General features: G+C 57.3%; 96 protein-coding genes (1 of these 96 cut by a window edge). 43 read left to right on the top strand and 53 right to left on the bottom strand.

The window, feature by feature from the left end; genetic code table 11:
* On the bottom strand, nt 1-232 hold the start of the coding sequence (locus tag AC4IBF_RS11105) for a LysR family transcriptional regulator (protein WP_252092889.1). Its footprint begins 731 nt before the window's first position; only the first 232 of its 963 coding nucleotides appear in the window; it begins with the start codon at nt 230-232; its stop codon lies beyond the left edge, outside the window.
* A 90-nt stretch (nt 233-322) separates the two neighbouring features.
* Between AC4IBF_RS11105 and AC4IBF_RS11110 the strand changes: the two genes are divergently transcribed.
* From AC4IBF_RS11110 to AC4IBF_RS11120, 3 genes are all read left to right on the top strand, one after another.
* Nucleotides 323-799, top strand: coding sequence for a GNAT family N-acetyltransferase (locus AC4IBF_RS11110; protein ID WP_047717718.1), 477 nt, complete (start codon nt 323-325; stop codon nt 797-799).
* Nucleotides 800-923: 124 nt separating this feature from the next.
* Entirely contained in the window at nt 924-1,592 is a 669-nt protein-coding gene (locus AC4IBF_RS11115) for an epoxyqueuosine reductase QueH (protein WP_008502293.1), read from the top strand.
* 119 nt (nt 1,593-1,711) lie between these two features.
* A complete protein-coding gene (locus AC4IBF_RS11120; protein WP_023311651.1) occupies nt 1,712-1,984 on the top strand; it encodes an ElaB/YgaM/YqjD family protein in 273 nt (90 codons plus the stop codon).
* 29 nt (nt 1,985-2,013) lie between these two features.
* On the opposite strand, the gene AC4IBF_RS11125 is transcribed toward AC4IBF_RS11120, so the two are convergent.
* Entirely contained in the window at nt 2,014-3,477 is a 1,464-nt protein-coding gene (locus tag AC4IBF_RS11125) for an EAL domain-containing protein (protein ID WP_248174128.1), read from the bottom strand.
* 276 nt (nt 3,478-3,753) lie between these two features.
* Here AC4IBF_RS11125 and AC4IBF_RS11130 point away from each other — a divergent pair, with 276 nt between their 5' ends.
* Nucleotides 3,754-4,638 carry a helix-turn-helix domain-containing protein gene (locus AC4IBF_RS11130; protein WP_133294367.1) on the top strand — a complete coding sequence of 295 codons (885 nt, stop codon included), beginning with the start codon at nt 3,754-3,756 and terminating at the stop codon, nt 4,636-4,638.
* A 35-nt stretch (nt 4,639-4,673) separates the two neighbouring features.
* On the opposite strand, the gene AC4IBF_RS11135 is transcribed toward AC4IBF_RS11130, so the two are convergent.
* From AC4IBF_RS11135 to AC4IBF_RS11150, 4 genes are all read right to left on the bottom strand, one after another.
* Nucleotides 4,674-5,849 (bottom strand): HlyD family type I secretion periplasmic adaptor subunit, encoded by a 1,176-nt coding sequence (locus AC4IBF_RS11135; protein ID WP_115875014.1) that lies wholly within the window; start codon nt 5,847-5,849, stop codon nt 4,674-4,676.
* Complete coding sequence (locus AC4IBF_RS11140; protein WP_325813433.1) at nt 5,846-8,026, bottom strand: type I secretion system permease/ATPase; 2,181 nt, start codon at nt 8,024-8,026, stop codon at nt 5,846-5,848. Before AC4IBF_RS11140 ends, AC4IBF_RS11135 begins: the two co-directional genes overlap by 4 nt.
* Before the next feature lie 177 nt (nt 8,027-8,203).
* The gene (locus AC4IBF_RS11145; protein ID WP_491462818.1) at nt 8,204-26,209 is read right to left on the bottom strand and encodes an Ig-like domain-containing protein; all 18,006 of its coding nucleotides are present in this window, start codon (nt 26,207-26,209) and stop codon (nt 8,204-8,206) included.
* Between the two features lie 121 nt (nt 26,210-26,330).
* Entirely contained in the window at nt 26,331-27,668 is a 1,338-nt protein-coding gene (locus tag AC4IBF_RS11150) for a TolC family outer membrane protein (protein WP_491462819.1), read from the bottom strand.
* Between the two features lie 741 nt (nt 27,669-28,409).
* On the opposite strand from AC4IBF_RS11150, the gene AC4IBF_RS11155 reads away from it, so the two are divergent.
* Nucleotides 28,410-29,153 carry a DeoR/GlpR family DNA-binding transcription regulator gene (locus tag AC4IBF_RS11155; RefSeq protein WP_252092880.1) on the top strand — a complete coding sequence of 248 codons (744 nt, stop codon included), beginning with the start codon at nt 28,410-28,412 and terminating at the stop codon, nt 29,151-29,153.
* Between the two features lie 13 nt (nt 29,154-29,166).
* Nucleotides 29,167-30,234 (top strand): oxidoreductase, encoded by a 1,068-nt coding sequence (locus tag AC4IBF_RS11160; protein ID WP_143345087.1) that lies wholly within the window; start codon nt 29,167-29,169, stop codon nt 30,232-30,234.
* A 44-nt stretch (nt 30,235-30,278) separates the two neighbouring features.
* Here the strand turns inward: AC4IBF_RS11160 and cybB are convergent, their stop codons facing one another.
* Nucleotides 30,279-30,809: a cytochrome b561 gene (gene cybB / locus AC4IBF_RS11165; protein WP_111964665.1), complete on the bottom strand. Its 531-nt coding sequence runs from the start codon at nt 30,807-30,809 to the stop codon at nt 30,279-30,281.
* A gap of 189 nt (nt 30,810-30,998) precedes the next feature.
* On the opposite strand from cybB, the gene gap reads away from it, so the two are divergent.
* Entirely contained in the window at nt 30,999-32,000 is a 1,002-nt protein-coding gene (gene gap, locus AC4IBF_RS11170) for a type I glyceraldehyde-3-phosphate dehydrogenase (protein WP_023311641.1), read from the top strand.
* A 55-nt stretch (nt 32,001-32,055) separates the two neighbouring features.
* Here the strand turns inward: gap and AC4IBF_RS11175 are convergent, their stop codons facing one another.
* Nucleotides 32,056-32,850, bottom strand: coding sequence for a YdcF family protein (locus tag AC4IBF_RS11175; RefSeq protein ID WP_143345085.1), 795 nt, complete (start codon nt 32,848-32,850; stop codon nt 32,056-32,058).
* A gap of 328 nt (nt 32,851-33,178) precedes the next feature.
* Here AC4IBF_RS11175 and AC4IBF_RS11180 point away from each other — a divergent pair, with 328 nt between their 5' ends.
* The 5 genes from AC4IBF_RS11180 to AC4IBF_RS11200 all read left to right on the top strand — a co-directional run bounded on the left by AC4IBF_RS11180 (nt 33,179) and on the right by AC4IBF_RS11200 (nt 39,534).
* Nucleotides 33,179-34,498 carry an MFS transporter gene (locus tag AC4IBF_RS11180; protein WP_143345084.1) on the top strand — a complete coding sequence of 440 codons (1,320 nt, stop codon included), beginning with the start codon at nt 33,179-33,181 and terminating at the stop codon, nt 34,496-34,498.
* A gap of 158 nt (nt 34,499-34,656) precedes the next feature.
* Nucleotides 34,657-36,309 (top strand): MFS transporter, encoded by a 1,653-nt coding sequence (locus tag AC4IBF_RS11185; protein ID WP_252092876.1) that lies wholly within the window; start codon nt 34,657-34,659, stop codon nt 36,307-36,309.
* 22 nt (nt 36,310-36,331) lie between these two features.
* Entirely contained in the window at nt 36,332-37,411 is a 1,080-nt protein-coding gene (locus tag AC4IBF_RS11190; protein WP_111964667.1) for an HlyD family secretion protein, read from the top strand.
* Nucleotides 37,411-38,790, top strand: coding sequence for an efflux transporter outer membrane subunit (locus tag AC4IBF_RS11195; RefSeq protein WP_252092874.1), 1,380 nt, complete (start codon nt 37,411-37,413; stop codon nt 38,788-38,790). Before AC4IBF_RS11190 ends, AC4IBF_RS11195 begins: the two co-directional genes overlap by 1 nt.
* An 84-nt stretch (nt 38,791-38,874) precedes the next feature.
* The gene (locus tag AC4IBF_RS11200; protein WP_252092873.1) at nt 38,875-39,534 is read left to right on the top strand and encodes an O-methyltransferase; all 660 of its coding nucleotides are present in this window, start codon (nt 38,875-38,877) and stop codon (nt 39,532-39,534) included.
* Nucleotides 39,535-39,604: 70 nt separating this feature from the next.
* On the opposite strand, the gene hrpA is transcribed toward AC4IBF_RS11200, so the two are convergent.
* Nucleotides 39,605-43,507 (bottom strand): ATP-dependent RNA helicase HrpA, encoded by a 3,903-nt coding sequence (gene hrpA / locus AC4IBF_RS11205; RefSeq protein WP_491462820.1) that lies wholly within the window; start codon nt 43,505-43,507, stop codon nt 39,605-39,607.
* 205 nt (nt 43,508-43,712) lie between these two features.
* Between hrpA and azoR the strand changes: the two genes are divergently transcribed.
* Entirely contained in the window at nt 43,713-44,318 is a 606-nt protein-coding gene (gene azoR / locus AC4IBF_RS11210; protein WP_008502313.1) for an FMN-dependent NADH-azoreductase, read from the top strand.
* Nucleotides 44,319-44,408: 90 nt separating this feature from the next.
* A complete protein-coding gene (locus AC4IBF_RS11215; RefSeq protein ID WP_143345077.1) occupies nt 44,409-45,095 on the top strand; it encodes an RluA family pseudouridine synthase in 687 nt (228 codons plus the stop codon).
* A 7-nt stretch (nt 45,096-45,102) separates the two neighbouring features.
* Here AC4IBF_RS11215 and AC4IBF_RS11220 read toward each other — a convergent pair whose 3' ends face one another.
* The gene (locus AC4IBF_RS11220; RefSeq protein WP_115875000.1) at nt 45,103-45,642 is read right to left on the bottom strand and encodes a DUF2058 domain-containing protein; all 540 of its coding nucleotides are present in this window, start codon (nt 45,640-45,642) and stop codon (nt 45,103-45,105) included.
* A gap of 141 nt (nt 45,643-45,783) precedes the next feature.
* Here AC4IBF_RS11220 and AC4IBF_RS11225 point away from each other — a divergent pair, with 141 nt between their 5' ends.
* The 3 genes from AC4IBF_RS11225 (at nt 45,784) to AC4IBF_RS11235 (ending at nt 48,410) form a co-directional block, all read left to right on the top strand.
* Nucleotides 45,784-46,260, top strand: coding sequence for a GNAT family N-acetyltransferase (locus tag AC4IBF_RS11225; protein ID WP_143345076.1), 477 nt, complete (start codon nt 45,784-45,786; stop codon nt 46,258-46,260).
* Between the two features lie 123 nt (nt 46,261-46,383).
* Nucleotides 46,384-47,358 (top strand): DUF1852 domain-containing protein, encoded by a 975-nt coding sequence (locus AC4IBF_RS11230; RefSeq protein ID WP_115874998.1) that lies wholly within the window; start codon nt 46,384-46,386, stop codon nt 47,356-47,358.
* Between the two features lie 23 nt (nt 47,359-47,381).
* Nucleotides 47,382-48,410 (top strand): methionine synthase, encoded by a 1,029-nt coding sequence (locus tag AC4IBF_RS11235; protein WP_111964677.1) that lies wholly within the window; start codon nt 47,382-47,384, stop codon nt 48,408-48,410.
* A gap of 4 nt (nt 48,411-48,414) precedes the next feature.
* Here AC4IBF_RS11235 and AC4IBF_RS11240 read toward each other — a convergent pair whose 3' ends face one another.
* Nucleotides 48,415-49,347: a LysR family transcriptional regulator gene (locus AC4IBF_RS11240; protein ID WP_252092865.1), complete on the bottom strand. Its 933-nt coding sequence runs from the start codon at nt 49,345-49,347 to the stop codon at nt 48,415-48,417.
* A 95-nt stretch (nt 49,348-49,442) separates the two neighbouring features.
* On the opposite strand from AC4IBF_RS11240, the gene AC4IBF_RS11245 reads away from it, so the two are divergent.
* Together AC4IBF_RS11245 and AC4IBF_RS11250 are read left to right on the top strand one after the other, a co-directional pair.
* On the top strand, nt 49,443-49,877 hold the full coding sequence (locus AC4IBF_RS11245; RefSeq protein WP_143345074.1) for a DMT family transporter: 435 nt from the start codon (nt 49,443-49,445) through the stop codon (nt 49,875-49,877).
* Between the two features lie 3 nt (nt 49,878-49,880).
* Entirely contained in the window at nt 49,881-50,339 is a 459-nt protein-coding gene (locus AC4IBF_RS11250) for a DMT family transporter (protein ID WP_115874995.1), read from the top strand.
* Nucleotides 50,340-50,341: 2 nt separating this feature from the next.
* On the opposite strand, the gene AC4IBF_RS11255 is transcribed toward AC4IBF_RS11250, so the two are convergent.
* Genes AC4IBF_RS11255 through AC4IBF_RS11290 form a run of 8 tightly spaced genes read right to left on the bottom strand, consistent with a single transcriptional unit; the run spans nt 50,342 to nt 56,216 of the window.
* Nucleotides 50,342-50,869, bottom strand: coding sequence for a DUF3833 domain-containing protein (locus tag AC4IBF_RS11255; RefSeq protein ID WP_111964680.1), 528 nt, complete (start codon nt 50,867-50,869; stop codon nt 50,342-50,344).
* Entirely contained in the window at nt 50,866-51,390 is a 525-nt protein-coding gene (locus tag AC4IBF_RS11260; RefSeq protein WP_133294355.1) for a hypothetical protein, read from the bottom strand. Before AC4IBF_RS11260 ends, AC4IBF_RS11255 begins: the two co-directional genes overlap by 4 nt.
* Nucleotides 51,387-51,872 carry a DUF2878 domain-containing protein gene (locus AC4IBF_RS11265; protein WP_111964682.1) on the bottom strand — a complete coding sequence of 162 codons (486 nt, stop codon included), beginning with the start codon at nt 51,870-51,872 and terminating at the stop codon, nt 51,387-51,389. The genes AC4IBF_RS11260 and AC4IBF_RS11265 overlap by 4 nt, the downstream gene beginning before the upstream one ends.
* Nucleotides 51,869-53,089 (bottom strand): SAM-dependent methyltransferase, encoded by a 1,221-nt coding sequence (locus tag AC4IBF_RS11270; protein WP_133294354.1) that lies wholly within the window; start codon nt 53,087-53,089, stop codon nt 51,869-51,871. The genes AC4IBF_RS11265 and AC4IBF_RS11270 overlap by 4 nt, the downstream gene beginning before the upstream one ends.
* The gene (locus AC4IBF_RS11275) at nt 53,086-53,808 is read right to left on the bottom strand and encodes a DUF1365 domain-containing protein (protein WP_133294353.1); all 723 of its coding nucleotides are present in this window, start codon (nt 53,806-53,808) and stop codon (nt 53,086-53,088) included. The genes AC4IBF_RS11270 and AC4IBF_RS11275 overlap by 4 nt, the downstream gene beginning before the upstream one ends.
* A 1-nt stretch (nt 53,809) precedes the next feature.
* Entirely contained in the window at nt 53,810-55,069 is a 1,260-nt protein-coding gene (locus AC4IBF_RS11280) for an NAD(P)/FAD-dependent oxidoreductase (RefSeq protein WP_133294352.1), read from the bottom strand.
* Nucleotides 55,066-55,785: an SDR family NAD(P)-dependent oxidoreductase gene (locus tag AC4IBF_RS11285; RefSeq protein WP_111964686.1), complete on the bottom strand. Its 720-nt coding sequence runs from the start codon at nt 55,783-55,785 to the stop codon at nt 55,066-55,068. Before AC4IBF_RS11285 ends, AC4IBF_RS11280 begins: the two co-directional genes overlap by 4 nt.
* Nucleotides 55,782-56,216, bottom strand: a complete 435-nt coding sequence (locus AC4IBF_RS11290) for a nuclear transport factor 2 family protein (RefSeq protein WP_143345071.1) — start codon at nt 56,214-56,216, stop codon at nt 55,782-55,784. Before AC4IBF_RS11290 ends, AC4IBF_RS11285 begins: the two co-directional genes overlap by 4 nt.
* Before the next feature lie 257 nt (nt 56,217-56,473).
* On the opposite strand from AC4IBF_RS11290, the gene AC4IBF_RS11295 reads away from it, so the two are divergent.
* Both AC4IBF_RS11295 and AC4IBF_RS11300 read left to right on the top strand, forming a co-directional pair.
* Complete coding sequence (locus AC4IBF_RS11295) at nt 56,474-56,671, top strand: hypothetical protein (RefSeq protein WP_023311615.1); 198 nt, start codon at nt 56,474-56,476, stop codon at nt 56,669-56,671.
* 1 nt (nt 56,672) lies between these two features.
* A complete protein-coding gene (locus AC4IBF_RS11300) occupies nt 56,673-57,461 on the top strand; it encodes a hypothetical protein (RefSeq protein WP_136194818.1) in 789 nt (262 codons plus the stop codon).
* A gap of 67 nt (nt 57,462-57,528) precedes the next feature.
* Here the strand turns inward: AC4IBF_RS11300 and AC4IBF_RS11305 are convergent, their stop codons facing one another.
* A complete protein-coding gene (locus AC4IBF_RS11305) occupies nt 57,529-57,930 on the bottom strand; it encodes a VOC family protein (protein WP_136194817.1) in 402 nt (133 codons plus the stop codon).
* A gap of 69 nt (nt 57,931-57,999) precedes the next feature.
* The gene (locus AC4IBF_RS11310) at nt 58,000-58,338 is read right to left on the bottom strand and encodes a winged helix-turn-helix transcriptional regulator (protein ID WP_115874985.1); all 339 of its coding nucleotides are present in this window, start codon (nt 58,336-58,338) and stop codon (nt 58,000-58,002) included.
* Nucleotides 58,339-58,428: 90 nt separating this feature from the next.
* Between AC4IBF_RS11310 and AC4IBF_RS11315 the strand changes: the two genes are divergently transcribed.
* Nucleotides 58,429-59,208 carry an SDR family oxidoreductase gene (locus tag AC4IBF_RS11315; RefSeq protein WP_049121983.1) on the top strand — a complete coding sequence of 260 codons (780 nt, stop codon included), beginning with the start codon at nt 58,429-58,431 and terminating at the stop codon, nt 59,206-59,208.
* A gap of 49 nt (nt 59,209-59,257) precedes the next feature.
* On the opposite strand, the gene AC4IBF_RS11320 is transcribed toward AC4IBF_RS11315, so the two are convergent.
* Nucleotides 59,258-59,836 carry a TetR/AcrR family transcriptional regulator gene (locus AC4IBF_RS11320; protein WP_491462821.1) on the bottom strand — a complete coding sequence of 193 codons (579 nt, stop codon included), beginning with the start codon at nt 59,834-59,836 and terminating at the stop codon, nt 59,258-59,260.
* Between the two features lie 103 nt (nt 59,837-59,939).
* Between AC4IBF_RS11320 and AC4IBF_RS11325 the strand changes: the two genes are divergently transcribed.
* Nucleotides 59,940-60,407, top strand: coding sequence for a nuclear transport factor 2 family protein (locus AC4IBF_RS11325; protein WP_111964691.1), 468 nt, complete (start codon nt 59,940-59,942; stop codon nt 60,405-60,407).
* Between the two features lie 39 nt (nt 60,408-60,446).
* Here AC4IBF_RS11325 and AC4IBF_RS11330 read toward each other — a convergent pair whose 3' ends face one another.
* The 3 genes from AC4IBF_RS11330 to AC4IBF_RS11340 form a co-directional block, all read right to left on the bottom strand.
* Entirely contained in the window at nt 60,447-60,986 is a 540-nt protein-coding gene (locus AC4IBF_RS11330; RefSeq protein ID WP_133295426.1) for an ester cyclase, read from the bottom strand.
* A 64-nt stretch (nt 60,987-61,050) separates the two neighbouring features.
* On the bottom strand, nt 61,051-61,770 hold the full coding sequence (locus AC4IBF_RS11335; protein ID WP_133294347.1) for an SDR family oxidoreductase: 720 nt from the start codon (nt 61,768-61,770) through the stop codon (nt 61,051-61,053).
* Nucleotides 61,767-62,882, bottom strand: coding sequence for an alkene reductase (locus AC4IBF_RS11340; protein ID WP_252092856.1), 1,116 nt, complete (start codon nt 62,880-62,882; stop codon nt 61,767-61,769). The genes AC4IBF_RS11335 and AC4IBF_RS11340 overlap by 4 nt, the downstream gene beginning before the upstream one ends.
* 99 nt (nt 62,883-62,981) lie before the next feature.
* On the opposite strand from AC4IBF_RS11340, the gene AC4IBF_RS11345 reads away from it, so the two are divergent.
* The 7 genes from AC4IBF_RS11345 to AC4IBF_RS11375 all read left to right on the top strand — a co-directional run bounded on the left by AC4IBF_RS11345 (nt 62,982) and on the right by AC4IBF_RS11375 (nt 71,040).
* The gene (locus tag AC4IBF_RS11345) at nt 62,982-63,893 is read left to right on the top strand and encodes a LysR family transcriptional regulator (protein ID WP_136194814.1); all 912 of its coding nucleotides are present in this window, start codon (nt 62,982-62,984) and stop codon (nt 63,891-63,893) included.
* A gap of 133 nt (nt 63,894-64,026) precedes the next feature.
* Nucleotides 64,027-64,641: a TetR/AcrR family transcriptional regulator gene (locus AC4IBF_RS11350; RefSeq protein WP_252092855.1), complete on the top strand. Its 615-nt coding sequence runs from the start codon at nt 64,027-64,029 to the stop codon at nt 64,639-64,641.
* 74 nt (nt 64,642-64,715) lie between these two features.
* On the top strand, nt 64,716-65,825 hold the full coding sequence (locus tag AC4IBF_RS11355; RefSeq protein WP_252092854.1) for an efflux RND transporter periplasmic adaptor subunit: 1,110 nt from the start codon (nt 64,716-64,718) through the stop codon (nt 65,823-65,825).
* Complete coding sequence (locus AC4IBF_RS11360) at nt 65,822-68,911, top strand: efflux RND transporter permease subunit (RefSeq protein ID WP_491462822.1); 3,090 nt, start codon at nt 65,822-65,824, stop codon at nt 68,909-68,911. The genes AC4IBF_RS11355 and AC4IBF_RS11360 overlap by 4 nt, the downstream gene beginning before the upstream one ends.
* 34 nt (nt 68,912-68,945) lie before the next feature.
* Complete coding sequence (locus AC4IBF_RS11365) at nt 68,946-69,539, top strand: TetR/AcrR family transcriptional regulator (RefSeq protein WP_111964699.1); 594 nt, start codon at nt 68,946-68,948, stop codon at nt 69,537-69,539.
* A gap of 74 nt (nt 69,540-69,613) precedes the next feature.
* On the top strand, nt 69,614-70,213 hold the full coding sequence (locus AC4IBF_RS11370) for an NAD(P)H-dependent oxidoreductase (RefSeq protein ID WP_491462823.1): 600 nt from the start codon (nt 69,614-69,616) through the stop codon (nt 70,211-70,213).
* 284 nt (nt 70,214-70,497) lie between these two features.
* Nucleotides 70,498-71,040: a cysteine hydrolase family protein gene (locus tag AC4IBF_RS11375; protein ID WP_491462824.1), complete on the top strand. Its 543-nt coding sequence runs from the start codon at nt 70,498-70,500 to the stop codon at nt 71,038-71,040.
* 62 nt (nt 71,041-71,102) lie between these two features.
* Here AC4IBF_RS11375 and AC4IBF_RS11380 read toward each other — a convergent pair whose 3' ends face one another.
* Both AC4IBF_RS11380 and AC4IBF_RS11385 read right to left on the bottom strand, forming a co-directional pair.
* On the bottom strand, nt 71,103-71,579 hold the full coding sequence (locus tag AC4IBF_RS11380; RefSeq protein ID WP_014883727.1) for a WbuC family cupin fold metalloprotein: 477 nt from the start codon (nt 71,577-71,579) through the stop codon (nt 71,103-71,105).
* A 136-nt stretch (nt 71,580-71,715) separates the two neighbouring features.
* Nucleotides 71,716-72,501 (bottom strand): phosphotransferase family protein, encoded by a 786-nt coding sequence (locus tag AC4IBF_RS11385; RefSeq protein WP_136194808.1) that lies wholly within the window; start codon nt 72,499-72,501, stop codon nt 71,716-71,718.
* 181 nt (nt 72,502-72,682) lie between these two features.
* On the opposite strand from AC4IBF_RS11385, the gene AC4IBF_RS11390 reads away from it, so the two are divergent.
* Entirely contained in the window at nt 72,683-73,153 is a 471-nt protein-coding gene (locus tag AC4IBF_RS11390) for a hypothetical protein (protein WP_325813420.1), read from the top strand.
* Nucleotides 73,154-73,200: 47 nt separating this feature from the next.
* On the opposite strand, the gene AC4IBF_RS11395 is transcribed toward AC4IBF_RS11390, so the two are convergent.
* Together AC4IBF_RS11395 and AC4IBF_RS11400 are read right to left on the bottom strand one after the other, a co-directional pair.
* Nucleotides 73,201-74,124 (bottom strand): LysR substrate-binding domain-containing protein, encoded by a 924-nt coding sequence (locus AC4IBF_RS11395; RefSeq protein WP_491462825.1) that lies wholly within the window; start codon nt 74,122-74,124, stop codon nt 73,201-73,203.
* 24 nt (nt 74,125-74,148) lie between these two features.
* Nucleotides 74,149-74,685, bottom strand: coding sequence for a MarR family winged helix-turn-helix transcriptional regulator (locus AC4IBF_RS11400; RefSeq protein WP_133294339.1), 537 nt, complete (start codon nt 74,683-74,685; stop codon nt 74,149-74,151).
* Nucleotides 74,686-74,815: 130 nt separating this feature from the next.
* Between AC4IBF_RS11400 and AC4IBF_RS11405 the strand changes: the two genes are divergently transcribed.
* Together AC4IBF_RS11405 and AC4IBF_RS11410 are read left to right on the top strand one after the other, a co-directional pair.
* Nucleotides 74,816-75,976, top strand: a complete 1,161-nt coding sequence (locus AC4IBF_RS11405) for an MFS transporter (protein ID WP_491462826.1) — start codon at nt 74,816-74,818, stop codon at nt 75,974-75,976.
* Nucleotides 75,977-76,058: 82 nt separating this feature from the next.
* Entirely contained in the window at nt 76,059-76,496 is a 438-nt protein-coding gene (locus AC4IBF_RS11410; protein WP_491462827.1) for a VOC family protein, read from the top strand.
* A 143-nt stretch (nt 76,497-76,639) separates the two neighbouring features.
* Here AC4IBF_RS11410 and AC4IBF_RS11415 read toward each other — a convergent pair whose 3' ends face one another.
* A complete protein-coding gene (locus AC4IBF_RS11415; protein ID WP_409245152.1) occupies nt 76,640-77,212 on the bottom strand; it encodes a flavin reductase family protein in 573 nt (190 codons plus the stop codon).
* Between the two features lie 125 nt (nt 77,213-77,337).
* Between AC4IBF_RS11415 and AC4IBF_RS11420 the strand changes: the two genes are divergently transcribed.
* Nucleotides 77,338-78,237 (top strand): LysR family transcriptional regulator, encoded by a 900-nt coding sequence (locus AC4IBF_RS11420; RefSeq protein WP_491462828.1) that lies wholly within the window; start codon nt 77,338-77,340, stop codon nt 78,235-78,237.
* A gap of 148 nt (nt 78,238-78,385) precedes the next feature.
* On the opposite strand, the gene AC4IBF_RS11425 is transcribed toward AC4IBF_RS11420, so the two are convergent.
* Nucleotides 78,386-78,868 carry a glutathione peroxidase gene (locus AC4IBF_RS11425; RefSeq protein ID WP_252092847.1) on the bottom strand — a complete coding sequence of 161 codons (483 nt, stop codon included), beginning with the start codon at nt 78,866-78,868 and terminating at the stop codon, nt 78,386-78,388.
* Nucleotides 78,869-79,005: 137 nt separating this feature from the next.
* Between AC4IBF_RS11425 and AC4IBF_RS11430 the strand changes: the two genes are divergently transcribed.
* Nucleotides 79,006-80,247 (top strand): serine hydrolase domain-containing protein, encoded by a 1,242-nt coding sequence (locus AC4IBF_RS11430; RefSeq protein ID WP_252092846.1) that lies wholly within the window; start codon nt 79,006-79,008, stop codon nt 80,245-80,247.
* Between the two features lie 10 nt (nt 80,248-80,257).
* Here AC4IBF_RS11430 and AC4IBF_RS11435 read toward each other — a convergent pair whose 3' ends face one another.
* From AC4IBF_RS11435 to paaA, 14 genes are all read right to left on the bottom strand, one after another.
* Nucleotides 80,258-81,007 (bottom strand): SDR family oxidoreductase, encoded by a 750-nt coding sequence (locus AC4IBF_RS11435; protein WP_252092845.1) that lies wholly within the window; start codon nt 81,005-81,007, stop codon nt 80,258-80,260.
* Nucleotides 81,008-81,109: 102 nt separating this feature from the next.
* Entirely contained in the window at nt 81,110-81,706 is a 597-nt protein-coding gene (gene paaY, locus AC4IBF_RS11440; protein ID WP_025757959.1) for a phenylacetic acid degradation protein PaaY, read from the bottom strand.
* A gap of 9 nt (nt 81,707-81,715) precedes the next feature.
* Nucleotides 81,716-82,651, bottom strand: coding sequence for a phenylacetic acid degradation operon negative regulatory protein PaaX (paaX, locus tag AC4IBF_RS11445; RefSeq protein WP_028016008.1), 936 nt, complete (start codon nt 82,649-82,651; stop codon nt 81,716-81,718).
* 102 nt (nt 82,652-82,753) lie between these two features.
* Entirely contained in the window at nt 82,754-84,070 is a 1,317-nt protein-coding gene (paaK, locus tag AC4IBF_RS11450) for a phenylacetate--CoA ligase PaaK (protein WP_136194799.1), read from the bottom strand.
* A gap of 27 nt (nt 84,071-84,097) precedes the next feature.
* Complete coding sequence (gene pcaF, locus AC4IBF_RS11455) at nt 84,098-85,303, bottom strand: 3-oxoadipyl-CoA thiolase (RefSeq protein ID WP_143345055.1); 1,206 nt, start codon at nt 85,301-85,303, stop codon at nt 84,098-84,100.
* A complete protein-coding gene (gene paaI, locus AC4IBF_RS11460; RefSeq protein WP_143345054.1) occupies nt 85,303-85,725 on the bottom strand; it encodes a hydroxyphenylacetyl-CoA thioesterase PaaI in 423 nt (140 codons plus the stop codon). The genes pcaF and paaI overlap by 1 nt, the downstream gene beginning before the upstream one ends.
* A complete protein-coding gene (paaH, locus tag AC4IBF_RS11465; protein WP_143345053.1) occupies nt 85,715-87,139 on the bottom strand; it encodes a 3-hydroxyacyl-CoA dehydrogenase PaaH in 1,425 nt (474 codons plus the stop codon). Before paaH ends, paaI begins: the two co-directional genes overlap by 11 nt.
* Before the next feature lies 1 nt (nt 87,140).
* Nucleotides 87,141-87,929: a 2-(1,2-epoxy-1,2-dihydrophenyl)acetyl-CoA isomerase PaaG gene (paaG, locus tag AC4IBF_RS11470; protein WP_491463319.1), complete on the bottom strand. Its 789-nt coding sequence runs from the start codon at nt 87,927-87,929 to the stop codon at nt 87,141-87,143.
* Nucleotides 87,929-88,696: a 2,3-dehydroadipyl-CoA hydratase PaaF gene (gene paaF / locus AC4IBF_RS11475; protein WP_136194795.1), complete on the bottom strand. Its 768-nt coding sequence runs from the start codon at nt 88,694-88,696 to the stop codon at nt 87,929-87,931. The genes paaG and paaF overlap by 1 nt, the downstream gene beginning before the upstream one ends.
* Nucleotides 88,693-89,763, bottom strand: coding sequence for a 1,2-phenylacetyl-CoA epoxidase subunit PaaE (gene paaE, locus AC4IBF_RS11480; protein ID WP_136194794.1), 1,071 nt, complete (start codon nt 89,761-89,763; stop codon nt 88,693-88,695). The genes paaF and paaE overlap by 4 nt, the downstream gene beginning before the upstream one ends.
* A 7-nt stretch (nt 89,764-89,770) precedes the next feature.
* Complete coding sequence (gene paaD / locus AC4IBF_RS11485) at nt 89,771-90,268, bottom strand: 1,2-phenylacetyl-CoA epoxidase subunit PaaD (RefSeq protein WP_133294326.1); 498 nt, start codon at nt 90,266-90,268, stop codon at nt 89,771-89,773.
* Between the two features lie 11 nt (nt 90,269-90,279).
* Nucleotides 90,280-91,026 (bottom strand): 1,2-phenylacetyl-CoA epoxidase subunit PaaC, encoded by a 747-nt coding sequence (gene paaC / locus AC4IBF_RS11490; RefSeq protein WP_133294325.1) that lies wholly within the window; start codon nt 91,024-91,026, stop codon nt 90,280-90,282.
* An 8-nt stretch (nt 91,027-91,034) separates the two neighbouring features.
* On the bottom strand, nt 91,035-91,322 hold the full coding sequence (paaB, locus tag AC4IBF_RS11495; RefSeq protein WP_003857353.1) for a 1,2-phenylacetyl-CoA epoxidase subunit PaaB: 288 nt from the start codon (nt 91,320-91,322) through the stop codon (nt 91,035-91,037).
* A gap of 13 nt (nt 91,323-91,335) precedes the next feature.
* Nucleotides 91,336-92,265 (bottom strand): 1,2-phenylacetyl-CoA epoxidase subunit PaaA, encoded by a 930-nt coding sequence (paaA, locus tag AC4IBF_RS11500; protein ID WP_232057385.1) that lies wholly within the window; start codon nt 92,263-92,265, stop codon nt 91,336-91,338.
* A gap of 285 nt (nt 92,266-92,550) precedes the next feature.
* Between paaA and paaZ the strand changes: the two genes are divergently transcribed.
* The 3 genes from paaZ to AC4IBF_RS11515 all read left to right on the top strand — a co-directional run bounded on the left by paaZ (nt 92,551) and on the right by AC4IBF_RS11515 (nt 98,690).
* Nucleotides 92,551-94,593: a phenylacetic acid degradation bifunctional protein PaaZ gene (gene paaZ / locus AC4IBF_RS11505; protein WP_491462829.1), complete on the top strand. Its 2,043-nt coding sequence runs from the start codon at nt 92,551-92,553 to the stop codon at nt 94,591-94,593.
* Nucleotides 94,594-95,191: 598 nt separating this feature from the next.
* Entirely contained in the window at nt 95,192-97,465 is a 2,274-nt protein-coding gene (gene tynA / locus AC4IBF_RS11510) for a primary-amine oxidase (protein WP_491462830.1), read from the top strand.
* Nucleotides 97,466-97,583: 118 nt separating this feature from the next.
* On the top strand, nt 97,584-98,690 hold the full coding sequence (locus tag AC4IBF_RS11515; RefSeq protein WP_136194791.1) for a GGDEF domain-containing protein: 1,107 nt from the start codon (nt 97,584-97,586) through the stop codon (nt 98,688-98,690).
* Between the two features lie 42 nt (nt 98,691-98,732).
* On the opposite strand, the gene AC4IBF_RS11520 is transcribed toward AC4IBF_RS11515, so the two are convergent.
* Nucleotides 98,733-100,232 carry an aldehyde dehydrogenase family protein gene (locus AC4IBF_RS11520; protein WP_133294321.1) on the bottom strand — a complete coding sequence of 500 codons (1,500 nt, stop codon included), beginning with the start codon at nt 100,230-100,232 and terminating at the stop codon, nt 98,733-98,735.
* Between the two features lie 241 nt (nt 100,233-100,473).
* Between AC4IBF_RS11520 and feaR the strand changes: the two genes are divergently transcribed.
* The gene (gene feaR / locus AC4IBF_RS11525; RefSeq protein WP_133295424.1) at nt 100,474-101,382 is read left to right on the top strand and encodes a transcriptional regulator FeaR; all 909 of its coding nucleotides are present in this window, start codon (nt 100,474-100,476) and stop codon (nt 101,380-101,382) included.
* Here feaR and AC4IBF_RS11530 read toward each other — a convergent pair whose 3' ends face one another.
* The 3 genes from AC4IBF_RS11530 to AC4IBF_RS11540 are packed head-to-tail and all read right to left on the bottom strand — an operon-like array spanning nt 101,383 to nt 104,535.
* Nucleotides 101,383-101,700, bottom strand: coding sequence for a YdbL family probable chaperone protein (locus AC4IBF_RS11530; protein ID WP_115874948.1), 318 nt, complete (start codon nt 101,698-101,700; stop codon nt 101,383-101,385). It lies immediately after the preceding gene.
* A gap of 7 nt (nt 101,701-101,707) precedes the next feature.
* Nucleotides 101,708-101,899, bottom strand: coding sequence for a YnbE family lipoprotein (locus AC4IBF_RS11535; protein ID WP_014169918.1), 192 nt, complete (start codon nt 101,897-101,899; stop codon nt 101,708-101,710).
* On the bottom strand, nt 101,896-104,535 hold the full coding sequence (locus tag AC4IBF_RS11540; protein ID WP_133294320.1) for a YdbH family protein: 2,640 nt from the start codon (nt 104,533-104,535) through the stop codon (nt 101,896-101,898). Before AC4IBF_RS11540 ends, AC4IBF_RS11535 begins: the two co-directional genes overlap by 4 nt.
* Before the next feature lie 210 nt (nt 104,536-104,745).
* Here AC4IBF_RS11540 and AC4IBF_RS11545 point away from each other — a divergent pair, with 210 nt between their 5' ends.
* The gene (locus AC4IBF_RS11545; RefSeq protein ID WP_136194789.1) at nt 104,746-105,735 is read left to right on the top strand and encodes a 2-hydroxyacid dehydrogenase; all 990 of its coding nucleotides are present in this window, start codon (nt 104,746-104,748) and stop codon (nt 105,733-105,735) included.
* Nucleotides 105,736-105,754: 19 nt separating this feature from the next.
* Here AC4IBF_RS11545 and AC4IBF_RS11550 read toward each other — a convergent pair whose 3' ends face one another.
* Entirely contained in the window at nt 105,755-106,963 is a 1,209-nt protein-coding gene (locus AC4IBF_RS11550; RefSeq protein ID WP_133294318.1) for an MFS transporter, read from the bottom strand.
* A 455-nt stretch (nt 106,964-107,418) separates the two neighbouring features.
* Between AC4IBF_RS11550 and AC4IBF_RS11555 the strand changes: the two genes are divergently transcribed.
* Nucleotides 107,419-108,090 carry an MgtC family protein gene (locus tag AC4IBF_RS11555; protein WP_133294317.1) on the top strand — a complete coding sequence of 224 codons (672 nt, stop codon included), beginning with the start codon at nt 107,419-107,421 and terminating at the stop codon, nt 108,088-108,090.
* Between the two features lie 60 nt (nt 108,091-108,150).
* On the opposite strand, the gene AC4IBF_RS11560 is transcribed toward AC4IBF_RS11555, so the two are convergent.
* Both AC4IBF_RS11560 and dcp read right to left on the bottom strand, forming a co-directional pair.
* Nucleotides 108,151-110,733 carry a bifunctional diguanylate cyclase/phosphodiesterase gene (locus AC4IBF_RS11560; RefSeq protein ID WP_133294316.1) on the bottom strand — a complete coding sequence of 861 codons (2,583 nt, stop codon included), beginning with the start codon at nt 110,731-110,733 and terminating at the stop codon, nt 108,151-108,153.
* A gap of 316 nt (nt 110,734-111,049) precedes the next feature.
* On the bottom strand, nt 111,050-113,083 hold the full coding sequence (gene dcp / locus AC4IBF_RS11565; RefSeq protein ID WP_136194786.1) for a peptidyl-dipeptidase Dcp: 2,034 nt from the start codon (nt 113,081-113,083) through the stop codon (nt 111,050-111,052).
* 142 nt (nt 113,084-113,225) lie between these two features.
* Here dcp and ydfG point away from each other — a divergent pair, with 142 nt between their 5' ends.
* Entirely contained in the window at nt 113,226-113,972 is a 747-nt protein-coding gene (gene ydfG / locus AC4IBF_RS11570; protein WP_023292548.1) for a bifunctional NADP-dependent 3-hydroxy acid dehydrogenase/3-hydroxypropionate dehydrogenase YdfG, read from the top strand.
* 91 nt (nt 113,973-114,063) lie between these two features.
* Nucleotides 114,064-114,750, top strand: coding sequence for a GntR family transcriptional regulator (locus AC4IBF_RS11575; protein WP_014883681.1), 687 nt, complete (start codon nt 114,064-114,066; stop codon nt 114,748-114,750).
* A 33-nt stretch (nt 114,751-114,783) separates the two neighbouring features.
* Here the strand turns inward: AC4IBF_RS11575 and AC4IBF_RS11580 are convergent, their stop codons facing one another.
* Nucleotides 114,784-115,215 (bottom strand): universal stress protein, encoded by a 432-nt coding sequence (locus tag AC4IBF_RS11580; RefSeq protein WP_111965759.1) that lies wholly within the window; start codon nt 115,213-115,215, stop codon nt 114,784-114,786.
* Nucleotides 115,216-115,343 lie beyond the last annotated feature (128 nt).

The raw sequence follows: 115,343 nt of genomic DNA on the forward strand, positions 1-115,343 counted from the left end.
AAGGTGCGAGCTGAGAGGCATAAACGCTGGGGGACATACGATGCCCTTCGCGGAAAAACAGCGGGTCATTCAAGCTGGCGCGCAGGCGCGACAGCGCATGGCTGAGCGCGGATGTGCTCATCGCCAGCTCGTCAGCGGCCAGCCGAACGGAACGGTGGCGGTAGATCGCGTCGAAAACGGGCAGCAGGTTTAAATCAAGTCGTCTCAAGGCCGGATGCATAATATTCATCATATGTTGATTTCATTGCACTTAATTCTTCGGACAATACTCCGTATGCTTAACGCCATCAATCAGGACACACGCTAAAAAGCAGGAAAAACAATGAGCATCACCCTTCGTCAGGCACGCCCCGAAGATGCGGCGGCCATTTACGCCATGATTTACGAGCTGGCGGTGTATGAAAAAGCCCCGGAAGAAGTGGTTACCACGCCGGAGGAGATCCGGGAAACGCTCTTTGGTGCAGGCACTAAAACCGAGGCATTGATCGCGGAGTATGAAGGCAAGATCGCCGGCTATGCCGTGTTCTTCACCAGCTATTCAACCTGGCTTGGCCGCAACGGGATTTATATGGAAGACCTTTACGTTTCCCCGGAATATCGCGGTAAAGGCGCGGGAAGAGCGCTGCTGAAACATATTGCTCAGCTCGCGGTAAAACGGCAGTGTGGCCGCCTTGAATGGAGCGTGCTGGACTGGAACCAGCCCGCCATCGATTTTTATCTGAGCATTGGCGCGCTGCCGCAGTCCGAATGGGTGCGATACCGTCTTGACGGAGAAGCGTTGCTCAAATTTGCCGAATAGCGGCACGTCATACCCGAGAAGATCCCGCCCCGCGGGATCGCTCTTTCCTGCGTCGATCCCGTCTCAACAGATTCTGAATTTATGCTACCCTTCCATAAATTTCATAAACATAGTGCAGAACGCCATGACGACAGCCCCTTTTATCCGCCCTCAACTCACCTTGCCAAACGGCGCTGACAAACTGCTGCTGCACTCCTGCTGCGCCCCCTGCTCGGGTGAAGTGATGGAGGCCATCCAGGCGTCGGGCATTGAGTACACCATTTTCTTCTATAACCCCAATATCCATCCGCAAAAGGAATACCTCATTCGTAAAGAGGAGAATATACGCTTTGCGGAAAAACACGGCGTGCCGTTTGTTGATGCCGATTACGACACCGATAACTGGTTTGAACGCGCGAAAGGCATGGAATGGGAACCCGAGCGCGGCGTCCGCTGCACCATGTGCTTCGATATGCGTTTCGAGCGTACGGCGCTCTATGCGGCAGAGAATGGATTCAGCGTCATCAGCAGCTCGCTCGGGATCTCCCGCTGGAAGAACATGCAGCAGATAAACGACTGCGGCCAGCGTGCGGCCGCGCGCTATCCGGGTATGGTTTACTGGGACTATAACTGGCGCAAACAGGGCGGCTCTTCACGCATGATTGAGATCAGCAAGCGGGAACAGTTTTACCAGCAGGAATACTGCGGCTGCGTTTATTCGCTCAGAGACAGTAACCTGCACCGTAAGTCACAGGGCCGCCCGCTGATCCGCATCGGGAAACTGTTTTACGGTCAGGATGACAATGAGAAATAATGGGTTCCGGATATAGAGATATATCCGAAAACCGCCCTTTCAGGTGCCGAATTTAGCCTTGCGTCTCTCGTATCCACAAAGAGCGGCTATCCTTTAATTATCAACAAAAGGAGGCAAAAATGTCTGATTTCGGTACTGATAAAAACACCCAGTTTGCTGAAGATAAAGCAAAAAATAAATTTGATGAACTAGCAGGCTCAGCGCAGCAGCAGTTTGGTGAATTCGTTGATTCACCAAAGCATCAGGTAAAAGGTGCAGCTAAAAAATATGCCGCACAGGCCAGCGATGCCGTTTCCGATGTAACAGAAGCGGTCAGAAATAATCCCCTCACCGGCCTCGTCGCCGCGGGTGCTGTCGGTATTGTTCTCGGTCTGTTGCTGGGTCGAAAATAACAAAAGCCCCTTCGGGGCTTTATTTTTACCTAACTAAACAATCTTACCATACGGTCTAGCTCTTCCTCTTTCACGGCCCGCGATAAATAATACCCCTGAAAGTTCTTGACGCCCAGCGCGACTAATTTTTCAAACTTTTCTTCACTATCAACCCCCTCGGCAATACAGTCCGTTCCGGTCATATCGCTATAAAGCTGTATCGCTTTAATCAGGTTATAGTCATTGTCGTTTGCCACAAAATGCTCAACGATGTCCCGATCCAGCTTAAGTCCATCAAAATGCACCTGGCGAACCGGGAACATGGTTTGATGATTTGAGAAGCAGTCATCCAGATACAATCGACACCCTGTATTACGTAAATGCCGCATGGTTTCAGGGATCCTTTTGTCCTTCGTTACGTCAATATCCTCTGCAAATTCAAAGACCAGCTTTTCGGCCCACTGCGGTTTGAGCAGCATATCGATGGCTTTGCGTGCCATATCAGGCAATGCATTTCCGGAAGCCAGGCGAGGCGGGATGTTCACAGAAAAATAATATTTCCCGTTATACTTATTAATACCCGAAACGGCGGCATGGATGACTAACGCTGTTATTTTTAACCATATCTCATGATTTGAGATGTCCGTGAGAAAACTGGCTGGCTTGACAATTTTACCATTTTTATTCCAGCGAATAAGTATTTCAAAACCTACGCCCTTTTTGTCACGATCGGTAATAATCTGATAGGCAGGGAAGATCTCTCTTTTAAGTAGCGCATTAAATATTTCTGTTTCCTTATCCGTGAATTCTGTTTTCTGGCGCTGATGTTTAATTCGCCTTTCCGCTTTTAAATTATGCGGATCGTGTAGCCATCGCTTAATTAAGTTTAATTTGAGCACACCCTCCTTCCGATGGGTATAAACCGTTTTATTCGACAACCCCATTCTTTCGCACATTTCTTTTACTGACATACCGCGATAGAAATTTAATAAAACATCAATCTCTCTTTTTGTTAGCCACTTTACGTTTTCCTGGGAAGAGTTATCCCGGTAACGATCGCGTAATAAGTACGAACGGTCCTTAAATACATTATGGTGCGTATGAATAAAGGTTATAATATCTGAAACGCGGGCTATACGAATCAATGATAACTGATAACTATTATTTAAAAGACTGCCCAGGGTGCGATACAGCCAGCCATCCGGTATGTCGCCATACAGGGTGACGCGTCTAATAACGGGAAGTGTATTGAGCACGGATGCCAGACGCTTCAGGCTTTCCAGGAGATTCACGACCCCCTTACCAAGAAAGACAACGATATGAGCATTTTGATTTATAAGGATATTTTCCATATCCCGCTCGGATATCTCATCCCCCTCAAAGTGCAGATGCGAAGCCTCTATTTCGTACTGGCTTAGGATCAGACGATATCCCTGGAACGTAAAACCGCAGGCTGAAATGACAAATTTTTGTTCATCGCACGCCCCATTTCTGTGAGAAATTTTGTGGGTCATAAACTGCTCCTGGGCACTAACGCACCTTTTCCATTTGTGAATACGTAAAATTTACCGCACCTTTTATAATCATTAATTTTACAATACAGCCACAGGGTACGAAACATTTATCAGTTGAACTCACAGGAACATCTTTGCGTTAATCACCGCGGTTTAAATATACTTTTCTTTTCAAATAACCCCGACAAACATCTCATTCTCAGGGTATAATGAAAATTCCGAAAAAGAAGACTGGATACTTCATCTATCGGTTCATTCAAATACGAGAAAAATGCTATGGATAATCATATCTCATCCAGGGCCTTGCTACATCGAAGGGATGTTATAAAGAGCAATCCGCGATTCGGTGAGGCAATATTAGAGCACTACACAATTAATGACACCATCTACAAAAAACAACCTTTGTTCTACAAGACAATGCTGCAGGAATCACGATTCAATATTATTCTCTCCATGTGTTGCTTTATTTTTGGAAATCAGGCCGAGTCAGTTTCAGAGATTAAAGAGTTATGTTCTCGCTATAAGATAGCCAGCCCTAACAGCGTTATTGCGATCATTACGATACTCAGAACCACCGGGCGCATCAGAACCTGGCGCTGCACGGAAGACCGACGTAAAACGAGAATCGCGCCAACTGAAAAAGGTCTCAATGAACTTAAGCGTTATATGTCCGGTGCTTTTTTGCCCGTCAGCATTCTTTACCCAGCATTTAACATTAATGTTAACCTGCTGGATAATGATATTTCGAGAAACAACTTTTTTCGCCGTGCGGCTGAATATCTTTTTCGGGGATTAACGTTCCGAAAGGTGCTGCCAGAAGTGGGATTATTTATCGATAAAGATGGCGGGCGTATGATTATGCTTTATCTTTACCTGCAGGCCATGAAAAACAAATCTGCCCATGGTGCCGTCATTGAATATTCAGCAAGCACGCTAGCAAAAGAATTTTTTGTTTCGCGCATTCACGTCAACCGAATTATTAAATCGGCACAAGAGGCGGGTTATCTTAAAGATCGTGGTGATGGTCGAATGTCGATATACCCGGCGTTTCTCGAACTTGTTGAAAATTATGCCGGATTATATTTTGCGTATGTTACCCATTACATCAACGTCGTACCTAAAGAGCGACGCCACGCTCATAACATGACGTCAACCGTATAATTCACCAGGCGTTCGGAATTCCGAACGCCACTCATCTATCGTTCCCGCAACGCCTCTTTTGCCTTGTTCAGCGGTTTTAACAGATAATCCAGAATGGTTTTGCTGCCGGTTTTAATGTCTACGGTGGCAATCATGCCGGGAAAGACCGGGAACTCCTGACCTTGCTTATTGGTCAGATGGTTACTGTCGGTACGAATATAGACGCGATAGTAGTAAACATCTCTTTTCACCTCATCCTGCAGGGTGTCCGGCGAAATCATGGTCACTTCCCCTTCCAGCCCGCCGTAAATGGAGTAGTCATAGGCCGTCACTTTCACCAGCGCCTTCTGGCCAGGATGAATAAACGCCACATCGCGCGGCGAGATTTTCGCTTCAATCACCATCTGATCGTCAAGCGGAACCAGACTCATCAGCTTGCCGTTCGGCGGGATGACGCCTCCCACGGTCGTGACGTCAATATCCTTCACGATCCCGCGAACCGGGGCATTGAAGGTCAGCCGGGTCAGAGAGTCTTCACGCCCCTTCATCACCGAACGCTGGGCTTCAATCTCCGCATTGGCTTTCGCCAGCTCTTCACGGGCGCGAACGTAATACTGGTTTTTCATCTCGGTGATTTTGTTCTCAAGCTCATTTTTCTGACGCTCAAGACGCAGCACCTCCACCTTGCTGGCCGCTCCCTGTGTCACCAGCGGACGGGTTAACGACAGTTCGCGCTGCACCAGCTCGGCCCCCTGACGCAAACCGGCCAGTCCTTTTTCGAGGCTTTCACGACGGGACTGGTAGAGCGCCGTTTCCTGTTTGACCAGCTCAACGTCGTCATCCAGCTCTTCCGGAAACGCGAGTTCCGTGTCGTTCACCTCGGCCTTCAGGCGCGCCGCCGTTGCCAGCGCCGCATTCAGACGAGACTCGCTCTCCAGCACGCTCGACTCGGTTTTCGTCCGGTCAAGCTGCGCGAGCTGCTGGCCGCGTTCCACAATGTCGCCTTCGCGCACCATCAGGCTGTGGATAATGCCGCCTTCCAGGGACTGAATGACCTGCTCATGCGAAGACGGTATCACCTTACCGCTGCCGGTGGTCACCTCATCCAGATGGAACAGGCTTGCCCAGGCGATAAACACCGCCAGCAGGGCAAACAGCGACCATGCCACCAGGGTAGAGCGCGGCAGGCGAGGCTCCTTCAGCCGGCTATTGAAACGAGACAAATCATTCATGCCGCGCCCTCCTCTGCAACCGCCGCCGGCTTCATGGTCACGGTGCGCTGTGCTGCTTTTTGCGGTGCCATACCGTGCTGGTGCAGGATAGCGTCGCGCGGTCCGTCCATCACCACCTTGCCGTTTTCCAGCACGATGATGCGGTCGACCAGGTCCAGAATCGGCAGGCGATGCGTCGCCACGACCAGCGTCCGGCGTTTACCCAGCCATTTGTGAAGATGCTGAATAAACTGCTTCTCGCTCATTTCGTCCAGCCAGGCGGTAGGTTCGTCCAGCAGCAGGATATTTGGTGAAGTGATTAGGGCACGCGCCAGCAGCAGCGCCTGACGCTGTCCGCCGGAGAGGCCCGTTCCGCCTTCGTTAATGATGGTGTTCAGCCCCATTTTCTGCTTGCGCACAAACTCCAGCGCGCCGCTGTTGACCAGCGCCTGATGAATTTCGTCATCGGTGGCGAGCGGGTTCCCCATCAGGATGTTGTCCCGCATGGAGCCAAAGAACAGCCGGGCCTGCTGGCTCAGCAGCTGCATGTCCCGACGCACGTCGGCCGGGTCGAGGTGATTGAGCGCAATATCGTCCAGCAGAATGCTGCCCTGCTGCGGCTCCTGCATGCCCGCCAGAAGCTGTAACAGCGTGCTTTTCCCGGAACCATTGCGTCCAAGCACCGCCACGCGCTCCCCGGCGCGGATCTGCAGCTTGCTGATGTTGAGCACGGTGAGTTTCTCTTCCTCGTCGTAGTAAAACCCAACGTCCTCAAGCGAATAGTCGCCGCGCAGGTGGGCCTTGTGCACCTTCTTGCCGTGCTGCGGATCGTCAATCGGACGCTGCATCAGATCGTCCAGCCCCTTGCGGGCCACTTTCGCCGACTGCCAGCGCGAGAGCACGCCTGAGATCTGCGACAGCGGCGCAATGGTCCGCGACGCCAGAATCGAGGTCCCGACCAGCGCACCGGTGGTCATATCGCCGCTGATGACCAGATAACATCCCACCAGCAGCACTACCGCATAAACGATGGACTGCACCTCCTGCGTCCAGGTGAGCAGCAGGCCCGTCAGCCAGCGCTGCTTCATGCCGACGCTGGCGGCGACGTCGTTGGTGTTATTCCACTGGTTCTGGAAACGCTGTTCGGCGCGCATCAGCTTGATGTCTTCAATGCCCTGCACCGCTTCCACCAGCGTGGCGTTTCGGATGGCGGATTCGCGCATCCCTTCGCTGGAGAGTTTCCCCAGCGGGCGCTGTACCAGCAGGCCCGGGATGAGCAGCAGCGGCACGGCGAGCAGAACCACCAGCACCAGCGGACCGCCAATCATCCACAGAATGAAGACGAACAGCAGGAAGAACGGCAGATCGGAAATCGCCGCAATGGTGGTGGAAGTGATCAGCTCGCGCACCGACTCCAGCTCGCGGATCTGCGCGATAAACGATCCGGTTGATTTCGATCGCGCGCCGTTTTTAATCCGCAGCGCGTGGGCAAAAACGCGTTCAGAGATACGCAGGTCGGCGCGCTTGCCCACTACATCAGAAATATGCACCCGCAGCATACGCATGATGAATTCGAACACGATGGCAATCATCACGCCGCCAAACAGCACCCACAGCGTGGCCTCCGACTGCGACGGCACCACCCTGTCGTATACCTGCATGGAGAAGACCATGCCTGAGAGCGCCAGCACGTTAGCCACCAGCGCCACAAGCATAATGTCGCTGTAGCGTCGCCAGTCCTTCAGCGCCAGCTGCCAGAACCAGTTTTTCTCATACGGTTTGATGTAGTCATCCACGCGGGCATCCGGCGTGGATTCAAGCGGGCGCAGTACCATCAGGCCCTTTAACCGCGACCCGATCTCCTCGCGCGTCAGCGTCGTCTCCAGCCCCGCATCGCCGCTGAACTGCAGGCTGACGTTGCCTTCGTTGTCCATGCGGTTGATCACCGCAATCTGCCCGCCGGTAAATTCCGCCAGCAGCGGCAGACGCCACGGATCGAGGGATACCGCTTCCGCCGCCACCACACGCATCCCCAGCCCAAGCTGGCGCGCCATCTCCTCCAGCACCAGCTGGCGCGGAGACTGGCTTTCATGGTTAATTGTGACCCGAACATGCTCCGCGGAAAAATCCAGCCGGTAGTGCTTCGCGATGATGAGCATGCCCTGCAGCCAGGGTTCGTACAGTGGATGTGTCTTCATAAGGCTACGTCCTGTCCAGAGCGGTAATTCCGCCCTGAAATGATACCTTTACGGGATGATTAAAAAACGAACGCTTTCTAAACGAGCCCGCAAAATAATCTTGTGAAATATAGGGTTATGACTATTCGTGTAAAGAAATGCCAAAAGGCCGCGGGGATCGCTCCCCGCGGCGTTGTTTTACGCAATTAACAGCTGATGGTTCGCCAGCAGCGTCGCCAGATCCGTCTGCACGCCGTTCAGGGTCACCAGAGTGGTCGGCGAGAACTGGCCGCCCGTACCGTCCAGGTCAACCTGGATCTCGGTATTGCTGCCGTTCTGCACCACGCGGATGTAATCGCTGATATTGCCCGCGCTGCTGTCCAGCGTGGCCACGCCGTTCACATAGCTCGCCGAGCCCGTGCCGGTATAGCCGCTGCCGGAGAGCAGATCGCGCAGGTCAATACGATCCGTGTCCGCTGTCCCTTCCCAGGTCCCGACCGTAAAGCCGTTCACCACGTCGTGGCCGTTACCGCCCGTTGCATCCGAGGCGTTGATCAGCTTGTAGAGCAACGTATCGTGACCGCCGCTGCCGATGTTGAAGGTGTCATTTCCGCCGCGACCTTCGAACTGGTTATCACCGCTGTTGCCGGTGATGACGTCGTCGAAATCCGAACCGTTAATCCCTTCAATGTTCAGCAGACGCGTGGTGCCGAACCCGGTGTCCTGCGCGGTTGAGAGGCGCAGGTCAACGGTTACGCCGGAGGTCGCATTGCGGTAATCCACCACGTCCATACCACCGGTGTTGCTCCAGGTGTCATAGTCGGAATGGGTATTCCAGCCTCCGGAACCGTTGTAGGTATAGGTGCCGTTTTCCGCGATAAAGGTGTCGTTATACCCGGTCCCGGTAATGGTTCCGCTGTGGCCGCCGGTGGCCGCTTCGGCCGTCAGAACGTAGCCCTCTTTGCCGTTGCCCGCTTCCAGACCGCTCCAGGTGACGTTATCCGACACGCCGTTGGTGATCTTCAGGATCTCAGCCGAATAGGTTTCATTCGGATCAAGCCCGTAGAAGCTCACCAGCGCAGAGGTATCGTTCGAACCGATACCGGACTGGGCGTTGATGATCTGCGAGGCCACCAGCACGCCCGCGGCGTTGTACAGATTGACCGTGTTGCCGTAGTAGGCGTTGATGCCCTCGCTGTCGACAATGTGCAGATGCATCGCGGTGCCGTCAGCAATGGTTTTGCTGTTTTGCACCAGCACCACCTTGCCGTTCTGCTGAGAAACCAGCAGGTCCTGCGCGCCGTCCCAGTTGTAGTCGACAGCCGCCACGCCGGTGACGTTCGCCAGGCCTGAAGCCAGCTGGCTTGAGGTCCAGGTAGAGCCGTAACCGTTGTTGGTGAACAGGGTCGCCGTTTGCGAGCCGCCGTAGGTGCTGAGCTTGACGATGTCCATCTGTCCGTCGCCGTTCCAGTCCACCGCCACAGACAAATAGCCCGCCGCTGCGTTAGAGGCTTCTACCGCGCTCTTGGTGGCCGAGAGCTTCCCGGTACCGTCGTTGTAGTAGATCACCCCGCCGTTGTTGTTGTAGCTGCTGCCCAGGTACAGATCCATGTAGCCATCGCCGTTGAAGTCCGCCCACGTCATGGATGCCGCCGTGGTGGTATTTGAAGCGTTTGCCACAAACACGTTCGTCAGGTTCTGACCGATGGAGAGCGTGCCGTTACCGTTGTTGTTGATCACGGTTAACGAGTACGCGCCGCTGCGGTTAGTGTGCTGGACAATATCTACCGTGCCGTCGTTGTTCAGATCGACGCCGGAGATTTCACGCATGGTGGTGAATTGCCCCCAGAAACCTGCTCCGCCATTGGTCCCATCCGGCGACAGTACGCCGTTCTTGTTGATCAGGTACGTAATGGAGTCCGCGCCGGAGTCACCGTAGGCCAGATCCAGATACCCATCACCTGTTTTATCGTACGCAATCACGCCGCCGTACCAGATGGTAGTGCCCATTGCCAGCTGACTGGCGTTATAGGTACTGCCATCGTAGGTCCACATCACCTGCGTTGACCCGGCGTAGGTATTTTCCGTCGCGAAAATGTCCTGCGTGCCGTTACGGTCAAAGTCGGCGGCGGTCTGGCTCACCACGTAGTAGTTACGGGTGTTGGTCAGCGTATTCCCGGCATAGGTCGAGCTATCGCTGCTGGAGTAAGACTGGCCGTTAGCGATGATATTCCACAGACCGCTGCTGTTCATGCCGAGAGTCATGGTGGAGTTGTTGCTGTTCCCCGCCGTGGTTGCCCAGTCGGTATTCACCGAGGTGGTATCAATCACCAGGCTGCCGGTCGCCGTACCCGTGGTATTGCCGTTACCCGCGCTGCTCTTCACCTGCGCGGTCACGCTGTAGCTCGCCACGCTCAGCGCATCGCCGTCCGGGATCTGCAGATACCAGGTGTTGTGATCCGGGTCGACCACCACCGCACCGCCGGTCTGGGAGGTGTAGGTTTTGCCGTTCACCGTCACCACCAGATATTCGCCGTTCACCAGGTCAGCGGAGACGGTACCGGTGACGATCGGCGTAGTGTCCGACGTGGTCTGCGCGGTAATCGCCGCAGTGGTGGTCGGAATGCTGGTGTCGACGTTCAGCACAAAGCCGTCGGATTCCGTGTAGTTTCCGGCCCTGTCGGTGACGCGCACGATGTAGGTGTGATTCCCGTCGCTCAGGCCGTTGTCCTGGAAGGACCAGCTCGCGCTGCCGTTCATGGTCACCTGGCCGAGCAGTACCCCATCACGGTAGAGCTGCACGATCTCGCCGTCATCCGGGGCACGGTTCAGCGTCCCGTTGATCAGCGGCGAGTTATCGTCCGTTGCCACCGCGCTGCCAAAGGTGCCCTGACGCTCGCCTTCGCCGTCGGTATAGCTGACGACCGTGCCGACCGTGGTCGGCGGCGTGGTGTCTACCGTGACGACCTGAGACGCGGTCGAACCCACGTTGCCCGCCAGGTCGATAATCCGCACCTGGTAGGTGTAGTCGCCGTCAGGCAGATCGCGGGTATCGGTGTAGCTCCAGCGCTGGTTGGTGACCGTGGTATCGAGCCACGTATTCCCGCCGTCCAGGCTGATCTGTACGCGCTCGTCGCTTGCCAGCGCGCTGCCCAGCGAACCGTTAATGGTCAGCGTGGTGTCCATGGTGATGAAATCACTGCCGGACTGGCCGGTATCTTCGCTGATGCTGTCGATGGTGACGCCGTACTGCGGCGCCTGGGTATCCACCGTCACCGCCTGCGAGGTGGTTGCCCCAACGTTCCCCGCCAGATCGACGACCCGTACCTGATAGTTGTGGCTGCCGTCGGTCAGGGTACGCGTGTCGCTGTAGCTCCACTGCGTGCCGCTTACGGTGGCGTATACCCAGGTGCTGCCGCCGTCCATGCTCACCTGCACGAATTCACCCGCGCCGAGTTCTGCGCCGAGCGTTCCGTGCAGCGTGTACGAGGTCGAACTGGTCAGGAAGTCGTTATTGTCGAAGCCGGTATCCACGGTGATGTTATCCACGGTCACCGTAATCGCCGCATCCGGGGCGACCGTATCGACGGTCACCTGCTGATGGGCGCTGGCCCCGACGTTGCCGGCCGCATCCACCACGCGAACGTAGTAGTCATAGGTCTGGTTACCCAGCGTGCGGCCGTCCACGTAGTACCAGCTGTTGCCGGTGACAATCACGTTCTGCCAGGTGACGCCGCCGTCGATGCTGATCTGCGCGTATTCGCCGTCGGCCAGCGTCGCGCCGAGCGAGCCGTGCAGCGTCAGGGACGTGTCGCGAGTGATAAAGTCGCTGCTGCTCAGGCCGGTATCGTCGCTGATGCTGTCGATGGCGATCGTTTTGCTGGCGTCCGGCGCAACGGTATCAATGGTCACCACCTGAGAGGCGGTGGCGCTGATGTTGCCCGCATCGTCAATCACGCGCAGCTGGTAGTTGTAATCCCCGTCGGCCAGCGTGCGGCCATCGACGTACGTCCAGCTCAGGCCGCTGACGCTGACGTCGGTCCAGGTGACGCCGCCGTCAAGGCTGATCTGCGCGTGGTCGCCGCTGCCCAGCGCCGCGCCGAGCGTCCCTTTCAGGCTGATCTGGTTGTCGCTGGTGATAAAGTCGCTGCCGGACAGACCGGTATCCTGCGTAATGGAATCCACGGTAATGGTGGTTGCCGCAGGCTTCGTCAGATCAATCACCACGTCCTGGCTGTCCGTTGCCCCCACGTTGCCCGCGTTATCAATCACGCGGACCTGGTACTGATACGTACCGTCCGTCAGGGTGCGGCCATCGGCGTAGCGCCAGGTGGTGCCGGTCACGGTCAGGTCAATCCAGGTGACGCCGCCGTCGAGGCTGATCTGCGCCTTCTCGTTATTGCCGAGCTGCGCGGTCAGCGAGCCGTTGACGACGACCTGGCTGTCGTTGGTGATGAAATCCGTTGCGCTCAGGCCGGTATCGTTTTGCAGCGAATCAATACTTATCCCCATCGACGGCGCGGTGAGATCCACCGTGACGGTATGGTTATCGCTGGCGCTGTTGCCGATGGTGTTGCTCACCTGCGCATTGATGACGTACGAGCCGCCGTCTGCCAGCGCGGTCACGTCAGCGCTGCCCACCGTGTAGCTCCAGGTACCGTCATTCTGGACGGTAGCCGCATAGGTTTTACCGTTCAGCGTGATGGTCACCTTCTGGCCTGCAGGCGCGTCGGTGGTACCGCTGATGACCAGCGGCGTGCCGTGCTCGGCGGCGTTGACGATGTCGTCCTGCGCAAAGGTGTTAATGGTGATGGTTGGGACATCGCCGTTCAGCGTCACGCCGTGCGTTGCGCTGCCCGGGTTGCCCGCCTTATCGTTCACCGAAGCGGTGATGGTGTACTCCCCGTCGCTCAGGCCGAGGAAATCACGGCCCGGCACGAAGACCGACCACGATCCGTCCGCCCCGACGGTCGCCTGATAGCTGTGCCCGTTGAAGGAGACAGTCACCGTCTGGCCCTGTTCCGCCGTGGTCGTACCACGGATCGTCTGGCCCGCCAGCTGCTCCGCGTTGTTGACGATATCGTCATCGGCCACGGTGCTGATGGTCACGGTTGGCGCAACGGTGTCTACCGTTAAGGTGTGCGTGGTCTGGCCGTTATTACCGGCTTTATCGTTGACCGAGGCGGTCACCGTCAGCGCGCCCTGGCTCAGGACGGCCAGATCTGCCGCCGGCACGTCGAGCGTCCAGGTGCCGTCGCTGCCGACAAGCGCAGTATAGGTTTTGCCGCCCAGCGTCACGGTAACGGTCTGACCCGCCTCCGCGCTGGAAGAACCGTGCACGGTCAGCGGCTGCTGCGCTTCCGCGGCGTTCAGCATGTCGTCAACCGACAGCGTCCCAATGCTCACCACCGGCGCAGTGGTATCCACGCTGATAGTATGCGTTGCGGAGGCGCTGTTGCCCGCGCTGTCCTGTGCCGATACGGACACCTGATAGCTGGCGCCATCGGCCAGGGCGCTGACGTCTGCAACCGGTACGGTAGTCGTCCAGGTGCCGTCGCTCTGAATGGTGGCCGTATAGCTCTTGCCGTTCAGGGTCACGGTGACCTGAGTCCCGCTGGCGAACTGCGCGCTGGAGCCGTTAATCACCAGTGACGAACCGGCTTCAGCCGCGTTGATCACGTCGTCACCGCTAAGGGTGTTCACCGTCAGCGCCACGGAGGCGGTGTTGACCACCACGTCATGGGTCTGGGTGCTGCTGTTACCCGCGCTGTCGGTAATGGTCGCGCTGAGGGTCACGGTGCCGTCGGTCAGGGCGGAAATCACGCTGGCCGGAACGCCCACGCTCCAGTTGCCGCTGGCGTCAACGGTGGTGGTGTACTGGTGCGAACCGAGGGTGATAACCACTTTATCCCCAACGTTCGCGCCGGTTGCCGACCCGCTGACGATCTGCGCCTGGCCGTGCTCCACGCTGTTAATGACGTCATCGCCCGCGACAACGTTAAAGCTGACGGTCGGCGGCGTGGTATCAAGCGTAATTGTTTTGCCCGCGCTGCCCGGGTTACCCGCGGCGTCGCTCACGCTCACCTGCACGGTGTAGCCGTTATCCGCCAGCGTGGAGAGGTCGCTGCCCGGAACGTTAACGCTCCAGATGCCGCCCTGCTGCACCTGCGCGGTATAGCTCTTACCGCCCAGCGTCACGGTGACCGTCTGACCGACTTCCGCCGTAGTGGTGCCGGAGATGGCAACGCCCGCAGCCGCTTCGCTGCCGTTAATCACGTTATCGCCTGCAACCGTATCAATGGTCACGGTTGGCGCAGTCGCGTCCACGCTGTACTCACGCCCCGCCGACGCGCTGTTGCCGTGCGCGTTGGTGACGTTCACCTGCACGCTGGCATCGCCGTCTTTAAGGCCCGCGAGATCCGCAGACGGCACGGTGGCCGTCCAGTTACCGTCGGCATCCACCTTCGCGGTGTAAGTCTTGCCGCCAAAGGTAACAGTAACGGTCTGGTTTTCCTCCACGTTCGAAGTGCTGCCGGAGAGCACCAGATCCGCGCCTTTTTCCGCCGCGTTAATCACGTCGTCGGTGGCAATCGCATCGATGCTGACGGCGACGGCAGACAGATCTACGGTCACGTCATGGCTGATGGTCACCGGGTTGCCCGCCGCGCTCTGGCCTGCAACGGTCACGGTGACCGTACCTGCTGTGAAGGCCGCGACGTCTGCCGCCGGGATCGCCGCGCTCCAGGAGCCGTCCGCCAGCACGGAGGCCGCATAGGTTTTGCCATTGACGGTCACGGTGAGCGTTGTGCCTGCCGCCAGCCCGTCGCTGGTGCCGGAGACGATCAGGTTTTGAGTATGTTCGATGCTATTGATCACATCGTCGCCCGCCACGGTATCAACGCGCAGGCCCGGCAGGCTGGCGTCGATAACGATTTCGCGCTCGCCGGTCCCGGTGTTGCCATGGCCGTTGGTGACGGTGGCTGACACCGTCAGGTCACCGTTGCCCAGCGCCGTCAGGACGGACTCCGGCACGTTCACGGACCAGGTCAGATCGCTCTGCACCGTCGCGGTGTAGGTGTTGCCGCCAATGGTCACGGTGACGGTATTACCCGCCTCCGCGTTCGTTACCTTGCCGCTGAGGGTCTGGCCCGCGGCCACTTCCGCCGCGTTGATGACGTTATCGCCCGCCACGGTGTTGATGGTGACGGTCGGCAGCGCGGTATCCACCAGCAGGTTCGCGGTGTTGCTCACGCTGTTACCCACGCCGTTGGTGGCGCTCGCGCTCAGGGTGTAATTCGCTTCGCCCAGACCCGCCAGATCCGTTGCCGGAACGGTCAGGCTCCAGGTGCCGTCTGCCGCCGTCGTGGCCGCGTAGTTTTTACCGTTCAGGGTCACGGTCAACACGGTGCCTTCCGCCAGGTTGGCGCTGGTGCCGCTGACGCTCAGGTCCTGACCTTTCTCCACCGCGTTCAGCACGTTATCGCCGCTGATGGCGTTGAAGGCCACGGACGGCAGGCCGGTATCGACGGTCACGTTATGGCTGCCGGTACCGGTGTTGCCCGCCGCGTCGGTAACCGACGCGGTGACGGTCACGGTGCCGTCGCTGAGGCCGGAAATCACGCTCGCCGGGACGCCCACGCTCCAGTTCCCCGCCGCGTCCAGCACGGTGGTGTACGTCTGGCCGCCGATGGTGACGGTGACCTTATCGCCCGCTGCCGCGCCGGTGGCGGTGCCGCTGATGATGTGCGCCTGGCTATGTTCTGCGAGGTTAATGACGTCGTCGCCCGCCACGGTATTGATGGTCACCGCAGGAACGGTCACGTCCACCGTCAGAGTGTGATCAACCGACGCCGGGTTGCCCGCCTTGTCGCTTACCGATGCGGTAACGGTCACGCTGCCGTCCGTCAGGGCCGCAACATCGGCCGCCGGGACGTTGAGAGTCCAGCTGCCGTCCGCGCTGACGGCTGTGGTGTAGTCTTTGCCGTTCAGCGACACGGTCACCGTCTGGCCAGCTTCTGCAGAGCTGGTACCGGACACGGTCAGATCGCTCTTCGCTTCGGCGGCATTCAGAATATCGTCCGTCGCCAGGGTGTTAATCGTGACGGTCGGCGCGGTGGCATCCACGCTGTACTCACGTCCCGCCGAGGCGCTGTTGCCGTTGACGTTGGTGACGCTCACCTGCACGCTGGCATCGCCGTCCTTCAGGCCAGCCAGATCCGCAGACGGTACGGTCCAGGTCCAGCTGCCGCTGTCGTCCACCGTGGTGGTGTAGATTTTGCCGTTCAGGCTGATGGTCACGGTCTGCCCGGCTTCCACGTTGGTGGTCGCACCGGACAGCACCAGATCCGCGCCCTTCTCCGCCGCGTTAATCACGTCGTCGGTCGCAATCGCATTGATGCTGATGGCAACGGTCGCCAGATCTACCGTCACATCATGGCTGATGGTAATCGGGTTACCCGCTGAGCTGTCGCCGGTCACGCTGATTTTGACGGTGCCTTCCGGCCACGCGCTCACGTCGGTAGACGGAACAGCCGCACTCCAGGTGCCGTCCGCCAGCACCGTGGCCGCATAGTCTTTGCCGTTGATGGTGACGGTCAGCGCCGTGCCCGGCGCCAGCCCGTCGCTGGATCCGCTGACGATCAGGTTTTGAGTATGTTCGATGCTGTTGACCACGTTGTCGCCCGCCACGGTATCGACGCGCAGGCCCGGCAGGTTAGCGTCGATAGCGATTTCGCGCTCGCCGGTACCGGTGTTGCCGTGGCCGTTGGTGACGGTCGCCGTTACGCTCAGGCTGCCGTTACCCAGCGCGGTCAGCACGTCAGACGGCACGTTGACGGACCAGGTCAGATCGCTCTGCACCGTCGCGGTGTAGGTGTTGCCGCCAATGGTCACGGTGACGGTGTTGCCCGCTTCGGCATTCGCCACGGTGCCGCTCAGGGTCTGGCCTGCCGCCACTTCCGCCGCGTTAATGACGTTATCGCCCGCCACGGTGTTGATGGTGACCGTTGGCAGCGCGGTGTCCACCAGCAGGTTCGCGGTGTTGCTCACGCTGTTGCCCACGCCGTTGGTGGCGCTTGCGTTCAGGGTGTAGTTGGCCTGGCCCAGACCCGCCAGATCCGCCGCCGGAACCGTCAGGCTCCAGGTGCCGTCTGCCGCCGTCGTGGCCGTGTAGTTTTTGCCGTTCAGGGTCACGGTCACCACGGTGCCTTCCGCGAGGTTGGCGCTGGTGCCGCTGACGCTCAGGTCCTGACCTTTCTCCACCGCGTTCAGCACGTTATCGCCGCTGATGGCGTTGAAGCTGACCGAAGGCAGACCGGTATCGACGGTCACGTTATGGCTGCCGGTACCGGTGTTGCCCGCCGAGTCGGTAACCGACGCGGTGACGGTCACGGTGCCGTCGCTGAGGCCGGAAATTACGTTCGCCGGGACGCCCACGCTCCAGTTCCCCGCCGCGTCCAGCACGGTGGTGTACGTCTGGCCGCCGATGGTGACGGTGACCTTATCGCCCGCAGCCGCGCCGGTGGCGGTGCCGCTGATGAGTTGCGCCTGGCCGTGTTCTGCGATGTTAATCACGTCATCGCCCGCCACGGTATTGATGGTCACCGCCGGGACGGTGATATCTACCGCCAGGTTGTGATCCACGGACGCCGGGTTACCCGCCTTGTCGCTGACTGATGCGGTAACGGTGACGCTGCCGTCGGTTAATCCTGCCAGATCGGCCGCCGGAACGTTCAGCGTCCAGCTGCCGTCCGCGCTGACGGTTGTGGTGTAGTCTTTGCCGTTCAGCGATACGGTGACCGTCTGGCCCGCTTCGGCGGTGCTGGTGCCGGAAACCGTCAGATCGCTCTTCGCTTCGGTGGCATTGAGAATGTCGTCCGTCGCCAGGGTATTGATGGTCACGGACGGTGCGGTCGCATCCACGCTGTACTCGCGGCCCGCCGAGGCGCTGTTGCCGTTGACGTTGGTGACGCTCACCTGCACGCTGGCGTCGCCGTCTTTCAGACCCGCCAGATCGGCCGCTGGCACCGTGGTCGTCCACTTGCCGTCGGCGCCTACGGTCGCGGTGTAGCTTTTGCCGCCGAAGATGATGGTGACGGTCTGGTTTTCTTCGACGTTTGAGGTAGTGCCTGAGAGCACCAGATCCGCGCCCTTCTCGGCCGCGTTAATCACGTCATCGGTGGCGATGGCGTCAATGCTGATGGCAACGCTCGCCAGATCCACCGTTACATCGTGGCTGATGGAAACCGGGTTACCGGCGCTGCTCTGGCCCGCAACGGTTACGGTGACCGTGCCTGCATTCAGCGCACCCACGTCCGCGGCCGGGATCGCCGCGCTCCAGGTGCCGTCCGCCAGCACGGTCGCCGGATAGGTCTTGCCGTTTACGGTCACGGTCAGCGCCGCGCCTGCCATCAGCCCGTCGCTGGAACCGGTGATAATCAGGTTCTGCCCGTGTTCGATGCTGTTGATAACGTCGTCACCCGCCACGATATCCACGCGCAGGCCCGGCAGGTTAGCGTCGATCGTGATATCGCGCTCAGCGGATCCGCTGTTGCCGACGCCGTTGGTCACGCTGGCTGACACCGTCAAATCGCCGTTGCCCAGCGCCGTCAGAACAGATTCAGGGACATCGACGGACCAGGTGAGATCGCTCTGCACCGTTGCGGTGTAGATGTTACCGCCAATGGTCACGGTCACGGTGTTGCCCGCTTCGGCATTCACCACCTTACCGCTGATGGTCTGGCCGGCTGCCAGCTCTGCCGCGTTAATGACGTCGTCGCCCGCAATGGTGTTAACGATCACGCCCGGAAGAACGGACTCCACGTTCACGGTGTGCGACGCGCTGGTGCTGTTACCGACGCCGTCCGTCGCCGAGGCGGTGACGGTGTAAAGCGCCTCGCCCAGCTGACCGACTTCGCTCGCCGGAACGGTGGTGGTCCATTTTCCGCTATCGTCCACCTGCGCACTGTACGCTTTGCCGTTCAGCATCACGGTCACCACCGCGCCTGCCGCCAGGCCGGAAGCCGTACCGGAGAGGGTCAGATCCTGGGTTTTTTCAGTATTGTTGATTACATCGTCACCGGAAACGGTGTCAATGGTCAGCCCCGGCGCGGTCAGGTTCACCTCTACGCCGTGCGTGGCGCTGTTGCTGTTGCCGGCTTTATCGGTCAGCGCCGCGGTGATGGTGTAATCCCCGGCGGCCAGCGCGGTTACGTCCGCCGCAGGCACGCCAACGCTCCAGTTGCCGGAGGCGTCGAGAGTGGCGGTGTACGATTTGCCATTGAGGGTGACGGTGACCACATCGCCCGCCGCCGCGCCGGTCACGGAACCGGTGACAATCAGGGCCTGCGCATGCTCGGCGCTGTTGATCACGTCGTCGTCGGAAACGGTGTGAATGGTCAGCTGTGGAACGGTGGTATCAACCAGCACGTCGCGATCCGCGGAGGCCGGGTTGCCCGCTTTATCCGATACGGCGGCGCTGACGGTGTAGTTCCCGTCGGCAATCGCGCCCAGATCGGCGGACGGTACGGTCACGCTCCAGCTGCCGTTAGCCTCAACGGTGGTGGTGTAGTCCACGCCGTTCAGGGTCACGGTGACGGTCTGACCCGCTTCGGCGTTGGTGACGCCGTTAATCACCAGATCCTGCTGCGCTTCGGCCGCATTGATAATGTTATTGTCGCTGACGATCTCGATAGACACCGTCGGCGCTGTAGCGTCCACGCTGTACTCGCGGCCCGCGGACGCGCTGTTGCCGTTCACGTTGGTGACGCTCACCTGCACGCTGGCATCGCCGTCCTTCAGGCTGCCCAAATCGGCAGACGGCACGGTAGCCGTCCAGTTGCCGTCGGCATCGACCGTCGCGGTGTACGACTTGCCGCCGAAGGTGATGGTGACGGTCTGGTTTTCTTCCACGTTGGTGGTGGAGCCGGACAGCACCAGGTCCGCGCCTTTCTCCGCCGCGTTAATCACGTCGTCAGAGGCAATCGGGTTAATGCTGATGGCGACTGCCGCCAGATCCACCTTCACGTCATGGCTGATGGAAACCGGATTGCCCGCCGCGCTCTGGCCGTCCACGGTCACGGTGACCGTGCCCGCATTCAGCGCGCTGACGTCTGCCGCCGGAATGGCCGCCGTCCAGGTGCCGTCCGCCAGCACGGTTGCGGCGAAGGTTTTGCCGTTGACGGTCACCGTTAACGCCGCGCCCGTTGCCAGGCCTTCGCTGGAGCCGGTAATAATCAGGTTCTGAGCGTGCTCAATGCTGTTGATCACGTCGTCGCCCGCTACGGTATCCACGCGCAGGCCCGGCAGGTTAGCGTCTATAACGATTTCGCGCTCGCCCGTTCCGGTGTTGCCGTGGCCGTTGGTGACGCTGGCTGACACGGTCAGATCGCCGTTCCCGATGGCGGTTAAGACCGTGGACGGCACGTTGACCGACCAGCTCAGATCGTCCTGAACCGTCGCCGTATAAGTATTGCCGCCGATGGTAACGGTGACAGTGTCACCGCTCGCCGCGCCGCTCACTTTCCCGCTCAGGGTCTGTCCGGCAGCCACTTCCGCCGCGTTAATAACGTCGTCCGTGGCGACCGGGTTGATGGTGACCTGCGGCAGCGCGCTGTCGACCAGCACGCTGTGACCGGTGCCCGCGCTGTTGCCCGCGGTGTCGGTTACGCTCGCCGTCACCACGTAGCTCGCTTCGCCCAGCGCGGAGACGTTTGCCGCCGGAACGGTCACGCTCCAGTTCCCGCTCGCGTCGGCGGTGGCCGTATAGCTGATGCCGTTCAGCGTCACCGTAATGGCGGTTCCTTCCGGCTGGTTGCTGGTGCCGGACACCTGCAGATCCTGGCCTTTCTCGGTCGCGTTGATCACGTCGTCAGCCGCCAGGGTATTGATGGCAATGACCGGCGCGGTCAGGGAGACGTCAAACTCGTGCGTCGCGGTGGTGCTGTTACCGGCTTTGTCGGTGAGGGTCGCAGAAATCGTCTGCTCACCGTTGACCAGCGCGCCCACGTCCGCCGCCGGAACGCCCACGCTCCAGTTGCCGGACGCATCCAGCATGGCGGTGTAATCTTTACCATTCAGGGTCACGGTGATCGCGTCACCCGCCTGCGCGCCCGTCACCTTACCGGAGACGATCAGCGCCTGGCCATGCTCGGCAATATTGATGATGTCATCGCCCGCAACGATGTTGAAGCTAATCTGCGGTACGGTGGTGTCGACCAGCACCGATGAGCCCGCGCTGGCCGGGTTACCTGCTTTATCGGACACGGTCGCCGTTACCGCGGCGCTGCCGTCGGTGATGCCCGCCAGATCCGCCGCAGGCACGTCCAGCGTCCAGCTGCCGTCCGCCTGCACCTGCGCGCTGTATTGATTGCCGTTGAAGGTCACGGTGACCGTCTGGCCCGCTTCGGCAGTAGAGGTCCCGCTCAGGGTCAGATCCTGCGCCGCCTCTGCCGCATTCAGCATGTTATCGCCGCTGATGGTGTTGATGGTAACCGTCGGCGCGGTGGTGTCGACGCTGAATGCCTGCGCCGAAGACGCGGCGTTGCCGTTCACGTTGATGACGCTGACCTGAACGCTGGCGTCGCCGTCTTTCAGGCCGCTCAGATCGGCAGCCGGAACGGTCCAGGTCCAGTCGCCGTTGCCATCCACCGTCGTGGTGTAGGTTTTCCCTGCGAAGGTGATGGTCACGGTCTGGCCCGCTTCAACACTGGAAGTGGTGCCGGACAGCACCAAATCCTGGCCTTTTTCCGCCGCGTTAAGCACGTTGTCGTCGGTCACGCTGTTGATGGTGATGGCGACCGGCGCGAGATCGACGTCCACGACGGTCCCGATGGTTACCGGGTTGCCAGAAGCATCCTGCGCGCTTGCCTTGATATCCAGCGAGCCATCCGCCCACTGGGACACGTCCGCAGCAGGTACCGCTGCCTGCCAGGTGCCGTCCGCCAGCACCGTTGCGGAATAGGCTTTGCCGTTGATGGTCACGGTCACGGCGCTGCCCGCCGCCAGATCGGTGCTGGTTCCGGATACAATCAGGTTCTGCGCGTGTTCAATCACGTTGATCACGTCGTCGCCTGCGACCGTATCAATACGCAGTCCCGGAAGCTGGGCGTCGATGGTGAAGTCGAGCGAAGAGGAACCGGTATTGCCGTGCGCGTTGGTGACGCTTGCCGATACGGTGAGATCCCCGTTGCCGAGCGCGGTGAACTGGCTCTCGCTTAACGGCAGGCTCCAGGTCATATCGTCCTGCACGGTAGCCGTGTATGTCTGGCCGCCAAGGATAATCGTGACAGTGTCACCTGGCGCCGCGTTCGTGACTTTACCGGACAGGGTTTGCCCTGCCGCCACTTCCGCCGCGTTAACGATATTGTCGCCCGCCAGCGTGTTAATCGTCACCACCGGCAGCGAGCTGTCTACCAGCACATCGTGTGAGGCTGAGGCGCTGTTGCCTACGCTATCGGTGACGTTCGCCGTCACGGTGTAATTCGCTTCGCCCAGCGCCAGCACGTTTGCCGCCGGTACGGTCACGCTCCAGTTGCCGCTGGCGTCAGCGGTGGCCGTGTACTGAATGCCGTTCAGGGTCACCGTAATAGTCGTGCCTTCCGGCTGGTTGCTGGTGCCGGAAATCTGCAGATCTTCGCCTTTCTCGGTCGCGTTAATCACGTCGTCCGCCGCCAGCGTGTTGATACCGATGACAGGCGTCACGGTATTCACCACCACATCCAGCGAACTGCTTCCGGTATTGCCGGATCTGTCGGTCACGGAGACGTCAACTGTCCAGGTGCCGTCAGCCAGCCCCTGCACGACGGACGCCGGCAGGCCAAGGCTCCAGTTGCCCGCCGCATCCACCACGGTGGTGTAATCGACGCTGTTAATGGTGATGGTCACCAGATCGCCCGCTGCCGCGCCGGTGACGGAGCCGCTCAGGACCTGCGCCTGTGAATGGGCGAGCTGGTTAACGGTGTTGGTGTCGGTGACAAAGCTGTTGATGGTCACCTGCGGCACGGTCGCGTCCACCAGCCCCACGCGGTCGGCGCTGCTGGTGTTGCCCGCCACGTCGCTCACGGTGGCCGTCACGGTAACGATGCCATCGTTGAGGGCACCGACATCAGCCGCCGGGACGCTCAGCTGCCAGGTACCGTCCGTCTGGACCGTAGTCTGATACGTTTTGCCGTTCAGCGTCACGGTAACCGTCTGGCCGGGTTCCGCACTGCTGCTACCGCTTAACAGTAAATCCTGCTGCGCTTCAGCCGCGTTGATAATGTTATCGGCGGTCAGGTTATCGAGCGTAATCGCCGGTGGCTGCGTATCCACCGTGACCACGCGCGACGCGTCGGCACTGTTGCCGTTGACGTTAGTGACGCTGACGCTCACCTGCGCGCGCCCGTCAATCAGGGTTTCCATGGCGCTGGCGGGCACGGTCAGGCTCCAGGAGCCGTCCTGCTGCACCTGCGCGGTGAAGGTCTGGTCGGCGAATTTCACCACCACGGTCTGCCCCGCCTCTACACCCTGCGTCTGGCCGGAAAGGGTTAAATCGGCCCCTTTTTCTGCGGCATTCAGCAGGTCGTCGCCGGAGACGGTATCAATAGTGACCGCTACGGCGTTCAGATCCAGTTCAATCGGGTGTTCAGCCGCAACGGTGTTGCCCCAGGCATCTACCGCGCTGACGCTAACCGTGATGCCTCCCGCGCTCCAGGCCTGCAGGTCCGCCGCCGGGACGCCGATCTGCCAGTTGCCGCTGGCGTTAACCGCGGTAACGTAATCAACGTTGTTGATGGTGACGATAATCTGCGTGCCCGCTGCCAGATGGGTGCTGGAGCCGGTGACGGTCAGATCCTGCTGTTGCTCAATGGCGTTGATCACGTCATCGCCGGAAATGGTGTTTACGCGCAGGCCCGGCAGTTCAGCATTGATATTGATATCGCGCTCGCCGGTGCCGGTATTGCCGTGCCCGTTGGTCACCGACGCGGTAAAGGTTAAATCCCCGTCGCCGAAGGCCTGAAGATCCGCCGACGGAATTTTCACGCTCCAGGTCAGGTCGCTGCCAACCGTTGCGGTGTAGCTCTTGCCGCCCACGGTGACAGACACGGTATCGCCCGCCGCCGCGCCGGTGACGCGACCGCTGAGGGTTTGATCGACGCCCGCTTCGGCGTTATTGACCAGGTTGTCGCCCGCAAAGGTGTTGATAATGACCTGCGGAAGTACGGTATCCACCAGCAGCGTCGCCCCGGCAGAGCCGCTGTTACCCACGCTGTCGGTACCGCTGACGCTGACGGTGTAAAGGGTGTTCGCCAGATTCAGCACGTCGGAAACCGGCACCTGGACCGCCCAGATACCGTTTTCAACGGTGGCCTGATAGCTGACGTTGTTCAGCGTCACGGTGATGGCGCTGCCGTCAGGCAGGTTGCTGGTGCCGGTGAGGCTCAGCGGCTGCATTGCCTCCTGAGCATTCAGCACGTTGTCCTGGCTGATGGCGTCAATCGTAAATTCTGGCGGGTTTCCGCTCAGCGTAATATCGTGCGTGGCGCTGCCGGTGTTGCCTGCCGCGTCGGTCACGGAAACTGAAATCGTATGGTTACCTTCTCCCAACGCGCCCAGCACGGACGCCGGAACACCTACGCTCCAGCTGCCGTCCGCCAGCACCACGCCGGTGAAAGACTGTCCGCCAACGGTCACGGTGACCACATCGCCTGCCGACGCGCCGCTCGCCTGCCCGGAAATAATCTGCGCCTGCCCCTGCTCGCTGATATTGAGGGTATCGTCGCCCGCCACGGTATCGATAGTGACGACCGGCGCAGTGGTATCAACCGTGAAATCTCCCGTCACGGACGTACCGTTGCCCGCTTTGTCGCTAACGTTAACCGTCAGAGTGTGATTGCCCTCGTTGAGCGCCTGCACGTCGTTCGCTGCAAGCGTGACGGACCAGGTGCCGTCGCTACCCACCGTAGCGTTATAGTTTTTACCGTTCAGCGTGACCGTGACGATCTGACCGGCTTCCGCATTCGTTTTACCGGTCAGGGTCAGCGGCTGATTGTGCTCAGCCGCATTAATGATGTTGTCCTGCGCGAGGGTATCGACAGAGAGGGTTGGTGCGGTGGTATCCACGCCGATCGTCTGGCTGCCGCTCACGGTATTACCCGCCGCGTCTTTGCCGCTGACGTTAATCGTCCAGGTGCCGTCGCCCAGCGCCTGCGCGTCTGCTGCAGGCACGTTCACGCTCCACGCGCCGTCTGCCCCGACTTCAGCCGCGTAGGTTTTGCCGTTCAGCGTTACGGTAAGTACGGTACCCTGCGCCAGGTTTTTGCTGGCTCCGGAAACCGTAAAGCCCGCGGATTGTTCGCTGGCGTTCAGCACGTTATCGCCCGCCGTGGTGGCAAGCGTAATGGCGGCATCGGCGGTTGAAACCGTCACGGTGATACTGCCCGCAGAGGTGGTTTTACTGCCGTCGATCTGCACGACCGACCAGGTGTGCTCCCCGTCCGTCTGGGTCGGTAACATTACCGTCCACGTGCCGTCTTTGCCGACCATCGTGCTCGCAATGGTGCTGCCGCTGCTGTCTTTAACCTGGATGGTCGCGCCTGGCTGACCGGTACCGCTAAAGGTTGGGTTGCTGTCGTCCGTGATCTCGTTTGCGCTCAGCACGCCCTGCTTGTCACCCGCTTTATCCGACAGCAGGAAGGTTGGCGTGGCGCTTTCCACCTCTTTGGTATTATCAATAACTTTTGTCTTAGTTTCGCCGTCGCCGCCGTTTGCCAGCAGCGCCCCGATGGCACCGCCACCTAATGCAGCTCCCGCAATCCAGCCCCACGGCGCGTCGCTTAAGACGCTTTCCTGTTCAAGGAAAGGTTGAATGCTGCTAATCGGTGTGGCCTGCGCGGTTAACTCGGTCACCGCAGCACCTGACGCGTCCCCGGCATCGGCAAAAGAAATATGCGTCAGTTCCTGACGATCGTTGAATACCAGCTCTGACTGAGTATGCGTTTCAGGATCTTCAACAAAATAGTTATTGCAGCGAATTACGCTGCCATCTTTCATATAAATGAGGAGGTCTTTACCCTGGCGGACATAGCGCACCACATCCTGAGCAGAACCCTGGATTTCAATCACGCTCGGGGATGAAATAGAGACCGACAGATTTCCTTCGCCGGTTAATTTCGTTTTCTCCGCCGTTTTGCGAATGATGACATCAACAACTTTTATGTTACTCATATTCTTCTCCTTGCAGGTGTACGGATTCCTGTGGATATGTCCACCAGATGGATGTAGCTATCCCTGGGAAAAAACACCCATTATTTTCAGTCTTACTTTGCGCAACACTGCGCGTCTTTTATTAACTCAAATCGGGTAATTTTGCGGCAGCGTTTTTCTCTATTCCAATAAGCGGCATTAAATTATCAACCGCGGAAGCATAATTAATTGCCGAACTCCAGCCATCATACTCAGCGATTATTTTCGCCGAAGTAGCCTGCCAGACATCCTGCTCAACGCTGAGCAGATCGTTAATGCTCCGCTTGCTCAGGGTGTACTCATTTTTATAAACATCCCGGGCGCGCAGGGCATTTTCCAGCTGCTGCTTCCCGGCCTCCATTCTTCCCCGTGCGCCGGTCCAGTCCGCCTGCGCGACGGAGGCTTTTTGCAGGACGTCGAAACGCGCCTGATCGACCTGAGAGGAGGCCATCGCTCGTGCTCCTTCAGCCTGCCGCACTCGTGCGGAAACTGCGCCCCCCTGATAAAGCGGTGCGTCAATATTGAGCTGGATCTGGTCGTCCCAGTACGAACGGTTGTCCGATTCATAACGGGTGCGCCCACCCTTCAGGCTTAACGTCGGCCAGTGCTGGGACTTCGCCGTTTCCACGCCGTACTGGGCAGAGCGCTCCATGTTTTGCGCGGCCATAACCGCCGGTATCAGCGAGTAATCAATGCGGTTGAGCGAATCAGGTTCAACCGCGAGGTTTGCAGGTACAGGCAAATAGTTTTCTGCCTGCATACCGGTTAATACCGCAAGCCGCGCGCGGGCGCTGTTTAAGGCGGCCTGATACTGCGCGACCGTCGCCTGCATGCCGGCAATACGCGTGCGGGTCTGGAGCTCATCGGAGGTCGAGCTCACGCCCGCATCGGCGCGTAGCTTTGCCAGCTGCTCAACGTTTTTCAGCGCCTGAACGTTCTCCTTTGCCGCCTGCAGCAGATCGGCATAGCGTTTGACCTCGACGTAGCTCAGCGCCGTTTTTTCCGCCACGTCAGAGAGCGTGCCCATCAGCTGATAGCGATAGCTATCGCGCTGGGCGGAAGACTGGCTGATGCTGTTATTAGTCTTGCCAAAATCGTACAGCAGCTGCGTCAGGCTCAGCCCCCAGGCGGCCGAATTCTTCAGCGACCCGCTGGAATCGGTGGTCTGGCTGTGCCCTGTACTCCCGTTCAACGATATTTGCGGCATCCAGCCGCTGCGCGCTTCATCTATTTGTGCCTGGCCAATACCCAATTGTGCGGCCTGCTGACTAATAGACGGATCGCGATCGATAGCAAAAAGAATACTTTCTTTTAAGGTTGTCGTGGCAACCGGGGCAATGCCCACCTGACTGCTATTGGCGTACGCCGTATTTATGGCTAATGAAATGAATGCCAGTGCTGCTGTAAATCGGCGTAACATAGGCTTTCGTAATATCGTCATTGTTATCTCCCTGACTCTGAGTGACACTGAAGCAATTACCCAAAAAGAGGTATAGATAATTAGACAAATATCTTATTTAGCATCCTTGCCGTATTTTAGGTAAAACTCCCCCATACCCATTTCCTCTGGAGATGAGATCTGCCTGCGTCTTATTTAAATTAAGAATTTACTTATTTCCTAAAGTGGTTAGCAGCATAACAAAATGTGTTATAGGCCACTACACCCTCAATGTTAAGGCGGTGTTACAATTAAGAAAAAATATGGGGTTTCTGGACAAAACTCTTAAAATGACCTTTCAGATGAAACATATAAACCGACTGTTATTTAAGGAAAATTCTTAATTTGCTCCCTGCACATTTTTGCGTTAATTTCCGCTCGGGTCAGACACAAAGATTTTCAAAGAAGTGTCAATTTAAGTAGCCAAACAGGCCCAATTAAAATTTAATGCCATTAATAAACTAATTAAAGCAATTAAAAACCGAACTATCACCATTTAACAGAATTAAAACCCAGACAATGATGGTGCAGTGGTTACATAACCCAAACTGTTAAATAAAACATAACAATAACATTATGATTAACATTCAAAACGGCTTGCTTATACCTTTTTAATAAAATTTTAATAATCACGCATCTGAATCATCACCTCACTCCCCGACATCAAAACGACATTGCCCTTTTCTCTGCGTTAAAATGCTGTATTATGCAAACTATTGCGACATTTTGCAGGAATGTACCCCCATGCACAAAACCGCTCGTCAACGCTACGTTCTGGATATCCTGAGCGAGCAAGGCCAGGCCAGCATCACCGAGCTGGCCGAAAAGCTGCAGGTTTCAGCCGATACCATTCGTCGGGATCTGACCGACCTGGAGAACCAGGGCCTGGCGCAGAAGAACCACGGCGGAGCCATCGCGTTGAATCTCTCAGCCATGAACCGTCAGGGCCGCAATACGCTGCTGCCGGAGACCAAACAGCGCCTGGGTAAGCAGGTCGCACAGCAGGTTCCACCGGGCTCCACCCTTTTTCTGGATGCCGGGAGCACGGTGATGGCCGTCGCCACCTTTCTTCAGGGGCCGCTCACCGTCATTACCACGTCGCTGGATATCGCCCAGTACTTTAGCGACCGGGAAGACGTTGAGCTGATCCTGCTCGGCGGCAAATGGGACCACCAGCAGCGCCTGTTTGCCGGAAGCGCCACGTTATCTTTGCTGTCCCGTTATCGGGCAGATATCGCCATCCTCGGGGCGTGCGCCATTCATGCCGAACTCGGTCTGAGCGCCGGTAAAGAAGCGGATGCCGAGGTTAAACGCGCAATGCTCGACGCAAGCCACGTGCACTGGATTGTCGCCGATCATCTGAAAATTAACCGCTGCGAGCCGTATCTGGTTTCCGGGTTATCCAACATTCAACAACTCTTTTTAGATCGTCCCTGGCCTGAGCTTGGGGACCCTGGCGCATTGCAGGTCACGGTGTGCGCGAATTAACGTGGAGAAGGTCATGAGTAAAGTTCAAACAATCAACATTGCGCTGATCGGGTATGGATTTGTCGGGAAAACCTTCCATGCCCCGCTGATCCAGTCTGTGGACGGGCTTAAGCTGGCAGTTGTCTCTTCTCGCGATGAAGAGAAGGTAAAACGCGATCTGCCGGACGTACAGGTGGTCTCCACCCCTGAAGAGGCTATTCAGCATCCTGATGTTGACCTGGTAGTGATTGCCTCCCCCAACGCCACGCACGCCCCGCTGGCGACGCTGGCCCTGAACTCGGGTAAACACGTGGTCGTGGATAAACCTTTTACACTTGACATGCAGGAAGCCCGCGACCTGATTGCGCTGGCGGAGGAAAAGCAGCTGCTGCTCTCCGTCTTCCACAACCGCCGCTGGGACAGCGATTTCCTCGGCATTAAGCAGGTTATTGAGCAAGGCACGCTCGGCAAGGTTAAACACCTTGAATCGCACATCGACCGCTTCCGCCCGGAAGTGCGCGTGCGCTGGCGCGAGCAGAACGTCCCCGGGAGTGGCCTGTGGTTTGACCTGGGGCCTCATCTTATAGACCAGACGCTGCAGCTCTTTGGCCTGCCGCAGTCGGTTCAGGGGAATATCGCGACGCTGCGCGACGGCGCTGAAGTTAACGACTGGGCGCACGTGGTCTTAAACTACCCGGAGCATAAGGTGATTCTGCACGCCAGCATGCTGGTGGCAGGCGGTACGGCGCGCTTTGCCGTCAACGGGGACAAGGGCAGCGTGGTGAAGGCCAGAATCGATCAGCAGGAAGCACAGCTGCTCGCAGGGGTGACTCCTGGCAGTGAAACCTGGGGCGAAGACAGCGACAGTATGGTGTTCTTTGGGGCCGACGGCGCACCGCAGACGATCCCTACCCCGAAAGGCGATCAGCGACAGTACTATATTAACGTGCGTGATGCGCTACGCGGGGAAATCGCCAATCCTGCCCACCCTGTTGAGGCATTAGCGGTGATGGCCGTGCTGGAAGCGGCGGTGAAGTCGTCGGAGACGGGGTCAACTCAGGGGCTGGCGTTAACTGCCGAAGAGCGTGCTTTGCTGGGTTAAAAAACAAGCCGGGTGGCGCATCGCCACCCGGCAAGCGTTAAAGACTACGAACGCTTTTTCGGCATCATGCGCAGAAGGGTATTATCTTTCCAGAAATAGTGGTGCATCAGCGCCGCCGCGGCGTGCAGGCCAATCACAAAATAGCCCAGATTTGCCAGCGTTTCGTGCCACTCTTTCAGCACATCAACCAGGTCAAAATTTGACTCTGCCGCATGCGGCATCGCCAGGCCAAAAGCAAACCAGTCGCTGCCCCGGTTATACATCATCACAATGCCAATCAGCGGCAGCGCAATAAACAGCAGATAAACCACCAGATGCCCCAGATGGGACATCCCCGTCACCATCGCTTTTGGCTTCGGTTGAATCGGTGGCGCGCGGAACTTCAGGCGAACCAGAAGACGCGTCACCATCAGCACCAGGATACTGATACCGCAAGAGACGTGGATCATGTTGATCGCCGGGCGCGCGGTGCGCGGGAAGAAACCTCTGAACTCCATGGCGCAGTAGGCGACGATGATTAACAGAAACACCAGCCAGTGGATGCCGATTTGCAGGCTTGTATATTTAGTGCGCATGTGATTTCTCGATTAAAAACAGTTACCGCGCCAACATAATCCCCTTTCCTTAAAAATTCATTAACTTTTCTGTATGGTTTTTCAAATACTTCCTCCCGCATGAAGCATCTTCAATTGCCGCCCTGCCCGTGATGGTCTAAGCCTGGATGAGTTCAAACTGTCGCATCGACACGTTTACAGGAGAACACCATGAGTAAAATTGGCATTAACGGCTTTGGACGCATTGGGCGCCTTGTACTGCGTCGCCTTCTTGAAACCCAGGACAGTAATACCGTCGTCGCCATCAACGACCTCACCTCCCCGAAAGTGCTGGCCTACCTGCTAAGGCATGATTCCAACTACGGTGGCTTCCCGTGGAGCGTGGACTTCACCGAGGATGCGCTGATTGTGGACGGTAAAACCATTGCGGTGTACGCCGAGAAAGAGGCGAAGCACATTCCGTGGAAAGCCGCAGGCGTGGATATCGTCGTGGAGTGCACCGGCTTTTATACTTCTGAAGAGAAATCACGGGCGCACCTGGACGCTGGCGCGAAGAAAGTGCTGATTTCTGCGCCTGCGGGTGACATGAAAACTATCGTCTACAGCGTTAATGACGACACCATTGACGCCAGTGATACCATCATCTCCGTCGCCTCCTGCACCACCAACTGCCTCGCTCCGCTGGCGAAAGCCCTGAACGATGCGTTTGAAATTAAGGTGGGCACCATGACCACCATTCACGCCTATACCGGTACGCAGGCGCTGGTAGATGGCCCGCGCGGGAAAGACCTTCGCGCCTCCCGGGCGGCGGCAGAGAACATTATTCCGCACACCACGGGTGCCGCCAAAGCCATTGGCCTGGTGATCCCTGCGCTCAGCGGCAAACTTAAGGGCCACGCGCAGCGCGTGCCGGTAAAAACGGGTTCGGTAACCGAGCTCGTGGCCATTCTGGGCAAGAAAGTCACCGTTGAGGAGATCAACGCCGCGCTGAAAAAGGCGACGCAGGGCAATAAATCGTTTGGGTATACCGACGAAGAAATTGTGTCGTCAGATGTGATTGGCTCGCACTATGGTTCGGTGTTTGACGCCACGCAGACGGAGGTGTCAGAGGCGGGAGAACTTCAGCTGGTGAAAGCCGTTGCCTGGTATGACAACGAATACGGTTTCGTCACTCAACTGGTGCGGACGCTGGATAAGTTTGCGGCACTGTGATTTTTTCCCCTCATCCTAACCCTCTCCCCATTGGGGCGAGGGAATTGTTCCGTGCTCAGATGATTTTTCGCGTCACCTTCAGGACCGGATCCTGCTGCAGCTGTTTCCATGCGTCCATGACGGCCTCGGGGAATTCAACGTGAGCAATATAATCCCGCCCGGCCGGGCCATAGCCGTTGGCGTCATCATACAGGCGCGGCAGTTCCCCCAGAACCAGAGAAAGATAGCGGTCAACGGGCCACAGCCCGGTGTTGCCCTCACCGAATTCCACGCCCTCTTTTCCGTTTTGCAGCGTTGGCGTAAACCCGCGATGGCTTGTCCACTCCGGTGACTCGGACTCATCCCGACAAACGCGGGCAAACGTCGCCATCGTGCGGCGCTGCATCGTCGGATCCTGCACCACCAGCACCCGCCCGGTCGTTCGATGACGCTGTTTCAGCATGTTCCAGCTAAAGCGCGCGTTTTCACCGCAGTTGGTGGATTGATCCTCAACCCACAGATGCCCCTGCGGGATCTGCCAGAACTCCCGCGCAATGTCGGCAAGAATGCTTGCTTCGGCCCGCCCTGCGACCGGTACGGTGTGGTAACGCGGATGACTGGCGATGGCAGCATATAAAAAGGTGGTCGAATGCCCGATGCCGCCGCTAATCAGGAGCGGGATTTCTCTCTGCGCGGCAATACGGCAGGCCGCGTCAATGGTTGGGATCACCGCGTTTCCAGCCAGAATCACCGCATCTATCTCCGGGGCCTGACGCGTCACGCTCAGATCATCCTGCGCCAGCCATTCACCGACAGTATTGATGGCCGCCAGCGTGGCATTCGCCAGAACGGGAAAATGGGGCTGAACCATGGTGAACTCCTCACGTTGTTGAAGCGCCGAATTTATCATTTTCTGAAATAACCAGAAACATCCAAAAATCATCGGGTTGCACCTGCCTATTATGCTTTTGATTTCCAGCCTTACAAAACATTGTATTGTGCAGACGTTATGTAAAAGCACCCGGCGCTGCTTATTTCACCGTGATCTGACCAGTTTTATCCCCCCTTCGCTTGCCAAAAACAACATCCAACCCTAAGTTGCTTAACAATTTCATAACCTTTTTCATCATCACAGGTTGCACCTGAAGCGCGCCAGGTGACACCTCTCTCTCATCATCAACGTGGCGGGGTTTCAGGTCATGACAGAACATGAAAGTACGACGACGGTATTACGAAAAAATAAAAAGGTATTAATCGCCAGCCTTACCGGGAGCGCCATTGAATGGTTTGACTATTTTCTCTACGGTACGGCGGCCGCGCTGGTCTTCAATAAGATCTTTTTCCCGATGGTCGATCCGGTGATCGGTCTCATTCTCTCGTATCTCTCTTTCTCATTAACCTTTTTTATTCGCCCCATTGGCGGGGTACTTTTCGCCCATATTGGCGACCGCATCGGACGTAAAAAAACCCTCGTTCTAACCCTCTCACTAATGGGGGGTGCAACCGTCATGATTGGTCTGCTGCCCACGTATGAGATGATTGGCCTGTGGGCTCCCGCTCTGCTGATCCTGATGCGCATCATTCAGGGGATGGGCATCGGCGGTGAATGGGGCGGCGCGCTGCTGCTGGCCTATGAATACGCGCCAGAAAAACGTAAAGGCTTCTTCGGCAGCATTCCGCAAGCGGGCGTCACCATCGGCATGCTGATGGCAACCTTTATCGTTTCGCTGATGACTCTGTTCAGCGAGGAGGATTTTCTCTCCTGGGGCTGGCGTATCCCGTTCCTGCTGAGTTCGGTTCTGGTGTTGCTCGGCCTGTGGATCCGCAAGGATATTGATGAAACGCCCGATTTTAAGAGAGTCAAAGCGTCCGGTCAGGTGGCTAAGGCCCCGCTGCGCGATACGCTGAAGCATCACTGGCGTGAAGTGCTGATCGCCGCCGGTCTGAAGGTGGTTGAAACCGCCCCCTTCTACATCTTCTCTACGTTTGTAGTGAGCTATGCCACCAGCACGCTGACCTATCAAAAATCACAGGCGCTTGAGGCCGTGACGCTGGGAGCCCTGGTGGCGACCATTATGATCCCGCTGATGGGGCTGCTCTCCGATAAAATAGGCCGTCAGCGCATGTACGCAATCAGCGTCTTCGTGCTTGGCCTGTTTATCGTACCGTGGTTTATGCTGCTCAATACCGGTACAACCTGGGGCATCGTGCTCGCGACGGTCATCGCCTTTGGCGTGCTGTGGGCCCCTGTCACGGCGGTACTCGGCACGCTGTGCTCTGAAATTTTTAGTGCAAACGTGCGCTACACCGGCATTACGCTCGGCTATCAGCTGGGTGCCGCGCTGGCCGGCGGTACCGCCCCGCTGATTGCCACCGGCCTGCTGGCAAAATATGACGGCGACTGGGTGCCGGTGGCCTGGTATCTTGCCGTCACGGTAACCATTTCCTTAATCGCGATTTTCTGCGCCTGCCGCGTTAAGCGTGCAACACTCATCCAGGCGCAGCCCGAACGTCTCTGACCGTTCCCGGCCCGTCCTGCGGGCCGCTCTTTTTCCTTAAATTTCCCTTCACCATTTGATTAACATGCGTAAATCATATTCACTTGAATTATCATTTGCGGCAGACGTAGAATCGCTAGCCCGCTAATTATCCAATCATTTCTAAGGTAAACGACGTTATGCGCCTGCCCGAACGCGACCCTTATGCTCCTCGCGAGTGGCAGCCACATGAGAAACCCGCCCTGCTGGGTTCGCCCTCCACGCCAGAACACAGTACGCCAAAACGCATTGCCTACGGCGTCGTGGGCCTGCTGGTCTGCCTGACGGGGGCGCTGGGGAATGCGGTGGTGACCGCCAACTTGCAAAATTTGCAGGGGACATTCGGCGCCTGGTCGACCGAAATCGCATGGCTGCCCGCGGTCTATGTGATGACCAACATCTCCATTAACCTGCTACTGGTCAAATTCCGCCAGCAGTACGGTTTGCGGGCCTTTACGGAAGGGTTTCTGGTGCTGTACGTGCTGGTCACCTTTTTCCACCTGTTCGTTAACGATCTCAGCTCGGCGCTGATGGTTCGCGCCGCGCACGGCATGGTGGCCGCCGCGCTCAGCTCGCTGGGGATTTATTACCAGATCCAGGCCTGGCCTGCGAAGCACCGCCTGAAGGCGCTGACCATTGGCATCACCGGGTCGTCGCTCGCCATCCCGCTGGCGCGCCTGTTTTCAACCGAGCTGCTGCAGCTGGACGAGTGGCGCGGGCTCTATTTCTTCGAGCTGGGGCTGGCGCTGATCTCCCTGGCCTGCGTGATAGCCTTAAAACTGCCGCCGGGCGACCGGCGCAAGGTATTCGAGAAAAAGGATTTTATCACCTTCTTTTTAATGGCCCCCGGGATGGCCTTGCTCTGCGCCGTGCTCTCGTTAGGCCGCCTTGACTGGTGGTTCGAAGCGCCGTGGATTGGCTGGTCGCTGGCGCTATCGCTGGTGCTGATTGTGGCGGCCATCGTCTTTGAACATAACCGCACTAACCCGCTGCTGAACACCCGCTGGCTGTCGAGCGGCAGCATCGTCCGCCTGGGGCTGATTATGCTGCTGATCCGTATCGTGCTGGCCGAGCAGAACACCGGCGTCATCGGCTGGCTGCAGTACGTGGGCTTACAGAACGAGCAGATGACGCACCTGGCGTGGTCTATTTTCGCCGGGATCGTCTGCGGGATCGTCACCAGCTGTCTGACCATCAAGCCCACCAAACTGGCGTGGCCAATTATTACCTCCCTGGCGCTGATGATTGTTGCCTCGCTGCTGGACAGCCAGTCTAACAACCTGACCCGCCCGGATCAGCTGATGCTAAGCCAGTTCCTGCTCGGCTTCGGCAGCGCCTTCTTCCTGGCGCCCGCCATGCTGGCCGCCATTGGCGGCGTGATCGCCGACCCACGCAACCTGGTCAGCTTCTCGGTGATGTTTGGCATGAGCCAGAACCTCGGCGGCCTGCTGGGCTCCGCGATCCTCGGCACCTTCCAGACCTGGCGCGAGAAATACCACTCCAGCCTGCTGGCGGACCAGCTCACCACGCTCAACCCGCTGGTCAACGAGCGAATTCAGCTTTATACCCAGATGTACAAAAGCCTGATTGGCGACAGCGCGCTGCTGGGAACCCAGGCGATAACGCAGCTGCAAACGGTCACCGCGCTGGAGGCGAATATTCTGGCCTACAACGATACTTATCTGCTGACGGCGAGCATCGCTGCCGCCACGCTGGTCTGGATTTTATGGCGCTTGCTGCGCCTGCGCATCACTGCCCGTCTGGCGCTGAAGAACGCCACCGGCAACAAATAATTGAAAGAGTTCTGGAGAGTTTATGAGTCAGCAGGATGCCGCCAAAGAGCAGGCCAACACCCGCAAAAATGTGCGCATTGTTTCCGTTTTCACCGCCGCCGCCATCGGTATCGTCGGCGTGCTGGTGATCCTTTACGCGTGGCAGCTGCCGCCGTTCACCCGTCACGCGCAGTTTACCGATAATGCCTACGTGCGCGGTCAGACGACGTTTATAAGCCCGCAGGTAAACGGCTATATCACTGAGGTCAAGGTTCAGGACTTTGAGCAGGTCAAAAAAGGCGACCTGCTGGTGCAGATCGATGACCGAATCTATCGGCAGCGCGTGCATCAGGCCGAGGCGCAGCTGGCGATGAAAATTGCCGCCCTGAATAACAACCTGCAGCAGCGTAAAAGCGCCGAAGCCGTCATCGCCAAAAATGACGCCGCGCTGAAAAATGCCCGCGCCCAGAGCCTGAAAAGCCAGGCGGATTTAAAGCGGGTGAAAGAGCTGACCTCTGACGGCTCGCTTTCCATTCGCGAGCGCGACGCGGCGCTGGCCAGTGCCGCCCAGGGCAGTGCCGACATCGACCAGGCGAAAGCCGCCCTTGAGATGTCGCGTCAGGATCTGCAGACGGTGATTGTGAACCGCGGCGCGCTGGAGGCGGATGTCGAAAACGCGAAAGCGGCGCTTGAGCTGGCGCAGATTGACCTGCAAAACACCCGCATCATCGCCCCGCGCGACGGCCAGCTCGGCCAGATCGCCGTGCGTCTCGGGGCGTACGTGACCGCCGGAACCCATCTCACCACCCTGGTGCCGCCTCAGCACTGGGTCATTGCGAATATTAAAGAGACTCAGCTCGCAGAGCTGCGCGTCGGCCAGCCGGTGAAGTTCACCGTAGATGCCCTGAACAACAAAGCGTATCAGGGCCGCGTGGAGAGTATTTCCCCGGCGACCGGCGTGGAGTTCAGCGCCATCACGCCGGACAACGCCACCGGCAACTTTGTCAAAATCGCCCAGCGTATTCCGGTGCGCATTGAGGTGCTCGGTAAGCCTGAGGACTCCGCGCTGCTGCGTCCGGGTATGTCGGTACAGGTGACCATTGATACGCGGGAGGCGAAGTAATGATCCTTCGCCCGATTGCCGCGCTGGCGGCGGCGGTCATGCTGGCCGGATGCCAGTCCGCAGACGTAAAACCGGCGCAGCCAACGCTGCAAATTCCTGCGCAGTGGCGCACCGTCTCCGGCCCTGCCAGCCCGGCGGAGCAGCTCTGGTGGCGCAATTTTCATGACAACCACCTCAACCGCTATGTGGATCAGGCGCTTAAGAATAACAGCGACGTGCTGATCGCCCGCGAACGAATTAACGAGTATCAGGCGCGGGTCTATGCAGCTGACGGGAGCCTGTTTCCTTCGCTTGACGCGGGCGTAACCGGGACGCGCGCCCGTTCGCAGTCCGCCGCGACCGGGCTGCCGGTCTACGGCACGCTGTACAGAGGTAGCCTGACGGCGAGCTATGACGTGGATATCTGGGACGTCAACCGCAGCACGGCCAGAGCCGCCGAGGCCTCGCTGGCGGCGCAAAAAGCCGCCGCCGCGGCCGCGGATTTGACCGTCGCGTCTTCCGTTGCATCAGGGTATGTCACCCTGCTCTCGCTTGACGAACAGCTGCGCGTGACCGAATCCACCCTGAAATCACGCGAAGAGGCGTTTAACCTCGCGAAACGTCAGTTTGAGACGGGCTACAGCTCGCGCCTGGAGCTAATGCAGTCGGATTCCGAACTGCGCTCAACGCGGGCGCAAGTTCCCTTGTTGCAGCATCAGATTGCGCAGCAGGAGAATGCCCTCAGCCTGCTGCTGGGAAGCAATCCTGGCGCGGTGGCTCGCAGTGAACGCTATGAGACGCTGACGCCCCTGAAGCTCCCGTCACAGCTGCCTTCTGCGCTCCTGAACCGCAGGCCGGATATCGTCCAGGCCGAACGCCAGCTGGTGGCGGCTGACGCCTCGCTCGCGGCGTCGCGCGCCAGCCTGCTGCCGTCGATCAACCTGACCGCCACCGGTTCGGTTCAGGATCGCACCCTTTCCGGCCTGCTGGACAACCCGCTTCAGCTCTGGAGCGTCGGAGGTAGTATCCTTGCCCCGCTGCTGAACCGCCAGGCGCTGAATGCGCAGGTGGATATTTCTCAGTCCCAGCGTAACCAGGCGCTGTACGCCTATGAAAAAACCGTGCGTAACGCGTTTGCCGAAGTGAACAACAGCCTTGATGCGATAAGTCGCTATCAGGAACAGCTGAAGGAGCTGCTTGCCCAGCAGGAGGTGGCCCAGGAGACGCTGCGCATTGCGCAGAACCGCAATCGCAACGGCTACTCCTCCTATCTGGACGTGCTGGACGCGCAGCGCACGCTGTACTCGGTTCAGACCAGCGTCGTGCAGGTGAAAAATAACCTGCTGCTGGCGCAGATTGATTTGTATAAAGCGCTGGGCGGCGGCTGGGTCAATGTCTGAAGGCGCTTAACGGGCCTGGATTTCGTCACGTAGGCCGGGTAAGGCGCAGCCGCCACCCGGCGATTCCCCCTCAGGAGACAATCTATGCAACAACAGTGGTCTGCAGTTGATAATTTCATGATTTCGTCGCTTATTCCTGACGATGACGTACTGAATCAGGTTCTGGAAAACAACAAACGCGCCGGGCTCCCCGAGCACGACGTAGCGGCCAATCAGGGGCAGCTGCTGGCGCTGTTCGTGCGCATGACGCAGGCGCGGCGGATACTTGAGATCGGTACGCTGGGTGCCTACAGCTCAATCTGGATGGCGCGTGCGCTGCCGCCGGACGGTAAGCTGATTACGCTTGAGGCCGATCCCACGCATGCCCGCGTTGCGCGCGAGAATATTCAGCTTGCGGGGTTAAACGAACGCATTGAATTAATTGAAGGCCCGGCGCTGAGCTCGCTGGAGAATTTCGGCGACGTTCCGCCGTTCGACCTGATCTTTATTGATGCCGATAAGCCAAACAATCCCGGCTATCTGGAGTGGGCACTGCACTACTCCCGCCCCGGCACGGTAATTATCGGCGATAATGTGGTGCGTGACGGCGAGGTAATCAACGGGGAAAGCGACGACGCGCGCGTGCTGGGCGTGCGGCGTTTTATTGAGATGACAGGAGATAATCCGCGTTTAACCGCCACCGCGCTGCAAACGGTGGGGGTTAAGGGATGGGATGGGTTTACGCTGGCGATTGTGAACGGGTGAAAATTGTGCGGGGCTGATGCCCTCACCCCGACCCTCTCCCACAGGGAGAGGGAGAAAACCCGGCAAGGGTTTAACCGGAAATCTGCTCCATCGCCTGCAGAATACGCTTATCCGAAATCGGATACGGCGTACCGAGCTGCTGGGCAAAGAAGCTGACGCGCAGCTCCTCGATCATCCAGCGGATCGCCTGCACGTCTTCATCGTCGCGGCGGGCAGGCGGCAGTTTGTTGAGCCACTGCTGCCACGCCTGCTGGACGCTCTCCACTTTCAGCATCTGCGCGCGATCGCGGTGCGGATCGATGGCCATCTTCTCCAGCCGTTTTTCAATCGCCTGCAGATAGCGCAGCGTATCGCCGAGACGATTGAAGCCGTTGCCGGTCACAAAGCCACGGTACACCAGTCCCGCCATCTGCGCTTTAACATCCGACAGCCCCAGCGCCATGGTCATATCCACGCGCCCCTTCAGGCGCTTGTTGATATTGAACACGGTGGTGAGGATCTGCTCGACCTGCTTCGCGATGTCCACCACGGTGTCGTTCAGCTCCGCGCGCACCTTTTCATGAAGCTGGGCAAAGCCCTCTTCCGTCCAGACCGGACCGCCCGCCTCGTGGATCAGCTTGTCCACGCCGCAGGAGATGCAGTCGTCAATCAGATCCAGCACCTTGCCGTACGGGTTAAAGTAGAGCCCCAGCTTGGCCTTGTTCGGCAGCTTCTCGTGCAGATATTTAATCGGCGACGGGATATTAAGCAGCAGCAGGCGACGCAGCCCGCGCCACATCATCTGCTGCTGTTCCTGCGGGTTATCAAACAGTTTGATTGCCACGCTGTCGCGCTCGTCCACCAGCGCAGGCCAGGCTTTGACCTTATAGTTGCCGCGCTTCTGTTCGTAGCTTTCCGGAAGTTGGCCAAAGCTCCAGATATGCAGCCCGCTCTGCTCGATGCCGTCGTCGGCCACCGCAGAGAGCGTCTCCTGGACTTTGCCTTTCAGCGCCTCTTTCAGCTCGCTCAGGGAACGCCCTTCCAGCAGCTTTTTGTTTTTATCGTCCACCACGCGGAAGCTGATTTTCAGGTGATCGGGCACCTGATCCCAGTTCCAGTCGTCGCGGTCGATGGTCGTCCCGGTCATGCGGCGGAATTCACGCTCCAGCGCGTCCAGCAGCGGCAGCTCCAGCGGCGTGACGCGGCCCAAAAACGCTTCCGCGTAGTTTGGGGCAGGCACAAAGTTGCGGCGCACCGGTTTCGGCAGGGATTTGATCAGCGCAATCACCAGCTCGCGGCGCAGGCCGGGGATTTGCCACTCGAACCCGCTCTCGTCCACCTGGTTTAACAGCGGCAGCGGAATGTGGACGGTCACGCCGTCCGCGTCTGCCCCTGGCTCAAACTGATAGGTCAGACGCAGCTTGAGGTTGCCCTGATGCCAGAAGTTCGGGTAGTCGAGCTTGCTGACCGACTCCGCTCCCTCTTTAATCAGCATGCTCTTTTCAAAGTTGAGCAGGTCCGGCGTCTCTTTGCTGGCCTTCTTCCACCAGCTGTCGAAGTGGCGGGCAGAGATAACATCGTGGCTGATGCGCTGGTCGTAAAACTCGAACAGCGCTTCATCATCCACCAGGATGTCGCGGCGGCGCGATTTATGCTCCAGCTCTTCCACTTCGGCGCGCAGCTTCAGGTTTTCACGGAAGAAGGCGTGCCGCGTCTGCCAGTCACCCTCCACCAGCGCGTGGCGGATAAACAGCTCGCGGCACAGGGCCGGATCGATCTGGCTGTAGTTGACCTTACGCGCGGCGACCACCGGCAGGCCGTAAACGGTCACTTTCTCGGTCGCCATCACCGCGCCCTGCGCGCGCTCCCAGTGCGGTTCACTGTACGAGCGCTTAAGCAGATGCTGCGCCACCGGCTCCACCCATTCCGGATCGATACGGGCCGCAATGCGTCCCCACAGGCGGCTGGTTTCCACCAGCTCCGCGACCATGGTCCACTTCGGCGGCTTCTTGAAAAGGCCGGAACCCGGGAAGATGGCGAAACGGGCGTTGCGCGCGCCGGTATACTCCTGCTTCTCGGCGTCCTTCATTCCAATGTGGGACAGCAGGCCGGTCAGCAGCGCGATATGGATTTCGCGGTACTCCGCCGGTTCGCTGTTCACCGGAATGCCCAGCTCTTTCACCACCTGGCGCAGCTGGGTGTAGATATCCTGCCACTCGCGCACGCGCAGGTAGTTGAGGAAATCCACGCGGCACTGGCGGCGGAACTGGTTCGAGGAGAGCGCTTTCTGCTGCTCGCCGAGGTAGTTCCACAGGTTCACGAAGGCGAGGAAATCGGACTCTTTGTCGTGGAAGCGGCGGTGCTTTTCGTCAGACGCCTGCTGTTTGTCCATCGGGCGCTCGCGCGGGTCCTGAATGGAGAGCGCAGAGGTGATGATCATCGCCTCGCGCACGCAGCCGTGCTTTTGCGCTTCCAGAACCATGCGCGCCAGACGCGGGTCGACCGGCAATTGACTGAGCTGGCGGCCCAGCGGCGTCAGCTTGTAGACCGTCGCCTGCTCGTCGGTGGTAATCGCCCCGAGCTCTTCCAGCAGACGCACGCCGTCCTGAATGTTGCGTTTGTCCGGCGCTTCGACGAACGGGAACGCCGCGATGTCGCCCAGCCCCAGGGCGGTCATCTGCAGGATAACGGACGCCAGGTTGGTGCGCAGAATTTCCGGGTCGGTAAACTCCGGGCGCGACAGGAAATCATCTTCGGAATAGAGACGAATACAGATCCCTTCCGACACGCGGCCGCAGCGGCCCTTACGCTGGTTAGCGGACGCCTGGGAGACCGGCTCAATCGGCAGCCGCTGGACCTTGGTGCGGTAGCTGTAGCGGCTGATGCGCGCCGTGCCCGGGTCGATAACGTATTTAATTCCCGGCACGGTCAGCGAGGTTTCCGCCACGTTGGTCGCCAGGACGATGCGGCGCCCGCCGTGCGGCTGGAAGACGCGGTTCTGCTCGCTGTTGGACAGACGGGCGTACAGCGGCAGGATCTCGGTATGGCGCAGGTCGCGCTTGCTGAGCGCATCGGCGGTATCGCGGATTTCGCGTTCGCCGCTCATGAAGATCAGAATGTCGCCCGCGCTTTCGTTACCCAACTCGTCAACGGCATCGAAGATGGCCTGCAGCTGGTCGCGCTCGGTATCATCCGCCTCTTCCACAATCGGGCGATAGCGCACTTCCACGGGATACGTGCGACCTGACACCTCGATAATCGGCGCATTGTTGAAGTGCTTCGAGAAGCGTTCCGGGTCGATGGTCGCGGAGGTGATGATGATTTTCAGATCCGGGCGGCGCGGCAGCAGCTCTTTCAGGTAGCCGAGCAGGAAATCGATGTTCAGGCTGCGCTCGTGCGCTTCGTCAATGATGATGGTGTCGTACTGCATCAGCAGGCGATCCTGCTGGATTTCCGCCAGCAGAATACCGTCGGTCATCAGCTTGACCATGGTGTTATCGCTCACGTGGTCGCTGAAACGGACCTTGTAGCCGATGCAGCCGCCCGGCTCCGTCTGCAGCTCTTCGGCAATACGGTTGGCAACGGTGCGCGCCGCCAGACGACGCGGCTGGGTGTGGCCAATCAGGCCTTTGATCCCGCGGCCCAGCTCCATACAGATTTTCGGCAGCTGGGTGGTTTTCCCCGAACCGGTTTCACCCGCGACAATGACCACCTGGTGGTCGCGGACGGCCTCAAGGATGTCCTGTTTTTTCTGGCTGACGGGCAGGTTTTCCGGGTAGGTAATCGCCGGTCGCGCGGCTTCGCGCAGCAAGACTTTCCCTGCCGCCTGTTCAATCTCTTTCGCCATCTCCTGGTAAATGGCCTGCTGAGCATCAGGATTTTTAACCTTCTTAACGCCGTGCAGACGGCGGGCGAAACGCTGTTTGTCGCGCAGCATCAGAGAATCGAGCTGTTGCAGGAGGATCGGGAAGGTGAATTTTTGTTGTTCTGTCATAGCGTTAAAGGGCAGTACACGCCCTGATAAATTCTCTTTTTAATGATTGCTATAGAGTACCACAATGACGCCTTTCGCGCCTTATTCAAAAAATTCGAACATAGGCTTCGATATATTGCGCTATCTCTATGGCAGGATTGTGAATAGAGTGTCAACAAGCAACGGGGCAACCCCCTTCAATCAAATGCAAAAACAGGAATCACCCATGAGCAAAGTATTAGTTTTGAAATCCAGTATTCTGGCAGGGTACTCTCAGTCTGGTCAGCTGTCTGATTACTTCGTTGAACAGTGGCGTGAACAGCATTCTGCTGACGAAATCACCGTGCGTGACCTGGCTGCAAACCCAATTCCTGTGCTGGATGGCGAGCTGGTTGGCGCGCTGCGCCCAAGCGATGCACCGCTGAGCCCACGTCAGCAGGAAGCCCTGGCGCTCTCTGACGAGCTGATTGCCGAGCTGCAGGCGCACGACGTTATCGTCATCAACGCCCCAATGTACAACTTCAACATCCCTACCCAGCTGAAGAACTACTTCGACCTGGTGGCACGCGCTGGCGTAACCTTCCGTTACACCGAGAATGGCCCTGAAGGTCTGGTGAAAGGCAAACGTGCGATCGTACTGACCAGCCGTGGCGGCATCCATAAAGACACCCCAACCGACCTGGTTGCGCCGTACCTGAGCCTGTTCCTGGGCTTCATCGGCATCACTGACGTGAACTTCGTGTTCGCTGAAGGTATCGCCTACGGTCCTGAAGTGGCGACCAAAGCGCAGACCGACGCGAAAGCCGCTATCGACAGCCTGGTTGCAGCGTAAGACTTCACCCTCTCACCGCCCGGTGGGAGGGTTTTTCTTTTCCCCCGCATTTCGTTATCATCCGCTCCCACTCTCCAGCCGGGCGGCCTGATGTCTGCGATCATTGATTCTTTTATTGCCCCACCGTGTCACGATGACATTCAGATCCTCTGGCAGGATGAACATCTGCTGCTGATCGATAAGCCTTCCGGCCTGCTCAGCCTCTCGGGAAAAAATCCGCAAAACCTTGATTCCGTTCACTATCGTCTGGTCCAGACCTTCCCCGGCTGCACGCTGGTACACCGCCTGGACTTCGGCACGTCCGGGCTGATGGTGGTTGCGCGCAATAAGACCATCAACGCGGCACTGTGCCAGCAGTTCAGCCAGCGTAGCGTGGAGAAAGTCTACAGCGCCCTGCTTTGCGGACATGTGGAAAATGACGAAGGTGTAATCGATGCGCCGATTGCCAAAGACCCGGCGCTGTTCCCGCTGATGTCGATCTGCGCCATCACCGGGAAACCCGCCCGCTCCCGCTATCGGGTGGTGGAACGGTTTTATCAGGAGACGGGACTGCCGTTAACGCGGGTTGAACTTACTCCGGAGACCGGGCGAACCCATCAGCTGCGTATTCACTGCCAGCGGCTGGGGCACCCGATTCTGGGCTGCGATCTGTATGGTGGTCTTGACGTACCGGGCGCTGAAGGAACGCCGCGGCTGATGCTGCATGCCAGCGAGCTGAATTTTATTCATCCCATGAGCGGAGAGCCGGTTAACGCCCGACACGCCGCCCCGTTCTGAACGCGTTTTACCACATCAAATCGTCAGGGATTTTGAAGTCAGCGTACGGATCGTCTTCGTCCTGCTCTTCCTGGCTGAGCGCGCTGTTTAACACGATGCTGTCGGCATCGCGCTGGGCAATTTTATCGGCCACCACCGCCGGAATAATCGCGTATTCGCAGTCGCCGCTGGCGTTAATCACCAGACGGGCAATCGCCAGACGGCCGTTGATCAGCTGAGCCTGGGTTTGCTTGTCGACGTCGATTTTTTTGATCAGATTACCGTCGGTGAAGTTAAAGGTGATGTTGCCTTTCGCCACGGTGATGCGGTTCATCTCAATCAGCTGCTTCACCTGCGCCTTAAACTCTTTCGCCATCACGGCCTGCTTCTGCTGCTCGCTCAGCAGCTTGTCACGCTCGATCTGCGCCTTCTTGTTCTCTTCTACCGCTTCCCGAGCCTCACGCGCCTGAACGCGTGATTTCTTTGCCGTGCGCTGCACTTTCGCCGCTTTCTTGCTGCTGACCAGGCCCGCTTTCAGCATCTGCTCTTGTAAGGTGAGTTTTGTCATGATTGTTTCTAAACCGGTTGGAAATTTTGGGGATTATAGCGTCATTAAGGGCGTGCCGAAACATAAGTAAAACATAGGACGGTTCACCTTAACCGTCTGATAATTTGACGCCTGCAAAATAAAACACAATGGAACACTCCAATGATAACGATTCAAAAAGCCGACCTGCACTCTTCTGAATCCCTGCGTCTGATTGAAAAATTATCATCAGAACTGGCGAACATTACCGGGGATGGCGGTACGCGTCATTTTAACGTCGACTCGATGATGGCCGAACGCGCCCTGTGGTTGGTCGCCAGGAATGAAACAGGTGATGCCGTTGGATGTGCCGCACTACGACCACTTTCCGAACAGGTTGCCGAGCTGAAACGCATGTATTCCGACAGGAGCGAGCCGGGTATTGGTAAGGTTTTACTGGCTTTTCTTGAAGCGTCGGCACAGCGTTTAGGTTATAGCGAAATCTGGCTAGAAACCCGACACGCTAATGCTCGTGCGGTGAAATTCTATGAGCGAAATGGCTACCGCGTAATTGACAACTATGGTCCCTACATCGGCAGGCAAGAAGCGGTCTGCTTAGCAAAACAACTGGCACTAAACGGGAGTCGTGGGAATTTGTGATCAACATCATGAACTTCCCTCATGTTGCAGTGAAATTAAGTCACTTCCCCTGCGCCGCGGGCTCAGGCATAAATTATGCATTGGTAACTTCTTAGCAACATGAACTTAGGATGCATAACCACAATGAGCAAAGCTTTCACATATTCCCTTAAGCGCAGTTGCTTCGATGAGAATTACAACCCGTCTGAAAATACGCGTACGACCACCAACTTTGCCAACCTGGCGCGCGGGGAAAAACGTCAGGAAAACCTGCGCAATACGCTGGTGATGATCAACAACCGCTTCAACGCTCTGGCGCGCTGGGATAACCCAAACGCCGATCGCTATGCGGTTGAGCTTGAAATCATCTCTGTCGATTTGAACATTGGCGCGGAAAAGCCATTCCCGGCTATTGAGATACTGCAAACCACTATTGTCGACAAGAAAAACAACCTGCGCATCCCTGGCATCGTCGGGAATAACTTCTCGTCTTACGTGCGGGATTATGATTTCAGCGTCCTGCTGCTGGAGCACAACAAGAACCAGCAGCACTTCAGCATTCCGGAAAAGTTTGGCGAACTGCACGGTAATATTTTCCGCCATTTTGTGCGTTCACCGGAATACAAAGAGAACTTCAAAAAAGGACCGGTGATCTGCCTGAGCGTATCCAGCAAAGATACCTATCGCCGCACCGGCAACCAGCACCCCGTGCTGGGCGTGGAGTATCAGCCGGACGGCGAGTCGCTAACGGAACAGTACTTCGCGAAGATGGGCCTGAGCGTGCGCTACTTTATGCCGGAACACAGCGTGGCACCGTTCGCGTTCTTCTTCACCGGGGATTTGCTGAGTGACTACACCGATCTCGAACTGATCGCCACCATTAGCACGATGGAGACGTTCCAGAAGATCTATCGCCCGGAGATTTATAACGCCAACTCGGCGGCCGGGCTGTGCTACCGACCGGATCTGAACCAGCAGGATCACTCATTAACCAAAATTGTGTATGACCGGGAAGAGCGAAGCCGTCTGGCGATTGAACAGGGTCGATTTACCGAAGAGTACTTCATTAAGCCTTACAAACACATTCTTGAGCAGTGGTCTGATAACTACACGCTTTAATACATTAAAAAAGGTCTTTTATTATGAAAACATTGCTCCCGACTTCTACCGCTGGCAGCCTGCCAAAGCCGACCTGGCTTGCGCAACCTGAAACGCTGTGGTCACCCTGGAAATTACAGGATCAGGAACTGCTGGCGGGCAAGCAGGATGCGCTGCGCCTGTCTCTGGATGAGCAGATCCGTGCGGGAATCGATATCGTCAGCGACGGGGAACAGACCCGCCAGCACTTCGTCACCACCTTTATTGAACACCTGAGCGGCGTGGATTTTGAGAACCGCCAGACGGTGCGCATTCGTAACCGCTATGACGCCAGCGTGCCGACCGTAGTTTCTGCGGTTGCGCGCCAGAAACCGGTCTTCGTCGACGATGCCAGGTACCTGCGTCAGCTCACGGACAAGCCGATCAAATGGGCCCTGCCGGGGCCGATGACCATGATCGACACCCTCTACGACGCGCACTATAAAAGCCGCGAAAAGCTGGCCTGGGAATTCGCCAAAATCCTCAATCAGGAAGCGCGCGAATTAGAGGCCGCGGGCGTGGATATTATCCAGTTCGACGAACCGGCGTTTAACGTCTTTTTTGACGAGGTCAATGACTGGGGCATCGCCGCGCTGGAACGCGCCATTGAAGGGCTGAAGTGCGAGACCGCGGTACACATTTGCTACGGCTACGGCATCAAGGCCAATACCGACTGGAAAAAGACGCTCGGATCCGAGTGGCGCCAGTACGAAGAGGCCTTCCCTAAGCTGCAGACCTCTAACATCGACATCATCTCCCTGGAGTGCCACAACTCCCGCGTGCCGATGGATCTGCTTGAGCTGATCCGCGGCAAAAAAGTGATGGTTGGCGCGATTGACGTAGCAACCAACACGGTTGAAACGCCGGAGGAAGTGGCCGATACGCTGCGAAAAGCGCTGCAGTTTGTCGATGCGGACAAGCTTTATCCGTCAACCAACTGCGGCATGGCTCCCCTCTCCCGTCAGGTGGCTAACGGCAAGCTGAGAGCACTCAGCGCTGGCGCAGAGATTATCCGCAAAGAGCTTGGCGCGTAATCCCTTACGTTTGCCAGTAAAGCGGCGTACCAAAACGCTCAACGTAATAATCAATTACCGCCCTGACGTTCAGGGGCGGATGTCGGGCATCAGGGTAGATCGCCGCGATCGCCTGCTGTTCCGTATTGATGGCACACTCCAGCGCGGGCAGGAGCGGAATCAGCTCACCGCGCTGGAGCGGCTCGCTCACCAGCCAGTCCGGAAACAGTACAATTCCCATCCCGCCCCGCGCCGCAGCCAGCAGCGCTTCCGCATTATTCGAGGTCATCAATGGCGTCACGGGATAATGCGTCCACGCCTCGCCCGCCCTGCGCAACAGCCAGCGGTTAGGCCCTGACGATCCGCGATAGACCAGACAGTGATGGCGGTTAAGATCGTCCGGTCCTTCAGGCGCACCGTGTCTACGCACGTAATCTGGCGACGCGGCCAGATGATACACCTGCTGCCCGAACACCCGCGCGTGAAAAGATGAGTCCGTTAGCACGCCAATCCGGAAGATCACGTCGGCGGCATCGCGGTGCGGGTCGATAAAATCATCGGTCAGCGTCAGCTCTACGTTCAGGCGGGGATAGCGTTCCGACAGGCCGGGAAGGCCGGGCGCAATGTGCTTCTGGCCGAAAAACACCGGTCCGTTAATGCGGATCGCACCGGACGGTTCCACCGCACGCGCGTCCAGCTCCCGTCGCGCCTCTTCCAGGTTTTCCGCCATCGACCGGGCATAGCGAATAAAAAGATGGCCGCTTTCCGTGGGGATGACGGCCCGCGTATTGCGGTAGAAAAGCTGCTGCCCGAGCGCATCCTCAAGCTGGTGGATCACGCGCGATATCTGCGAGGCCGATATCCCCTGCCGCCGCGCCACGACGGAGAAATTCTGCGCTTCATACACGTCGATGAAGATCAGCAGCGTGCGAATGTTGATATTGCTGGCGTCAACCATTAATGCATTTCTCGCAAAGGTGTTTCCACCATTATGGCATTTTTCTCACTGGACAACCCACGTAATCTTCTTCGCCTGAAAACGGAGGAAGAAGAATGCAGTTGGTTTTGATTTTACTGGTGATTGCTGGCGGGATGGGCCTCTCCGTCGAGGCGGGCCTGCTGGGACCGCTGGGGGGAAAGGTCGGGGATTTATGGGCGACGTTCAGCATTTTTGGCGTCGGCGCCGCGCTGACGTTTCTGCTGATGCTGTTTTTCAGCCCGCGCAACAGCCCGTCGTTTTTCGCACAGCCCGGCTGGCAGCTGCTCGGCGGCGTGCTCGGTCCGGTATACGTGGTCATCCTGACCGTGGCGACACCCACCATCGGCATCGCCATGACCATGATTGGCATTCTGGCCGGCCAGGTCTTTAAAAGCCTGATCATTGACCACTATGGTCTGCTGGGTTCGCCGCACAGGAAGATAAACGCAAAGCGCATTATTGCACTGGGGTTCATTATTGCGGCACTGGTTCTGGTCGCACAGGGGTAACGTATGACACTGATTATGATTCTTCTGGCCGTATGCGGCGGCGCGACGCTGAGCATTCAGGCCGCCATTAACGGCCAGCTTGGCAGCAGCGTGGGCGTATTCAAAAGCGCGTTTCTGACCTTTTCCGTCGGCGCGCTGGTGACCGCCCTGCTGATTTTCTTCTTTGAGCCTAAGCAGGCCGTCAGCCTGCTGGACGTGCCGAAATGGCAGCTTCTCGGGGCAATGTTTGGCGTGCCTTATATTGTGATTATGGTCGTGGCGGTGCAGCGCATCGGCACCGCCGTCGCCACGGTGGCGGTCATATTCGGCCAGCTCGCCATGAGCATGTTGATTGATAACTTTGGCTGGCTGGGTAATGCCGCTATTCCCTTTTCGCCGAGCCGTCTGGGGGCGGTAGTCTGCCTGGGTATTGCTCTCTGGTTCATCTACTCGAGCAGTAAAATTCACAGCACCCGCGACTAGACTCATGTCTTACGGGTAAAGAACAGCGTTACCGTGGCGACGGTGACGCCCAGCTTCTTCATCTCGGTTTTATTAAACAGATGGTTCTCATCCTGCAGGTACATCCAGTCGTCAAAGTTCAGTAGCCACGTGCTCCCGTTGGCCTTCACGTTCATGCTGTAATGCCAGTTGAACGCGTTGCCGGCGGCCTGCCCCGTCGCCACCCCTTCGATATCCCCCGCCGTTCCCTCATAGCGATCGTTCCCCAGGCGCCGGATATGCCAGACTCGCTGCTGCTTCTCACCGTCGTCATAAACGAAGTGCTCGTTGAGCGTCAGCGTATCGCCAATCACATCCCCGGCAATCTCAACGTGAAAGCGACGGATCTGCTTGCCGCTGCGATCCTGCACCATCCCCCACGCTTCAGTTTTACCCTGGAAGTAGTGGAAGATATCCAGCCGCGGCTGCTGCTGGCGGTACTCGGTCACCTCCGTGCTACAGCCCGCCAGAAGCATCGTCAATGCCAGCGCCATCATCAGGAAACGTTTCATTTTTGGCCTCCGATTAACTGCTGACGCAGTTCAGGGTATTGCGTGCGGGGATCGAGCCAGATGGCCAGAAAGCGGGTGCTGAACGCTTCTGACTGGCGTGGTCCCAGGGGAATAAAGGTTTTCTGAAGGGTCGGATCGCGATACCAGAACTGCCCCTGCTTATCGTTGAGAACAAACGCCAGCTGTGAGCCCTGTCGGACATCAGGCCACAGCGACTGGAGCATCCGCAGCCAGGCTTCGCTTTGCGCTTCCTGCGCCAGGATACCCTGCGCCTGCCACTGGTCGCGGGTCGCCTCGACCAGTTCATCGCGATCGATGTCGCGCGCATAGGTAATAATCAGCGCCTGATCCTGGTCCTCCCGACCGTAACGCCCGTCCGGAGTACGCAGCTGGGAGGTATAGACCGTGAACGGCCCCCAGGTAAGCGTGGCGTCGCCCACCTTCCGCCACGCCAGCCAGTCGGCGGCCTGGCCAACGGGAACAACCAGCGTCAGACAAAGCAGCAAAAATGCAGCTTTCATTTTTGTCTCCCCATCAGCAGGTGGAAAAACAGCATCAATACCAGCCACCCCGGCGCCATCCAGCTGACGACGATAAAGGTTGGCTCCAGAAACGTGATGGCACCCAGCCGCTCGCCAATCAGGTACGCTACCGGGCCTCCCACTGCGGCAAGCAGGGTCAGCAGCCAGCCGGGCAACGTGGTGGTGCGCGTAAGCTGCGTCCAGACGGTGGCAAACATCAGCCACAATGCCACCATCCATAGCGGCATCAGGGAGTCGCCCGTAAAGGCAATCAGTCCCGTCAGCGCCCAGAGCGTATCCAGCAAACTTCCCGCCGCGGCCAGCCCAATGGCGTAAAAACGGTATACAGACGGCAAAAGCAGGCACGCCAGAACCGCCAGCGCGAGCCAGATAATCAGGCCCTTTTCGCGAAAGAGCACCACCAGCGTCCAGTAAAGATCGAACGCGACGGCCAGCAGAAAGACCTGAAGATATCGTTTCATACGCGCTCGGCGGTCAGCTGCACCACGCTGATGGTGCGGGCGTTAAACCCGGCTTCGCAGTAGCCAAAGTAGTACAGCCACATACGGCGAAACCGCTCATCGAAGCCGAGCTTTTCAATCTCCTGCCAGGCGTGGACAAAGCGCTGCCGCCAGAGGGCCAGCGTGCGGGCGTAGTCCGGTCCCATGTCGAAAAGATTGCGCACCACGAAATCGGTGTGGCGCGTCATCAGCTCGTTCATCGCGGTGATGCTCGGCAGGAAGCCGCCGGGGAAGATGTAGCGCTGGATAAAATCGACGCTTTTGCTGTAGTCGCGATAGCGCTGGTCCTGAATCGTGATGGCCTGAATCGCCATCCGTCCTCCCGGGCGCAGCCGCGCCTGGCAGGTACGGAAGAACGTGGGCAGATAGCGCTGACCGACGGCTTCAATCATCTCTATCGAGACCAGCTTGTCGTACTGTCCGGTGAGGTCGCGATAGTCGCAGAGCAGCACCTCGACCCGATCCTGCAGTCCGGCGCGCGCAATTCGCTCGGTCGCCCAGACGTATTGCTCCTGTGACAGCGTGGTGGTAGTCACCCGACAGCCATAACGACGGGCCGCGTATTCCGCCATCGCGCCCCAGCCGGTACCGATCTCCAGCAGGTGGTCATTCGGTTCTAGCATTAACTGGTCACACAGGCGCGCCATTTTGGCCTGCTGGGCCGCCGTCAGGTCCTGCTCGTCCTCCGTAAACAAGGCGCTGGAATAGAGCAGCTCTTTATCCAGAAAATGGGCGTAGAAGGTATTGCCCAGATCGTAATGAGCGGCAATATTTTCACGCGCCTGCGCGCGGGAGTTACGCCGCGTCCAGTGGCGCAGACGCTCCAGCGGCCTGCCGAACAGGCGGAACCCGTTTTCCAGACGGCCAAGCACCTCGCCGTTGAGCGCCAGCAGTTCCAGAAGCGGCGTAAGGTGCGTGGTTTCCCATTCGCCGTCCATCCAGGCTTCTGCGGCAGCAAGGCTACCGCCCGTTAAAACTCGCCAGTAAACGCCGGGCGTGAGGATTTGTACGTCGGCGTGCAGCGCGGAGGATGTCTCGCCAAAATGGAAGGTCTGCGCCCCTTCACGCAGGGTGAGCGAGCCACCGCGGATACCGCTTAACAGACGAAAAAGCAGCCAGCGCGCGATGCGCACGTTGCGCGGGATATCGGGTTCTAACGCAAAGACGGGATCGGTCATGAGCGTTCACTCCTGCTGACGGGGTGGTTATACAGCGGCACGCGCTTGAGCCAGAGCCGCAGCGCCTGCCAGTAAATGGCAAAAACAGTTTTCAGGGTCATGAGCGGGATACGCACCAAAAGCCCACGCAGCGCGGGGCGCGTCAAAGGCTCCCGGCGCAGCGCCAGCGTGGCGTCAAAGACCTTGGCTTCCTGATGATTTTCAATGTGCATATGCAGCGTGTTATCCGGGTCGTTAAAGCGCCAGTGGTAGATCATGTCCATTGGATTGAAGGGGGAGACGTGAAACGCTTTTTCCGTGGGCTGTGCATTCTGTCCGTTGACGGCATAGTAATGACGTTCATTCCACGGCGTGTTGCGGACCTCCGCCAGCACCCAGCGCAGCGTCTCCTTCTCGTCATAGCAGTAGTAAAAGTTGACCGGATTGAAATGAAAGCCGAAATAGCGCAGCTGCGTCAGGAGCATGACCCGCCCGTCCGGACGTTCTCCGGTCAGGCTCTCCAGCATGCTGAGCACGTTCTCCTTAAGCGGCGTGCCGAGCGGATAGTCCGCGTCGTGGAACGAGGCGGCGGCAAAGCGATTGTGCCGTACGCCGACGGACGGCAGCAGCGGCAGTTCATCGAGATCCAGCCAGGCCATAAAGACGCTGTAGCTGAATTCGTGGTTTTTCGGCTGGAGGCGGCGGTGGCGTAATACGCCGTGGTAGAGGCAGCTGTTCATCTTAGTTCCCCTCTCCGGCCGCTATCGCATTGACCACGTCCAGCGCGCTGCGCACGCCATCCTCATGAAAACCGTTGTACCAGTAGGCCCCGCAGTACCAGCTCCGGTTATGACCGTTGATCTCGCCGCGCCGCGCCTGCGCCCGCCAGCTTTGCGGGTTAAACAGCGGATGTTCATAAACGAAGCGTTGCAGAACGAAGCGTTCATCTACCGGTGCGTCAGGGTTCAGGGTGACGCAGAACAGCGGACTGCCCGCAGGCAGCCCCTGCAGAATGTTCATGTTGTAGGTAACACAGGCGCTGGCCTGCTCCTGCGCGCTCAGGCGGTAGTTCCAGCTCGCCCACGCCCGCGGCCGCACCGGCAGCCAGCGCGGGTCGCTGTGCAACACAACCTCGTTGCGCTGCCAGCCAATATCGCCCAGCACCTCGCGCTCTGCGGAGGTGGGATCGTCAAGCATCGCCAGAGCACTGGCGGAGTGGCAGGCAAAAATCACCCGATCGAAAGTATGGCTGCCGTTTTCAAGCTGAAGCGTAACCCCGTCCTCGTGGCGGCTCACCCGCTGCACCGGTGAATTGAGGTGCAGAGTCAGCCGATCGCCTAATTTGTCCAGCATCGCACGGATATACTCTCGCGAGCCGCCCGGCACCACGTACCACTGCGGGCGATGGGTGATATCCAGCAGCCCGTGATTCTGGAAGAAACGTAAGAAAAGCGGCAGCGGGAAACGCTTCATCTCCTGCAGCGAGGATGACCAGATGGCGGCCCCCATCGGCAAAATATAGTGGCGCGCAAAAAACGGCGTAAAGCCGTGCTGGTCCAGAAAGGTCTGCAGCGTGGCGTTCGGGTCCACCATCCCGTCCAGCGCCTGTTTTGCCAGACGATTGAAGCGGACGATCTCGCCGAGCAGACGCCAGAACGCCGGGTTCACCAGGTTGCGGCGCTGGGCAAACAGCGACGTCAGGGTGTGACCGTTGTACTCCAGCCCCGTTTCGGGGTTGTGTACCGAAAAGCTCATCTGCGTTTTTTGCCCGCTGATGCCCAGCTCGCTGAGCAGGCCCATAAAGCGCGGATAGGTGCGGTCGTTGTAGACGATAAAACCGGTATCGATCGCGTATGTGCCCTGGGGCGTCGTCACGTCAACCGTTGCGGTATGGCCGCCCGGTGTGGATCCCGCTTCAAACAGGGTCACCTGATGATGCCCGGCCAGGCGCCAGGCGCAGGTCAGCCCGGCAATGCCGCTGCCGATAATCGCAATGTTCATGAACGCACCATCCTGCGCAGCAGCGCGCGCTGTAGAAACGCAGGCAGCCCGGAGAGCAGCCGCAAAATGAAGCCAAACCCGGACGGAAACGCGATGTGCATTTTCCCGGCCGCCAGACCGATACGGATCGCCTTCACCGCCTCGTCGACGGTCACCCTGCCCGGCATGGCAAAATCGTTTTTTTGCGTCAGGGGCGTATCGACAAAGCCCGGCGAGACCACCGTGACAGTGATCCCTTTAGGCTCCCAGTCCAGGCGCAGGCTTTCGGCAAACCAGCTCAGCGCGGCTTTGGACGCGCCATAGGCCTCTGCACGCGGGAAGGGAAGCCAGTGGGCCATCGAGCTCACCAGCACCACGCGGTTACCGGCAACCAGCTGCGGCTGTAGCGCCTCAAGGCAGTTCACCGGCCCGAGGAAATTAGTGTTCATGACCCGCTCTACCAGCGCCGCGTCCACCACGCCCTGGTCGAGATATTCGCAGGTACCGGCGCAGAGAATAATCAGATCGGCGTAACTGCCGGTCAGCGCCTGGCGACAGGCGTCCCGGTCCGTCATATCGAACAGACGAACGGTGAGATTGGGGCAGGTCTGATGCAGTGCTTCCAGACGCGCCGGATCGCGCCCGCAGGCAATCACATGGTAGCCGTCAGCGGCAAAGGATTTTGCCAGCCCGGCGCCAATGCCCGAGCTTGCGCCGGTAATCAGCACCGTCTTCATGATTTAACCCTCCGCTTCACGCCGCGTACCGCCCAGCCCAGCAGCGGGAGATGTTCGTAGATCATCTCTCCCGCATCGTAGTAGTCGCGCTGGCGCGTGATGAGATCGTTTTCCGTCTCTACCACCGAGCACCCCGGCAGATCGAGCGGCTCACCTCCGGCAATGCGCGGATGCGACCAGTGCATCACCCAGGTGACAACAAACTGGTTCCCACTGCACAGCGGCGGATCGATAGAAAAACGGCAATTTTCGACGTTGGCCAGCAGATGGGTGAAATAGCGCTGGAGCGCAAAAATACCGTCATGCTCGCCGAACGGATCGACAAGCGTGGCGTTTGAATGGTAAAGCCCGACCAGCGCGGACGGCGGCTGGCTATCCAGTGCGGCGTAGTACTCAATAAACCGACTCACGACAGAGGGCAAAGTGCTCATGGGTCACATCCTGGCTGTAAACAACGTGGCGTAATCGCATACTTAAAACTTACACAATTAACGTTATTTGTCCAAGTTTGTGCAAAATTATTTTTTATTACTTATAAATATCAACAACTTGATAACTCAATCATTTGACGTTTTTGTAGGCCAGGTAAGGCGTAGCCGCCACCCGGCTTTCACTTTCAGGTTATCCTTAAGGCAAATTCAGCGGTCATCTTCCAGGCTTATCCTTTTTATTCATAAGGATGCCTGACATGAAACGTTTCTTTCTCTCCCTTTTCTCCAGCCCGGAATCCTTACTGCAGGTGATGAGCCAGCAGGAAATTATTGAAGCCGTCGAAGATGGCGATCGCATCATTATCGACCAGGACGGGAACGCCTCCGTTAACTACAAAAGCAACGAGGTGCGGCAGGATTTTCTGCGTCACGTCAACATGCTGAAGAGGGCCTGATATGGGAACGGCGATATTTATGGTGCTGATGGTCTGCGGGTACTGGTACACCAGCCGCGACCTGTCGACCCGCTTTAAAATCAAGCGTTCCTTCGGCTGGGACGTCTATTTTCTCGTTGCACTTTACGGCTGTATTTTCGTTTTGCAGGGGGTGATTGCTACGGGGCTACTCTGGCTGCTGCTGCTCGCCCTTTCCGCCGCCAATAACGCTTTTCACTTTGCCTCACCGAAATACACCGACTGGCAAATCGACTTTATGAACTGGAGTTTTTTGGGCATTCAGGCGCCGGTTGTCGTGATGCTGGCGTTCGCCATCCTGTTTTGCCTCTACCGCTCTAACTGGGCAGGCAGCGCCAGGCTGGACGGCGAAAGCCGGAAAAAGCTCTACAAACGTCTGGCGCAGTCGAGCGGTATCGAACAGCTGCTATACCAGTGTATGGAACAAGGCGAGCTGGCGCAGGTCACGCTCCGCTCGAGGCGGATATACGTGGGTATGATCCACACCGCGACGCTGGAGTATGAAAAAACGGCCAATATCGTGCTGATCCCGATGTTGAGCGGGTACCGGGATGCGAAGACGATGAACCTGCGCATCGAGAATAATTACAGCAGGTGGTATGCGGAGCATGACATTACGCTCGACTCTGAACCCCGCAGCGCCATGTCATTCCGCAAGGTGATTTTACTCAATCAGATTGAGAGCATCTCGCTGTTCGATCCCGCAAGCGCCAGCGCGCTGTCGCTGGCACAGCGGGACGAGGGCTCTGGCCCTAAAGAGACATCCCCATAATTTTGAGTACGCTCTGCTGGGAAGCGTACAGGACAAAAGGCGAATGACACATCATTTGCGGTGGTATTCACGGTTGCGCAGTCTGATAAAGATCCCAGCGGTTGCCGTAAATATCTTCAAACACCACCACCGTACCGTACTCTTCCTCACGAGGTTCTTCGCAGAAATGAACGCCTTTTGCCTTCATGGCATGGTAATCGCGCCAAAAATCATCCGTCTGAAGGAACAGGAAAACTCTGCCGCCGCTTTGATTACCGATAAAACCTTCCTGCCTCTCGTTAGAGGCACGAGCCAGCAGGATATTGCAGTCGCTTTCCGGGTTGGGTGAGACGACTACCCAGCGTTTTCCCGGTTGGGGCGTATCCTCTACGAGGGTAAACCCCAGCTTGTCGGTGTAGTACTGAATGGCGCGATCGTAGTCATCAACCACAATAGCTACGCAGCCAAGGCATCGTTTCTGTGTTCTCATTTTTTCGTTTCCTTTGCACAAATGGGTTACGGATAACGCTATTCCATTGAAGCGTGCTGACCGCCAGGCTTACAGGCTTGCGTAAGCCTCACGTTTTTCTGCCCATTTCAGCATGGCATCAAGCGCCGGGCATAATGCCTGCCCCCAATCGGTGAGGCGATACTCTACTTTCGGTGGCACTTGAGGGTAAACCATCCGCGAAACGATACCGTCGGACTCGAGTTGTCGAAGTTGCTGCGCCAGCATCTTTTGGGAAATACCGGGGATCAGTTTTTCGAAATCAGAATAGCGCTGCACTTTTCCGTCGAAAAGATGAAAAAGAATAATTAATTTCCAGCGCCCTTCCAGCAACCGTAATACTTGCTCCACGCCGCTTGCGGCAGATTCCGGACTATATAACTTACTCATAATTTAGTAACTCACTTTTTCGTGCGTACTTGTTAATTACTCAGTCTATGTTGAATATACCTGTACTGTAAATAATGGGAGCGAAAGTCCATGTCATTAGATATTGATTTTAAAGGCAAGCGCGTGCTTGTTACCGCTGGCACGAAAGGGCTCGGCAAAGCAGTCGTCGGACTTTTAAAACAACTCGGTGCAACGGTATTTACCACGGCGCGCCACGATCCAGACGTAAATATCGCGGATACTTTCGTAGCCGCTGATCTTACTACGGTCGCTGGATGTGCCTCAGTCGCATCCGCAGTGCAGGAACAGATGGGAGGTGTCGACGTAATTATCCATGTTGCAGGCGGTTCAACCTCACCCGGCGGCGGTTTTGCTGCACTTGGCGAAGACGAGTGGCAGCAGGAGCTCAATCTTAATTTGTTACCTGCAGTACGCTTAGATCGCGCCCTGCTTCCCGGAATGCTTGAGCAGGGAAATGGGGTGATTATTCACGTGACGTCTATCCAGCGCGAACTGCCTTTACCGGATTCAACAACGGGTTATGCGGCGGCTAAGGCAGCCCTCTCAACCTACAGTAAAAGTCTTTCAAAGGAAGTCTCGCCGAAAGGTGTTCGGGTGGTGCGCGTTGCCCCCGGCTGGATCGAAACTGAAGCGGCAGTGGCACTGGCGGAGAGACTGGCAAAGCAGGCAGGAACAGACTACGAAGGTGGCAAACAGATCATTATGAAGGCGTTAGGTGGAATACCGCTCGGACGCCCTGCCCGACCGATTGAGGTTGCCAACCTCATCGTCTTCCTCGCTTCATCGCATGCTGCGAGTATCACAGGTACTGAATTTGTGATTGATGGCGGCACCATTCCAACAGTGTAACGCGGATGCTTAATCGACTTGGTGCAAGAGTTGATTAAGCACCGGAATCTCACTGGCCGGTCAGTTCCGCTAAGACCCTTTTTAACGCATTTATTATCGTTTCTGTATCCATGCCCATCTGCGCATGAATAATGGCACCGTCAATGAGCAGCATGATTTCATTGACGACGCGCTCATCAGCAATCTTTGTCAGCGACGCAATAATCTTCTTTGTTTCGATTTTATGATCGCGGCATATCGCTTTTATTTCGCTTTCAATATCTTCGGATTTGGCTTCGGCGCTGGCATTAATAAACGCGCAGCCGTGGAACTCGGGCGAAATAAACCATTCATAAAGGGTAGCCGATAGAGCGTCCGCAGGCGTTTGGCCGTCCACGAGATGTCGACGAAGCGTGGCCTCAAACCAGTTAATCCATATTTCATGTCGATAGTGTAGATAGGCGAGAATAAGCAAGCTCTTACTCGGAAAATGGCGATAAAACGTCACCTTAGTCACTTTCGACGCTTTAATCAGCGTGTCCACCCCCGTCGCCCTGAATCCAGTGGAATAAAAAAGATCGTGCGCCGTGAGTAATATTTTATCTCTGACGCTGATTTTTGTCTCGTTACCTGCGGGTTCGGTTTTCATTTTTTCGACAGCCTCAAAAAGAGTGTTGACAGCGTTATTTTTCAGGCATATATTACCGCAAGTAGACAGACCTGTCTACATAAATCACACTGAGGTAATCGCCATGAACACTCGTCCTCCTTTACCGCCCTTCACTCGTGAAAGCGCCATCGAAAAAGTCAGGCTGGCAGAAGATGGCTGGAACAGCCGCGATCCGGCGAAAGTCGCGCTTGCCTATACGCTGGACACCCAATGGCGTAACCGCGCAGAGTTCGCCACCAACCGTGAAGAAGCCCAGGCGTTTCTGGAGCGGAAATGGAAAAAAGAGCTGGAGTATCGTCTGATTAAAGAGCTCTGGGCATTTACGGATAACCGGATCGCGGTGCGCTATGCCTATGAATGGCATGATGATTCCGGCAACTGGTTCCGCTCTTACGGCAATGAAAACTGGGAGTTTGAGCCGGACGGCCTGATGAAGCGCCGCTTTGCCTGCGTAAACGATATGCCGATAAAAGAATCCGAGCGGCTGTTCCACTGGCCGCTGGGCAGACGCCCGGACGATCACCCTTCGCTGAGCGATCTTGGCTTATAGGATTTTCGCATCACTCCGGGCCGCCCCGGAGTGGTGACTTTACAGCGCGCCGAGCTGTTTCATCAGCGTCAGGTTGTCCTCAATGTGCCAGTTTGCCGCAATCTTACCGTCAGCGACTTCATAAATATCCGTAGCGATAAAATCTATTTTCTGCCCCTGTCCTTTCAGCTTGCCAAATGTCCCGGTGAAGGTGCCGTGAAAATGTAAATGCGATACCACGCGATCGCCTGAAATAATCATTTGCTCAACGTCACAACGCAAATCAGGAACGGCTGTCCTAAACGTCCGGGAAGCTAGAATAGCGCCCTCGGGACCTTGCTTACGTCCTTCCGGGGGCGTTTTATCAATAAAGTTTACGGCCAGGGCATCACGTGCCAGAGTTTCATTACCGGTGTTCCAGAACGTGGCATATTTTCTGGCAGCAGCTTCATTCGCCTTTAATTGTGCCTGTGACAGACTGTTGTCCACAATAAGCTGTTTCGGCTGCAGCCATTCCCCCTGCGAGGAAATAGCATTGCCCGACAGACCGGCAAAAATAAGTGCCGCGATAGCGGGACGAAAACACGTCGTATATTTCATGTTGTTTCTCAATAGAGTATTACGTCACCCGCAGACGAAGACCTGCGGACCAATTTAATGAGGGTCAGTTAATTAACGCCCCACCCTCAATATCAATAATCGATCCCGTCACAAAGGGATTATCAATGGCGAAAAGATATCCCTGCGCGATGTCCTCCGCCCTTCCCCAGGCCTTGGCTGGCAGGGTTTCCGCCGCGCCGACGAGCATTTTTTCCCGCGCGGCGGCGTCCATCCCCGCATACGCTTCCGTGTCGGTCAGCCCCGGACTGACGACGTTGACGCGCAGCGGTGAAAGCTCTTTCGCCAGCACTTTTGTCGCAGCCTCAATGGCGGCATTCATCGTTGTTTTTACGATGGAGCCCGCCACGGTGCGGCGCGCCACGAAACCGCTGGTGAACGTCAACGTACCGCGGGGGGCAATATTCCCGCTGAGATAGCGAGCGACATTGAGGCTTCCCCAGAATTTTGTATCAAAGGCCTGCCTTGCCGCACGGAGATCCAGTCCGGAAAGCAACCCGCCCGGCGCCTGTGAACCCGCCGTGACGACAATATTATTGACCTCGCCCAGCGTTTCACCGAGCGCAACAAGCTCTTCCTCACGGCTGATGTCCAGCACGAGGGTATGAACGGACGCGGCGTGGGCGCTCAGCCGCTGTCGCGCGGCGTCCAGTTTTGCGCTGTCGCGTCCCGCAAGAATAATCTCCTCACCGCGCCCGGCAAGCAGGCTGCCCACGGCGAAACCGATGCCGGAAGCGCCGCCGATAATTAAGGTTTTACGGGTCATAATGTTTCCTCCTGTAGAGCGTACGTTGGGTAATCGGTATATCCCGTGCCGGTACCGCCAAACAGCGTGGCGGGGTCGCGCACTTGGGCAAGAGGCAGCTGGTTTGCCAGCCGGTGGGGCAAATCGGGGTTGGCAATAAACGGACGGCCGAAGGCAATCAAATCGGCATAGCTGGCAGCAAGGATCTTTTCTGCTTTATCAAGGTCATAGTTACCCGCGACGATAAGAGTTCCGCTGAAGGTCTCGCGAAGGGACTGACGGAAACGCTCGGGTACCTGAGGGGCATCATCCCAGTCGGCTTCCGCCAGGTGGATGAACGCAATACCTTTTTGTTCACACCAGGCCGCAAGCGCAAGTATGGCTTCAGAGACCTGCGGGTCGTTCATCCCGCGCTGGGTAATAAATGGGGAAAGGCGGATGCCCGTGCGCTCGTGACCAATGGCCTCGGCAATGGCGCTTAACACCTCCTGGGCAAAACGGATGCGGTTCACCAGCGTACCGCCGTACTCATCCGTGCGTTTGTTGGAGGTTTGGCGCAGGAACTGGTCTATCAGATACCCGTTTCCGCCGTGAACCTCGACACCATCAAACCCGGCCTGAACGGTATTCAAAGCGGCCTGGCGATAGTCCGCAACGATGTTCTGAATGTCCTTGCGCGAGAGCGTTCTCGGCTGCGGGCAGTCAACCATCTGGCCTTCCCCACGCTCATTCACCACCCACACCTGCGCATCCGGGGCCAGCGCTGACGGGGCGACGGGCTGACCATCCTGGTGAAAACTGGCGTGCGACATTCGCCCGACGTGCCAGAGCTGCGAAAAAATCACTCCGCCCGCCTGATGCACGGCGCCCGTCGTGAGTTGCCATCCCGAAACCTGTTCAGGCGAATGGATGCCGGGTGTCCATGAGTATCCCTGGCCCTGAGGCGAAATCTGCGTGGCTTCCGTGATGATTAATCCCGCGCTGGCACGCTGCCGGTAATACTCTGCCATCAGCGCGGAGGGGATATTTCCCGGCTGAAGGGAGCGCGCGCGGGTCATCGGCGCCATGACGATACGATTTTTCAGGTCCAGCGAACCCAGCCTGTAGCGTTCAAAAAGTGAGGTACGTTGCATGATTTTATCCCTTATGGTTTGGATAAAATCACTTTACAGTCCGCATCTGATTTTGATAATTACGCTAAAAGTAGATGCACTTTTCGGAAAATATGAATAATGGGCAAACTCGAAGACATGGCTTTACTGGTGGAAGTTGCCGAGGCCGGAAGTCTTTCCGCCGCCGGACGTCGCCTGTCGCTTTCCCCCGCGACCATGACGGCCAGGCTGAAGGCGATTGAGGAGCGTTACCAGACGCGCCTGTTTCACCGCTCAACGCGATCCCTCACCCTGACCCGCGCCGGGGAAGAGTTTTACCATGCCGCGCTGCGCGTGCTGGAAGAGATGCATCATGCCGAGTCGTTACTGACGCAAAAAGAGGGCGTGCTCAGCGGCAATATTCGCCTTTCCGCGCCCTCGGATTTTGGCAGACAGTATCTTAGCCCCGCCGTCATTGATTTTTCCCGGCGCCATCCTGACGTTAAATTTTTCATTTCGTTAAGAGAACACGTTGAGGATCTGGTCGCTAACCGGCTGGATATGAGCGTGCGTTTTGGCAACCTGCCGGACAGCAGTCTTGTCGTAAGAAACATCCGCCCGAACCGTCGGGTGCTGGTCGCCTCCGGAGAATATCTTAACGACCGCGGCGTCCCCGCCACGTTTGCCGATTTAGCCCGGCACCGGTGCCTGGCGCTGGAATCGCAGGGCGTGGTGATGAACGAATGGCGCTTTGAAACTAATGGTGAGGAAAGCATTGTTCGCGTTGAGCCCGCCATGGTGTGCGACGACGGAGCATTGCTTCGTCAGTGGGCGCTCAGCGGAGCGGGCATCGCGGGGAAATCGTGGTGGGACGTCAAAGACGACGTTGAAACCGGAAGGCTCACGGTGCTGTTTGCCGACAGCTTCACCGGGTTTAGCCGATACGATCGCAAAGATGTCGGGCTGCAGCTTGTTTACCCCCAGCGCAAACTGCAGCCGCTTCAGGTCACGGCGTTTAGCCAGTTTTTTCTCGACTGGCTTAAAAAACATTAACGTAAAAAACAGTGATACACTTACTCCACCTGGCCGATTGTCCCGTCTTTACGGCGTAAGGCAGCACAATTGTAACCAAAATACAAAATGGTCACTCGTTGCCAACCCTGGCCCGTCACGCTAAGCTTACATAATGACTAAAACTATGAACGCCCCATCAATACGTGGTCCACTTGACCATTCTGTCAGAGAGCAAATCGTCGAAGCGGCCTTTGAGCACTTCGGCCATTACGGCTATGAAAAAACCACCGTCGCCGAGCTGGCGAAATCTATCGGTTTTTCAAAATCTTACATTTATAAGTTCTTCGATTCCAAGCAGGCTATCGGCGAAGTGATCTGCGCTAACCGCCTGGAGCTGATCATGGCGGCGGTGCTTTCCGCCATTGAGGATGCGCCGTCAGCAAGCGAAAAACTCCGCCGTCTTTTCAAGGCGCTCACCGAGGCCGGAAGCGAGCTGTTTTTCCACGATCGTAAGCTTTACGACATCGCCGCCGTCGCCGCGCGCGAGCAGTGGCCGTCGACAGAACGGTATGCAGAAAGCCTCCTGAAGCTGATTGAGACCATCATTATCGAAGGCAGACAGGCCGGAGAGTTTGAAAGAAAAACGCCGCTGGATGAGGTCACTCAGGCTATCCACATGGTGATGTGTCCTTTTATTAATCCCGTTCAGCTGCAGTACAATCTCGAAATGGCTCCCACCGCGGCGGTGCTTCTCTCTTCACTCATTTTAAGAAGCCTTGCCCCCTAATTTGTGACCATTGACATTTTTGGTCACTAGCCAGAGAATGCGGAAACCGTCCTGTTACGTCGAAAAGGTTTCCCATGCTCAGGCTCACTTCAGCCCGCGTTGCCGTTTGTCTCCTGCCGTTTGCCCTGGTGGCATGCGGCGATATTTCCGCAAGTGACGATCCGCGTACAAAGCTACCGCTTGTCCGATCCGCATCCGTCGAGCTTGCGAACAATAGCGCCCGCACCTTCACGGGCGTGGTGGTCGCAAGAACGCAAAGCGATTTAGGTTTCAGAGTTCAGGGCAAAATCCTTGAGCGACTGGTTGATACGGGCCAGACCGTCAAACAGGGTCAGCCCTTGCTGCGCCTGGATCCGGTTGACCTGAAATTACAGGCTCAGGCGCAGCAGCGCGCGGTGGATGCGGCCCAGGCGCGGGCGAGAAAAGCCACCAGCGATGAGGCGCGCTATCGCGGACTTGTGGCGTCCGGCGCCGTTTCTGCCTCGGAGTATGACCAGATCAAAGCGGCAGCCGATACGGCCAGGGCCGATCTCAGCGCCGCCCGCGCGCAGGCCAACGTGGCGCAAAACGCCACGGGATATGCCGTCCTGCTGGCGGATTCAGACGGCGTGGTGATGGAGACGCTCGCCGAGCCGGGTCAGGTCGTCAGTGCCGGACAGGTGACGATCAGGCTCGCCAGAGCGGGACAGCGTGAAGCGCTCGTGCAGCTTCCGGAAACATTGCGCCCTTCCGTCGGCAGCGAAGCGCAGGCCACGCTTTATGGCAATGAAAAACACCCGGTCACCGCAACGCTGCGCCTGCTGTCTGACTCGGCCGATGCCGCGACCCGCACGTATGAAGCCCGCTACGTGCTGGATGGCCTGCTGGCGAACGCGCCGCTGGGGGCGACCGTTACGCTGAACATTCAGGACAATAAAGCGGAAGGTCAGGTCATGCAGGTCCCGCTGGCTTCACTCTATGATGCAGGAAAAGGTCCCGGCGTCTGGCGCATTTCCGCCCAGCCGGCAAAGGTCGCATGGACGCCCGTCAGGGTGCTGAGCGTGGGTGAAGATGCGGCGCAGGTCACGGGCGGCGTGAAGCCCGGTGAGAAGATTGTTGCGCTAGGCGCACATCTTCTGCACGAAGGTGAGGTCGTCAGGCTCGCGAAACAACGCAATAACGCCCTGGCGGAGAACACGCCATGAGCGGAAGCCGCTTCAACCTGTCCGCGCTGGCCGTCCGCGAACGTTCCATCACGCTGTTTCTGATCGTTCTGGTGACGATTGCCGGAATTTACGCCTTCTTTGGGCTCGGCCGCGCGGAAGATCCGCCCTTCACGGTGAAGCAAATGACGGTGATAACCGTCTGGCCGGGTGCGACCGCGCAGGAGATCCAGGATCAGGTCGCGGAGCCGCTGGAAAAGCGCCTGCAGGAACTCAAGTGGTATGACCGTACCGAAACCTATACCCGTCCCGGCATGGCATTTATCACGCTGTCGTTGCAGGACAAAACCCCGCCAGCCGAAGTGCAGGAGGAGTTCTATCAGGCGCGTAAAAAGCTTGGAGATGAATCGCAGCGTCTCCCGGCGGGCGTCATCGGCCCGATGATCAATGACGAATTCTCGGATGTCACCTTTGCCCTCTTTGCCCTGAAAGCAAAAGGCGAACCGCAGCGGCAGCTGGTACGCGATGCCGAAGGCCTGCGCCAGCAGCTTCTGCACGTTCCCGGCGTGAAGAAAGTGAACATTATCGGCGAACAGGCCGAGCGGATTTATGTCGCCTTCTCCCACGACCGCCTGGCGACGATAGGGCTCTCACCCCAGGATATTTTCAAGGCCCTCAACAGCCAGAACGCGTTGACCGCGGCGGGTTCGATTGAGACCCGAGGAGCGCAGATTTTTATCCGCCTTGACGGCGCGTTCGATGAACTGCAGAAAATCCGCGATACACCTTTTGTCGCTCAGGGCAAAACCCTCAAGCTGTCCGATGTGGCAACGGTTGAGCGAGGCTACGAAGATCCCCCGACGATGCTGATACGCAATCAGCATGAACCCGCCCTTCTGCTGGGTATCGTAATGCGCGAAGGCTGGAACGGTCTGGCGCTGGGTAAAGCGCTGGATGCGGAAACGGCAAAAATTAATGATAGCCTGCCGCTTGGCATGTCCCTGACCAAAGTCACCGATCAGTCCGTCAATATTCGCTCGTCGGTCGATGAGTTTATGATCAAATTCTTTGTCGCACTGCTTGTGGTCATGGTGGTTTGTTTTGTCAGCATGGGCTGGCGCGTGGGGGTAGTCGTTGCGGCGGCGGTCCCGCTGACGCTGGCGGTCGTCTTCGTGGTGATGGAGGCCGCGGGAATAAACTTTGACCGCGTCACGCTGGGCTCCCTGATACTCGCCCTCGGCCTGCTGGTTGATGATGCCATTATCGCCATCGAAATGATGGTGGTGAAGATGGAGGAAGGTTACGACAGAATCAAAGCCTCAGCCTACGCCTGGAGCCATACCGCCGCGCCCATGCTGGCCGGAACCCTGGTGACGGCGATTGGCTTTATGCCGAATGGGTTTGCCCAGTCGACCGCCGGGGAATACACCAGCAATATGTTCTGGATTGTCGGCCTCGCCCTGATTGCATCGTGGTTTGTCGCGGTGGTGTTCACGCCCTATCTTGGGGTGAAGATCCTGCCGGCGATCCCCAAAGTAGAAGGGGGTCATGCCGCCATCTATAACACACCCCGCTATAACCGTTTTCGCCAGCTGCTTGGCCGCGTTATCGCCAGAAAGTGGCGCGTGGCCGGCTCCGTGGTTGCCATTTTCATTCTGGCCGTGCTCGGCATGGGGCTGGTAAAAAAACAGTTTTTCCCGACCTCCGATCGCCCGGAAGTGCTGGTTGAAGTACAGATGCCCTACGGCACCTCGATTGCGCAAACCAGCGCCGCCACCGCAAAAATAGAAGCGTGGCTGGGCCAGCAGCCGGAAGCCAAAATCGTCACGGCCTATATTGGTCAGGGTTCGCCCCGTTTTTATCTGGCAATGGCACCTGAACTGCCCGATCCCTCTTTTGCAAAAATCGTGATCCTGACGGACAGCGAGACGTCACGCGAGGCGCTTAAGTTCAGGCTCAGGGAGGCCGTCGCCAGCGGTATTGCGCCCGAAGCCCGCGTGCGGGTGACGCAGCTGGTGTTTGGCCCCTACTCGCCCTTCCCGGTTGCCTGGCGCGTGTCGGGCCCGGATGTCAAACAGGTGCAGGACATCGCCGAACAGGTGAAAGCCGTACTCCAGGCAAGCCCGATGATGCGAACCGTCAACACCGACTGGGGGTCACGCGTTCCCGTCCTGCATTTCACTCTCGATCAAAACCGCCTGCAGGCGACCGGCTTAACCTCCAGCGCCGTTGCCGATCAGCTTCAGTTTCTGCTTTCAGGCGTGCCTGTCACCTCCGTGCGGGAAGATATTCGATCGGTAGACGTCGTTGCCCGCGCGGCGGGCGATATCCGTCTTGACCCGGCAAAAATCGAAGGCTTTACCCTGGTCGGCAATGCGGGACAGCGCGTGCCGCTGTCTCAAATTGGCAAGATAGAGGTCGGCATGGAAGACCCGGTCCTTCGCCGTCGCGATCGCACCCCGACAATTACCGTGCGGGGCGATATTGCCGACAATCTTCAGCCACCGGACGTGTCGGTCGCCATCATGAAGCAGCTCCAGCCGATCGTTGATGCGCTGCCGGCCGGATACCGTATTGACATGGCGGGTTCGATTGAGGAATCGGGCAAAGCGACGCAGGCGATGTTACCGCTGTTCCCGATCATGATAGCCCTGACGCTGCTGATCATCATTTTGCAGGTGCGCTCACTCTCCGCGATGGTGATGGTGTTCTTAACCGCGCCGCTGGGGCTGATTGGCGTCGTGCCGACCCTGCTGATATTTAATCAGCCGTTTGGCATTAACGCGCTGGTCGGTCTGATCGCCCTTTCCGGCATTCTGATGCGCAATACGCTGATCCTGATCGGTCAAATCGATCATAACCAGAAGGACGGCCTTGAGCCGTTCCAGGCGGTGGTTGAAGCGACTGTCCAGCGCGCACGCCCGGTCTTACTGACCGCCATGGCGGCCGTGCTGGCGTTCATTCCCCTGACGCATTCGGTATTCTGGGGCACGCTGGCCTGGACGCTGATCGGTGGAACGCTGGGCGGGACGATTATTACGCTCGTCTTCCTGCCCGCGATGTATGCGATCTGGTTCCGGATCCGCCCCGCGGAACAACGCGTGCAGCACGTTGCTGAAAACGTGTAAACTACCATGAGTAGATAACACTTCTGAGGAAAACATGGTTGTTAAGCGCTTAAGAAAAGAGGATCGCCGCGTGCAGCTGCTGGAGGTTGCGCGAGGGATCGTGCGTCAGCAAGGCACGGAGGCGCTGACGCTTGGCTACCTGGCCGAGCGGGCCAACGTGACCAAACCTATCCCCTACGACCACTTTGGCGATCGTGAAGGGTTGCTGATGGCGCTGTACAAGGATTATAGCGATCGGCAGCTCGCGAAATTCCGCGAGACGCTGGCGGTCGACAGCAAAACGCTGGAGAAGACGATCCGCTTTTTCAGCGCGGCCTATATCGACTGTGCGATTGCCGCCGGGCCTGAAACCGGGCCAATCGCCGCGGCGCTGTCCGGTTCTCGCGCGCTGCAGACGTTTCGGGAAGCATGCGTGGCCGAATGTGCCGACTGCCTGCGCACCGCGCTTTCCCCTTTTATCGTCTTAAAAGGCGTTCAGGGGGAAGCGGTACTGACGGCCATTATTGGCGCGGCGGAGGCGCTCAGCACCGCGGCGGGCAACGGCGTGCTCGCCCGGAACGTGGCGGAAGATACGCTCAGCGGCGCCATGACCGGGGTGCTGGAGACCTACGCGAATAGCACAAAATGATCGCCGGGGGCGGATTGACACCTAAGTTACCAATAGTAATATAGGCGTTACTTCTCCCCCATCTGGAGGTCGCTATGTCTGCAACACATGCCATTAAAAACGCGCTGATCGTGACGGCACACCCGTTCGACAATTCGTTATCCCATACGCTGTCAGCCCGTATTGCCGGGAAATTACGCGAGGAAGGTACGCAGGCTGAGATCGCCGATCTGCATGCTGAAGGGTTTAATCCGTCGATGACCCGCGCCGATCTCGATTTGTATCACGGCGATCCGAGCGCCCTCCCCGATGATATTCTGCGCGAGCAGCAGCGCGTCGAGCGCGCGGATATGCTGGTATTCGTCTTCCCGGTGTACTGGTGGTCGGTTCCCGCGCTGTTGAAAGGCTGGTTCGATCGCGTGTTAACCCTGAACTGGGCGTATAAGGTGGCCGAAGACGGCCGGATTGTGGGCAACTTACGGGATGTTCCCGTCCGCCTGATTGCCTCTGGCGGTAGCGATCTGACCGGATTTGATAAACACGGCTATTCGACGGCGATTCAGACGCAGATTATCGAAGGCGTGTTTGGCTTCTGCGGGTTGAAGAACGTCAAGCTCGATATCCTTTACCAGGCAGACACGGCGACGCCTGAACAGGTTGAGGATTTCCTGAAAGGGCTCGACAGTATTAAATAATATCAGCCAGGCGCAACGCTAACGTTGCACCTACTGATGTTGGTGTATTGAAGAGAATCTCTCACCAGCGCTATAACTGTACGCGATAGTTACGCTAACAGCGAAATAAACAAAGGTCATTGCATGTATCAGTCAGTTCAGCCAACAACCACCCTCACCACCACCGGAACCTTCGGCGGTGCGAGCGTATCTGTAGCAAACGACTGACAAACAGAACCTCACTCCCCGCCGGCCAGGACGGGGAAATCTCTCTCCGTTCACCACCCTTTGAATGGAGAAAGAAAATGGTTTCATCTGACAATGCTCTCTTGATTATCGACATGCAGCAGGGCCTCTTTCGGGGCCCGGTTTCCCCCCGCTCCGCCGATGCCGTTCTGGCCAATATCCGTCTGTTAATCACCAACGCGCGACACGCTCAGGCGCCCGTCTTTTTTGCCCGCCATATTGGACCAGATGATTCACCGCTCTCAGAAAATGGGCCGTTAACACAGCTCATACCCGAGCTGGACGTCCAGGAGCAGGATATGGTTTTCACCAAGCGCTATCCCAGCTGTTTTCGGGATACGGTATTGCTGCGAGAACTTAATCAGAGAGGCATCAAACAGCTGGTCATTGCCGGGATGAAAACAGAGTTTTGCGTCGATACGACCTGCCGGGCCGCACCGGAGCTGGGCTTCAGGACGGTATTAATTTCTGATGCGCATACCACAATGGATAACGCACATTTATCCGCCACTGACATCATTGCGCATCACAACAGCACGCTGGCCGGCCCGTTCGTGATGCTGTCGACTGCCAGCGGCTGGCATTTTAATACGGTCAGTTGAGTTGGCGGGATCGTCTCTCTATCCCGGCGCGCCTTTCCGCGCGTCGGGAAAAGTAGAGAAAATTACAGGGTAAAACCTCCGTCACCCACCTGTGCCTGAGCGTACCATTTCATCAGCTCCGCACTACCGGGCGCGTTCTCAGCCGGTGACCATGGGGCGGTATCGTGCTCCGGAACAGGCTGATAGCCGCCGTGTTTCACCTCAAAAATGACGCCGCCTTTATCCAGCGACAGCACGGCATGCCAGGTACCGGCATCCATCTCCAGCACTTTGCAGTCTTCACCTAACACCACGCGCTGGGTCACGTTACCGCTGTCATCAAAATTCAACACCAGAAAGCGACCGCTCAGAGCCGTCAGCAGTTCAAAGGTGTGCGGATGGCGATGGGGACGAACATAGGTGCCGGGCTCCATTGCAATGGCCAGGCGCTGCACCGGGTCGCTAAGCTCAGGATGTAAATTGCGATGCGCGCGTAAGCGAGGGGAATTAGCCGCCTGCTCGCTTTGCTGCTGCAGGTCACTGAAAGTAATTTGTTTCATATACACCTTTGTGGATGGGATCAGCGGACGGCAACCCGATTGCCGCAGGACGTTATACCATCCTCAAAAGCCGATGAGCTATGGCGTTTGTGAAACAAAACGCTGCAACGTTTTCGCATGCTCTGTTATATCGTGCTCAAAGCAGTGTGATGGACTCATCCAGCCAGCCGGGGAGATGTTCTCTGTACCAGCTCAGGTAGCGATGAAAATCACTTTTTTTCCTTTCGTGCAGAAGTAATACGACTTCAGTCACAATCCATGCTTTAGCGAGAGCAATCTCTCTGGCTAACCTGCCTGTGGCCGAATGCGTGGCAAAAACACAGTAGCGCTCGGCAAGCTGGGAAATGCTATGTTTTGAGCCCATCCCCTTCACCAGAGGAGCAAGGTCAATGGCCGGGCTGCCTGTGCCGAACCTTTCCCAGTCGAAGAGCACCGCATCGCCGTTTTCTCTTCTGCCCCAGTTGCCCGCATTGGTATCACCAGAAATTAAACCTTCCTGACTAAACAAAACGCTGCCCGCCTGCTGAAAACATCGCATCTGCTGCTCGGCGCGGACGGGTAATTCCAAAAGAGATAAGGATTTCTCAAGCGCTGACTCAGACCAGGTATGGCTGTGATAAATCCATCCCGGTTCGGCAGGATAATCGTGAAGGCGCGAAAGTCGTTTCAGTATGTCGTCCCCTGCAACCTCTTCCTGGGAGATCTTATGAGGAACGTATTCGAGCGTCAGGCTGCGTCGATGGGTATCTGCGTGCAACAGTCGAGGGGATTCAACAACGCCAATGAGTGGTTCCGCCGCATGTTCATAAAAGCCGTATTCAACATCACTAACGGGGCATTTTTCTATTACCTGGTTGCCATGTTGATCTGCAATCAATTGGACTTTTGCTGCCCCCATTCTGGACAGGTTTTCGCCAGCCATACCATCCTCAGCTACTCGTTTGGTTACAGAACGTAAGTATAGCGTGATGTGTCAACATTCGAGGTTGAGTAAAACTCACATTGATTCCCACTATTTATCGTTTTTAAAAAGTGATTGCCCTGAATACCATCCCCTCATCCCTGGGATAAAAAAAATATTACTAAGCTTGTATGGAGCACCTATGACTCTCGATGTTTTATTCCCTGTAATAAATATTATCTCGCCGCGTAAATTTAGCGGCGATGCAAATATGCATGAGTTAATAACATTACTTTCAGCAGAAAAAGAAAGTTCAGAAGCGCTTTCGCCTTTCTTGCATCGACTGCATCTTCTGTCTTTCGCCCAAAGCAATCCGGGTAACGCTGAAGAGTTGCTTTCAGCGCATTTGCCCAAAGAAGATGGTCTCCTTCCGCTGCTTGACTTTGCGGACTGGCCAAGGGTGCATTACGCCGCGTCAGGCGAAGTTCAGACGACTGAATCTGAGGAGTACTTTCGTGAAATGACATCGGCTGCCAATCTGTTACGCTCTGCGCTGATCGACGCTGAACGCGCAAAGGGAACGCCTGCGTTTTATATACTGGATAAATTACTCAACCTGAACAGCGCCCTGCCGGATAGATATAAAAAGATGGCAAATATCCCCTACGCATAAATACGTTCAATATGCGGAATATCTCGCAATTAATATTCCGCTATTTATTAAACCCGCTTTTCATTGAAATCAAGACAGGCGATATCCAAAGAAGGCACCACTGGCGCGTTAAGGTTAAGCCAGGCCAGCAACCGTTCAATGCTCTCTCCTCTGAGCGAATTTTTGGGCCAGACAAGATAGTAGCCGTCACCGGTTGCGATGGCTTCCCTGAAGGGCAATGCGAGCAGCCCGCTTTTCAGGGCTTCCAGCGTGAGTCGAAGATCGGCTATAGCAACACCATGTCCGTGCATGGCCGCAAGGCTTCCCTGCTCCAGGGTGTCGAACACGATCCCGCCGCTCATGTCGAGTCCGGGGAATAAGCCCGTCCTTTTAAGCCAGCGTCGCCAGTCTCGTCGGTCCGGTGAGGGATGGATAAGCTCGCACTGGGCAAGCTGATGCCGGGCAGGCTCCAGCAAAGACGGCGTACAAACCGGAATAAGCCATTCGCTGAACAGCAGCCGACTCTCCGTTGACTCGCCGAAATAGCCGTTACCGAGGAGGATCGCACAATCGTAAGGTTCCCGGCTGAAGTCAACCGTGTCGAAGTCCATCCAGACGCTGGCAATTTCGATTTTCGGCTTCGCATGGTTCTCGCGAAAGGATTTAAGCACATTCAGAAGCCATCGCATCGTCAGGGAGCTTGGCGCTTTGAGTCGCAGAAGGTGGTTTTCACTTTTGAATGCGTGACAGGCCCACTCAATATTCGAGAAACTTTCGCTAAGCTGACCGGCCAGAATACGCCCGGCGTCGCTGACCTCCACTCTCGGTCCCTGTCGTTTAAACAGCTCGCAGTCGAACCACATTTCAAGCGTCTGGACATGCCTGCTGACCGCACCCGGCGTGATATTCAGGGCTTCAGCCGCTTTGCTGAAGGAGTTCAGCCGTGCGGCAGCTTCAAACGCGCGCAGCGCATACAGTGGCGGTAAAGACATACGTTCCCTTTCTGTAAGGTGTAATCATGCATTTTTTGTATTATCGGCACACGGTGACTTGTCGCCCAATTCCTCAGACGGGAACGTCAGCAGCAGCTCCCTGAGCAGGGACTCTAGCTGCGCGCGCTGCGCGTCCGACAAGTTGCTCAGTAGCGCATTCTGCGTTTCCGTGTGCACGACCAGCGCCTGTTCGATAAGAGCCTGCCCGTGCGGCGTCAGGCTGACGAGCGAGCTGCGCTTGTCATCGGGATCGGCAATCCGCCTGATAAGCCCTTGTTGTTCAAGACGGTTGAGCCGGTTCGTTATCGCCCCTGAGGTGATCAACAGCGATGTATACAGCTGCGTGGGCGAAAGGCAGTACGGCTCCCCGGCGCGACGCAGCGTGGCGAGGACGTCAAACTCGCCCTCGCGAAAGCCAAACTGCGCCATCGCCTCCGCCCATTCTTTTCCAAGATGCTTCATCAGCCGGAGCATTCGGCCAAAAATTTTCATCGACGAGGCGTCCAGCTCCGGCATGGCGCGGCCCCACTGGCCGACAACGAAGTCTACATGGTCTTTCATTTTCACCCCTGATGGCGTGGGAATTTATCCTGTTGTGCGGTACATCTTACGCAAAAACACATTTTATCTTAACGTTAAGATAAATGCTCGCAGCGATTTGCCCGGGCCATTCACACCCGAAAAGGATTCCATGTTGAAACGCACATCGCCATTACTCTTCGCCATTATCGCTTTTATCGTCGGGCTGAACCTTCGCCCCATTCTGGCCTCGGTTGGACCACTGTACTCCGTGCTGCAGCGCGAAGCGGGGCTGACCGCGACGCAATTTAGCCTGCTGACCACCCTGCCGGTGGCGATGATGGGACTCGCCGCCCTTTGTGGTCCCTGGCTTTTGGCCACAGTCGGAGCCGTACGGGGAATTATGTTCGGGCTGTTCATCCTGCTGGTAGCCTGCTTATTACGCGGTTTTAGCGCCTCACCGGAGAGTCTTATGTGCACCGCGTTACTCGGCGGGGCCAGCATAGGCACTATCCAGGCGTTAATGCCCGCCCTGATAAAAAAGGAGTATACGCAAACTGCCAGCACGATTATGTCGCTATTCAGCACGGGCATTATGGCCGGAGCTGCAGTCGCCGCCGCCAGCGCCGAGCCGCTGTTTTCATGGCTCACGCTCAAGCCCGCACTGGCTATGGCAGGGCTGTTAGCGCTGCTGGCGTTGATAATGTGGTTAACTCTGGTTAAGCATCCTCAGGGGGAAAAACCAGCACGCGAAACCGTTACGCTCTCGTCCTCCCGTACGGCACTACTGTTGCTCTTTTTCGGCGTGGGAACGGGAGCCTATACGCTGGTACTGGCCTGGCTGCCCCCGCTCTATATTCAGGCGGGATGGACCGCACGCAGCAGCGGCTACATGCTGGCCTGGCTGACGTTAACCGAGGTTGTTGCAGGGTTTGTCGTCTCCGCGCTGATTGGTAAATTCCCCGATCGCCGCGTGCCGCTGATCGCCGTATTGTTGCTGCTGCTGGCGGGACTCCTGTGCCTGGTCTTTTCGCCGGGTACAACGCCCGTCTTATCCACGCTGCTGCTTGGCACCGGGATCGGCGCCCTCTTCCCGCTGTCGCTTATCGTCACGTTCGATCATGCGCGAACGCCCGCGCAGGCCGGGAAGTTACTGTCTAAAGTTCAGGGAGGTGGATATATGATTGCCGCGCTTATGCCGTTAATTGCGGGGATCGTTAGCGACAGTTCGGTCTCGCTGACCAGCGCATGGTTGATCATGAGTGCGGGAGTCGTGCTGCTGATCGTCATCGCGCTGAATTTTAAACCCGTCGTGGACGTTCAGGCACGGTGAATGCGATACCAGAATTTAGAGTCGTATTTCAGCCGATCGTGAGATAATGTCAGGGTGAATTTCACCTCATTCAGGAGTGGATATGTTGCAGACGTTACCGGGTGTTAATGTCTTGTTCGTCGCCGGGTTCGGGCCCATATCGCGGGATACGGAGTCCAGCGCCGCGTTTTATGTCCATACACTCGGCCTTCCGCTGAGGCCGATGGAGGGGAACAGCGAATATCTGCTCACTGAAGAGGGCCAGCTGGAAGGCGTGAAGCATTTTGCCGTCTGGCCGCTCGCACAGGCGGCTGCGTCCTGTTTTGGAGAAGAACAGTGGCCCACGGAGCACCCGATACCGCAGGGATGGATTGAGTACGAAGTACAGGATCTGGACTCGGCTACCCGCGTTCTGAGCGAAAAAGGCTATCGGTTGCTGGTGGCTAACCGTATAGAGCCGTGGGGGCAAACCGTCACTCGCCTGCTCAGCCCGGAAGGTTTGCTTACCGGGCTGACGATTACGCCGTGGCTGCGGGGGTAATGGGTTTTATCCTGGCGCGATGCAGACTTGGATGAGGATAATGTCTGCTTTGAGCGAAGAGCGGACATCTTTAGTGGGTTGATTTTGGTGCTCTTACCTCTATGTAGCCATTTTATATGGCTACATTTATACTGAAGTAAGGATTAGTCTTTTCCCGGACCATAATTAAATTTTGTACCTTTGCCAATGGCGTAAAACTGTCCGCCAGCTACGTAATGGACTGTACGTAGTTCATCAGGGGCATCATCAAAAATCCAGTGCCCATTCCTGAAAACGCGGTCATCACTCCATGCTCCGACAATTTCCCCCATGAACAAGTTGTGCTGCTTTTCATTTTCTTCATTGGGTATAACCTTACAGACTAGCCAGCCAGCGCAACCTACAACTAAAGGCAGATCAAACTCTTTCTGATAAAAAAGTGGGATTTTATTGTTTTTTTCGGGTGTGTCAGAATAACTGTGACCGCCTGCATATAAAACCATTTCCATCTGATTTACTACTGGGACCTGGACAACGTAATATCCACTTTTTTCGACAAGGCCGCGTGTAAATGCCTGTGGACCTATAAAAGCCATCACTTTGTTATTGCCTACTAATCCCACCCAGGCAGCTGCCATGACATTTTCAATACCATTATTTTTAGCCGATATCATCGTCGTTGGCCCGACCTGCAATAAACGATAGGCTTTGTTTAACTCTACTGGTTGAATTGACATAATTTACTCTTTTGAATTCTGAAAAGTAAGAGAGGTTGCTTATTTGATTGTTCGATTATATGACTGGAATAGTTGCAAATTAATTGCTAATATCAAAAAACATTATTGCAACTTTCACAACAATCATGAACAAACTTGATGCTCTGAAGTTTTTTATCATCGCCGCTGAGACCCTCAACTTCCGCGAAGCCTCTATAAAGCTTTCGGTTTCACCATCGGTTGTAACACGAACAATCGCTGAGCTGGAGAAACAGCTTGATGAACCCCTTTTCAGACGCAATACTCGCTCGATCTTTCTCACAAGCTTCGGTGAGCTTTTTTTACCTCAAGCCAAGCGACTGCTTGAGGATTCGGAAAAACTATTTCAGACGGCGAAAGATGATAATGAAATGAAGGGTATTGTTCGTATCACATTACTTCGATTTCCAAATCATGAACAAATCTTGTATGAACTTTTGACTGCTCTACGTCCATATCCTGAGTTATTTATCGACTGGCGTTTAGATATGATGAAACTTGATACTATCGAGCATCGTATCGATATAGGTATACGTGTAGGGCGAGAACCTAATCCAAACTTTATAATTAAAAATATCGGGCAAGTTGAACATATTCTGGTTGCGTCCCCTGAACTCATTGCTCGCCTGGGAGCACCAACTGATTTAGAAGATCTTCGACAGCGTTATCCATTTAGTGGTTTAATTAATCCTGAGACGGGAAAATCATTTGAGTTTATGAGTGACGCAGTGAATACTTTTGTCCCTCGTCATATTGAGTTTTATACTACAGACCCATACGCCGAGATTCAGGCTGCATTGGCCGGGAAAACGGTTGTACAATCCAGCGATTTTATCTGTAGGGAGTACTTAGCAAGCGGTCAACTTGTTCCCCCACTGCCTGAACTGCGACAGGAGAAATGGCAATTTTATTTATATCGGCCTTACCAGTTGATTACTCCCAAAAGAGTGACTGTCGTTTTTTCGCTATTAGAAACAATATTACGCAAATATTTCGCATCAAAATAATCTTCTCCTCAACGTCTGCTCCTGGCACAAAGCAGTCATAAGGAAAGGCAGTAAGATCTTCCACAATCGAGGGGCGTCCGTTGCCAGCTTCCATATAATTCATTTTCGTTAGCACTGGATTTGTGGAATGCTCCAGTCACCACAGCACCTAACTCCGCAAAGCCTCAACAATCTCCCCCTCCATTTTCTCTGGGGTAGTCATCGGAGCAAAGCGCTTCAGTGGTTTACCGTCGCGTCCGATAAGAAACTTAGTAAAGTTCCACTTAATTCGCTCACCCAGCACGCCGGGTAATTCGTTTTTAAGATAACGAAACAGCGGATGCGCTGCGCTACCGTTAACCTCAACCTTCTCGAACATCGGGAAACTCACGCCGTAGTTGATGTAACAGGTTTTCGAGATTTCGTCGGCGCCGCCGGGTTCCTGTTTACCGAACTGGTTGCAGGGGAAGCCCAGCACCACTAACCCCCGATCGGCGTACTTCTTGTACAGCGCTTCAAGACCAGCATATTGCGGCGTGAAGCCACACTGGCTGGCGGTATTCACGACCAAAACCACCTTTCCGGCATAGTCGGTCATAGAGGTAAGCTGTCCATCCAGACGGGTGGCGGTAAGTTGATAAAAGCGAGTCATACAAAAATCCCTCAAAGCTGGCCGAAAAGTCACGGTGACCACCCGCAGGGCCGTCACCGTGTAGAAAGTTTACATTCAAGCAGGCTATTTGTGATACATTCCTGGCGCGCCAATGACCACCACACTCGCTATCAGGTATGCAGAACATAACAAAAAAATTTCGCTGGCTTCTGCTTACTCTCCCACTCCTCAGCGGTTGTGGCACGCTTTCACAAATGTCCTCCCCGGAAGGTACTCAGGAACTTCTCACCCATGATTCGCTGGATGGCGACGTTGACAGCGTGGTGCGTCACTACATGGCGCAAAAATCCGTTCCAGGAATGACGGTCGCTGTCATTCATAATCACGGCTCACCCCAGTTTTACACCTGGGGCGTAACCGATGCGGTCAATCGTTATCCGGTCAGGCCCGACACCCTGTTTGCACTCGGCTCGCTCAGCAAAGGGATTACGGCGGAAGTAGTGGCTTGTCTGGTCAATGAAGGGCAACTGAACTGGAACGATAGCCTGGCAACATTATTACCGCCGGGTACGCCGCTTAGCGCGGATGCACAAAAAATCACCCTGCTTGAACTGGTAACCCACACCTCCGGCCTGCCGCGTCAGAATATGGATGTTCCGATGCTTGGAAAATTCATCAGCTATTTAAGCACGGGCGATAATTTCTACGGCGAGCTGGATAGCGATAACGTGCTGCGTTACCTCGCCGACTGGCAAGCGCCAAAGAGCAAAGTGCCGCAATACTCCAATACCGGCTACGCGCTGATCGGCTATATCCTGAAACACAAAACAGGCGAAGATATCCAGAGTTTAGCCTCGCGCTATATTTTCCATCCGCTGCAAATGGCTAACAGCAGCTTTACGCCACAGCAGCTAAAAGGATACCCGCAGCGCGCCCTCGGCCACGCGGGCGATCAGCCGAAATTCATCCCGCGCGGACAGCTCACGCCGGACTGGCATTTTTCCAACAACATGGTGGCGGCAGCAAGCTTATACAGCAACGCGGAAGATCTGGCGGCCTATGCGCGCTATCACGTATCGACGACACACAATCCCTTGCTGGACAGCGTCTTTGCCGAAGTCAGAAATACCGATATTCAACGTCCCGACGGGATACAGGGTATTGCCTGGACCACCGACTTTATCGGTATGGAAAAAATCACCTATCAGGTCGGCTATATCGGCGGCTACTCTAGCTTTATCGGTTATGACAAAGAAAAAGGCAATGCGGTGGTGGTGCTGCAAAATACCTTTAACTGGAGTAATTACATTGGCATCGCGCTGTTGATGGATATGGCGAAAAAAGACAGCCTTATTATCTCTGGCAACCGTTTTGCGAATAATGGGATGCCTGAACGCGTTTATCAGCAATTACGGTGAGTGCCCGCCGTCAGATTAAGGCCTGATGCGCCAGATCTTCACGAGTCGGCCCCTGAAAGTAGATGGTACTAATATGGCAACTTCGAGGCTGAGTCAGCACAAAACGCATCGTTTCCCAGATGGACCGTCCATTCACCAGACGCTCCCCCATTCTTGTTTGACGATCGACATGCGCATCTAAACCGGTCAGTTCAAAATCAGGCGGATATAACCCGGTTACCCGAATATTTTCTTTGGATAAGTGTGCTGACAGTTTTGTTAGAAAGCCGCTTAGCCCGTGTTTACTGGCAAAAAAAGCGGGATGGGCAATGGAATCTGTAAAGTTCGGAATACCGCATGCGGATATAATCGTAATGATGTCTGCGTCGTCTGAGCGTCGCAATCCTGAAAGCAGCGTCTGGGTGAGCAGGATTGAACCTGTCAGGCCTGAACTAACGGTATTGACGATTTCAGAGCTCGATTGTTCGTCTATTGTTCCTGACAGCCACTGAGCAGCATTCAGTATTAAAATATCGATTGGCCTGTCTGAATGTAAGACTTGCGAAGAGAACTGAGAAACGGATTCCGGCTGGGCTAAATCACAGAGATACCCTCTTGCCACACACCCTTCAGCCGCGATGAGGGCGCAAGTTTTTTCTATATCCTCCTCGCGACGGGCGCTAAAATCAACGTCAACGCCCTCTCGCGCCAGCCAGACGCAAAGCGCCTGACCAAATCCCCCGCCGCCGCCCGTGATAACAGCGCGTTTTCCTCTCAGCATAACTCTGCGTCCTTTATCGTGATGAGTCTGTGTCGGAGGATTTATAGCATGATGAGGCGGGGTCACATCTTCCCGTTAGTGCCCTGGCGCAGACTTCCCGTCCTACACCGCCGACTTCGGCCTTAAATTCTCATCAAACGTCAGCCGCTTCCGTTCAGGCTCAACCTCGCGCAGCGGTTCAACCTGATGCATCGTCAGCTTGCAGCGCTCCACCAGCACCTGGTATTCCCGCGTGCCCTGCTGCTTCCAGGCGAGCTCCTGCTCGCTCAGCTCGCGAATCGCTTTGGCCGGGCTGCCGATAATCAAATGGTTGGCGGGCATCTCCGCTTTCGCCTTCACGAACGCAGCCGCGCCGACGATGCTGTTTTCACCAATGACCGCCCCGTCCATCACCACCGCGTTCATGCCCACCAGCGCATTGCGGCGGATCACGCAGCCGTGAAGAATGGCGCTGTGGCCGATATGCCCGTCCTCTTCCACCACCGTGTCCTGCTCCGGGAAGCCGTGCATCACGCAATTATCCTGAATGTTCGCCCCGTCTTTCACCACGATACGGCCAAAATCACCGCGCAGGCTGGCGTTAGGACCAACATAAACGCCTTTGCCCAGAATCACGTCGCCAATCAACACCGCCGTTGGGTGAACGTAGCTCTCGTCAGGCACGACCGGCGTCAGACCATCAATTTGATAAACAGGCATCTTCCCTCCTTATGCGCTTGTGAGACCACCAAAGCGCTGATAGTAGAGCGTGCCGGGCACGGGCAGTTCGCCGACGGAGGTTTCGCCCTTCTCGCTAACAAACGCCAGCGCTCCCGGCGCGACACGCTGATAGATATTTATGCAGAGCTGTCGGGCGCTTTGCCCCGCCCAGTGCGCGGGCAGTAACTCTTCCGGCAGTAGCGGATCCTTCAGCACCACGCGACGATAAAAGTGAATCAGCAGCAGCTGGATCTGGAAGCAGCGTTCCGGCGTCAGCTCCTCGGGCGCGGCCTCTTTCAGCAGCGGCAGCAGCGGCCGGAACGAGCTGATAAACGACTCGTACATCGCGTTTTGCTCGGTTAACTGCCAGCACTCTTCCACGCGTGAACGCAGCGCGGCGCGGGAGAGCGCCAGCGGCGAGTGGGCTTCAAAGAAAATCACGTTTTCCGCCACGCCGGCATCGTGAAGCAGGGACTGCACGTCCGCAAGATGCTGCGACGGCGAGGCCATCAGGCTCGGCGCCAGCGTGCCAAACCCCTGCCAGATCAGCTGCTTTTTAACGTCGGCCAGGGTGGTTTTATCCAGCCCCTCGGAGAGCAGCAATAGCCATTTTCCGTCCCAGGCGGGCAGTTCCGCGCGGTAGATCTTATTCTCCGCGCGACGCGTCAGGCGCAGCCCCTTATCGCTCAGGCGGTAAAAGCTACGTCGTCCGATGCGCGAGACGTCCAGCCAGCCCTCTTTGTTGAGGCGAAACAGCGCGGTACGCACGAACCGTTCGCCAAACCCCATGCCTTCCAGTAAGGCAGCCAGGCTGCCGAGCCAAATCTCACCGCCGCGATGGGAAAGCGCGTCACCGTATAACGAGGAGATAAGCGAGGTCCCGCTGACGGGAACGGAGCTGACCGCGTGCTGGATAAAGGCGTCGAGTTTATTCATGTGATTCATTCTGTTGTTATTTTTGTCCTGGATGAATCATAGCATAGGATTCTGGGATAGCCCTTCACCCTAACCCCCTCCCTTTGGAAGAGGGCCGGGGTGAGAGGAAACTTAACCGTTGGCCGCCGCTTTACGCAAATCAAACACCCGGCAGGCTTTTCCCTCCGAGCGCGGGATGCTGCCGCAGTTCACGATCGTGACGTCTGTGGAAATCCCCACCATCGACTTAATGCGGTGGCGCAGCTGGTGGCACACCTGACAACGCTGCTCGTGGGTCAGCGTGAGGCTGCTCTCTTTTAGCTCCACCTTCACGGAAAGTGAATCAAGATGTCCGCGACGGTTCACCTCCAGCTGGTAGTGCGGCGAAAGATGTTCGAACTTCACGATCTCCTCTTCCAGCTGCGACGGGAAGACGTTGACGCCGCGGATGATCAGCATATCGTCGCTGCGGCCGCTGATCCGGTCCATACGGCGCATGCTGCGCGCGGTGGCCGGGAGCAGGCGCGTCAGGTCGCGGGTGCGGTAGCGGATCACCGGCAGCGCCTCTTTGGTCAGCGTGGTGAACAGCAGCTCGCCCTGCTGGCCGTCATCCAGCGGCGTGCCGTCGTTCGGGTTGACGATCTCAGGGTAGAAATGATCTTCCCAGATGGTCGGGCCGTCGACGGTTTCGATACACTCCATCGCCACGCCCGGGCCCATCACCTCGGAGAGGCCATAGATGTCCAGCGCCGTAATGCCCAAGCGTTTTTCAATTTCGCGGCGCATGGCCTGCGTCCACGGCTCGGCGCCGAAGACGCCCACGCGCAGGGAACAGCCGCTGGCATCGCCGCCCATCTGGCGCTCCAGCTCCTCAATCAGGTTGAGGCAGTAGGATGGCGTCACCATGATCATGTCCGGCTGGAAATCACGGATCAGCTGCGCCTGTTTCTCCGTCTGGCCGCCGGACATCGGGATCACCGTCGCGCCTAAACGCTCTGCGCCGTAGTGCGCCCCCAGCCCGCCGGTAAACAGGCCGTAGCCATACGCCACGTGAATTTTGTCCTTCGCGCTGCCGCCCGCCGCGCGCAGGGAGCGGGCCACCAGGTTGGCCCAGTTATCAATGTCGCCCTGCGTGTAGCCGACAACAGTCGGTTTGCCGGTGGTGCCGGAAGACGCGTGAATGCGCACCACCTGCTCCATCGGCACGGCAAAGGTATCGAACGGATAGTTATCCCGCAGGTCCTGCTTGGTGGTGCACGGGAATTTACGGATATCCGCCAGCTCTTTGAAATCGTCAGGGTGAACGCCCGCGGCGTCAAACTTGCGTTTGTACATCGGCACGTTGTTGTAGGCGTGATGCAGCGTCCATTTCAGACGCTCTGTCTGCAGCGCCTGTAACTCGTCAAGGGAGGCCGTTTCAATCGGATCAAGCTTTGTTGTATTTGTCATTGTAGGGTACTCACATTGTTTTTATGCTCAAACACGCTCAAGGATCATGGCAATGCCCTGACCCACACCGATGCACATCGTACACAGCGCGTAGCGCCCGCCGCGTCGGTGCAGTTCATTACTCGCGGCCAGCGCCAGCCTGGCGCCGCTCATGCCCAGCGGGTGGCCCAGCGCAATCGCGCCACCGTTCGGGTTAACGTGCGCGGCATCGTCCGGCAGGCCCAGCTGACGCAGCACGCCCAGCGCCTGCGCGGCGAAAGCTTCGTTAAGCTCGATGACGTCCATATCGTGAATACTGAGTCCGGCGCGCTCCAGCACCCTGCGGGTGGCCGGCACCGGGCCGAGCCCCATCAGACGTGGCTCCACGCCTGCCGTCGCCATCGCCACGATCCGCGTGCGCGGGACTAACCCCTGCGCCAGCGCCATCTTCTCGCTGGCGACGATCAGCGCCGCAGCGCCGTCGTTGACCCCGGAGGCATTCCCCGCCGTGACCACCCCGTTCTTACGGAACGGCGTTTTCAGCCCGGCAAGCTGTTCAAGCGTGGTGTCCGCGCGCGGATGTTCATCCACGCTGAACGCTGTGATCGCACCTTTTTTACCCGGCACCTGCACCGGCACGATCTCCTGCGCCAGAATGCCGTTCTGCTGTGCCAGCGCGGTACGCTGCTGGCTGCGCAGGGCGAACGCGTCCTGATCGGCACGGCTGATATTTAACAATTCAGCTACATTCTCTGCCGTTTCCGGCATACTGTCAGTTCCGAATTGCTGATGCATGAGCGGATTCACAAATCGCCAGCCGATGGTGGTATCAAAGATCTCCGCCTGACGCTGAAACGCGGCGGTGGCTTTGCCCATCACAAACGGCGCGCGCGACATCGACTCCACGCCGCCCGCAATCAGCAGCTCGCCATCGCCCGCCTTAATGGTGCGCGCGGCAAAACCAATCGCGTCCAGCCCGGAACCGCACAGGCGGTTAATGGTGGTTCCGGATACCGTCTGCGGCAGCCCGGCCAGCAGCGACGACATGCGCGCCACGTTGCGGTTATCTTCCCCCGCCTGGTTGGCGCAGCCGAAAATCACGTCGTCAATCCGCCCCAGATCGAGCTGCGGGTAGCGGGCCAGCAGCGCGCGCAGCGGAACGGCACCGAGATCGTCAGTTCGAACAGCGGAAAGCGCGCCGCCGTAACGGCCCACCGGGGTTCGAACGCCATCACAAATAAATGCGTCACGCATCAGGCCTCTCCTGTCACGCTGCCGCCGATGCGGTGAGATTTTCCGCGAAAAAGGGCGACGGTTTTCTGTTGTTGGTTCTGGATTTCAATGTCGTACACGCCGGTCATCTTGCCCTGATGCTTCACCCGCGCGGTGGCGGTGAGCGTGTCCCCGGCGAAGCCCGGACGCAGGAAATCAATCGAGCAGCCGGAGGCCACCGCCGCCAGCCCCTGACTATTGCAGGCGTAGGCAAAGGCAGTGTCCGCCAGCGAAAACAGCTGCCCGCCGTGGCAGGTTTTGTGGCCGTTCAGCATCTGCGGGGTGATGGTCATGGTTACCACCGCGTAGCCCTCGTCCATCTCGACAATGTCCATCCCCATCGCCTGCGCGCAGGCGTCCCGTTCGTACATGGTGCGGGCGTTATGCCAGGCGTTATGACTCATAGCTACTCTCCAGAAGCGCGCGCTGGCGCAGCAGTGAACAGGGGCGATAGCGCTCTTCGCCGTAATGACGCTGCAGGTTCTCCAGCAGCGTCAGCAGGCGCTGCCAGCCCAGGCGCTCACCCCAGGCGATCGGCCCGCTCGGGTAGTTCACGCCCAGGCGCATGGCCGTGTCGATATCCTTCTCGCTGGCGACCCCTTTTTGCAGGGCATCCAGCGCTTCGTTGGCAATCATCGCCAGCGTTCGCCAGATCAGCAGGCCGGGATAATCGGCAATTCGCACCACCCGGTGTCCCTGCTGCTGCAGGTAGCGGATAGCTTTTTGCGTCGCGGTATGCGGGTTGCTGGCGGCGGCGGCAATGACCGCCACGTCACGCTCAATCCGGTCGACCACAACTACCGGGCCGTTGAGCCGCAGCGCCAGCGCCTGCGCGGTCTCTCCCTGCGTTTCAATCAGGTACACATCATCAATTTCTGTGACACCGTCACGTATTTTTTCCACGCGCATCGGGCTATAGCTGTCGTTCACCGACTCAACCCACTGCACGTCAGGTTTGTCGCCCTGCCAGTCGTACACGCCCTTCCCGCTTTTCTTGCCCAGCCTTCCAGCCAGCACCAGCTCCTGCTGGACCAGCGAAGGCAGAAAACGACGCTCCTGCCAGAAGGCGTTAAATACCGAGCAGGTCACCGCAAAATTCACGTCCTGGCCAATCATGTCGGTCAGCTCCAGCGGCCCCATCGGGAAACCGCCGCCGTCGCGCAGGGCGGCATCAATCACCTCAGGCGGGGCGACCTGCTCTTCCAGCGCGCGCCAGGCTTCGGAATAAAACGGACGCGCGACGCGGTTGACGATGAACCCCGGCGTTGACTGGCAGCGAACGGGCTGTTTGCCCCAGTTCAGCGCCAGCTCGCACAGCGCGTCGGCCACTTCCGGGGAGGTCCCCAGCCCGCTGACCACCTCCACCAGCTTCATCACCGGCGCCGGGTTAAAGAAATGCAGCCCTGCGACGCGCTCCGGGTGGTGGACGTCCGCCGCAATCGCCGTGACGGAGATGGAGGAGGTATTGCTGGTCAGCACCGTCTGCGGCGGGCAGATCTCAGCCAGCTGGGCAAACAGCGCCTTTTTCACCTCCAGCCGCTCGGAGGCCGCTTCAATCACCAGATCGGCCGCGGAGAGCGCGTCGATCTCCGTGACGGGAACAAGCCGGGCAAGGGTCTGGCTCCCGGCATCGGCGGAGAGTTTTCCGCGCGTCACACGGGAGGCCAGACGCTGGCGGATCCCGTCGATAGCGCGGGATACCGCATCGCTGGAAATGTCATAGAGCAGCACCTGATGCCCGTGGCTGGCCGCCACTTCGGCAATCCCGGCACCCATCGTGCCGCTGCCGATCACGGCGACCGTACGTATGTTCAGCATCTTATTTCCCCGTAAAGTTCGGCGCGCGCTTCGCAAGGAAGGCGCTAACGCCCTCGCGGTAGTCGTCGCTGCGCCCGGCCAGGCGCTGATAGTCGCGCTCGAGATCGAGCTGAGCGTCCAGAGTATTGATTTCCGAAGCATTGATCGCCTGCTTGATCAGCCCCAGGCCGAAGGTCGGCTGCGACGCAAAATGCAGGGCCATCTGCTGTGCCGTGGTGGAGAGCTGCTCGTCATCCACCACCTGCCAGATCATGCCCCACGCCTGCGCCTGTTCGGCGCTGAGCTTGTCGCCGAGCAAAGCCAGCCCCATGGCGCGGGCGCGTCCGGCCACGCGCGGCAGCAGCCAGGTGCCGCCGCAGTCCGGCACCAGACCGAGCTTGCTGAAGGCCATCACAAAGCTGGCGGAGCGCGCCGCAATCACCATGTCGCACCCGAGCGCCAGCGTGGCGCCCGCGCCCGCCGCCACGCCGTTAACGGCACAGATGACCGGCTTCGGCAGCTTTGCCAGGCGGCGCACCAGCGGGTTGTAGAAGGTTTCGACGGACATGCCCAGATCCGGCGCCGGGCCGTTGGGGTCGACGTTGCGGTCGTTCAGGTCCTGACCGGCACAGAAGCCGCGTCCTGCCCCGGTGATCAGCAGGCAGCGGATAGTGTCATCGCGCTCGGCCTGTTTCAGGCACTCGGCCAGCTGCTGGTGCATCACGTCGTTAAAGCTGTTCAGACGCTCCGGACGGTTCAGCGTAATGGTCATCACGCCCTGTTCTACATGACTGAGAATAAATTCCACAATTAGCGTCCTTTAAAGTCGGGAGTGCGTTTTTGTAGGAAGGCGTTGATGCCTTCCCGGCGGTCTTCGGTGGCAGAAAGCAGCGTAAACAGCTGGCGCTCCTGGGCCAGACCGGCCTGAAGCGGCACCTCCTGGGACTGGCGCAGAGCCTGTTTGGCAGCCTGCAGCGCCAGCGGCGAGTGGCGCGCCATCAGGGCCGCCTGCTTCAGGGCATACTCCAGCGTCAGCGCCGCCGGGAAAACATCGCTCACCAGCCCGGCGCTCAGCGCCTGCTCTGCGGTAATGCTCTCACCGGTCAGCACCATTTTGCTGGCCAGCGATTTACCGACGCAGCGGATAAGACGCTGGGTGCCGCCCGCGCCGGGCATAATGCCCAGCGTGATTTCCGGCAGGCCGAAACGGGCGTTGTCACCGGCAATCACCACGTCGCACAGCAGCGCCAGCTCGCAGCCCGCCCCCAGGGCGAAGCCGTTTACGGCGGCGATCAGCGGTTTAGGAAAAGCATTGATACGCGCCCACAGCTGCGGGCGGATATCGTTCAGCGTGGCGAGCAGGTCTTTCTCCGCCATTTCGTTGAGATCGGCCCCGGCGGCAAAGCAGCGCTTGCTGCCGTAAATCACGCAGACGGAAATCTCGGCATCCACGGCGGCGGCCTCAAGCTGTTCCGCAAGCTGGGTCAACAGCGCGTTGTTGAGGGCGTTGCGCGCCGCCGGACGGTTTAGCGTCAGCTGCAGCACGCGGCCATGACGGGTAACAATCAGTTCGCTCATGCCATCCCCTTCGCGTCGAAGTCGACGATCACGTCGGCGGTTAACGGCAGCGACTGGCAGCTCAGCACATACCCGGCCGCCAGCTCGTCCGGCTCCAGACTGTAGTTGGTTGCCATGTCCACCTTCCCGCGCAGCACTTTGCATTTACAGGTGGCGCAGACGCCGCCCTTGCAGGCATACGGCAGATCCGCTCCCTGACGCAGGGCGGCATCGAGAATGCTTTCGTCGTCCGCCGTCAGGGTGATTTCACGGTCGCGCCCGTCCTGGCGAACGGTCACTTTTTGTCCACCCACCTGCACGTGCGCCGCGCGCTTAACGGTGATTCCGGAGGTGTTAAAGCGCTCAAGGTGAATGGATTTGTCCGGCATCCCCAGCGCCTTCAGCGTGGCTTCCGCGTCGTCCATCATTGCCGACGGGCCGCAGATAAACGCCTCGTCATACTGGCGGAAGTTGATCAGGGTTTTCGCCAGCGCCTGCAGCTTTTCCCCGTCGATGCGGCCATAGAGCAGGTCGCTGTCCAGCCGCTCCTGGCTGAAGATGGAGAGCAGCTGCAGCCGCTGCGGGTATTTGTCCTTCAGGTCCGCCAGCGCCTGGCGGAACATCATGCTCTGGCTGCTGCGGTTGCCGTAGATCAGGGTGAAATGGCTGTTCGGTTCGGTCGCAAGCGTCGCGGAGATAATCGCCAGCATCGGGGTGATCCCGGAGCCTGCCGCAATCGCCAGATAGTGGCCTTCGCGTTCGGCCCGGGGCTGGTAGCCAAACTGACCCTGAGGAACCATCACCTCCAGCGCCATGCCCGCTTTGATCTCATCCCGGGCATAGCGGGAGAAGCGCCCGCCTTCAATCGCTTTGACCGCCACGCTGATTTCGCCCGGGGCGGTACTCCGGCAGATAGAGTAGCAGCGGCGCAGCTCGTCCCCGCCAAGCGTCGTTTTTAACGTCAGGTGCTGGCCGGGACGGAAGCGGTAGGCCTCCTGCAGGGCCTGCGGCACCGCAAAGGTGATGGTCACCGCGTCGCGGGTTTCGGGTTCCACTTTTGCCACTGTTAATGAATGAAACGTTGTCATGGCAGCCTCAAATACATTTGAAATAGTCGAAGGGCTCACGGCAGGTGTTGCAGCGATAGAGCGCTTTGCAGGCCGTCGAACCAAATTCACTGATAAGCGCGGTGTCGGTGCTGGCGCAGCGCGGGCAGCTCACCTCGGCTGGGGCGTGTGCGTGACAGCTATGCCCCACCGGCGGACTGATGCCGTACGCCCGCAGGCGCTCACGCGCGTCGGCGGTCATCCAGTCTGTGGTCCAGGCGGGTTCAAGCTGGAGCACAATGTGCACCGGAGTAAAGCCGTGCGCGGTCATCGCCTCACGGATCGCCCCCAGCAGGTGCTCCGTCGCCGGACAGCCCGAGTAGGTGGGCGTGAAGCCGATGACCCAGCCTTCCCCCTGCGCCTTTACGCTGCGCACCATGCCTAAATCGGTGATGGTTAACACCGGCACTTCCGGATCGGGGATCTGGCCTAACAGCGCCCAGATCTGCGGGATTTGCGCGGGCGCGATGTCGACGAGGCGTTGCATAGCGTTCTCCTTTACCACTGCTGACCGGGATACGCGCGCTGGAGATACTGCATTTCCGCCAGCATCGGGCCCAGATGTTCGGTATGCAGCCCCCTCTTGCCCCCGGTGCGGTACGCCACCTCGGCGGGCACCTGCAGGCAGGCTTCATTCAGACCGGCAAAGACTTCACTTTCCCACGGCTGACGCAGGAGGCGCGGGTCAACCGCCACACCGGCGTCAATCAATTCCAGCTCAACGTCATCCGCCTCAAACAGCTCCGCCGTAAAACGCCACAGGCTGTCGATGGCCTGCTGCATTTTTTGCGCGGACGTTTCGCTGCCGTCGCCCAGACGCACCAGCCAGCCGCGGCTGAAGCGCAGGTGGTAGCGCGCCTCTTTAATTGCCTTGGCGGCAATGGCGGCAAGCTGGCCGTCGCGGCTTTGGGTCAGGCGTTCGTACAGCGCCACGTTCCAGGCATCCATCAGGTACTGGCGGGCAATCGTGTCGGCGAAGCTGCCGTTCGGCTGCTCCACCAGCAGGACGTTGCGGAACTGGCGTTCGTCGCGACCAAACGCCAGCGTGTCTTCATCGCCCTGGCCTTCCAGCTCCGCGGCATAGGTCAGGAAATTGCGCGCCTGGCCCAGCAGGTCGAGACCGATATTGGCGAGCGCGAGGTCGATTTCCAGCTCCGGCGCGTGGCCGCACCAGGCGCCGAGACGCTGGGAAAGCACCAGACCGTTGTCGCCCAGACGCAGGGCATAGGCAGTCACTGAATTCATTCTTTGCCTCACATGTGCTCGATGCCGTCAGGGATGGTGTAGAACGTCGGATGTCGATAGACCTTGCTTTCCGCCGGGTCGAAAAACTCGCCGCTCTCTTCCGGCTGGGACGCGACAATCTCGCTCGCCTTAACCACCCAGATAGAGCACCCTTCGCTGCGCCGGGTGTAGGCATCGCGCGCATTTTCCAGCGCCATGCGGTCGTCGGCGGCATGCAGACTGCCCACGTGACGGTGGGATAACCCCTGTTTGCTGCGTACGAACACTTCGTATAGCGGCCAGTAGACATTGCTCATGGTTATTTCCTCTTTATGCGGCCTGACGGGCGCGCTGTTTTTCGGCGTGCGCCAGCGCGGCTTCCCGCACCCACGCGCCCTCTTCCCAGGCTTTACGCTTGGCGGCCAGGCGTTCGTGGTTGCAGATGCCGCGCCCGATAATGACCTCGTCAAACTCCTGCCAGTCGATCTCGCCGAAGCGGTAATGACCGCTCTCGTCATCGAAGCGCAGGTCGGGATCGGGCACCGTCATGCCCAGCATCTCCACCTGCGGCACCGTGTTGTCGACAAAGCGCTGGCGCAGCTCGTCGTTGCCGAAGCGCTTGATTTTCCACGCCAGGCTGCGGGCGCTGTTCGGCGAGTTGTCGTCGTTTGGCCCGAACATCATCAGCGCCGGCCACCAGAAGCGGTTGATGGCGTCCTGGAGCATCTGGCGCTGGGCCTCGCTGCCCTGCGCCAGCACCATGCAGGCCTCAAAGCCCTGACGCTGGTGGAAGCTCTCTTCTTTACAGATTTTCACCATCGCGCGGGCATACGGACCATAGGAAGTGCGGCACAGCGCCACCTGGTTGACGATGGCCGCGCCGTCCACCAGCCAGCCGATCACGCCGATATCGGCCCAGCTCAGGGTCGGATAGTTGAAGATGGAGGAGTATTTCATCTTGCCGTCGAGCATCTTCTGGTAGATGTCTTCCCGCGCGCAGCCCAGCGTTTCCGCCGCGCTGTAGAGGTAAAGCCCGTGTCCGGCTTCGTCCTGCACCTTCGCCAGCAGGATCGCTTTTCGGCGCAGCGTCGGGGCGCGGGCGATCCAGTTCCCTTCCGGCAGCATGCCGACAATTTCGGAGTGCGCATGCTGGCCAATCTGACGGATCAACGTCTTACGGTAGGCGTCAGGCATCCAGTCCTGAGGCTCAATCGCCGTCTCCTGCGCTATGCGCTGCTCAAACCGTTGTTCTTGCGTCACGTCATCACCTTTATGATTCGTTAGTTTGCAAATTAAAGCGTAATGTTGAATCACTTTGTTTTTTAAAAGTTACACAAAGGTTAAATATAACCCCAAGAATTGTTTCCTGATTCTGTGACGTTGCTCGCAAGCCTTTTGCTGAAAGCCTTGATAAGCGGGCCTTCGTATTCTGAAATTCATCCAGTCAGATCACATCATTAACAATTCATTAAAAACGCCGCTTGATTTTTATGATTCATGATTAAACTATTAATGAGTAAATTACGTAACATTTGGAGATAAGCGATGCAGCAGTTAGCCAGCTTCTTATCCGGTTCCTGGCAGTCTGGCCGGGGCCGCGAACGCACTATTCATCACGCCATCAGTGGCGAAGCGCTGTGGAGCGTGACCAGCGAAGGGCTGGATATGGCGGCCGCCCGTCGCTATGCGATTGAGCGCGGCGGCGAAGCGCTTCACGCGATGACCTTTATCGAACGCGCGGCCATGCTGAAGGCGGTGGCAAAGCACCTGCTTAGCGAGAAAGAGACGTTTTATGCCCTGTCCGCCCAGACCGGGGCGACAAAATCAGACAGCTGGGTCGATATCGAAGGCGGGATCGGCACCCTCTTCACTTACGCAAGCCTGGGCAGCCGCGAGCTGCCGGATGACACCGTGTGGCCGGAAGACGAACCGATCCCGCTGTCAAAAGAAGGCGGCTTTGCCGCGCGTCACGTCCTGACCTCGAAGTCCGGCGTGGCGGTGCACATCAACGCCTTTAACTTCCCCTGCTGGGGGATGCTGGAAAAGCTGGCCCCGACCTGGCTTGCCGGCATGCCCGCCATCATCAAACCCGCCACCGCCACCGCGCAGGTGACGCAGGCGATGGTGAAATCCATCGTCGACAGCGGGCTGGTGCCGGACGGCGCTATCAGCCTGATCTGCGGCGGCGCGGGGGATCTGCTCGATCAGCTCGACAGCCAGGACGTAGTGACCTTTACCGGCTCCGCCAGCACCGGGCAAAGCCTGCGCGTGCACCCGAATATTGTGGCGAATGCCATTCCGTTCACGATGGAAGCCGACTCACTGAACTGCTGCGTGCTGGGGGAAGACGTCACGCCGGAGCAGCCGGAGTTCGCCCTGTTCATCCGGGAAGTGGTGCGCGAGATGACCGCCAAAGCCGGGCAGAAATGTACGGCCATTCGCCGCATTATCGTCCCGCAGAGCCAGATTGACGCCGTGAGCCAGGCGCTGGTTGCCCGCCTGGAAAAGGTGGTGGTGGGCGACCCGGCGCAGGAAGGGGTAAAGATGGGCGCGCTGGTCAACGCCGAACAGCGTGCGGACGTGCAGGAGAAAGTGGATCAGTTGATCGCCGCTGGCTGCCAGATCCGTCTGGGCGGCAAAGCGGATTTGCAGGCCGCGGGGGCGTTCTTCCCACCGACCCTGCTGTTCTGCCCGCAGCCGGATGAAACCCCGGCGGTGCACTCAACCGAAGCCTTTGGCCCGGTTGCGACGCTGATGCCGTATCGCGACGCGCGCCACGCAATGCAGCTTGCCCGCGCGGGCGGCGGCAGCCTGGCGGGCACGCTGGTCACCGCAGACCTGGACATTGCCCGCCAGTTTATTCTCGGCGCGGCGCGCGCCCACGGGCGTATTCAGATCCTTAACGAGGAATCATCAAAAGAGTCTACCGGCCACGGCTCCCCGCTTCCTCAGCTGGTGCACGGCGGCCCGGGTCGCGCGGGCGGCGGCGAAGAGCTGGGCGGCCTGCGCGCGGTGAAGCACTACCTGCAGCGCACGGCCATTCAGGGCAGTCCGACCATGCTGGCCGCCATCGGCAAGCAGTGGGTGCGTGGCGCAACGGTGCAGGAAGATCGCGTGCATCCGTTCCGCAAATACTTTGAGGAGCTACAGCCGGGCGACAGCCTGCTGACGCCGCGCCGCACCCTCACGGAAGCGGACATCGTGAACTTTGCCTGCCTGAGCGGCGATCACTTCTACGCCCATATGGACAAGATCGGCGCGGCAGAGTCGATCTTTGGCGAGCGCGTGGTGCACGGCTACTTCCTGATCTCCGCCGCGGCGGGACTGTTCGTTGATGCGGGCGTCGGGCCGGTGATTGCCAACTACGGCATGGAAAACCTGCGCTTTATCGAGCCGGTCAAACCGGGCGATACCATTCAGGTACGTCTGACCTGCAAGCGTAAAACGCTGAAGAAACAGCGCACCGCCGAGGAAAAACCGACCGGCGTGGTGGAATGGGCGGTTGAGATCTTCAACCAGCACCACCAGGCCGTGGCGCTTTACTCCATCCTGACGCTGGTGGCGCGCCAGCAGGGAGATTTCAGCTAACGCCCCTCACCCTGACCCTCTCCCCAAAGGGGGAGGAATCCCTGTAATTTTTTTAACCAGAAGCGATAAATTGCTTCAGGAAAATTAATGGCTTACAGCGATACCCTGGTCCGGCTGTAAATCGCCGAAGCGTTTCCGTAAGGCCGGGGCGAGGCGCAGGGATGCGCCGAGAGGGCGTGGCCTGCAGGGATGCAGGCTCATGCCCGACCCGATAGCCTGAAGGAATAAGCTGAGGGCACCGCGAAGCGGCGATTTACCGCCGGGAGCCCGGGTCGCCAGGGTGGTGGCGATTGAGCCACCCTGGCACGTTCACCGGTCATGTCGTTACAGAGTAGTAAGGAACATAAAGTGAACGGAATGACCACCACAGCCGTATGTTCCCCCTCACCCCAGCCCTCTCCCTCAAGGGAGAGGGGGTCGCCTGTGCTGACATCATTTGTGGGGAGAGGAAATGGCCCGGCATGTGATGTATCCCCGCTCTTTTTTTAACCTGGCAAGACTGGCAAATAACCTGGCAGATGCAGGCAAACGCTTTTCTCAGGCGCCTGTCAGGATAAGGCTGTCACAACACAATAAACACAACAAGATGAGGTCTACGATGGGAAGCAATTCTTCTTTTTCTGCCCGTAGAACGGCGCTGGCTATGGCCGTTGCGCTGTGTTGCGCCTGGCAATCCCCTGTTTTCGCCCACGGCAGTGAGGCGCATATGGTCCCGATGGACAAAACGCTGCAGGACTTCGGTGCGGACGTTCAGTGGGATGATTACGCACAGATGTTCACCATTGCGAAAGACGGCGCCTTTGTGAAGGTCAAACCGGGCGCTAAAACCGCCATCGTCAACGGGAAAACCCTCAAGCTCGAGGTGCCGGTGGTGATGAAAGGCAAAAAAGCCTTTATCTCTGACAGCTTCATCAACGATGTTTTCCAGTCCGGCCTTGACCAGACCTTCCAGGTTGAAAAACGCCCTCACCCGCTAAACGCGCTGACGGCGGACGAAATTAAGCAGGCCGTTGAGATTGTCAAAGCCTCAGCGGATTTTAAACCGAATACCCGCTTTACCCAAATTGCCCTTGCTGAGCCAGAGAAAGCCAAAGTGTGGGACTTTGTGCTTAACGGTACGGCGGTGGATGCCCCGCGTCAGGCAAAGATTGTGATGCTCGATGGGAAGCACGTTATCGAAAGCCTGGTGGATCTGAAGGATAAAAAAATCCTGCGCTGGGAGCCGGTGAAAGACGCGCACGGCATGGTCCTGCTGGATGATTTCACCGCGGTACAGCAGATCGTTAACGAGAGTACGGAATTTGCCGAGGTGCTTAAAAAACACGGCATCACCGACCCGAAAAAAGTGATTACCACGCCGCTGACCGTCGGCTATTTCGACGGTAAAGACGGCCTGAAGCAGGAAGATCGCCTGCTGAAAGTGGTGAGCTATCTCGACGTCGGCGACGGCAACTACTGGGCGCACCCGATTGAGAACCTGGTGGCCGTGGTGGATCTGGAGCAGAAAAAAATCCAGAAAATAGAAGAAGGCGCCGTTGTTCCGGTCCCGATGACGCCGCGCCCCTACGATGGCCGCGACCGTATAGAGACGCCTAAAAAACCGCTCGACATCATTGAACCGGAAGGCAAGAACTACACCATTACCGGCGATATGGTGCACTGGCAGAACTGGGATTTCCACCTGAGCCTGGACTCCCGCGTCGGCCCGATGATTTCAACCGTCACGTATAGCGACAACGGCAAAAAGCGCCAGATTATGTATCAGGGGTCGCTCGGCGGCATGATTGTTCCTTACGGCGATCCGGACGTGGGTTGGTACTTCAAGGCCTATCTTGATTCCGGCGACTACGGCATGGGTACCTTGACCTCCCCTCTGGTGCGCGGTAAAGACGTGCCGTCCAACGCGGTGATGCTCAACGAAACTATCCCGGACTATACCGGCTCGCCGATGGAGATCCCGCGCGCGATTGCGATTTTCGAACGCTACGCGGGGCCGGAATATAAGCATCAGGAGATGGGCCAGCCTAACGTAAGCACCGAGCGCCGCGAACTGGTGGTGCGCTGGGTGAGTACCGTGGGCAATTACGATTACATCTTCGACTGGGTGTTCCATGAAAATGGCACCATCGGCATTGACGCCGGCGCGACGGGTATCGAAGCGGTGAAAGGCGTGCAGGCAAAAACCATGCACGATGCCACCGCCAAAGACGATACAAAATACGGCACGCTGATCGACCACAACATCGTAGGCACCACGCACCAGCACATCTACAACTTCCGTCTTGATATGGACGTGGACGGCATCAACAACAAGCTGGTGGCGATGGATCCGGAAGTGAAGCCGAATACCGCCGGGGGCCCGCGCACCAGCACCATGCAGATTAATCAGTACGATATTGATACCGAGCAGCAGGCGGCGCAGAAGTTCGACCCGGGCACGATTCGACTGCTGAGCAACACAAGTAAAGAGAACCGCATGGGCAACCCGGTCTCGTACCAGATTATCCCTTACGCGGGGGGGACGCACCCGGTGGCAACCGGCGCGAAATTTGCACCGGACGAGTGGATTTACCATCGCCTGAGCTTTATGGACAAACAGTTGTGGGTGACCCGTTACCATCCGGATGAGCTCTACCCGGAAGGGAAATTCCCGAACCGCTCCATCCACGACACGGGCCTTGGGCAGTACAGCAAGGATAACGAGTCGCTGAACGATCAGGATGACGTGGTCTGGATGACCACCGGCACCACCCACGTGGCGCGCGCGGAAGAGTGGCCGATCATGCCAACGGAATGGGTGCATACCCTGCTTAAGCCGTGGAACTTCTTCGACGAGACGCCAACGCTCGGGAAGAAAAAAGACGAAAAATAACCACCCGCCGGGCAATAGCCCGGTTTTTTTTGCCCTGGCGTTTGAGGATCGTCCTGGCTTGCTTATAGTTACAGATATCTCATCGACATGATTTATCCCCCGGACGGGAAAGGGCTTTATGGAAAAAAGAAAAAAACCGTCGCTGGAACGGGCGACCTGGCCAACGCGCCATGCCATGGTCATGCACGGGCTGGCGATGAACCTGCCGTGGCTGGCCTTCGTCAATATCAGCTTTGCGGTGATGATTCTGCTGCGACACGTTCTGCTTAAGCCCAGCGATCCCCTTTATCCCCACTCGCCCCAGCTGACGAGAATGGTTGATGCCTCCATGCTCGGTATTATCATCCTCTCGGCCGCGCTGATCCTCATGGCCTGGCGGCGTATCGCCGGTATCAGCGTGGTGTTGTTTATCTGTAGCGCCATCTGGTCGGTCTCCTGCTTCTGGTTTATCACCCAGCTGCTGCTCCCGCACGTCTGGCCGCTGTGCGTTATTCTGTTACTCGCCGGTTTGACGGCGCTCTATTTCTACCCTGAAGGGCTGCTCGCCTTTGTGCTCCCGCTCTGGATCACCCTGCCGGTAGCAAGCTGGATACGAAACGATGGCCTCAACCTACACTTCGTTGTTATCTGGAGCGTGTTTACGCTGATCCTGATCTGCGGGCGTTTCATTCTGCTGAGCTGGTTTGACGAAGCCTGGCGACGTAACCAGCAAAATCAGCTGCTTATTTCGCGGCTGGACGCGCTGGCGCATCAGGACCCGTTAACCAAAACCGCCAATCGCCGGAAAATGGAGGTGGTGCTGGAGAACGCGGTTGAGCAGAAAAAAACCTTCTCGGTGATCATGCTGGATATCGACTACTTCAAGCGCTACAACGATACCTACGGGCACCAGGCGGGCGACGACTGTCTGACGCGCGTGGCGCGCGTGCTGAAGCAGTCCGTGCGCACGCCTGACGATGTGGTGTCACGCTACGGCGGCGAAGAGTTTCTGGTGATTCTGTTTAATTGCCCGGAGAACATCGCGGAAAAGGTAGCCCTGCGTATTCAGGACGGCCTGCGTACGGAAGCCATACCGCACGGCGCCTCGACGGTCAGCGACCATGTCACCGTGAGCATGGGGATTGCGAGCATGGCCGAGGGGTTAGCGGGCACCGAGATCATCGCCCGCGCCGATGCGGCGCTGTATCGGGCGAAAGAGGCAGGTCGGGATCGGTGGTCGCTGTAGAAAAAAAGCCGGGTGGCGGCTACGCCTTACCCGGCTTGCTTTTTAATACCGCACGCACACCGACTTGGTTTCACACCAGCCGTCCAGCCAGTCCGGGCCAAAATCGCGTCCGGTACCGGACTGCTTCATGCCGCCGAACGGCAGGTTGGCGTCGATCAGCGTATGGCTGTTCACCCAGACGGTGCCCGCCTGCAGCCTGTCGGTATATTCCAGCGCCTTGCTGATATTCTGCGTCCAGACGCTGGCCGTCAGGCCATATTCAGTGTCATTTGCCAGCTGGAGCGCCTCTTCCCCGTCGGAGACGCGCACCAGGTTGACCACCGGGCCAAACACCTCTTCGCGGGTCAGGCGCAGCGAGGCATCCGGGTTCACCACCAGCGTAGGTGAAACGTAATAGCCTTTGCCTTCCGGCCCCCGGTTACCGACGATCAGCTCCGCGTGGCGCGACTTCGCCTCATCGAGGAAGGTCTGCACCTTGTCGCAATGCGCGCGCGACACCAGCGGGTTAATAAACGCTTCCGGCGACATGCCTGGCCCGACGCTCAGGGATTTCACCGCCTGTTCAAACCCGCTGACCAGGGTGTCAAACAGCGGCGCCTCAATGTAGATGCGCGAGCTCGCCGCGCACACCTGCCCCTGGTTCAGGAAGCTGCCGGTCATCAGGCCTTCGATCACCCACGCGGGGTCCGCATCCTTGAGCACAATTGCCGGGTTTTTCCCGCCCAGCTCCAGGGTCACGCCGGTTAGCGTGTCCGCCGCCGCGCGGGCAATTTGCTTACCCGTCGCCGTTGAGCCGGTGAAGCTCACCTTCGCGATATGCGGATGAGAGGTCAGCGCCGCGCCACACACCGCGCCGCTCCCGGTCACCACGTTGAACACCCCATCCGGGATGCCCGCTTCACTGGCCAGTTCTGCCACGCGCAGCATAGTCAGAGGCGTGGTTTCAGACGGCTTAATGACGATAGAGCAGCCAGCTGCCAGCGCTGGCATCACTTTCCACATGCCGATCATCAGCGGGAAGTTCCAGGGCACAATCCCGGCCACCACGCCAACCGGCTCTTTACGCGTCCACGCCTGATAGCGGGCGCCCTGCGGCAGCGGGATAGAAAGATCGAGAGTTTTACCCGAAATTTTGGTGGTCAACCCGGCGGTATAGCGCATCCAGTTCAGGGTGCAGCCGACTTCAAACATACGGGAAATGTTGATGGATTTGCCCTGCTCCAGCGTTTCAAGCTGGGCCAGCTCCTCGCTGTGCTGTTCCACCAGATCGGCGAAATGGAGCAGGATCCGCTCGCGCTCCGCCGGGAGTTTTCCGGCCCAGGTGCGGGCCACAAAGGCGCGCCAGCCGGACATGACGGCACGATCAACGTCATCGACGCTGGCATCGGCAGTCGAGGCAATCACCTCGCCCGTAGCCGGGTTGTAGACGTTCAGCCGCTTTTCACTGTCCGACGCGGCCTGACGCCCTTCAATCCACAGGCCATGATGTCGGTCTAAAAACTGCTGCACGGCAGGCTGAATAGCCACCTGTGATTCAGACATAGGATACTCCTTCGTTATTCTTCGCAGGGTGTTCATCCAGTCTAAGAGGGGTTTTGCATTCTCGCTTTTGTCTCTGTGACATTCGCTTTGCCACCTGTGACAGGCTCCGCAAATCGCGATAATTGCCGCTTATATCGCTGTAACCGGTGAGTGTTCTTTCCTATAGTCAGCCTCATAGCTCTGACAAAATGCAACACAAATGCAACAATGCGAAAACGTTGACGGTGCAGTGAGAGAAACGATGGCGTGTGCAAGCGAGCAGGAACAGTATCAGCATTGGCTGGCGCAAATTAACCAGGTTTGCGGGCGTTTTAACGCGCAGCCCACCGGGGGTAAATTCTACGGCGAGCTGGAGACCAGCTATGCGCGCACCCTGAAGCTCAGCACCGTGACCGCAGGCGGAGTTAACCTGTTCCGCTCCCGCCAGGAGATCAAACAGAGTAACGATGCCTGGTTCTATACCGTGTTCCAGCTCGAAGGGAGTGCAGAAATTGAGCAGGATGACCGTCGCGCGCTGCTCAAAACCGGTGATATCACGCTGATTGACGCGTCGCGTCCCTGTTCAATCAACTGGCAGGAAAAATCCCGCCAGATTTCGCTCCTGGTTCCGCGTCAGATTATTGAGCAGCAGTGTCGTTTCCAGGAGATAAGCTGCGCGACCGCCCTTTCCCGCACCTTACCCACGGTACAGCTGAGCCATCGCCTGTTGATGGAGAGTATGAGCAATGCCGACCTGAGCGATCGTGAAAGCGAAGCGGCGCTCGAAGCGATGATCTGCCTGCTGCGCCCCGCTTTCCAGCAACGTGAAATCATTCAGCCGCGCAAGGAGCGCCAGTTCCAGCATGTGGTGGCGCTGATTGACGACCATATTCAGTCTGAATCGCTGCGTCCTGAATGGATTGCCGCCGAGAGCGGTATGTCCGTGCGCAGCCTCTACCGCATGTTTGCCGAAAAGGGGCTGGTGGTCGCGCAGTACATTAAAAACCGTCGCCTGGATCTCTGCGCGCAGGTACTGCGCACTGCTGGCGATGATGAAAAGCTGGCGGGCATTGGCTACAGCTGGGGGTTTACCGACCATAGCCATTTTTCAACGGCGTTTAAGCAGCGTTTTGGCGTCTCGCCGGGTGAATACCGCAGGCGCTACCGCTAGCTACTTTCTGAGCCATTTTCCGTTAATACCCTTCACGTACTCGCCCGGCTGCGCGCGGGCAACCAGTTTTTGCCCAGCCATTTTGGCCACTTCATCGACCGGCAAATTATTGCTGTCAGCCAGCTTCTGGTAGCTTTCCGTGCGCGCCGCGTTGATGCGATTGACCAGCGCCAGCGTTTCGGCGTCCTGTTGAATCGGGGCCAGATAACCGCTGAGGGTTTCCCCCACGCGCCCCTGCGCCCGGGCATCGTTCAGGGTGAGCGTAGCCGCCTGTACGTTCATCCCCAGCGCCAGCAAAATCAGAGCTACTCGTTTCATGGCGTCCTCAGAACAGATCGCTGCGCGATTTCAGCAGGGTTTCGACGTCTTTATCGACCTTAATGTGGATCTCATGTTCGATTTTGACATTCATATTGATGGTAATCGGCTCCTTTGGCGCAGCGACTTCAATGCGCGGCGTACAGCCGGTCAGTAGCGCGGCAACGGCAACGGTGAGCACACCAGCCATCTTTTTCATTGTTGTTCCTCACTTTCCTTGCCGGTCGAACTGCGGGGAGCAGGTATCGCCGCATGTTGCTCAAACCAGGTTTGCAGGTTGTCCCCAAAGCGCAGGCTACGCCAGAGGGTAAAGACATTCTCGTCATGGGTATAGTTCAGGTTGACGGAGCTGCTTTTGCCATCCACCCAGCTGTTCCCCTTGATGGTCGCCTGCATGGTTAATTCACCCAGATTATCTAAATTGATTCTCGTCCACGAACGCGAAATTTCCATATAGCGGAGCCAGTTAATCGCGGCACCCGCAACCATATTATCTTTAACGATGGCGTCGGCCGTATCTTTGTCGATGCGCAGCGTCATTGGGCCCGGGTTGGTGAGCCAGCCATCTTCAATGATCCATTTTTCATTGTCCAGCCAGAACGGCAGCGCCCCGCTGACTGGCCCCGACATGGCAAACTGTTTCGGATTAACGGCGCTAATCAGCTCGCTCGAAGAGATATTGTCCACCCGCAGCAGGGCCGGATCGTGCTGCGGCATCCGCAGCTGCTGCATGGTGATCTTCCCGCCGAGGGTTTCCACCTTCACGTTGGTGAGCAGCAGCGGATTGTCCTCCGTCCAGGGATAGTCCCCCTGTAGATCGGCAGTAATGTTGCGCGCGGTCACCAGGTTTACCACTTCACCGATGCGCAGCGTCACCGGACCGCGCGTGCCCAGAGACCAGGTTCCGTCGCTGAAGCGAAACGGCAGCAAAAAATCGACGCCGTTAATCTGGTTATCCGGCATCCAGGCGCTGCCGGATTTCAGCACGCCGTGCCCGCCCGCTTCAAAACCCTGATCGGCCGCCGCCGAGAAGGCGACCTGCGCATACAGTTCCCCGTCGCGCAGCGTCATTTTCCAGTCAGGCGGGATCAGCGGCTGGAATACGGTGAGAGACTGTTTCGGCCACCAGGCCTGCCCGCGCAGGCGTACGCCATCCCAGCGCCCGTTTACCTGTACCGGACCGATTTTGTCCGCGTGGAGGTCGCCCTTAAACTGAAAAATAGTCGGGTCGGTGCCGTCGACGCTAAAGGTCAGGACCGATGGCGGCAACACGCTGCCGCCGGAGAAACGGGTTTGCCCGGCGTTAAGCGACAGCGCGCCGCTGAAGGTCGGTTTTTCGGGGTCACGTAACCAGCGCACCGGTTGATCCAGCACCAGGCGAGGCTTGCTGACCTCCATCGTGCCGTACTGGAGCTTGTCAAAACCGGTGGAAAGCGCCGTCAGCTCAATAAGATTGTCGCGCCACTCGCCTTTCCCGGCGACATCCCAGCGGGCATGCATCGGCGTAAAACCGCCTTTACCCCAGTAGCGCCACTGCCACAGGCCGTTATCGGGTAAGAAGTCGCTGGCCTGACCGTCCAGGTGGAGTTCAAAATCGCCCATCTCGTTTTCATGGGCGCGCAGAATCGCCTGTAAACGACCGTCCACCCCCTTCTGGGTGAGCTTCACGCCCGCCAGCGGCCAGCGGATTTCATCGATATCAAGTGAGTCAATGATGCGCCCGCGCGAGCGGAGCAGCGCGCCCGGCTCAAAGGCCAGCTTCGGTTCATACAGGCTGCCGGTCAGCGTTGCGGGCAATTTAGCGTAAAGAATGAGATCGTTTTGCTTTGCCTCGCCGCTCAGGTGCAGAGGCATGTCGCTGTTTTCCATGCTGAGCCTGCCTGGCCCGATATTCAGTACCGCGTTCCCTTTCCCCGCATCACCGTGGGTAAGCACATTCAGCCGTCCGGTCAGGGTGGCTTTCTCCAGCCCCTGCTGCCAGTTGTCGGCGCGAAGGGACACCCGCCCGCTCAGCGGCATACCCGAGAGATCCCAGTTCCAGCGCCCGTCGCTGATGTTCAGCTGTTCCGCCGTGATCTGCCACGGCAGGTCGAGCAGCGGATCGGGATTGTCCCGCGCCATCACCACCAGCTGTCCCTGATTGTCTTCCCAGTCCAGATCGGCATCGACCAGAGACGTCAACTGTGGCACGTTAAAGGTCGCGACCGCGTGGCCTTTCACCGGTACGCCATCCGGTACCAGCGGCAGGGTAAATTCGCCCACCAGCTTAATCGGCTGCGGCTGGTCCGGGAGCTGTACATCGAACTGGCTGACCGAGAGCGTCTGACCGCGAAGCGTGCCTTTAATGCTGACCTGCTCGCCTTTATAGGCGATCTCCTGACTGGACGGGGTCAGCGACGCACGCAGCTCGCCCTGCCACTGCTGCCAGGGAGAGAGCGTCAGACGGTGAATCGTGAGCCAGGTATTGGGTAATACTGCCTGCCATTGCGCGAGCGTTTTCGGGGCGACCGTTGAAGGCGCTGACTGAGGAATTTTGCTCAGACAGACGGAATTTAAATCCAGCGCGCCGATATCCAGCTTCCAGCGGCTCGGATGTGACAGCGTCACGTTATCGATGCGGGCAATTTCGCAGTCTTCAACCAGATAGCGAAGATTGGGGATCACCAGCGCGTGGCGGGTTAGTTTCGGGCTCTCTTCGAACGCGATGCGCGTCCCCACGGGCAGCCAGATCCCGGCGAGCGTCGGGACCCACTGGGCGAGCGTCATCAGCAGCGTCAGCGGCAACAGTATGAACAGCAGTAAAAGCGCAAGAGCGGCTTTGTATTTACCCTTCATGGGCAGTTAATATCCTGATTTAGCGAAAGAATTAAGCCGGCAGTGCCGATCATTGTCGCATGTTTAGCCAGTCAGTTGAAGGGAATGCCATTTTTAAGGATAGATGCTCTAGAATAATTGATAGAACTTATTGAATTAAATAATATTTTAGAAATTGTAAGATAATTTTAATCATGCTAACGTGAATGCAAAATCACTGGAGAAAGTCTTATGAAACTCGCGGTATATAGCACAAAGCAGTACGACAAAAAGTATCTGCAACATGTTAACGAGGCTTACGGGTTTGAGCTTGAATTTTTCGACTTTCTGCTGTCCGAAAAAACCGCCAAAACGGCGCACGGCTGTGAAGGCGTCTGCATTTTCGTAAACGATGACGGCAGTCGCCCGGTGCTGGAAGAGTTGAAAAAACAGGGGGTGAAATATATCGCCCTGCGCTGCGCGGGCTTTAATAACGTGGACCTCGACGCGGCGAAAGAGCTGGGTCTGAGGGTGGTGCGCGTCCCGGCGTACTCCCCGGAAGCGGTCGCGGAACATGCGATTGGCATGATGATGTCGCTCAACCGTCGTATTCACCGCGCTTATCAGCGTACCCGTGATGCCAACTTTTCTCTGGAAGGGCTGACCGGCTTTACCATGTACGGCAAAACCGCGGGCGTGATCGGGACCGGTAAAATCGGCATCGCCGCCCTGCGCATTCTGAAAGGCTTCGGCATGCGTCTGCTGGCGTTCGATCCGTACCCGAGCGCCGCAGCGCTGGATCTGGGCGTGGAATATGTCGACCTGCCGACGCTGTTCTCGCAGTCCGACGTGATCTCCCTGCACTGCCCGCTGACGCCGGAGAACTACCACCTGCTTAACCAGGCGGCATTTGACCAGATGAAGGATGGCGTGATGATCATCAACACCAGCCGCGGCGGGCTGGTTGATTCTCAGGCCGCTATCGAAGCGCTGAAGACCCAGAAAATTGGCGCGCTGGGGATGGACGTGTATGAGAACGAACGCGATCTGTTCTTTGAAGACAAGTCGAATGATGTGATCCAGGACGACGTATTCCGTCGCCTCTCTGCCTGCCATAACGTGCTGTTTACCGGCCACCAGGCGTTTCTGACTGCCGAAGCGCTGATCAGCATTTCGGAAACCACGCTGGGGAACCTGCAGCAGCTGGAAAAAGGCGAAGCGTGCCCTAACGAACTGGCATAAGCGTGACGCCGGGTGGCGGCTATGCCCCACCCGGCGTACTGTCCGTTTCCCAGCTCCGGTGCGCAACGCGCCACCAGAGCAGGACGGCCACCAGCGCAATCGCGCTCAGGACACTGAATGCCGTGGCAAATGAGTAATGACCTGCAATCGTGCCGGTTAACGCCGGGCTCATGGATGCCCCAATCCCCTGCATCAGCATCACCACACTCTGCCCGGCATTGACGTGCCCGCTCCCGCGCAACAGCACCACGATAAACGACGGTACCGCGACGCCCAGGATCCCTGCGGCCAGCCCGTCAAGAATTTGTACCGGGATCATCATGAGCGGCGCGTCCGTAGACGCCGCCAGCGCGGCGCGCACCGGCATCACCAGCAGCGCCAGCATAATCAAGCGCCAGTAGCCGTAGCGGTCTATTCGGTGGGCGACCCAGATGGCGACGGGGATCATCACGGCCTGAGAGATGATAACGGTGCCCGCCGCGTACAAACCGGGGTTGATCGATGCGGGTGCCGCGGCCACCCTCATGCTCAGCATCGGCAGCAGCGCGGCGTTCGCCAGATGAAACAGCAGCAGCGTCAGGCCTGTCACAAACAGCGCCCGGTTTTTAATCAGCACGGCAAAGCCGGGAACCGGCAGGCTCTCCGAAGAGGACAGTCCTCTCGCCGCGTCGTTATCAATATCCCGGTTGCGAATGGCAAGCAGCGCGCAGAGCGTTAACAGCGTGGTACAGGTCATCAGCAGAAAAATCCCGCCGACTCCCCAGTACCAGGCAATGCCGCCTGCAATCAGTGCGGTAACAAAGTTGCCGCCGTGATTGAACGCTTCGTTTCTACCCATCTGCGCGCTGAATCCGCTCTGGCCGGTCAGACCCAGCGTAATCCCGGCGATCAGCGGCCCGACAAACGCCGCACAGATACCGGTGACGATTTGCGACACGGCGACAACGCCGCTCTGCTGGCTAAACCAGAGCAGGAGCGTGCTAAGGGTGATGAGCAGGCACACCAGCGCCAGCACGCTCCGCTTGCTGCGTGAGGTGTCGGTGATGAATCCCGCCGGCAGCGTGGCCAGTAATCCCGCCAGACCACCGGCCGTCATCAGGATGCCGATATCATCAGGGGTCCAGTGGCGTTCGGTCAGAAAAATACCGAGAAAAGGACCGAGGCCATCGCGGACATCCGCGATGAAAAAACTTGTCAGGCATAATGCCCGCAGCGAACGAAGAGACATACTTCCTGCCTTTGTCTGTTATCGCCTGAAAAAAAGGAAATGTAGTATACCGGGTATTTTTGAAAATCAGATGACGTCTTAAAAATATGCCTTTCGAACTTAAACAATTCATAACGGAGGCTGTTTTTTCGCTTTACTCATTATTTCGCCTGACTATACTGGCAATAAATTTTCACAGGAGACCTTCGTTGGAAAGTCATTTTATCGTCGATACGAAGGTAAGCTAGCGCAATTTTCTCGCTGCTTACCTGAAAGGGTGGGCAGCAATCCTCTTTAAGCGATTGTATCCCGAAATAGTAAAACCACTCAATTTGTGGGGCATCGCATGTTCATGTTTACACATTCACTCTTTCCGCCACCGTCGTCCTGACACGTTTAGCATTTAAACGGCGTTATGATGTGCTTAGCAAAGCACTGACGCTTATTATTTATTAACGTTTACAGGCGACAGGCTGATGCTCCCTTATATCTCTCATCTGCTCGCAGCGATGCTGCTGGGCGCAATTATTGGCGCGGAAAGACAGTGGCGCCAGCGTATGGCCGGACTTCGTACCAATGCACTGGTTGCCACGGGCGCGGCAGTGTTCATCTTAAGCTCGGTATCCACCTCTCCTGATAGTCCGGGGCGCATCGCAGCACAAATCGTCTCCGGAATAGGCTTTCTTGGCGCAGGCGTCATTATGCGTGAAGGAATGAATATTCGTGGTCTGAACACCGCCGCCACGCTGTGGTGCTCGGCCGGAATTGGCGTGCTATGTGGTTTAGGCCAGTTCTGGAATGCCGCTATGGCCAGCTTAATTATTCTCTGCGCCAACATATTGCTTCGCGAAGCCGCGCAGCGGATTAATCAGCTGCCCGTGCTCCATGAAGGCGAAAAAAGCTATGTTCTGAAAATCACCTGTGCTGACGAGCATGAAGATGCGGTGCGGCAAAGCGTCGTAAATATGGCGAAAGAGTTGACGTTAAGTCTGAAAGCGATTTATTCCGCCACGGCGCAGGCTGAGGGAAAAACCGAAATTCGGGCTGAGGTGATTACCCGTGAGGAATACCGAAAATTACTCGAACTGATTATGGGCAATATGGGCGGGAATAAAATTATTGCGTCCGTTAGCTGTCACGCAATGTAAATACTCAACCGGGCGAGAAGCCCGGTTTTTCAGTTACGCTTCCCTGAGTGAAAACGCGATTTAGAGATTTACTCTGCTTGCGTTTAAATTTAAGTCCGTAATGGCGACCGGTTTTCCAAGCAGGTAGCCCTGAACCTCATCACATTTATTTTCTTTAAGAAAAGAGAGCTGTTCGACGGTCTCCACCCCCTCTGCGGTTACCGCCATGGAATAGGCTTTCCCCAGGTCGATAATTTTCTCCACGACTGACTGGTTCTGCGGCGAGTCACCCAGGGTAAAAATAAAGCTCTTGTCGAGCTTAAGCCCATCAAATTGAAACTTCCGCAGATAGCTCAGAGAGGCGTAGCCGGTTCCGAAATCGTCAATCAGAATGCGCACGCCCATTTTTTTGAGAGACTTCATGGTCTGCAGCGTTTTTTCAGGATCGGAAAGCGTTACGTTTTCCGTCACTTCTATTTCCAGGCGGTTGGATTCAAGCCCTGTTTCGCGAAGTAGCTCTTTAATCCTTTCAGCAAGATCGCTTGCCTGGAATTCGATAGCAGAAATATTTACGGATACCGATAATCCCGGCAATTTTTCTTTCGTTTCCGCACACGCTTTGCGTATGACCCAGTTGCTCAGGCTAATAATAAGCCCGGTTTCTTCTGCCAGCGGAATAAACTGGTCGGGCATTATGGTCCCCCGAGTCGGGTGCTGCCAGCGTACCAGCGCTTCGACGGCCTCTATTTTAGAATACCGGAGGTTATAACGGGGCTGGTAAACCAGGTAGAGTTGTTCTTCGCGAATCGCGGTCTTCAGCTCTACTTCCAGTTTCCTGCGTTCGGTCAGCTTTTCCGACATATCCGGGCGATAATAGACCCATCGGTTTCTGCCGGATTGCTTTGCCTGATACAGCGCAATATCTGCATAGCGTAGAAGATCGTTTGCGCTGATGCTATCCCGGGGAGCCTGTGCAATGCCCATGCTTACACCTATCGCTACCTCATTCCCTTCAATGGAAAAAGGTCGGTTCAGTTCTTGCACAATACGGCGACACACCTCTTCAATCTGGTCTTGCTGGCTGGTGTTGCCGAGGAGAATCATAAATTCATCACCTCCCTGCCGTGCGACAAAATCACCTCGTCGAACGCAATATTTAAGACGTGAAGCGACCTCACCGAGCAGAGCATCCCCAGTAGAGTGCCCAAAAATATCATTGACGGGTTTAAACTTGTCTAAATCGAGACAAATCATGGCAAAGGGATAATGGTTAAGGTCTTCTTTAGCCAGCTGGCCTGCCAGAAATTCCTTAATATGATAGCGGTTCGGCAGACCGGTTAATTCATCATGACGTGACAGAAACTCCACACGTTTTGTTGCTTCAACTTCCTGAGAGACATCGGTTGCCGCGCCTCGCAAAACCACCGTTCCATCAGGCTGAGCAGAAAATTTTGCCAGGAGCGTGCAATATGACGTGGTTTGATGCGCGTGAGTATAAGGACAGTTTTTAAATTCAAAGCGCTCAGTTAAGTCCCGCTGGCTGGCACAGGCATGTGATAACCCGCTAGTCGACGGAAAGAGTTCATCCAGGCTGCGGCCTATCCATTTGCTATTTTCATATCCCGTTATTGTAGTAAAACGACCTGACAGCCATGTTATCTTTAACGATAAATCTGTTTCCCAGAACCAGTCGCTGGTTGTTTCACTGACGTCCCGGAATCGTTTTTCACTCGTAATTAGATTTAATCGCGCCTGCTCAAGGAGAAAGCTATTTTCATCAAGCATTCTCGCCTTGTGCATAATATGACGCATTAATATTAGCGTCATTGATACCGTCAGAACGACTGAAAGAATGAGTAATGGCAAAAAATAAATTATCAACGCCTGGCCGGGATTTTCACCGTCCCAGATAATTTGCACATCACCATTCTGGGTGCTTAAGGTAAATTCCGTCTGATTATTTATTTGAGAAGTCACTGTAGCCGGTGAGGTACGAACATTCAGAATGCCGGCATCCTGCCCAATCGTGAGGAGTTTTTTAGCCGTTAACTTATCTATAAACACCATTGTCGAAGATTTTCCCGGTAAGGGTTGCACGCTCGTATCATCGCCGGTCGTTATCCATTCAGCAGAAACAATGGCCGGGACCGAATTGATAAGCGTTAGCACAGAAACCGGCAATCCATTTTTTATGCTTATCTCACGCAGTAAACGGTCTTTGGTTGATTTGTCTAACCAGCGCTCCAGATCCTGAAGCTTCAGTTTCCCGTCAACCACGCTGTATCGCGTGCTCCCTTCCGGAGAGAGAACAAACACCCCTTCGTAGCCAAAGTTGTCATACAGGGACTTACCCAGATTCTGCTTATCCCATGCCCAGTGAACGTCAGTGGTCAGATGAAGATGTTTGTAGGCATCTCCCCACTCGGCATTGTCTTTCAAATGACTTCGCATGTTTTCCTGGCGGGTATCCAGGGCCTTCCTTAACAAAAATTCATCGTGCTTGTCGCTGATTTCATTAACATTATCTTTTATTATGAGCAGGGAAATTATTGCTGCAATAAAAATACTTATCAACAACGTTACTATATAGCTAAAAGTTTTATTTATCAGGCCTTTAGAAGGCTCGGTATCCGTGAAGCCCGGATTGTTCAGAGGTAGGGTCATCTTTCGCCTTCTTGACTGCTACTGCGTCGATTCTTATGCCATTTTCATTTATCGGCACAAAATAATAAAAATTTATAGCTAAAAATTCGCAGTTAAAAGATTTTTTATTTTTACAATCCAGATCAAAGTATTAATTATTCACTCACTTACAGACTACACTTGGAAAATTATATATACCGGTAGAAGCGAGTTTTAATCTCACATTTTTTATTTATAAAGAATGCCTGTTAAAACTTTTTTGCTAAAGCATTTACCAGCAAGATGAAATTAAAAAACCGGGCGTAAAGCCCGGCTCTTTTTTCTGACGAAACTGTCGCTATTCGCTCAACCCGCGATTCTCCAGCATCGGTTCAATCTTCGGATCGCGCCCGCGCCAGCTGCGATAAAGTTCAGCCAGATCCGTGCTGTTACCACGAGACAAAATCGCCTCGCGGAATTTTTGCCCGTTTTCACGAGTTAAGCCGCCCTGCTCGACAAACCATTGATAGCCATCATCCGCCAGCATCTGCGTCCACAGGTAGGCGTAATACCCCGCCGCGTACCCGCCGCCGAAAATATGGGCAAAATAGCTGCTGCGGTAGCGCGGCGGTACGGCGGGCAGATCCAGCCCTTCTTTTTTCAACGCTGCCGCTTCAAAGCCTTCAACGTCCGAAACGGCCTCGCCGATGCCGTGCCAGTTCATGTCCAGCAGCGCGGCAGCCAGCAGCTCCGTCATGTCATACCCCTTGTTGAAATGGGTCGCGTTGAGCATGCTTTCCCGCAGAGCGTCCGGCATCGGCTCCCCGGTTTCGTAATGGCGCGCATAATGGGTAAACACCTGTGGATGGCTGGCCCAGTGCTCGTTGATTTGCGACGGGAACTCAACAAAATCACGCGGCGTATTGGTGCCGGAAAGCGTGGCGAAACGCTGGCTGGCAAAAAGACCGTGCAGCGTATGGCCAAACTCGTGGAACAGGGTTATCACGTCATCCCAGGAGAGAAGCGCGACACCGCCATTCGCCGGTTTTTGATAGTTACAGACGTTGTAGATCACCGGACGGGCAGCAAACTCGAAGGATTGCTCGACGAAATTCCCCATCCATGCCCCGCCCTGTTTGGAATCACGGGCAAAGAAGTCACCGTAAAACAGCGCCATGCCCTCACCGGTGTGGTCGAAAATTTCCCATACGCGGACGTCCGGATGATACACCGGGATATCAAAGCGCTCGACGAAGCGAATGCCAAACAGCTGGCTGGCGGCCCAGAATACGCCATCCTGCAGCACGGTATTGAGCGCAAAGTAGGGCCTGATCTGCGACTCATCAAGGGCATATTTTGCCTGGCGCACGCGTTCGGCATAAAACGCCCAGTCCCAGGCCTGGACGGTGAAATCGCCCTGCTCATCGTCAATGACTTTCTGAATGTCGGCCTGCTCGCGTTCCGCGCGGGCGCGCGCGGCAGGCACAATGCCGCGCATAAATTCCAGCGCGGCGGCCGGGGTTTTCGCCATCTGATCGGCGATACTCCAGCTGGCGTAATCCTCAAAGCCCAGCAGGCGGGCTTGCCGCGCGCGCAGCGCCGTCAGACGAAGGATCAGCTCGCGAGTGTCGTTTTCATCCCCTTTCTGGGTGCGCGTCCAGCCTGCGTTGAAAAGGTTTTCGCGGGTCTGACGATTGCGCAGCGCGGAAAGCGCGGGCTGCTGGGTGGTGTTCAGAAGCGGGATCAGCCAGCGATCGTTCAGCCCTCGCTCCGCGGCAGCCTGCGCGGCGTCCGCGATTTCACCGGCGCTGAGCCCGTCAAGCTGGTGCGCGTAATCCACCACCAGCCCACCCGTTTTATCGGCAGCCAGCAGGCGCTGGTTAAACTGGCTGGTCAGGGAGGCAGCCTCGGTATTCAGTGCCTTAAGCTCGGCCTTTTCCGTCTCATTCAGACGCGCACCGGCCAGAATAAACCGCTGATACGTCTCCTCGACCAGACGACGGGATTCGGCGTCCAGCGCGGCACGGTCCTGCCAGACGCTTTCCACGCGGGCGAACAGCACGTTATTCAGCCAGATATCGTTTGCCAGCGCGGCAAGCTCGGTGGAGAACTGTTCTTCCAGCTCCTGTAAATACGGATTGGTGTGCGCGGAAGTCATGGCGAAGAACACGCTGCTGACGCGCGCGAGCAAAGCGCCGCTTTTCTCCAGCGCCAGCACGGTGTTCGTGAAGTCAGGCGCAGCGGACTGAGAGACAATCGCGTCAATGTCCGCCCGCTTCTGGCGAAGGGCTTCATCGAAGGCCGGACGATAGTGGCTGTCGTCGATCTTATCAAAATGGGGGGCCTGGTAAGGCAGCAGGCTGATGTCAAAAAAGGGATTGGTGGCCGTCATCTTTCGCTCCTGAGTACGGGTATCCTCCCAGAGTAGGCCAGGCCGCCATCCCCTGCAACGCCGTCATACAAATGTTGCCTTAACGCACCCTCTGCGGCCGTGCTATGTTAGTACAACACAAAAAGCGTTGAGGAACAGTGAGATGATTATTTTAGTTACCGGGGCAACGGCAGGTTTTGGTGAAAGCATCACGCGTCGCTTCGTCGCCAACGGGCACAAGGTTATCGCGACCGGCCGCCGTCAGGAACGTCTGCAGGAGCTGAAGGACGAACTAGGCGACAGCATTCTGACCGCGCAGCTGGACGTGCGTAACCGCGCGGCGATCGAAGAGATGATTGCGAATCTGCCAGCAGAATGGCGCGCCATCGACGTGCTGGTCAACAATGCCGGTCTGGCGCTGGGCATGGAGCCCGCCCACAAAGCCAGCGTGGAAGACTGGGAAAACATGATCGACACCAACAATAAAGGGCTGGTCTATATGACCCGCGCGGTGCTGCCGGGCATGGTTGAGCGCAATCGTGGCCACATTATCAATATCGGCTCCACCGCCGGAAGCTGGCCTTATGCGGGCGGCAACGTCTACGGCGCGACGAAAGCGTTTGTGCGCCAGTTCAGCCTTAACCTGCGGACCGATCTGCACGGCACCGCCATTCGCGTCACCGACATCGAGCCGGGCCTCGTGGGCGGCACCGAGTTTTCCAACGTGCGCTTCAAGGGCGATGACGCGAAAGCAGACAAAACCTACGAAAACGCTAACGCGCTGACGCCGGAAGATGTCACCGAAACGGTCTGGTGGGTGGCGACGCTGCCAAAACACGTCAACATCAATACAGTAGAAATGATGCCGGTCAGCCAGAGTTTTGCCGGGCTGAGCGTCCATCGCGGCTAAATCTGCCCTTCCCGGCCTGCGGGCCGGGTCTGTTTCGGGTTATAAAAGAATGGTAGTATGCTCAGGCTAACTCTCTGAGAAATGACAACTCATGGCCGCTGAATCGCAACTCAACCCCACCCAGCCCGTAAACCAGCAAATCTATCGCATTTTGCGACGTGATATTGTCCATTGCCTGATCCCACCGGGAACGCCGCTTTCTGAAAAAGAGGTGTCCGTGCGTTTTGACGTTTCCCGTCAGCCGGTGCGTGAAGCGTTTATTAAGCTTGCTGAAAACGGTCTGATTCAGATCCGCCCGCAGCGCGGCAGCTACGTGAACAAAATTTCACTCTCTCAGGTGCGCAACGGCTGTTTTGTTCGCCAGGCCATTGAATGCGCGGTGGCGCGCCGTGCCGCAACGCTCATCAACGACAACCAGTGTTATCTGCTGGAGCAAAACCTGCATCAGCAGCGAATTGCGATTGACCGTAAGCAGCTGAATGATTTCTTCCAGCTTGATGATGAATTCCACCAGAAACTGGCGCAGATTGCGGATTGCCAGCTTGCCTGGGACACCATCGAAAACATCAAGGCCACCATCGACCGCGTGCGTTATATGAGCCTCGATCACGTCTCCCCGCCGGAAATGCTGCTTCGACAGCATCATGATATTTTCAGCGCACTGGAAAAACGCGACCCGGACGGCGTGGAAAAAGCGATGACGCTGCATCTGCAGGAAATTAGCGAATCCGTGCAGCTGATTCGTCAGGAAAATAGCGAGTGGTTTAGCGAAGAGTAATATTCGCCGCCCCTTTCGGACGCGGCGATGGGTTTAGCGAACGACTAACACCGGAATAGTGGCGTAGCGCAGGATAGATTCCGCATTTGACCCCAGCAGATGGGTGCTGATGCCCGGATTTTTCGACCCGATGACGATCGCGTCATATTCCCCCTCTTTGCTCAGCCTGATGATTTCATCGCGGACGTTGCCAAAGCGAACCAGGCTGTCAATTTTCTCCGGCGAAATATCGAAAAGTCTTTTTAACGCGTTCATCTTCTTACCGGATTCCTCCGTCATATACTCTTCGAACTTTTTAATATCGGCGTTAAATCCACGCAGCAGGGATCGGCTGCTGGCCGGCAGAATATTGACCAGGGTAATCGAGGCGCCCTCCGCCTTCGCAAGGTTTGCCGCGTGGCGAACCGCTTTGTCGCTCAAATCCATTTCAAACACATCAACAGGCATCAAAATCTTCTTATACATAAGCCTGACTCCTTATTCCGATGAAAGGGTTATTTCCTGTACCCAGAATGGCATCAGGAATATAAACCAACCCTCAACGCTTCCCTGCTGAAACTATCATTTAATGAAAATAACGGTCTGCTTTGTAA

Source organism: Enterobacter sp. Taxon_8 (genome assembly GCF_058354585.1).

Bases quoted from the DNA above. Each gene is read 5' to 3' on its own strand.
- AC4IBF_RS11110 (WP_047717718.1), top strand. From the start codon at position 323: ATGAGCATCACCCTTCGTCAGGCACGCCCCGAAGATGCGGCGGCCATT.
- AC4IBF_RS11115 (WP_008502293.1), top strand. From the start codon at position 924: ATGACGACAGCCCCTTTTATCCGCCCTCAACTCACCTTGCCAAACGGC.
- AC4IBF_RS11120 (WP_023311651.1), top strand. From the start codon at position 1,712: ATGTCTGATTTCGGTACTGATAAAAACACCCAGTTTGCTGAAGATAAA.
- AC4IBF_RS11125 (WP_248174128.1), bottom strand. From the start codon at position 3,477: ATGACCCACAAAATTTCTCACAGAAATGGGGCGTGCGATGAACAAAAA.
- AC4IBF_RS11130 (WP_133294367.1), top strand. From the start codon at position 3,754: ATGGATAATCATATCTCATCCAGGGCCTTGCTACATCGAAGGGATGTT.
- AC4IBF_RS11135 (WP_115875014.1), bottom strand. From the start codon at position 5,849: ATGAATGATTTGTCTCGTTTCAATAGCCGGCTGAAGGAGCCTCGCCTG.
- AC4IBF_RS11140 (WP_325813433.1), bottom strand. From the start codon at position 8,026: ATGAAGACACATCCACTGTACGAACCCTGGCTGCAGGGCATGCTCATC.
- AC4IBF_RS11145 (WP_491462818.1), bottom strand. From the start codon at position 26,209: ATGAGTAACATAAAAGTTGTTGATGTCATCATTCGCAAAACGGCGGAG.
- AC4IBF_RS11150 (WP_491462819.1), bottom strand. From the start codon at position 27,668: ATGACGATATTACGAAAGCCTATGTTACGCCGATTTACAGCAGCACTG.
- AC4IBF_RS11155 (WP_252092880.1), top strand. From the start codon at position 28,410: ATGCACAAAACCGCTCGTCAACGCTACGTTCTGGATATCCTGAGCGAG.
- AC4IBF_RS11160 (WP_143345087.1), top strand. From the start codon at position 29,167: ATGAGTAAAGTTCAAACAATCAACATTGCGCTGATCGGGTATGGATTT.
- cybB (WP_111964665.1), bottom strand. From the start codon at position 30,809: ATGCGCACTAAATATACAAGCCTGCAAATCGGCATCCACTGGCTGGTG.
- gap (WP_023311641.1), top strand. From the start codon at position 30,999: ATGAGTAAAATTGGCATTAACGGCTTTGGACGCATTGGGCGCCTTGTA.
- AC4IBF_RS11175 (WP_143345085.1), bottom strand. From the start codon at position 32,850: ATGGTTCAGCCCCATTTTCCCGTTCTGGCGAATGCCACGCTGGCGGCC.
- AC4IBF_RS11180 (WP_143345084.1), top strand. From the start codon at position 33,179: ATGACAGAACATGAAAGTACGACGACGGTATTACGAAAAAATAAAAAG.
- AC4IBF_RS11185 (WP_252092876.1), top strand. From the start codon at position 34,657: ATGCGCCTGCCCGAACGCGACCCTTATGCTCCTCGCGAGTGGCAGCCA.
- AC4IBF_RS11190 (WP_111964667.1), top strand. From the start codon at position 36,332: ATGAGTCAGCAGGATGCCGCCAAAGAGCAGGCCAACACCCGCAAAAAT.
- AC4IBF_RS11195 (WP_252092874.1), top strand. From the start codon at position 37,411: ATGATCCTTCGCCCGATTGCCGCGCTGGCGGCGGCGGTCATGCTGGCC.
- AC4IBF_RS11200 (WP_252092873.1), top strand. From the start codon at position 38,875: ATGCAACAACAGTGGTCTGCAGTTGATAATTTCATGATTTCGTCGCTT.
- hrpA (WP_491462820.1), bottom strand. From the start codon at position 43,507: ATGACAGAACAACAAAAATTCACCTTCCCGATCCTCCTGCAACAGCTC.
- azoR (WP_008502313.1), top strand. From the start codon at position 43,713: ATGAGCAAAGTATTAGTTTTGAAATCCAGTATTCTGGCAGGGTACTCT.
- AC4IBF_RS11215 (WP_143345077.1), top strand. From the start codon at position 44,409: ATGTCTGCGATCATTGATTCTTTTATTGCCCCACCGTGTCACGATGAC.
- AC4IBF_RS11220 (WP_115875000.1), bottom strand. From the start codon at position 45,642: ATGACAAAACTCACCTTACAAGAGCAGATGCTGAAAGCGGGCCTGGTC.
- AC4IBF_RS11225 (WP_143345076.1), top strand. From the start codon at position 45,784: ATGATAACGATTCAAAAAGCCGACCTGCACTCTTCTGAATCCCTGCGT.
- AC4IBF_RS11230 (WP_115874998.1), top strand. From the start codon at position 46,384: ATGAGCAAAGCTTTCACATATTCCCTTAAGCGCAGTTGCTTCGATGAG.
- AC4IBF_RS11235 (WP_111964677.1), top strand. From the start codon at position 47,382: ATGAAAACATTGCTCCCGACTTCTACCGCTGGCAGCCTGCCAAAGCCG.
- AC4IBF_RS11240 (WP_252092865.1), bottom strand. From the start codon at position 49,347: ATGGTTGACGCCAGCAATATCAACATTCGCACGCTGCTGATCTTCATC.
- AC4IBF_RS11245 (WP_143345074.1), top strand. From the start codon at position 49,443: ATGCAGTTGGTTTTGATTTTACTGGTGATTGCTGGCGGGATGGGCCTC.
- AC4IBF_RS11250 (WP_115874995.1), top strand. From the start codon at position 49,881: ATGACACTGATTATGATTCTTCTGGCCGTATGCGGCGGCGCGACGCTG.
- AC4IBF_RS11255 (WP_111964680.1), bottom strand. From the start codon at position 50,869: ATGAAACGTTTCCTGATGATGGCGCTGGCATTGACGATGCTTCTGGCG.
- AC4IBF_RS11260 (WP_133294355.1), bottom strand. From the start codon at position 51,390: ATGAAAGCTGCATTTTTGCTGCTTTGTCTGACGCTGGTTGTTCCCGTT.
- AC4IBF_RS11265 (WP_111964682.1), bottom strand. From the start codon at position 51,872: ATGAAACGATATCTTCAGGTCTTTCTGCTGGCCGTCGCGTTCGATCTT.
- AC4IBF_RS11270 (WP_133294354.1), bottom strand. From the start codon at position 53,089: ATGACCGATCCCGTCTTTGCGTTAGAACCCGATATCCCGCGCAACGTG.
- AC4IBF_RS11275 (WP_133294353.1), bottom strand. From the start codon at position 53,808: ATGAACAGCTGCCTCTACCACGGCGTATTACGCCACCGCCGCCTCCAG.
- AC4IBF_RS11280 (WP_133294352.1), bottom strand. From the start codon at position 55,069: ATGAACATTGCGATTATCGGCAGCGGCATTGCCGGGCTGACCTGCGCC.
- AC4IBF_RS11285 (WP_111964686.1), bottom strand. From the start codon at position 55,785: ATGAAGACGGTGCTGATTACCGGCGCAAGCTCGGGCATTGGCGCCGGG.
- AC4IBF_RS11290 (WP_143345071.1), bottom strand. From the start codon at position 56,216: ATGAGCACTTTGCCCTCTGTCGTGAGTCGGTTTATTGAGTACTACGCC.
- AC4IBF_RS11295 (WP_023311615.1), top strand. From the start codon at position 56,474: ATGAAACGTTTCTTTCTCTCCCTTTTCTCCAGCCCGGAATCCTTACTG.
- AC4IBF_RS11300 (WP_136194818.1), top strand. From the start codon at position 56,673: ATGGGAACGGCGATATTTATGGTGCTGATGGTCTGCGGGTACTGGTAC.
- AC4IBF_RS11305 (WP_136194817.1), bottom strand. From the start codon at position 57,930: ATGAGAACACAGAAACGATGCCTTGGCTGCGTAGCTATTGTGGTTGAT.
- AC4IBF_RS11310 (WP_115874985.1), bottom strand. From the start codon at position 58,338: ATGAGTAAGTTATATAGTCCGGAATCTGCCGCAAGCGGCGTGGAGCAA.
- AC4IBF_RS11315 (WP_049121983.1), top strand. From the start codon at position 58,429: ATGTCATTAGATATTGATTTTAAAGGCAAGCGCGTGCTTGTTACCGCT.
- AC4IBF_RS11320 (WP_491462821.1), bottom strand. From the start codon at position 59,836: ATGAAAACCGAACCCGCAGGTAACGAGACAAAAATCAGCGTCAGAGAT.
- AC4IBF_RS11325 (WP_111964691.1), top strand. From the start codon at position 59,940: ATGAACACTCGTCCTCCTTTACCGCCCTTCACTCGTGAAAGCGCCATC.
- AC4IBF_RS11330 (WP_133295426.1), bottom strand. From the start codon at position 60,986: ATGAAATATACGACGTGTTTTCGTCCCGCTATCGCGGCACTTATTTTT.
- AC4IBF_RS11335 (WP_133294347.1), bottom strand. From the start codon at position 61,770: ATGACCCGTAAAACCTTAATTATCGGCGGCGCTTCCGGCATCGGTTTC.
- AC4IBF_RS11340 (WP_252092856.1), bottom strand. From the start codon at position 62,882: ATGCAACGTACCTCACTTTTTGAACGCTACAGGCTGGGTTCGCTGGAC.
- AC4IBF_RS11345 (WP_136194814.1), top strand. From the start codon at position 62,982: ATGGGCAAACTCGAAGACATGGCTTTACTGGTGGAAGTTGCCGAGGCC.
- AC4IBF_RS11350 (WP_252092855.1), top strand. From the start codon at position 64,027: ATGACTAAAACTATGAACGCCCCATCAATACGTGGTCCACTTGACCAT.
- AC4IBF_RS11355 (WP_252092854.1), top strand. From the start codon at position 64,716: ATGCTCAGGCTCACTTCAGCCCGCGTTGCCGTTTGTCTCCTGCCGTTT.
- AC4IBF_RS11360 (WP_491462822.1), top strand. From the start codon at position 65,822: ATGAGCGGAAGCCGCTTCAACCTGTCCGCGCTGGCCGTCCGCGAACGT.
- AC4IBF_RS11365 (WP_111964699.1), top strand. From the start codon at position 68,946: ATGGTTGTTAAGCGCTTAAGAAAAGAGGATCGCCGCGTGCAGCTGCTG.
- AC4IBF_RS11370 (WP_491462823.1), top strand. From the start codon at position 69,614: ATGTCTGCAACACATGCCATTAAAAACGCGCTGATCGTGACGGCACAC.
- AC4IBF_RS11375 (WP_491462824.1), top strand. From the start codon at position 70,498: ATGGTTTCATCTGACAATGCTCTCTTGATTATCGACATGCAGCAGGGC.
- AC4IBF_RS11380 (WP_014883727.1), bottom strand. From the start codon at position 71,579: ATGAAACAAATTACTTTCAGTGACCTGCAGCAGCAAAGCGAGCAGGCG.
- AC4IBF_RS11385 (WP_136194808.1), bottom strand. From the start codon at position 72,501: ATGGCTGGCGAAAACCTGTCCAGAATGGGGGCAGCAAAAGTCCAATTG.
- AC4IBF_RS11390 (WP_325813420.1), top strand. From the start codon at position 72,683: ATGACTCTCGATGTTTTATTCCCTGTAATAAATATTATCTCGCCGCGT.
- AC4IBF_RS11395 (WP_491462825.1), bottom strand. From the start codon at position 74,124: ATGTCTTTACCGCCACTGTATGCGCTGCGCGCGTTTGAAGCTGCCGCA.
- AC4IBF_RS11400 (WP_133294339.1), bottom strand. From the start codon at position 74,685: ATGAAAGACCATGTAGACTTCGTTGTCGGCCAGTGGGGCCGCGCCATG.
- AC4IBF_RS11405 (WP_491462826.1), top strand. From the start codon at position 74,816: ATGTTGAAACGCACATCGCCATTACTCTTCGCCATTATCGCTTTTATC.
- AC4IBF_RS11410 (WP_491462827.1), top strand. From the start codon at position 76,059: ATGTTGCAGACGTTACCGGGTGTTAATGTCTTGTTCGTCGCCGGGTTC.
- AC4IBF_RS11415 (WP_409245152.1), bottom strand. From the start codon at position 77,212: ATGTCAATTCAACCAGTAGAGTTAAACAAAGCCTATCGTTTATTGCAG.
- AC4IBF_RS11420 (WP_491462828.1), top strand. From the start codon at position 77,338: ATGAACAAACTTGATGCTCTGAAGTTTTTTATCATCGCCGCTGAGACC.
- AC4IBF_RS11425 (WP_252092847.1), bottom strand. From the start codon at position 78,868: ATGACTCGCTTTTATCAACTTACCGCCACCCGTCTGGATGGACAGCTT.
- AC4IBF_RS11430 (WP_252092846.1), top strand. From the start codon at position 79,006: ATGCAGAACATAACAAAAAAATTTCGCTGGCTTCTGCTTACTCTCCCA.
- AC4IBF_RS11435 (WP_252092845.1), bottom strand. From the start codon at position 81,007: ATGCTGAGAGGAAAACGCGCTGTTATCACGGGCGGCGGCGGGGGATTT.
- paaY (WP_025757959.1), bottom strand. From the start codon at position 81,706: ATGCCTGTTTATCAAATTGATGGTCTGACGCCGGTCGTGCCTGACGAG.
- paaX (WP_028016008.1), bottom strand. From the start codon at position 82,651: ATGAATCACATGAATAAACTCGACGCCTTTATCCAGCACGCGGTCAGC.
- paaK (WP_136194799.1), bottom strand. From the start codon at position 84,070: ATGACAAATACAACAAAGCTTGATCCGATTGAAACGGCCTCCCTTGAC.
- pcaF (WP_143345055.1), bottom strand. From the start codon at position 85,303: ATGCGTGACGCATTTATTTGTGATGGCGTTCGAACCCCGGTGGGCCGT.
- paaI (WP_143345054.1), bottom strand. From the start codon at position 85,725: ATGAGTCATAACGCCTGGCATAACGCCCGCACCATGTACGAACGGGAC.
- paaH (WP_143345053.1), bottom strand. From the start codon at position 87,139: ATGCTGAACATACGTACGGTCGCCGTGATCGGCAGCGGCACGATGGGT.
- paaF (WP_136194795.1), bottom strand. From the start codon at position 88,696: ATGAGCGAACTGATTGTTACCCGTCATGGCCGCGTGCTGCAGCTGACG.
- paaE (WP_136194794.1), bottom strand. From the start codon at position 89,763: ATGACAACGTTTCATTCATTAACAGTGGCAAAAGTGGAACCCGAAACC.
- paaD (WP_133294326.1), bottom strand. From the start codon at position 90,268: ATGCAACGCCTCGTCGACATCGCGCCCGCGCAAATCCCGCAGATCTGG.
- paaC (WP_133294325.1), bottom strand. From the start codon at position 91,026: ATGAATTCAGTGACTGCCTATGCCCTGCGTCTGGGCGACAACGGTCTG.
- paaB (WP_003857353.1), bottom strand. From the start codon at position 91,322: ATGAGCAATGTCTACTGGCCGCTATACGAAGTGTTCGTACGCAGCAAA.
- paaZ (WP_491462829.1), top strand. From the start codon at position 92,551: ATGCAGCAGTTAGCCAGCTTCTTATCCGGTTCCTGGCAGTCTGGCCGG.
- tynA (WP_491462830.1), top strand. From the start codon at position 95,192: ATGGGAAGCAATTCTTCTTTTTCTGCCCGTAGAACGGCGCTGGCTATG.
- AC4IBF_RS11515 (WP_136194791.1), top strand. From the start codon at position 97,584: ATGGAAAAAAGAAAAAAACCGTCGCTGGAACGGGCGACCTGGCCAACG.
- AC4IBF_RS11520 (WP_133294321.1), bottom strand. From the start codon at position 100,232: ATGTCTGAATCACAGGTGGCTATTCAGCCTGCCGTGCAGCAGTTTTTA.
- feaR (WP_133295424.1), top strand. From the start codon at position 100,474: ATGGCGTGTGCAAGCGAGCAGGAACAGTATCAGCATTGGCTGGCGCAA.
- AC4IBF_RS11530 (WP_115874948.1), bottom strand. From the start codon at position 101,700: ATGAAACGAGTAGCTCTGATTTTGCTGGCGCTGGGGATGAACGTACAG.
- AC4IBF_RS11535 (WP_014169918.1), bottom strand. From the start codon at position 101,899: ATGAAAAAGATGGCTGGTGTGCTCACCGTTGCCGTTGCCGCGCTACTG.
- AC4IBF_RS11540 (WP_133294320.1), bottom strand. From the start codon at position 104,535: ATGAAGGGTAAATACAAAGCCGCTCTTGCGCTTTTACTGCTGTTCATA.
- AC4IBF_RS11545 (WP_136194789.1), top strand. From the start codon at position 104,746: ATGAAACTCGCGGTATATAGCACAAAGCAGTACGACAAAAAGTATCTG.
- AC4IBF_RS11550 (WP_133294318.1), bottom strand. From the start codon at position 106,963: ATGTCTCTTCGTTCGCTGCGGGCATTATGCCTGACAAGTTTTTTCATC.
- AC4IBF_RS11555 (WP_133294317.1), top strand. From the start codon at position 107,419: ATGCTCCCTTATATCTCTCATCTGCTCGCAGCGATGCTGCTGGGCGCA.
- AC4IBF_RS11560 (WP_133294316.1), bottom strand. From the start codon at position 110,733: ATGACCCTACCTCTGAACAATCCGGGCTTCACGGATACCGAGCCTTCT.
- dcp (WP_136194786.1), bottom strand. From the start codon at position 113,083: ATGACGGCCACCAATCCCTTTTTTGACATCAGCCTGCTGCCTTACCAG.
- ydfG (WP_023292548.1), top strand. From the start codon at position 113,226: ATGATTATTTTAGTTACCGGGGCAACGGCAGGTTTTGGTGAAAGCATC.
- AC4IBF_RS11575 (WP_014883681.1), top strand. From the start codon at position 114,064: ATGGCCGCTGAATCGCAACTCAACCCCACCCAGCCCGTAAACCAGCAA.
- AC4IBF_RS11580 (WP_111965759.1), bottom strand. From the start codon at position 115,215: ATGTATAAGAAGATTTTGATGCCTGTTGATGTGTTTGAAATGGATTTG.